The organism is Bacillus cereus group sp. N21 (assembly GCF_016483395.1).
Taxonomy (GTDB): domain Bacteria; phylum Bacillota; class Bacilli; order Bacillales; family Bacillaceae_G; genus Bacillus_A; species Bacillus_A pseudomycoides.
In genome coordinates, this window is sequence record NZ_JAEHBX010000001.1 from 115,344 (window position 1) to 223,421 (window position 108,078).

Here is a 108,078-nt window from a genome sequence, read left to right on the forward strand (position 1 = left end):
AGCCAATTGATCAGTTAAGACAAATGGCAAAGCGGCTCGCAAATGGGGATTATAAAAGTAAGATTGAGCTAAATGAGTATGTGGAAATTGCCCAGTTATCAGCATCTTTCAATGCAATGGCTGATGCGATTGAGCTGCATATGAGGCAGTTAAAGGAGGAGAAAGAGAAGCAAAAGGATTTCTTGGACCGAATTACACATGAACTGAAAACGCCGCTCACTGCAATTATTGGATATGTAGATTTAATTCCGAAACTGCAATCTGCGCGAGATATAGAGGAAAGTCTTCATTATGTTTCGATTGAAAGTCAGCGTCTATTATCACTCGTTGAGGAGTTATTACAATCTTCGAAGTATGGAACGAGTACGTTTGAAGTTTCTCCGACGATTGTGGATATAAAGCAAATTGCAGAAGAGGCAATTTCGATCGTGAAGCCTCGTCTTCAGCAATACGAGATAGAAGTTATAAATGAATTAACAGAGGCACATGTTGTTGCAGACTTTGATAAGACGAAGCAGATTTTCTTGAATGTGTTTGATAATGCGATTAAATATAGTGATGCCACGCAACTGAGGATGAATGTCGCTAAAAATGAAGAGGAAGCGAAAGTCTTCATTCATGATGATGGGATTGGTATGGATGAAGCGATACTTGCAGAGTGGAATCGTTCTCGGGAAGGAAAAGTACTCTCTTCTAGTTATGGAAATGGATACGGTTTGTTCATTTGTCAGGAGATTATGACGAAGCAAGGCGGAAGCATGCGAATTGAAAGTAGTGAGGAAATGGGAACGATGGTGATGATCACGTTCTTATTACCAAGACGCATGGAAGATATAAAAAATTTGAAAGCGATTAAATGATACATTTATGAAACAATTATGCGGTATTTTCGAAACAACGTTTTTTTATCTTGGAGGTAGGCAGAAATGAAAAGGCTATCATTTCAAATTCTTTTGTTTGTCTTTTGCACGATTGCTGCTTTTGTATTGTTTTTTGCCATAGAGAAGCAATTGTATAACCACGTTACAACCTTAGATGACAAGCAGGCTGTTTTAGAAAGAGCAAGTGAATCTCTTCCTACTAAAGTGAAAGTAAGACATGAGAAGTGGGGAGAAGTAGTTGTAACAGATGAAGTTCGTCTGCATGCAATTGTTTCATTCTTTGACCAGATTCGAATGAAGCAAACAGAAGCGAAAATCCACGAACAAGTATTTACTGGAGAAGTAACGTACTTGAATGGACATAGGCGTACTTTTGCAGTAGGTGACTTGTTCCAGTACGAGGCAAATGTATATGGGAAGAATGATACAGATCCGATGATTTCCGCATTTCAAACATATTTGCTGGGCCTATATTATACGCCAGAGCGTATTAGCGATTTCTTTGCATCAGCAAAGGAAGTTGTTTTGCGAGAAGGTGATGTAGTGCGTACTACGAATCTTACGCTAATACTTGATTCGATTCGGCAAGCAAAGCAAATGACAGATTACGGAGAAATTCAGAAGTTGCTGCAATCGCAGAAGGATCCAATCGCTTATATTACTGCTTATCAAAATGGTAAACATGTAAAGAATGAACGTGAGGATATTTTAACGATTTCTATATATCCTTCTTACTTTGTCGTGCAATATCTTGGCGATAATAATGGGAATGTGATGTATATGAAAGGCTCCCTAGCAAATCTATTTGTAAAGGAGAATGTTTCATGAGAAAGATAGCCTTTTTCTTCTTTTTGCTAGTAATTGGAGGAGCGATGTCTAGTTGCTCTCGAGATACTACCTCTATCAAATATAGTAAAAATGGTCTTCCAATTTTGAAAGATCGCCATCTTGTCGCGTATGTCGCGGCCCGTGAAGAAGTTGGTGAAGCGCTTTTATCATCGTTTTGTAAACCGCGTGGATGTACGTATGAGTTTATTCGTCTTTCTACAGAAGAGCTGCTTAGAAGAGTGGAAGAAGAGGCGGGAAATCCAAAAGCCGATATCATCATTGGAGGTACATTGGATGCGCATCAAATGATGAAGCAAAAAAATCTATCTATTCCTGTTACAAGCCAGCATGCAAGTAGCATTTCAAAAGCCGTTAAAGATAAGGATGGCTTTTGGTATGGTTATGAAGTAGAGAAGCTTGCCATCGCGATTAATAAAGAGCGGTGGAATAAGGAAATAGCACCGCTAGGACTTTCATATCCAACGGAGTGGAAAGACTTATTACATCCAGCGTATGCTGGAAAGATTGTCATGCCTGATCCGAATGTTTCAGGAACAGCTTATACGTTGTTCCAATCACTTATTGATACATTTGGTGAAGAAGAGACGAAGGGGTATGTAAGGAGCCTTGCCAAGCAAGTTGCAGAGGTAACGGTGAATGGTTATATGCCTGCTGAGTATGTGGCAAGCGGTGAATATATGATTGGTATTAACTTCATGGGAGACCAACGGATGCTTCAAAAACAAGGCTTTCCGATTTTGAGTAAAGTACCTGAGCAAACGGGGTTATCTGTCAATGCAATTTCGAAACTGAAACATGCACCGAGTGGTATTATAGCGGATTTATTTATTGATTATTGTTTATCAGAAGAAGCAGGGCATATTTTAGAAAAAGTTTCGTTTGGCGTACCAACAATGCTTGCGAAGAATCAGAAAGAAATAGAAGGTCAGCCTGTTAGAAGAACGAACAAAAATGTATCAGATAGTGGAGTAATCGAGATATGGAATAGACAACGTCTCTCTCAAAAGTGAAAAAAGGAGAAGAGATAATATGTTTAATTGGCTTAAGCCTGCACCAGTAATTGAGCGTTTGCCAGCGAATATGATTGACAAAGTATACAGACTACTACGTCTTCGTGTGCTGCTCGGAATTTCAGTTGGATATGCAGCGTATTATTTAGTTCGTAGTAACTTTACGTTATCTAGTACGTATTTAATAAAAGAATATGGTTTTAGTACAACGGAATATGGTTTATTAGGTTCCGTTACGGCGATTGTGTATGGACTAAGTAAGTTCTTTATGGGAAATTTATCAGATAAAGCGTATGCGCAGCGTTTTATTGCGGTTGGTTTATTCTTATCAGCAATTATAAATATTTGTTTTGGTTTTGCATCTTCATTTGGCATGATTTTAACGTTATTAGTTTTCAATAATATTTTCCAAGGAATGGGAGCGCCTCCTTGTAGTACCGTAATGACGAAGTGGTTCTCGAAGAAAGAGCGCGGTACAAAAACAGGACTTTGGAATATTTCACATAATATTGGTGCGATGCTTGTACCACCGCTTGTTGGAATTGGTGTTGGTATTTTCGGTGAAAGTCATTGGCAAGCCGGCGTGTTTATCTTCCCAGCGATAATTGCAATGGTCATTTCAGTTCTTATGTGGGTGAATGCGAAGGATACACCAGAATCTGCAGGTCTTCCACCAATTGATGAATATCGCAATGATTATGAAGATCTTGAGAAGGCAGACAATGCCAACAAAATGTCACCAAAAGAAATTTTGATGAAATATGTAGTGAAAAACAAATTTATTTGGTATTTATGTATTGCGAATGCATTTGTATATTTAATTCGTTTCGGTGTTATTAACTGGGTACCGATTTATTTAACAACGGTTAAAGGATTTACAAAAACAGAAGCGCATGCAGCATATTCAATTTTTGAAGCAATGGCAATTCCAAGTTCATTAATCGTAGGTTTGTTAAGTGATAAGTTATTCAAAGGGAAACGTATGCCACTATGTGTGTTTAGCATGGTTGGTGTTGTTATTGGAACGGTAGTATACTGGCAAGCATCGAATATACTTGTTGTGAGTGCTGCAGTTTCGATTATTGGTTGCTTAATTTATGTACCACAATTTTTAATTGGTTTAAGTGCAATGGAATTAGTACCAAAATTTGCAGTAGGTACAACAGTTGGTATGTGCGGCCTGTTCGGTTATTTAGGAGGAAGCTTAGTTGCAAACGCAGCGATTGGTGTTATCGTTGATCGCTCTGGGTGGGACGGCTGTTTCATTCTATTATTAGCAGGCGGTATTTTATCTACGGTATTCTTATTTATCGTTCAATTTGGTCATGAGAGAAAAGGTCCTGAGAGCAAAATAGCATAATCGTTTATTTAAGGGAGCTGTCCAAAAGTACTACTTTTGGGCAGCTCCTTTTATGTACATCTTATCAGTATAGATTTATATAAAATGAAAGAGATAAGGTGTAGTTTTTGAAACTTAGTAACAGTTTATCAAAAAGGCACTCGTTTTCGGATGCACTTTTTATTTGTGAGCAGTAAGACCTTTAACTTAAGATTTAGAGAAAAGCAAGGAGGATAGGTAGAGGCTTTCCATCATTGAGGGATGAAGAAAACCCTCAATGATGGAAGTTTCGTTTTATTTTCCCCATCTTGATGAGGGGATTTTTCGATGACAAAAGAGGGGGATAGTTAGCTAAAATAAGAAAGATTTTAAACTATTCTCTGAAGGTTCCCTGCAAAATATAAATTAAGAATTTCACAACTCCATGCTGAATCTGAAACGCCTAGCGTTGGGGACTGGAAGTTAGTAATAATAACGCAATGCTTGTTATCGAACCAATCTATGCTATCTACAAAATATGTTAAAGGTGCTGCTCCTGAAAAAGGTATGATAACATCAAAGTTTATCTGCTGAAACCCTGCTGCTGCTGCTTGCACATAGAATGCACGTATTTGATTATATGCAGGGCAACAAGTACGTGGTTTTGGTGGCATATTCTATCACCTCACTTTTAAATAGATTTAATATATTAGTATTCAGACAAGCGTGAATTAGCTTGGGCAAATGTATGAATATTTGATTGCAATGAAAAATATAATATATCTTTCTTTACAGCCTTGGTTTATCCCGCATTAACGGGTAGTAAGTAATACTCCTACCTCAAAATTCGGTGAAAGAAAAGAAGTTAGGTGGGAGATAAACTGCCCGTAAAAGCCTGATTGGTCGGGCTAATAATCAGTGGGGGATGAAGAAAACCCCCACTGATTAAAGTTTCACTTTATCAAACTGTTATATATTTCAATGTATCTTTATAATTGGTTTCGCGGATATTATATGTGAATGTGACTACTGGAATAGTAATAGTATCAAAATTTTTTTCTTGTAATCTTTTTTGATGCACTTATTACATAATGTTATTTCTAGTACATACAGTATTATGGTTATAAATTAATAGATTATATGTGATATCTATTAAGAATGAGTGAACGGATAGAGTGAAAGTACATTATATATAGAAAATTAACATTCATTTTACAATATCTTCAAAAACAAATGTTAAAATTCAGTAGGAGTTAGCAAGACAGATTATATGTATGAAGGAGATGCTGGAAAGTGGGAATTTTTGTATCAGAAGTAGAAAAGTTTTTGTTCTGTTCCGCAACAGTCACACAGCGAGATTGTACATTTGATTTTGTCGTTCGTAGTACGCCGATAGGGATTGCAATTTGTTTAGTAGAGGATTATGAAGTAGAGTGGCTTCCGATGAGAATTGAAACCTATTTGAAAGTGAATGGAAGCATGTTTCCAGATGAAGATGCAAAAGAGGAATTTCGTAAACAGTTAAATAGTGAAAATGGCTGGATGTTAGACAAGCAAGGTGATAACTTAGAAGGCATTGTTCAAAGAGCAATGCGAGCTGATGAATGTGAAGCGTTTCAAACGATAGAAAAGAATATTCCGCGCGAGATGAGAAAAGACGTGACAACTCTTCCATTTGAGCATGATTTGGATCAAGCGAAATGGAGTACTTGGAGGAAACGTCCAAACCGCCTTATGTAAGGTGGTTTTTTTTTTAGTCTTTTCATGTGGCTTTTAAGTTTCTTAAAACTTGCTTAAAAGATAAAGTATCATATTTCTAAACATTGGTATTTTTGTTACAATATAAGTGATAGTGTAAAACTTTGTAAAGAAAGCGTAATAATTTAAGAGATGCGGGTATCGTTTTCTGAAAGTCTTACATAATTAAAGAACCACTATATAAAGATATAAAAGGAGCGAGAATATGTTACCAAATACGGTTCGTACTCCAAACAAAAAGAAGAAATGGATTATCATTGGGGTTATTGCATTAATTGTCGTCGTTGCAGCCGTCAATATTTTTATCATGCAAGGAAAGAAAAAAGGCGCGGCACAGGGAGACGCTGTTAGCTTTGAGAAAGTAACAGAACGTACATTGAATAATACGAAATTGATTTCCGGACAAGTAAAGCCTGGAAATATTGAGAGCTTCTACGCAGATCCGACAAAAGGAAAAGTGAAGGACATTGCGGTGAAAGAAGGACAGGAAGTAGAAAAGGGCGCGAAATTATTCTCTTATGATAATGAAGAAATCAATTTACAAATGAAACAAGCTGAGCTTGATCAAAAAATGGCAAGTATGCGCTATGATCAAGGGAAAAAGAAAATAGATTCAGTAAAGAACCAGATTAAGAAAGCGAAAGATAGCGGTGCTGGGAAAGAGGTAACAGATCCGTTAGAAGAGCAAGTAAGCGAATTAGAAATAGGGCAAAAAACAATTGACCTTGAGAAAGAAAAAGGTCAATTACAATCACAACAATTAAAGAAAAAACAAGATGAACTCACAATTTATAGTAATTTCGCTGGTGTTGTGCAAAAGTTAGATAAAGATGCAGCACAAAGTTCAGCGCAAGCAATGGGTGGACAAGGAAAATCATTTTTACAAATCGCTTCTAAAGATTCATTCCAAATTCAAGGGACATTAACAGAACTTCAAAAATCACAAATTCAAAAGGATCAACCATTTACTGCAACTGCAAAAGCAAATAGTAAGAAGAAATGGACAGGTAAAATTACAGAGGTAAGCGAGTTCCCGACAAGTGCAGAAATGGCGCAAGCAGCCGGTGCTGGTGAGGGAGCACAAAACATGTCTCAGTATACATATAAAGCTAGTTTAGATGGACAAGAAGGTTTATCTCCGGGCTATCATGTATCTCTACAAGTAAACCTAGAAAACAAGAAAATGATTGCTGTTCCTAGTAAGAGCATTGTAGAAAAAGATGGTGAACCATTTGTTTATGTAGAAGAAAAAGGAAAACTTCGTAAACAAAATGTGAAAAAAGGTTCTACTGATGGAGACTGGACAGAAGTTCTTGAAGGCGTAACAGTGGGGCAAAAGGTGGTTAAAAATCCTTCCGACAATGTATATGACGGAATGGAAGTGAAAGAAAAATGATTACGTTAAACAATATTCATAAAACATATTATCAAGGGAAACTGGCGGTACCGATTTTACACGGTATTAGTTTAACGATTCAAAGTGGTGAGTTTGTTTCCATTATGGGACCGTCTGGTTCAGGGAAATCAACGCTCATGAATATTATCGGTTGTTTAGATCGTCCAACAGAAGGCGAATATATGTTGAACGATGTGAATATCTTAACAGCAGACGAGTCAAAGCTTGCTCTCATTCGCAATGAATATATAGGCTTTGTATTCCAGCATTTTAACTTATTGCCACGTCTTTCAGCGGTAGAAAATGTAGAACTTCCGCTTATATATGGCGGCGTGAAGAAAGCGGAGCGCCGTCAGAGAGCTCTTGAAGCACTTGGGAAAGTCGGATTGTCTGACCGCGTGCATCACTTGCCAAGCGAACTTTCAGGTGGGCAAAAGCAGCGTGTAGCCATCGCACGTTCCATTGCAAATGACCCAACGTTCATTATGGCCGATGAACCAACAGGTGCTCTTGATACGAAATCTGGAGAGCAGGTTATGGATATTTTCACAAAGTTAAACGCAGAAGGTACAACGATTGTTATGGTTACGCATGAAGAAGAAGTTGCGGCATATTCTTCGCGCCGAATTGTGTTAAGAGACGGAAAAATTACAGAAGATAGAAGGTGTGCGGTATGAGTTTACTAGATAGTATAAAAATTGCCCTATCTTCTATTCTAGCTCATAAACTGCGCTCAGCGCTTACGATGCTTGGGATTATTATAGGCGTTGGTTCCATTATTACTGTTGTTGCGATTGGGCAGGGCGGAGAAGCAGCGTTAAAGTCGCAATTCGTTGGAGCTGGTAATAACGTAATCCCAATTCACTATAGTGCGGATATAAATGATCCGTATGGTATGGAAATGATGGAACAACCAAAGTTAACTGAGGAAGATATTTTTGAAATAAAAAAACTTCCAGAGATTGCGCATGTCCTTACAACCAATTCAAGTATGGAGCCACTCGATATTGAAGATAAAAAAGAGATGGTGAGTATTACAGGATTAGATAGTGAGTACTTCTCAGTAAATAAAGTGAAAGTGTTAAAAGGCCGATCCTTACAAGAATCGGATATTGCGCAAGGTAATAACGTCGTGATGATCAGTAAGAGTATGGAAGAAAAGGTCTTCAAAAAGGAAAGTCCAGTCGGAAAAATTATTGAGATGAAAGGACAACCGATGCAAATTATCGGTGTCTATAAATCAAATAATGAGTTTATGGGAATGGGGCCATCGGAAGCTTTAATTCCAATTACATTGTGGCCAACAATATATGGAAAAGATGAGATTCAAAGTATTTCTGTTCAAGCGAAAAATGTGGATGATTTAGAAAAAGCGGGTAAAAAAGCTGCTGATGTATTAAATAGTCGTAAGCCAAGTGATGCATCTGGTAAATACGAAGTGATGAATTTAAAAGAAATTCAAGAAGGTATTTCAAAAATGACGGGCATTATGACAATGATTATTGGTGGTATTGCTGGTATTTCATTAGTCGTTGGTGGTATTGGTGTTATGAACATTATGCTCGTATCCGTAACAGAACGTACACGTGAAATTGGGGTACGTAAAGCACTTGGAGCAACGCGCAGTAAAATCTTGCTACAATTCTTAATTGAAGCCGTTATGTTAACGCTTCTTGGTGGATTGATCGGAATCGGTCTTGGTTATGGTGGTGCATATATTGTTTCTACATTTGCGAAATGGCCACCGCTTGTTTCATGGGAAGTTGTCGTTGGTGGCGTGTTATTCTCGATGACGCTCGGTATTATTTTCGGATTAATTCCAGCGAATAAAGCAGCGAAACTAGATCCTATTGAAGCACTTCGTTATGAATAGATTGGTAGTGTAGTAGAGGGGCGTTCCTCTACTACACATACAAATAGAAAAAAGATATAAAACCATTTCTTTTAGGTGGGAGAGGGAATCCGCTCGAGGATAGAAGCGGTCAGAGCCTTTTTGTCCCCATGCTAAGTGAAACCAAAGAGAGAACAAGAGTGCAAGTCGATTTTTATATTATTCTAGTGGGCGGTTCACAGTCTCTGAAGAAGAGGAAGTGAACCGCCCGTTAGAACGGGTGAGAAAAATACAAGGAGGTTTTTTAGAATGGAACCGAATGTTAATTCGCAAAAGGTTAGTGGAGAAAAACCATCTTTACTAGGAATGATCACATCTCCTGGCTTACAGTTTGAGAGAATGAAAGCGACTGATAAGGTTTGGGGTATGTTCTTTTTGGTTGCGTTGTTACAAGCACTTGTAAATGGATTATCTACATATGTGGCGCAATCATCGCCTGAGATGATGGAAATTCAGAAGAAATTTGGCACAGGCCAAGAAGACTCTATCGGATATTTAGTTGGTAAGTCAATCGGTTCAGGTTTTATTGGGATAATAATTGGAACTCTTATTGTAGCAGCTGTCTATAAAATCTTTATGATGTTTTTTGGAAATGATACTTCGTACAAAAAGTTGTTAGCCATTATTGTATATGCGAATATTGTGCTTGTAATTGGTGGACTTATTAATTCTCTTTTAGATTTAATTTTTGGAAGTGGTGCAACTGGGTATACAAGCTTGGCACCATTATTTGAACAAGGTACTACAGGGTATGCAATCGGTAGTATAGTTGAGGTATTCTATTTATGGAATATCGTTTTAATCTGGATGGGATTACAAATAACAGCTGGGTTAGGAAAAGTAAAAGCTGCGGTTCCAATTATCGTTCTCTTTATTATTAAAGTAGCGTTTGTAAGTGTAATGATTATCGCAGTAGCAAAGTTTATGCAAAGTTTCAATGGATAAAAATATGTGCAGAAAACGGCTCGATCAGGAGCCGTTTTTTATTTTTGTATGTATTTGAAATACTAGGCCTCGTATTTCAAATTTCCTCTACAGATATTTGAAATTTCCCTATGCAGAATTTTAAATAACTCACCATGAAATCCTCTTTATCTTCTTATATTGTAAAGGTACCGCGGAATAACAAAGAGGTATACCTTTTAGAAATAGGTATAATATGAAACCGGCTACTTTTACAGAAACAGTTACGTTGTATGAAAAGATGATTAAAAATCAAATGAAAAAGCTTTATCTGTACCGGGATTATGAAGAGTACTATCAATGTGGTTTAATTGGACTTTGGATGGCATACGAAAAGTATGAGGAGGAGAAAGGAACTTTTGCAGCTTATGCACTTGTAACAGTACGTGGATATTTGCTAGAGAAACTAAAGAAAGAAAATCGATTTCAAAAGCGGCATACATTCGCCGGACAGGAAATGTTACAAAATGTATGCGGAGCAGAAGTGTTGTCAGAAACTCAGGATTATATGAGTTTGTTAGATGAGAAAGAGAAACATATTATTTACGAACGTTTTTATGCAGGAAAGAAGATACATGAAATTGCGGAAGAGATGGAGATGACATATCATCAAGTGAGATGGGTATATCGGCAGGCACTGGGGAAGATGCGCAGCAGTATAAGAGAGTGAAAAAAAGAAAAATGGAAGGCAGGAATATTCTGTGTCTTCCATTTTTTTATAACAAATTTGTACTAGCAAGGAAGTAATGGTTTGTCTAGGAGGCGCATGACTTTATAAATATCTCGAAATTGTTGAGAATCTTGCATGTTCATGCGGCACAAGAGAAATCCAGCTTTCAAAAATTGTTGTTGCATTTGATAAAAACTAGTAGCAACAATTATGGTTGTACCATTATAAAAATGAAGTTTGGATTGCTTGCGATTATTATAAATTTCTATTTTGTTTATATGACTATAGAAAACCCAAATACAGTCTGGAGATGCAGGAGATTTCGTTGGAATGGCGCAAATATAATGACGATGATCAATTGGGATTGGGATATTTTGTTTAAAGTAATAATTTTCTTGAATCGCATCTCGCCTTCCTTTATAGGTAGAATGGTTATGTAATAGGCAAGATAGCTGTACCAATTGTAATGATGTTTTAGATGAAAACTTAATATTTCCGTCATTTTCTGTTATTTTAGTACGGTGAAAAGGATGGGCGTAAGGCTCAAGTATCATTGTAGAACTAGAGATAGTATCATGACTAACTAGGTCGTCCAAAGGAAAAGCCTCCTTAAAAGTATTTGTTTACATATTTTAGTATATAGATGGAATATAAAAATAATTTTAAATATTTGTAAATGTTTGTAAAGTTTACTTTATTTTGTAAATAGTAAGCTTTCTATATAAATTCATTTTAATTTTTCGACATATAAGCTGTTTTGCATACAAAAATGAATCTACACTCTTTCCCTCCTTAAGAAGAAAGGGTTTCTATCGCTTTTTCAATTTAGGTTTATATAATTTGCATCGCTTGTACATATATATGAAAATAGAAACAGTTAGGCGGTGATAGAATATGAAACGGAAGTATATAATTATGGTACTTATTGTCCTTCTTTTCGTATATTTAGCAAATAGCAACCCGAGTAAAGGGGAGTATACAGAATGGGCAGCAAAGCAATTTATGAATCGCAACGATATTAGTAAGAAGTTAACAGAGGTTGAAAAAGAAGACCCAGATGGGCTTGTTGGTGAACTTGCGACAATTGGTAAGAAGTTAGCAAAGAAATATGTAGAGCCACAAGTTGACGTGTTGATTAACCATTATACAAAGCGAAGCGATTATATTTTCTTCTCGACGTATAAGACGGAATTTACAATTGGGAAAGAAAATTATAAATATGTTTCAATCGGATTCTCTCATATTTTTATTCCGATTGAGATGCCGAAGAAAAAAGACGAAGCTGCAAATTGATGCAGCTTCGTCTTTTGCGTTTAAGGAGCAACTGTTACTTCTGATACTGTCTTTTCAACAAGGCGTGCCCCTTTTTTACGAGTGTTCCCACTAAGTGATAAGAAAATTGCAGAGGAGAGAATTGTGTCCATCACTTGGCTTATGGTTTGTTCATTCACAGGTGTAATAGGATTGTCGATAGAGAAGACGACTGTTTTTCCATCCTCTTTTAAGAAAATCAGTTCGAGTACTGTCATTGTCATTTACCTCCTTGTCACTAAATTTTTACGGATTTGAGATGTCAGATGTACTTAAAAGTTGAACTGCATGAAGCTTTAATCCTTGTAATGAAGCAAGGGCACGTCCCACTTCATGGACCTGTGCTACATCAGCATTTGGCTTTACTCGTTTAAATTGTTTGTTTTTCAAAATAGTTTTCCCGTTTTTGTCTGTGCCACCGTTTAGGACAAGGCGCAAGCTTAAGTCAGTTACAATCGTTTCAATCGCCATTTTTTCACCCCCTTTTCGTCATATATATAGGAGGCAACGGTCATATTTTGGCGTGAAATTTTTTATTTTTTTTGGTACGCTTAGAAGAATAAGAGAGGAGTTTCAAAAGATGAATCGTAAATGGTTAGTTTGGATTCCCGTTTTACTATGGATGGGGATTATTTTTTATTCTTCAGCACAGCCGTATAAGAAGCAGGATATGCGTTCAGATATTGAGAAGTATGTTCCGTCTCAATTTGTAGAAGAAAAATTCTCCGGTGTATCGATTGACTATGGCGGGGGAACACCGGTTAGCATTGAAAATAAAGGCGTTGGTGGTTTTGTTGAGTTTTTCCTTCGTAAAGGAGCTCATTTCACAGTATTCTTGATTCTTGGTGCGCTTTCGTATTATGCATTGCACCGTTCTGGTTGTTCAAGAATGCGTTCCTTCGTATTCGCACTTCTGATTGTCGCTGGATATGCAACATTCGATGAAATTCATCAATCGTTTACAGGTGACCGTACACCGATGTGGCAAGATTCAGTTTTAGATACGTCGGGCGGACTGACAGGAATTATAATAAGCAATTGGTTTTGGCATAGAAAAAGGAGCTAACCCTTCGGGATAGCTCCTTTTTTGTGAATATATCGACGCCTCGATAATATGCGACACAGCATCTCATTATTAAAATGGATTTTATACACCGAGTAATTCCTTCAACTCGTCTGTTGAGAGTTCTGTCATCCAGCTATCACTTGTGATAATAGCGCTACTCAGCGATTGTTTACGTTCTAGCATTTCATCAATTTTTTCTTCAAGTGTACCTGTTGTAATGAGTTTATGGACGTGTACAAATCGCTTTTGACCGATGCGGTATGCTCGGTCTGTCGCTTGATTTTCTACAGCTGGATTCCACCAGCGATCATAGTGAATGACGTGGTTTGCGGCAGTTAAATTTAGACCTGTGCCTCCAGCTTTTAATGAGAGGATGAAGATGTCGTATGTTCCATTTTGGAACTGTTCGATCATCTTATCACGTTCTATTTTCGGTACACTACCGTTTAGGAAGAGAACACGCTGACCGAATTTCTCTTCTAATATTTTTTGTAACATATTCCCCATTCCAATATATTGCGTGAAAATTAAGCAGCTTTCATTTTGATCTTTTATATTTTCAATAAGATCCATTAATGTTTGCGTCTTCATGGAGCGCTGCACAATATCTTTCGGCGCTTCTTCTTTTAAGTAAAGAGCGGGATGATTACAAATTTGTTTTAGCTTACTGAGCATCATTAAAATAAAACCGCGTCTTTCAATGCCTGTTAAGCCTTCAATGTTTTGTAGTGTATCTTGTACGAGTTGTTCATATAGTGATGCTTGCTCACCTGTTAGCGGACAGTATTCTTTTTGTTCTTGTTTGTCCGGTAAGTTTAATGCGACTGTTTGATCTTGTTTTGTCCGGCGCAGTAAGAACGGTGAGATGAATCTTTGTATTTGCTGAATTTTCGCTTCATCACGATCTTTCTCAATGGGTGTTACGAAGCGGCGCTGAAATTGTCCTAGGCTACCAAGATATCCGTGGTTCAAGAAGTCGAAAATAGACCATAGCTCTGCTAACCGGTTTTCCATAGGCGTACCTGTTAAAGCGATTTTGTGATTTGCTTGCAAATTACGAACCGCTTTCGATTGTTTCGTTTGCGGGTTCTTAATATTTTGCGCCTCATCCAGGATGATCGCATCCCAGCACTGCGCGTTTAACTCTTCTTCATCAAGTTGTGCTAATGCATAAGAAGTTAATACGACATCCGTACTCTGAAGAAAGTCCTTAAATGAATCGCCTTTCGAACGGTTGCTTCCATAATGTAGTTGAACCTGTAAATGCGGCGTGAAGCGTTCAAACTCCTTCTGCCAATTTCCAAGAACAGACGTCGGTGCTATGATTAGTGCCGGACCTGTTTGGATGCTTTTTTCTTTCACATATAATAAGTAAGTAATGGTTTGGATGCTTTTTCCAAGACCCATATCATCCGCTAACAACGCTCCAAATCCGAGCTCTCGTAAATATAAGAGCCACTCTACACCGTGTTCTTGGTATGGGCGAAGTGTGGCTTGCAAGGAAGATGGTATTGGAACTTTTGGAATGTCTCCGATATGCAATAATTTTTGGAAGAGCTCTTCGTAATAGCCATCTAGCTCAATTTCAATGTCTGTAAATGGATTATCTTCTTCTACAATTTCTGCTTCGGCAGAGTTTGATAAGTGCTGCTGCAAAACATCCTTCATTTCAAGGCCATATTTATCTGCACGTTTCATTAGTTTTTTCACTTCTTCAATAAAGGCAGGGTCGAGTCTCATCCATTGTCCATTTAAATTGAAGAGTCGTTTGTTTTGTTCGACAAGATCGAAAAACTCACTCTCTGATAGGTCGATGCCATCTGTGGAAACGCGCCAGTCGAAATCGACGAGAGTGTTCATGCCGAAGAAGGATTGTGTTTGATTCGTACTTTGCTTCAATTGGACGCGTAACCTTGGTTTCGTTGCTTTTAAGTTTTGCCACCAAGACGGTAGTAAAATATCAACGCCGGCTGCTAATAATTCGTTACTCGCCTCTGTTAAGAAGTTCCATGCTTCTGTTTCATAGAGCTCAGTTCGAAAGTGATCATCTTCCTTAAGCCATGGAACTAGCTTACCGAACCCTTCCTGCGTTTCTTGAATACGCTCTTCGTAGTTATGCCATCTTTTTGGTAGTGAATCGATGTCATTATAGACGTATATCCGGTGTGCTCCGCGTTTTGTGGTGATAATCGTTTCAAGTTTCCACAGTTCAAAATCATTGTGTGGTTCTTGGAGACGAAGTCCAATTGTGAAGGGAAGATCATCCTCGATGTAGCCAATTTTCCGGAGCCAATCTTCTTCATGCATTGCTGTTACAAGCTGTCTTTTCGTAAAATCATAGTGCTCATATAGTCGCTTCGCATCTTCCCAGCCATCATTAGAGCGAGCATCTTGAAGAATACTCTCATTAACTGCCTGAGAGAAAAGGGATGCTAGCGTATCATCTTGAGTTGAAACATTGCTAACTTTCCATGACGGATAATCGGACCAGCGCTTCATATCAGGTATAAAGCTTCCAGTTACAAAGGCATCCCATAGTTCTTTTGCATTTGGCGTAAGTGCGGTAATGGGATCATTCATTTGCAGCCTGGCAAATGAATTCATTGGTTTCTTGGCGAGATATTCAAATGCTTGAACGCTCGTTAGCATAATCCCGCTTCGTCCTTCGTATGTAGCTTCTTTCAAGAAGGTGCCATAGAAGGAAGTTGAATGCCATGTGAAGGCATGTTGTTTCCAATCTCTTGCAGGTAAGAGATTGCCGGTTTCATCTTCTCCCCAAAGGAACCAACCTTGACTTACGTGCTGGAGCCGAATTGTTACTTCAGTTTGTATGATCATCGATTAACTTTCCTTTCCGCAGTTCTTCCTGTAGTGCTCTTAGACGTGAATATAAGTTAGCGATTTGGACAATGAAAATGTGCCATTCATCTGTTCGTTTGAGCCGTTTATAGAGCATACGCAATTTCTTTAAGTAACGGACTGCACGGCGGTATGACTTGCGATTCCGTTCCTCAATTGCTTGCATCGTTGCAAGATGATAGAGCGGAAGAGCTGCTTCTGGTGCTTCTTTTTCAATTTCTTTCAGTGGTTCTTTTAGCAATTCAATTGCTTCAAATCCATACAAGAGATGAAGTTCTGTCCATGCATGATATTGTTTTTTTGCTAGTACATATTGTTCGTAGTTTGTGAAGCTGTATGGCAATAGTTCTTGCAAAATCATTTCAAGACCTGCTTGTTCATTTGTGTGTGTTGCATATGTTTCATACATCATGACAAACAAACGAACGATATCTTTTACAAAAAGGGGATCGGCCTGATCATTCATTGTCTTTTTCACTTGTTTATATGTGAAAGACAGCCAATTTTTGGCGCGCTCCCATTGCATTGTACTCAGTAAATCTTCGAGCCAGTCGAAATAAAGACCGACAACTTGAGCCGGTTGTGTTTCGAGTAAGACCATAGCTAAATGATCCTCTTCTTTTAAAAAGAAGAGGTGAGAAGAGGCGAGTGCTTTCGAAAGTGGATTCATCTTCGCATCAATTCGTTTTTCTTCTTCTTGTATCCAAGATTTTTCTGCTAGCAACTCTCCCCATATATGCCGGTAAATAAAGAACCTCTCCTGTGTATAGGAATCGGTAGAGAAGAAAATATCATGCACTTGTCGAGCTGTTTCTTGCAAAATTGGTTCACATTCAGCAGGAATCGATTCTGATTTCAAGTCACGTACAAGTGATTCAACTTTATCAACAAATAGCCGGACAACGTTAATAGGTTGGTGATAGGAATACGTTTTGTTTGTCTCAAAGTCAAGGATTTCTTCTAATAGCTTTTGAAAGCAAAAAAGTGCACCATGTAATTTGAACAATTCATGTATAGCAACGACACGCGGCGCTTTTCGTTCTAATTTCATGTAAAAGTCTGTAAAGATGCTCATAAGAAAATACATTTGTCTATACGAGAGTCGTGTTTGTTCTTTTTTAAATGCGTCATATTCAGATTTAAAATATGCGTGCCAACTTGTAAAGTCCGTTTCTTCAAATGCAGACGATTGTAATACTTGTCGTGCTGTTCGAATCGGAGGGAGTGATGGTTTCGTTTTATTTTTAAATAATGTTAATACTTCTCCCACTTGTCCGAAGCTAGAAGCAGCAGACAGTAGAACAGCAAGCATGTGCTCGCACTGCGTCGGCGCGAAGCAATCACAATAGCTTTCCGCGATATTACGAATCGGAATATGGACGCTATACACATTTCCTTCAGCATCTACGGTACCTGATAACGTATAGCCATCAAAATCAACGTTGTAGACAAGACCGCTGCGATATAAATGACGAGCAGTGGCAACATGCTCTTGATCGGCTACTTGCTGCGGATCGAGTCCTTGAACAAATTCATTCGCGATCATCATAATTTCATCTTTCGTAATTGAATGTTGCAGCATAGTTTTCCTCCGTACAAAAGATTTATTTCCTCTACCATTATAAACAAAAAGAGGCGAAAACAGAAAAAATGAATTTGCTCGTATTTAATCTAGAAAAATATGGTAATATATAGTTAAATACGTGACTTTTTTGTTTAGGAGGGGATTTGATTTGTCAGATTTTCAGACGAAATTAGGAAGCGGTATGAATAAGCTACAAGAAGGAATTGAACAGGGAAAGATAAAGTTGCAAGTGGCACAAGAGATTGCGCAATTAAAAAAGGAAATACAAGTGCAGCTTCATAAGAAGACAGAAGTTTTATTAGAGCTTGGCCAACAGGTATATGTTCAGATTCGAGATACTGGGGTCAAGGAAGAGGTATTAAAGCAATTAGTTGCTCCGATTCAAGAATTTGACGTTTTAATTTATCAAGCACGAAAACGAATTGTTGAACTGCAAAAACAACAAGGAGAGAAAGTAACGTGTGAGTGTGGAGGCTCTTTATCAATTGGTGATAAGTTTTGTGGGACATGCGGAAAACCAAATCCAATGCTATTTGTAGAGAGCAACGTAGAAAAGGTTACGTGTGTATCATGTAATGAGCACATTGCAAAAGGCTCCATTTTTTGTCCAGTTTGTGGAATTAAGCAAGGTGGGGGGAGTGAACGAAATGTACTGTCGCATGTGTGGGAATCAACATGGAGAAGAAGTGAACTACTGTCCAAATGAAGGAAGTATGACAATGGTGTCTGAAGACAGTGTCGTTCTTGAGCAAGACAACTCTAAATATTGCCGTGATTGTGGGAATGAAAATGCAGAGCAGAACCTGTATTGCCAAAAGTGCGGACATTCTTTATTTACAGTGAAGAAAAAAGAACATATCGTAAAGTTACCTAGTATGGAAAAAGGTCATAAAGTTGAATTAGGCTTACATAAAGGTGGTCTGAAGACAGGGATAATTGGCGGAGCAATTGCAAGCGTTCTTATGTTACTTGCGGGATGGCTTGGAAGTTTAGCGGTTTCAGAGATGATGAAAAGATATTCCATGAATTTGCTAGGGAATTAACAATGTTACCTGATTTTTATGCGAGTACACCCTCTACACTATTAAGCTATCATTTACTTGGTTTTTCAGCAGGAGATGAAGGCGGAATTGTTATATCGTTATCTTGGTATACTCCATTCTTTTTACTATTAATTATTCCATTTATTATTTTATGTGGAGTAGGGATTTGGATAGGGAAACAACGTGTTGCAAAGACGATTGGAGAACAAATCGTACTAGCGGCAACAGTCGGTATTATTTATGGATTATTCTTATTTGTAATCAGTTTTATTGCCTCACAATCAGTTGCACTCCCAGAAGTAGGAACGATAACAGTTGGATACTATTCGTTGAAAAGTTTAGTAAGTGGTTTTATGTACGGAACTTTCTTTAGTTTATTTGGATTGATTGCGCATACAAGCCGAAACAATATAGCAGATGCGTTTCAGGAGCTACTTCCATACGGGGCATCGCTATATCATGGAATGGCAGCGATGGTGAAAGGTCTTTTGCTGACAGCTGCTATTTTTTGTGTGACGACACTCATTGCACTATCTGGTAGTAATGCAAAGCCTTTCGAAGATGTAGCGCCGACAATTTCAGCGCGTGCAATGATGGCATTGCAACTCACACCAAATGTATGGAGTATGACTCATTTTGCACCAGTAGAAATAAAGGTTCCAGCGTTACAAAAGGAAATGTCTAAAGTAATGACAACAGGTGACAAAAGTATGATAGAACTTTCATTCATATCAGGTGTATCTGCTGGTGGCGTTAAAATAAAAGATATTTTAATTGCTGAAGGTGCTCCGCTATCAGCAATGGAAAGTTTTGATGAGATAAATGGTAAATTCCACCTTGGTTTGTTGCTCCTTATGATCCCAGTATTCTTTATGTTTAGAGCGGGACAAAAATTAGCGAGGGTGCCATTCTCTAATATGTATGTAACGTTAGTTGTATGTAGCGGTGCTTATACAATTATGATGATTGTAATGAATCTTCTTTCTAAAATTGAAATTAATATTGCAGGAAAGCTAACAAAGGAATTTGGAGTAGGTGGAACAGTATTTTCTATGCAGGGCGGCTGGATCTATTTAATACTCGGTAGTTTTATTCTGACATATGCAGCTGTCTTCGCTGGAATGAAATTGGCAAGGAAGTAAGGGGGAAGTATCGTGAAGTTTTGTGGAACATGTAAAAAACAAGTCGCAGATTACTTAAATTTTTGTTCTGAATGCGGAAGTAAAGTAGAAGTGATTGAAGAAAATGTAGCGGCTTCGAGAGCGGATGTACAGAGGGAAATGCAACCAAAGAAGAGCAAGAAAAATATTGTACTCCTCATTGTATTCGTCGTACTCGCTGCTTTACTATTTGGAGCATATAAATTCGGGGCATATAAATTCTCGAAAGAAAAGCAAATCAATGCATTAATTGATGCTTTCAATAAAAAAGATATAAATACAATTGATTCTCTTATAAAATCGGATGACTCAGGTTTGAAAATTAAAACAGAAGATATTAAATCTTATTTACGTTATTTAAAGGATAGTCCTTCGTACAATAAAGAATTGTTATCTTACTTACAAAAGCAAACGGTAGATACAAAGCTCGTTAACAAAGAAAGCTTTGTGGATGGACAAATTGTAGAAGATGGAAAAGAGTGGTTCTTATATCCAAAATATAAGTTCAGCATTAAGTCGTATTTTATGACGGTCAGCACAACTGCAAAAAATGCAGAAGTATATGTAAATGATAAAAAAACGGCTGATATTTCTAGCGGAAAATCTTCTAAAGAAATCGGACCTTATTTCCCTGGGACGTATGTTGTAAAAGCAAAGGCGAAGGCAGAGCTTACTGAACTAGAAACAGAAAAGGAAGTTGAGTTAGCTGGAGAAAAAGAAGGGAAAGTGGATGTGAAATTACCACTTGAAGGAAAATATGTTACAATCTCTTCTGACGAAAATAGCGCTAATGTCTTTGTAATTGGTAAAAAACGTGGGAAACTAGAGTATGGAAGCTATAAGCTCGGACCAGTACCAACAGATGGGACGGTCGAAGTTCATTTAGAGAAACAAACTGATTTTGGTGTTGTGAAAACCGAAAGCGTAAAAATTGGTGATGAGGAGAGCTCCTATTATTTAAAATTCCCAAAACAAACATCGGATACGGCAGTTGGTGACTTTGTTCGCACTCATATTTATAACAACGTGCGCGCTATTTCTTTAAATGACTTTAGTCTAATTGAAAATGACTATGATAAGAGCGGGAAATCATATAAAGAAGACCGTGATTATCTGCAATATTTAAAGAAAAAAGGGATTACTGAGGATGTATTAAAATTTGAAGTCCGTAATGTTGAACGTCAAAGTTCTACGAAATATAAAGTAACGACATATGAAGAATACAATATTCGCTATGGTGAGGGATCTGTAAAGTTTAAGAGCTTTAGCAATGAACATATCGTTACAGTAAATGCGGATGGGAAACTATTGTATCATTCAATCAGTGCGAATAATACATTGAAAACAGAAGACGTATCTGGCCCAACGCATTAAAATGTGAAAAGACTATCTCTTTACAAAGAGGTAGTCTTTTTTTGATATATCGACTTCTCTACAAAATACGACAAGCTTGTACATATGGATCTTGTAGAATTCTTTCTACTAACGGAAGCATTTCTTCTTGAAAGGGTATATCAATTGGAAATGGTTTTTGTGATCCCGGTTTTGTGCCGTATTGCACAAATTTATATTGAACGGATTGATCGTGCTTGAGCACAATCAGCTTATAGCGATTGTCATCATGTTCAAGTGAAAAATCAATTGTAGCCCCGACGTATGTTACATCATCTTTGTAGATGTATGGCTTCGGTGTGCCGATCCAGTCTATTTTTGCATGTGGGTTCATGGTATAGCCTCCTTATCGTCATTATATATATATCCATTTTGGTTTTCCAACATATAAGTCGCTGCTAGGAGACTTGCGCCCGTTTTTACTTTGCATGGGGTTAAAAAAGGCCCTGACCGCTTCTTTCCATGGCCGGTAGCTCTCTCCCACCTAAAAAAGGATGTTTTTTCATTTGTGTTTATATAAAAAAGTAAAAGCCAGCTCTCAATATATGAGAACTGGCTGAATTTTTAGCAGTCATTGGTTATTTTAAAATTTTCACTTTAACGGATTTACGTCCCCATTTATTAGCAGCTGAATCAGAGCCAACTAGAACGTCGATACGGTTACCTTTAATTGCGCCGCCAGTGTCACCAGCGATTGCTTCTCCGTAACCTTCTACCCATACTTTTGATCCAAGTGGAATCACTTTCGGGTCAACAGCAATCATCTTCATGTTTGGATTCGCTGTTAGGTCATGACCCATTGCAGTTAATACACGGCCGCCGTATGTGCCGCCATTTTCGCTCGGATGAGCTGTATATGCTGTAGCTTCAACTGTTAGTTCACGACCACCAGAAGGAGTGTTTGTTTCTGCTGCTTTGACAGCAGGTTTAGCAGCTGGTTTTTCTTGTGCTGCTGGTGCTTTTGCCTCCGCTTTAGCAGGTGCTGCAGCTTGAGCAGGAGCAGGCGTTTCTTGTTTTTCAATAACAGGTGCTGTACCTGTTAAGAAAGGAACATGAACGTAAGCCGTTTTCCCATTATATTCGAATTGTAACCACTCATTTTGTACTTGGTTCGTTGTTTCGATCATATCGTCTTTCTTAAGCGTACCAAGAACTTCTGAGTTTGTGTTTGCTTCAGCACGTACGTTTAATACGTTTGCTGTTACGTAATAGATGCTTTTTGTAAATTCTGCGTTTACGAATGCGTCTTTACCATCTAATTTGATTTTTGACCATCCGTTTTCTGTATTTGTAACATCTAATTTATGACCATTTAATAATTTGCCTACAACTTGTGATTCAGTAGTTGGGTTCTCGCGTACATTTAATACGTCTGTTGTTACAACAGTTTCTGCTTTTGCAGAAGTAGTGAAAATCCCAAGACCAAAAACCGCTGCCGTTGCTATACCAATTAATTTTTTCATGATAGCCTCCATTGCGTTTGTTTTCGTGTCCTCATTATAGCAACAGTTTTTTTCGGAATTTGGGAAATCACACAATTACAAACCATTCGTAACAAATCATTAATACTCTGTAATATAGAAAGAAATAATAGAAAGCGGTTTTCATTCCGTGTTTTTAGGAGGTTTGATAGATATCTCTATTACTTATGGCATAGAGGATATTTTTCAACTGAGATAATAATGTTACGCAGTTATTACGATAGAGTTACTAAATGGTTACAATCCTTGAGTAATTCGTCGGTTTGTGACTAAAATAGTTATATAAACATAAATAATTTGTTTGTGTATTCACAAAGAAGTGCTATATCCTTACAAAAACAACCGCATAATTGTTACAAAAAGAAAGAGCTGCTATCCGTAAATTTGGCTTTTTTCCAACTGTAACACACCTTTTTTGGGAAACACACTCCCATCCGCATCTATCTCGCACGATTTGGCGGTAGCATCTCCATTTTATAATCCGAACGGTTATATGGAGGCTCAACTGTCCATAAGAATTCTAATTGGTGAAGGCTGATTTTAGAGAGCTGAAAGAAAATCACCGCAAGAAATATTTCACTTTATCCGATTTAACATATCAGAATTAGAGTCATTTTACGAAAAAAAGAAACCTACAAAAGGGGGATTTTATGAGGAAACTGACAAAAACATTTATTGTCTCATTAACATTATGTATTGCATTTACAATTTGGGGGATTATTCCCGAATCTATAATCGGAAAAGGTAATTTAGGAAATGTGACTACTGCAATTCAAACTGCATTAGTTAGTAAATTTGGTTGGTTCTATATCATTTCTGTTTCTGTTTTCTTAGGTTTAGCTATCTTTTTAATCTTTTCAAAATATGGTTCGATCCGTTTAGGGAAAGATGATGATAAGCCTGATTATAGTTATATGACCTGGTTCGCTATGCTCTTTAGTGCCGGCATGGGAATCGGTTTGATTTTCTGGGGAGTTGCGGAACCATTAAATCATTTATACGCACCGCCATTTGGAGAGAGTGCAACAGAAGAGAGTGCACGTCTTGCACTTCGTTTTTCATTCTTCCATTGGGGATTACATCCATGGGGTTTATATGCACTTGTAGCACTTTGTATTGCTTATTTTACGTTCCGAAAAGGGAAACCAAGTACAATTAGTGCAACAGTTGGTTCTTTATTTAAGAGTGGTGAGCACGGACGGATCGCACATATGTTTGACGTATTAGCTGTATTTGCGACAGTATTCGGTGTTGCAACTTCATTAGGACTTGGAGCAAAACAAATTGCAGGTGGCGTTAGTTACTTAACATCTATTCCAAACTCATTAACAACGCAGTTAGTTATTATTGGGGTAGTAACGGTCCTATATATGTTATCTGCACAAACAGGATTAGATAAAGGGATTAAATATTTAAGTAATATAAATATTATTTTAGCCTTTGCACTTATGGCAATCTTATTATTTGCAGGTCCAACGAACTTTATTATGAATTACTTTACTTCTACAATCGGTTCGTACATTCAAGAGTTGCCAAGTATGAGCTTCCGTTTAAGCCCATTAAATGAGGGTGGTAACCAATGGATTCAATCATGGACGATATTTTACTGGGCATGGTGGATTGCATGGTCCCCATTCGTTGGTACATTCATTGCCCGTATTTCACGTGGACGTACGATTCGTGAGTTTGTTATTGGTGTGTTGCTCGTTCCAACAATTATTGGTGCGCTTTGGTTCTCTGTATTTGGAGGAACAGGTATTCACATGGAGATGTTTGATGGAGCAAATATTTATGGACAAATTAAAGAGATGGGCACAGAAATTGGATTATTCGCTATGTTAGATCATATGGGCAGCATAGGACCAGTTTTATCTGTTCTTGCGATTTTACTGATTTCAACATTCTTTATTACTTCAGCAGACTCTGCGACATTTGTTCTTGGTATGTTAACGACAAATGGTAGTTTAAATCCACCAAATCGTATTAAACTGGTTTGGGGTCTTGTTCAAGCAGCATTGGCAGCGATTTTATTATATGTAGGTGGATTAGAGGCATTGCAAACTGCTTCGATTATCGCAGCATTCCCGTTTGTATTTGTTATCTTCTTTATGGCTGCTTCCCTATTTAAAGAATTACAGAAGGAAGTTCGTCATCACCATAAATAATAGAAGGAAAGAGCTGATTTTGAATCAGCTCTTTTTTGATAGGTTGTGCGAATTCCTGTTGATTAGCAGTTGTCGCAGGTTGTCGAATGGTCGATAAGTTGTGTCGAACCGCCGATATATTGTCAAAAGTAATCCATATTTTTGACAAAAATTTGTCGGAAATGTGTTGTCACTTTTGCGTATATGTGCTATATTATTTCCTGTAAGCGATTTCAAATGGTTTTTAAGCGTATTCAAGGGGGACAACTAGAATAATGAAGCGTTACGAAAGAAAGTGGAAGCATATTTGTTTGAAACGTGTGGCACATCGTAGTGTCCAAGAAAACACGGAACCAAAGACTGAAGTGTCTAAAGAACAGCAAGAGAAGCAATTGGTTTTACAAAAATAGCAGTCACTTTTTCGTATATAAATGAAAGTAGATCGTTCGTTGGGGGATGGACGTGAAAATTACTTTCGACTAAGGGGTATTGTCCGATATATAGATTTAAAGTAAAAATAAGCACAGAGCATACGGCGCTCTGTGCTTATTTTTTTAATCAAACGTTTGTTTAATTTTGAACGAGCCGCTGCCACTTTTACTTTTTAAACCTGACTGTCTTGTCCCATCCGATAATTTGTTTTTTATTTTTAGCGCGTAAGTATAGGAAGAGGCTTCTGATAAATAGGTACGTAAAGAGCTGGGCGTATGTGAAATACATTCATAAAAAAAGCTGACCCGAAAATTCGGATCAGCTCGATTTTTATTATAAGAACATCATACCTGCAACTGCTGCATTTAAGAAGTTCGCTAGTGTACCAGCGATTACTGCTTTAATCCCAAGCTGTGCAATTTGTTTACGGCGAGAAGGAGCAAGTGTCCCTGTTACACCTAATTGAATTGCGATAGAAGAGAAGTTTGCAAAGCCACAGATTGCAAATGTTAAGATCATATTTGTTTTATCAGACAGCTCTGACATGTGTGGACCTAAGTTTGCATATGCAACGAATTCGTTGATTGCAAGTTTTTGTCCGATAAAGCTAGCTGCTTGTACAGCTTCGTTTGGTGAAACACCGATTAGGATAGCAAATGGAGATAGAATATATCCAAAGATTAAATCAAGGCTAAGTTTAATATGGAACCAAGATCCAACCCATCCTAATAGGCCGTTTAATACAGCGATTAATGCGATGAACGCCATTAACATTGCTGCAACGTTAATAACAAGCTGCATACCTTCAGATGCACCGCGTGCTGCTGCATCGATAACGTTAGCATCTTCACGCTCTGTAGAAAGTTGTACATTGTTATCCGGTTTTTCTGTTTCTGGCATAATTAGTTTTGCAATTAATAAGCTTGATGGTGCTGCCATAATTGCTGCTGCTAATAAGTGCTCTAGCGGAATTCCCATTGCTGCATAACCAACAAGAACTGACCCAGCAACGGCTGTCATACCGCTTACCATAATCGTGAAGAATTCACTGTTGGTTAGACGTGTTAAGTACGGTTTAATTAGAATTGGTGCTTCTGTTTGTCCTAAGAAAACAGTTGTTACTGCGTTTAAGCTTTCTGCTTTAGAAGTGCCAAGAAGTTTGCTTAATGCACCACCAACGATACTAACGAATTTTTGCATAATGCCAAAATAATATAAAATTGCTACTAATGAACTAATAAATACAATTGGAAGTAGTGCTTGAATTACGAAGACGAAGCCCCAAGGACCTTTTGAGTTTACTAAATCCCCAACGACGAATTTAATTCCCTCATAAGAAAAATTGATTAAGCCTTGAACGCCGTCAGAAGCAACTTTTAAGCCAGCTTTTCCGGCATCCCATCGTAACACGATGAAAGAAAACGTAATTTGTAATGCTAGCGCAATTAAAATTGTGCGCCAATTTATAGCTTTGCGGTTGGAAGATAGTAAAAAAGCAATTGCTAAAACTCCAATCACGCCGCCAATTCCCCATAAAACATTCATGCAGTATAAATCTCCTCTCTCATAGTAAAAAAGTATACATAACAGATGTCTATACGCTACGAAAATAGCATCTTAAGTAACTTATCACACCGGACATCAGAGGTCAAACGTCTATTGAAAAGTTTTAATAGAAAGAAAATTCTTTAAGAAAACACATATCAATCTTATGGAGGCGAAATAGGTTATGTTTTTTAGGGAGATATATTCATTATTATAACGCTATGAGCTGTTTTTATAGAATATAGTGTATGAAATAAGAGGAGAGAAACATATTTGTAGAAATACGAATTGAAAAAATGATAAAGACTTTTCTTTTATAGGTAAGGAGAGAGCATCCGGCCATGGATAGAAGCGGTCAGTGCCTTTTCTCGCCCCATGCCGAATTGAAAACAAAAGGAGAAAAAGAGAGTAGGTCACCTTTTGTTTTCATAGCAGGAACTTATCCTTCAAAAAACAAGGTGGGTGATGGAAGTTTCATTTTATATAAATACAAATTGAAAAAATGATAAAGACTTTTCTTTTATAGGTAAGGAGAGAGCATCCGACCATGGATAGAAGCGGTCAGTGCCTTTTTTCGCCCCATGCCGAATTGAAAACAAAAGGAGAAAAAGAGAGCAGGTCATCTTTTGTTCTTCGTAGCAGCGACTTATATGTGAAAAATCAAAAAGGATTTATATAAAAAGAGTCTTCTAGTAATCTAGAAGACTCTGAAACTATGACTTAAGGTGCTTTTGTATATCCTAAGAAGTGGCTGCTCCAGTAAGAGTTATTCATTGAAACAATTTTAACTCCGTTGTCACCAGCTTGAATAAATGATCCGCCGCCAAGGTAGATACCCATGTGAGAAGGACCTGGCTTATAAGTGTTTTGGAAATAGATTAAATCGCCTGGTTGTGGATTTGAAGTTTTTGGTAGACTGCTCCAATATCCTGCTACAGTTTGACGGCTAATGTTGTGACCGAATTTGTTAAATACGTGGAAAATGTAACCACTGCAGTCAACACCATTAGCAGAAGTGCCACCCCATACATATGGTACGCCTTGCATTGATTTTGCATATGCAAGAATAGATGATGTATCACCACTTGTGTTGCCTGCGTTATTATTATTATTTTGGTTGTTGTTATTGTTACTGTTGTTAGGTTTATTGTCTACAGCGCCACCGACTGGTGTTTTAGATAGGAAACGAGTTCCTACATAGCCAGTGCGACCGTTGTAGTTAATTTTACTCCATCCATAATGTTCAGAAATAACTTGTACTTTTTGACCTTGTGGAAGAGCACCGATTACGCTGTAATTTGTACCTTCGCCGCTACGTACATTTAATGCTGCCGCATTAATGTAGTATTCACCAACAGATGTTTGTGGTTGCTCAGGCTGGTTTGGTTGTTCCGGTGTCGTTGTGCCACCTTTAACAAATTTCACAAATTCGCTACTTACATAGCCAGTTTTACCGTGATGATTAATTTTGTACCAACCATTTTCTACACCAGTTACATTTAATGTTTGACCGTTTAATACGCCACCAAGTACACCGTGGTATGTAGCTGGGCCTGTACGAACACGTAATGATGTTGTATTAACAACATAAGTACCGCCAGTTTGAACAGTTACATTATTATTGATTTCTTGTTGTTGATTATTACCTTGGACAACATCGTTACTAGAACCACCTTTTGTTACGTAGTCCTTGCTAAGGTAAGCAGTTTGTCCAGCATAGTTAATTTTGAACCAATCTTGAACTTCGCCAACAACTTGTACAACTTGTCCTTTATGAACAGATCCTAAAACTGTATGAGAAGTGCTAGGGCCTGTACGGACGCGAAGAGAAGATACATTTACTGTATAGTTTCCGCTTGCTGCTTGAACATTGTTGTTATTTGAAGAACCAGCGTTTGAAGAAATGCCAGATATGAATTGTCCACTAACGTAACCAGTTTTGCCGTTATGGTTAATTTTAACCCATCCGTTTTCTATGCTAATAACTTGCAATGTTTGTCCTTCATATACACGTCCCATAATGGAACTAGAAGTATTTGGGCTTGTGCGAACACGCAATACATCAGCAGTAACTTTGTTTTTGCCACCTGTGCTTACGTTTGGTGTTGTACCATTTTTTGATACGAATTGTCCACTAACGTAACCAGTTTTACCATTATGGTTAATTTTAACCCAACCGTTTTCTTCACCGATTACGTTTAATGTTTGACCCTCATATACGCGAGAGATGATGTCGTGAGAAGTGCTAGCTCCTGAACGAACGTGTAATACGTCAGCAGTAACTGTGTAGTTTGAATTGTTTTGTGGTGCAGCTTGAACAGTTTGTGTAGCAGGCTTTTGTGTATTTTCAGGGGCAGCTTGAACGCTATCTAATGTCGGGGCTGCTCCTCCTGCTACAGACACTGCCGCAAGACCGGCAAGATATTTTTTCATGTTTTGTCGATTCCTTTCTGTCTGTAATGTAGTGATGAAATATTTACCAACTGTTAAAAATTCTAAAAGGCATGTCGATTACTGTCAAGGCTTATGCGGGAATCTGAATATGTCAAAAATATTACGAAAAAAAATCAAGGTGCATGCTCCACCTTGATTTTGAACGAAAATACATACATTGTTTTATTGTTAAATTTAAAACGTTCGTGTTTAAGGTAATGAGATATTAGAAGTTGAAAAACTTTGGACAAATGTTTTTTGTAGTAGTTTGGTGATTGGCCCAACTTGACCATTTTGGATGGCAGTTCCATCAAGATGTGTCATAGGCAGCACTTCTACAGTTGTTCCTGTAAAAAAGCACTCGTCAGCGTTATAGACATCACGAATACTGAATAATTCTTCTTGAACAGGAATCTGTAGTTTATGGGCTAAGGAAAGAATATATTGACGAATAATCCCGTTTAGGATTAGGTGATTAGCAGGGTGGGTATAAAGGATCCCGTTTTTTACAAGAAAAAAGTTCGAGTGACTACCCTCTGTAACTATTCCGTTACGAACGAGAAGGGCTTCTTTACATCCTTTGCGTTCTGCTTTTGTGGCAGCCAATACATTTGGCAATAAATTTAAGGATTTAATATCACAGCGGAGCCAACGTGTATCAGGTTCTGATATGGCACGTATTCCGTATTCAATCCATAAAGCGGGTCGTTCTTTTTTTGAGATATAAGCATAAATCGTTGGGGTTACATCAAAAGAGAATGCGTGCGCACGATGCTGTACTCCTCGAGAAACTTGCAGGTAGATGGTACCATCTTCTTGGAAGTTATTATTTTCGAGTAATTTGTAAAGTAGTGTAATGAGTTCTGCTTTAGAGAAAGGTAGTGTTAGTTCTATTTCATCCATTGAACGGTATAACCGAGTTAAATGTGGATCTAATAAGTGGATGTTTCCTTTATAAATACGAATTACTTCATAGACACCATCTCCAAATTGTAAACCACGTTCTTCTAATTGTATGTACGGTTGTTTGTTATTTGTATCAATAATTGTGTCATTCCATAATACAAATCTTTCGTATGCCATTTTACTTCCCATCCTTTCTTAATTGTTTTAATGATGAGTGGTGAGAGCTCGTATGGAAACGCCAATTTATTGTATTTCGCATATACAAATTCGCAAATGAGAAATGAGAATCCTGCTTTTTAGAAATAAAAAAAGCAACATTCATATAGAACGTTGCTTGCAACAATGTTGCATAAGGAGGGTAGCTTGTTTCATAGGGATATTGTCTTGGTATAGCTTAGAAAGGTGACCAGTAAACCAAACGGCTTTACTAAGACAATGGATGTTACTTCCCGGTAACGTCAGGGAAATTGTTACACAAATGATACTATTATTCCCCATGAGGAATGAACAGAACACTGTTTACAAATTCTATTATAGAGATGTTTCATGAATTTTATGTAAATATTTGGTGAAGATTGTGTAATTTTATCATACTAATGTAGAGAAAAAGACGCTGAGATTACTCAGCGCCTTTTTTGTCTTCTTTAATAATTGTTTTTACTTCGCCCGTTTTAATTTTGTTGCTTTCGGAGAAGCGAAGTAAGTCTCCCTCAATGAGTTTATCAGACATGTGCAGTTCATTTTGTGCACGATCAATCATCGCTTGAGCTTCTTCTTTCGGTACTTCTACAATTTCGCCTGTTTCGCGGTTATAGAATGTATTGTTTGTATATATATATTGTTCTGTTATAAAACTTCCATCACGAAGAACAACGAATGATTTATAATCTGGTGAGAATACATCATGACCGAAGCTAATGTCATTGCTTGAATCAACACCAAGTAAGTTTAGAATTGTTGGTTTAATATCAATTTCACCTGTTGGTTTTGAAATTGTTTTACCTTCTTTTTGACCTGGAACGTGAATGAACATTGGTGTACGTTGTAAGTTCATATGATCAAATGTTGTAATTTCTTCTTTTCCTAAGAATTGTGCCATCGCACGGTTATGGTTTTCAGAAATACCATAGTGGTCACCGTAGAATACGATAACCGAGTTATCATAAATACCTTCTGCTTTTAGACGTTCAATAAAGTTTTTCAGTGCTTCGTCTAAGTAACGAGCTGTTACCATGTAACGGTCAAATACACCATCACCAGAGTTGTAAGGTTCGATTAATTTTGTACCGTCATCATAAGTAAATGGATAGTGGTTGGTTAAACTAAGGAAGCGAGTATAGAATGGCTTCTTCACTTGTTTTAACATATCCACGGATTGATTAAAGTACTCAATATCTTTTAATCCCCAGTTTAACTTTGTTTCTGGTGTGATTTTGTAGTCAAGTTCGTTATAGTAACGGTCGTAACCAAGTGCAGGATACATGATGTTACGGTTCCAGAATGTTGCATTGTTCGCGTGGAATACAGCTGTGTAATACCCTTGCTGACGCAGGATTTCTGGTGTTGCAGTATATTCGTTATTACCATGTGTAAAGAATACAGCACCTCGGTCTAACGGATATAGTGATGTATCTACTAAGAATTCAGCATCCGATGTTTTTCCTTGTCCAGTTTGGTGGAAGAAGTTATCGAAGTAATAGCTTTCTTTTGCAAATTGGTTTAAGAATGGTGTAACTTCTTGACCATTTACTGTCGCACCAATTAAGAATGTTTGCAAGGATTCAAGAGAAACGACGATTACGTTTTTCCCTTTCGCAACGCCAAACATATTTGGATCTGGTTTCTCTTTGAGTGTCTTCACATAGTTTTCTGTTTCTTGTAATTTGCTACCATCAGCAAATGCTTTTTGTGAACTTGATTTCGCTTGTAAGCCAAGATCATATAATTGGTGAGTATATAAACCTAAGTTTTTCACGAGCATAACACGGTCAAATGAACGCGTTAATAGTTCCGGACGCTCAGTCTCTGCAAGACCTAAGTTTGCGAAGAAAATAGCAACCGTTGATACGAAGTATAAAGAACGCATTGGACGTGACACACGCTCCGTTTTTGCAAAGTCTTTCTTCTTTTTTAATAAAACGAAGAAAAGAATAATATCAGCAAATGCAACAATGATTTTGTAGTTGAGTAGTTCTTTTACACTAGAACCTAACTGTCCAAAGTTGGACGTTTGCCCAAGTACCGGTAAAGTAACGAAATCATTGTAGAATCCGTAGAACATTACGTTACCAACAAGAACGATTGTTAAAACAAAATCAATTCCAAGTGCTATATAATTACGTTTTTTTCCTTTTGCGAATAATGCAAGACCCACAAGCAGTAATGATGTTGCCAATGGACTAATGAATAAGATAAATTCTTGCATGAAAGATTCAAGTTTCAAATCAAAGCTCGTACGCGTTATGATGTAAGTTTTTAGCCATAAGGCCAAAGCGACGAACAAAGTAAAACGCACATTATGAAATTGTGATTTTAAAGATTCCTTCATCCATTTCCACCCTTTCTCTATCAGGCTTGGTCGATTTTTGAGAGAAAAATGCTAAAATAAAAAATACATAGTTTTCTTGGCCATGAGCAGGGTTTTCTATATCACCCATATACGACTTTAACTATGCATACCCTTTTGGTTTCCTGCCATTTCTTTTGTTGATCCATAAGCATAACGTCATTTCTGTATTATACAACAAAATTCAATTCTTAGAAACACTATAACATTTTACAGTTTTTGTATTTTCGTTGTTGCTGCCAGAGAAAACTTTAACATTGGTTTATATGCTCGTCAACTAGAAAATATAACAAAGATAAAAGAGAATGTTAAGAGAAATAGAACATTTTATATTGAGAAATATTGATAGAAAATATATAAACCCTTTCTTTTTAGATGGGAGAGAGCGTCCGCCTGAGCATAGAGGCGGTCAGGTCCTTTTTTCGCCCCATGCCGAATTTAAAACAAAGGGAGAAGGAGAGAGCAGGTCCATTTTGTATGCAAAGCAACTTATAAGTGAAAGAACAAAAAGAGTGATTTAGCAAAATTTTGATTGGTGATGGAAATTTTAATGTATAACCCCCCTCTTTTTAGGTGGGAGAGAGCGTCCGCCTGAGCTTAGAAACGGTCAGATCCTTTTTTCGCCCCATGATGAGTTTAAAACAAAGGGAGGAGAAGAGAGCAGGTCTTCTTTTGTTCCCGAAGCCGTGATTTATATGTGAAAAATCTTATTATAATTAGAGTAAATAGCGGGAAATGATTGCGAACACTTGTTCTTTTTGGTGTTGTCTGTTACAATAAGTTTTCATCGATCGGTTATGTGTATATTGGATGAGCTTTTTATTGACTAATGAGGCTAGTTTTTTCTTTTTGAAGGCACATCTACTTTTGCGTATAGTGAAAAAACAAAATATGGGGGCTCTTTATATGGAACGAAAATTTTCAGTTGAAGCGTTTTGGAATAAAGTGAAACATGTAGCGAAACAAGCGGGACAATCGGTTATTTATGCAAGTTTATTGCTGTTTTACGTTATGCAAAGACCGGATGTTCCAAAACGAGTAAAGGCACCCATTATCGGAGCACTTGCTTACTTTATTGCGCCAATTGATGCGATTCCGGATTTTATAGCGGGAATTGGTTATACGGATGATTTAGGGGCATTAACAGCTGCACTTTTGCAAGCATCCATGTATGTAAATGAAGATGTAAAAGAAAAAGCGCAGATGAAATTAGCGGATTGGTTTGGTTCAGATATAGACACATCGTTTATCGATCAAAAATTAGATCAATAGGTGAGAACTGTCATGTGCTGGCAGGGCAAACATAAGCGAGGAAGTGTACTATGCCATCAGGAAAAACACATACGAAAATAAACTTACTTTCTCTTCCGATTGTTTTATTTATGCTTGTTTCGTATGGATTAACAAATTTTGATTTTTTACTCACTTTTGCGATAGGATTTTTAATCGGCACATTTTTCTTAACACCAGATTTGGATATTCATAGTAACGCCTATAATAAATGGGGATTACTTCGTATTTTTTGGTATCCGTATCAATGTGTGATGCCGCATCGTTCTTTTTTAACGCATACGCTTGTAATCGGTGATCTCATTCGTATATTGTATATGCTTCTTGTCTTTTCTCCATTCCTATACATAGTAAATAAAATGGTACTAGACGGAAGGTTGCTTGAGATTGCAAAGGAACATGATGTTGCTTTAACGACATTTGTAATTGGAGTTATCGCTGCGAGTGCACTCCATATTATAGCGGATCGATTGAATACGCGCCGGAAAAAGCTTATGAGAAAAAAGAAGAAAAGAAGAAGAAGGTAGGGCACTTGCGAATTGCGAGTGCTTTTTCTTTTTTAGTTGTGCTGAACGAGGCATAAGGCTTTTAATCAAACGTTTGTTTAAAGTGAAATACGCCAGAGTGACAGTCTCTTCTTTTGTTAATCAAACGTTTGTTTAAAATAATGAGGGAAGAATGAAACTTACTTTTTTCCTATTTATAGAAAGTACAATTAAACGAAAAAACGGGAAAAATAATCAGAAAAATCTTTTTAAAATAAAAATGGTATGGTAAAGTATAAATACAAATAATTGAAAACGTTTTCTTAAAACGTTTTTTATTTTAGGCTTAAAGGTATGATGACCTGGTAGTCTATTGATAGGGTTTTAAGGACCTTAACACAGGGGATTACAGAAAGGGAGAGGACAATGGGGACATGGACACAAGTTTACAATCCGTTCGGTAACATTTGGATTTCCGCAGCGGTAGCACTTATTCCAATTATCTTTTTTTTCTTGGCTTTAGCAGTGTTTCGTATGAAGGGGTATGTGGCAGGATTTATTACAGTTGTGTTAACGATTTTAGTTGCGCTATTTGCGTATAAAATGCCGTTTACAATGGCGATGGCTGCAACTGGATATGGTTTCTTATATGGGTTATGGCCAATTGCATGGATTATTGTGATGTCGGTATTTTTATATAAGATTTCTGTTAAAACAGGGCAATTTGATGTGATTCGTGCATCGGTACTATCGATTACAAATGATCATCGTTTACTCGTTATTTTAATTGGTTTTTCATTTGGCGCATTTTTGGAAGGGGCAGCAGGATTTGGTGCACCGGTAGCAATTACGGCAGCACTTCTTGCAGGTCTTGGTTTAAATCCGTTATATGCGGCTGGACTTTGCTTAATTGCCAATACAGCACCAGTAGCGTTTGGAGCGATGGGGATTCCGATTACAGTTGCGGGGCAAGTAACGGGTATTGATCCTCACAAAATCGGCCAAATGGCTGGGCATCAATTGCCATTCTTATCACTATTTGTTCCATTCTTTATCGTATTTTTAATGGATGGCTTCAAAGGTATAAAACAAACATGGCCTGCATTATTTGTAGCAGGTGGTTCATTTGCAATTACACAGTTTATTACAGCGACGTTTTTAGGACCGGAACTTCCGGATATTACATCAGCACTTGTCAGCTTAGTATGTTTAGCATTATTCCTAAAAGTATGGCAACCGAAAGAAATTTATCAATCTAATCAAGCGAACGCTGAAGTGGCTGCAACGACGGCTTCATCAATGCCGAAATTAACAGTTGGAAAAGTTGTGAAAGCTTGGTCACCGTTTATTATTTTGACGGTGATGGTTGTCATTTGGAGTCAAGGGTTCTTTAAAGCTTTATTTGCTCCAGGCGGGGCGTTAGAAAGTCTTGTCTTTAAGTTTGAAGTTCCAGGATTGCATAATTTAGTAATGAAGGCAGAGCCAATTGTAAATAAACCAACGCCTTATGAGGCGGTATTAAAGTTTGACGTTCTATCCGCAACAGGAACAGCGATTTTAATCGCGTGTATCATTTCAATCTTTATACTGAAAATGAGCGCAAAACAAGCAGTTGAAACGTTTAAAGAGACATTACAAGAATTAAAAATGCCAATTCTATCTATAGGTTTCGTATTAGGATTCGCATTCATCGCAAACTATTCTGGTTTATCGTCAACACTCGCGTTAGCATTAGCAGGAACAGGTGGATTATTCCCGTTCTTCTCACCATTCCTTGGTTGGATCGGCGTATTCTTAACAGGATCAGATACGTCGGCAAACGCATTATTCTCCAACTTACAAGCTATTACAGCGCAGCAAGTTGGCGTATCAGAAGTATTGCTTGTTGCTGCAAATACAACAGGTGGTGTAACGGGTAAAATGATTTCTCCGCAATCGATTGCGATCGCGTGTGCAGCAGTAGGTCTCGCTGGAAAAGAATCTGACTTATTCCGCTTCACAGTAAAACATAGTATATTCTTTGTAGTTATTGTTGGGATTATGACATATGTACAAGCTTATTATTTAACGTGGATGATACCGTAAGTAGAGAAAAGATTCATAGCCACCAACTTAACACAAACAAGCCAGGTGCTTTTAGTACCTGGCTTGTTTGTTTCTAAAATTATACATAACCTTAACCCGATGGTTACGCACGGCATGAAAGACTATTCATCCTCGAATAAATACCCTCCCAAGTTTATTGATCCCTCTATAAATAAGTATGCTGATGAAAAGAATGAAAATTGCAAAGAATTCTTCGCCTGCGTCCTCATCTTTCCAGTGAACTTCAAACAGCCAACCGATTCCGTAATTTGCAGTAATCCAGATAGAAAATAGTGTCCAGAAATGCATCCAACTTCCCCCAAACAGAGCGGAAAAGAAGGCAATAATTGACGAGCCTCCAAACCAGAGGACAAAAATGATACATATTGCGAAAAACGTAAATCGGAAGATAGATCCCAAACAACCCATTATAATTTCACTCCTGATCTAAACTTTACTTTACATATGTGAATAAATAATATGACTAACTTTTTAGGTGTTCTGATTTTAGCTGAATATGGATAAGTTTTGACCCCCACCTCAAAATTCAGTGGAAACAAAGAAGTTAGGTGGGAGATGAACTGCCTGTAAAAGCCCGATTGGTCGGGCTAATAATCAGTGGTTCAATAGGGAGTATCGACTAGCAGATAAAAAACGACATGTAAAAATTGTACTTCATGCCTTTGCATTTTTCTGATTATCGTGTATGATGGGAAAGTATTGAAAATTAAATCAGTGATAAACTAGGGGTGCCCAAGAGAAGCGTGGGCTGAGAGAGAAGTGCGAGAACTTCTTAACCCTCTGGACCTGATCTGGCTCGTACCAGCGTAGGGAAGTTAACGGCTTTACATAACTATGTCTTTATGAGCCAGGTCCTTGTTTTACTATGGACCTGGCTCTTTTTATTTTGGCATGCGCTGGTCACTAGTTCTTGTCCTTTTCACAAGTAAAGCGAAAGCGGCTCGGTCAGAATGGGAGGCGAAGCCACCGACCATTCTAGCTGCTGAAGCGGGAATCGAATTGCCCAGAAGGTGGCCCGAGATTCTGAGCAAGTTCGATTTGCCTGAAATGATAAAGGGGAGGAAACACAAATTATGAAGCAATCTGTTTCAGCTGAGCAAATTGAATTGAAGTCGAGTTTACCAGGAAGTCAGAAAGTCTATGTGGATGGCCCGCGTGAAGGTATGAAAGTACCAATGCGTGAGATTGAGCAAAGTGATACAAACGGTGTACCAAATCCGCCGATTCGCGTGTATGATACAAGTGGTCCGTACACAGACCCTGAGTACAAAGTAGAGCTGGAAAAAGGAATTCCAACACCTCGCCGTGCTTGGATTGTTGACCGTGGAGATGTAGAAGAGTATGAAGGACGTGAAATTAGACCGGAAGATGATGGCGTGAAGGCTGCTTCTCAGCATACACCTGTGTTCCCGCAGATGGATCGTAAACCACTTCGTGCAAAAAAGGGCGCAAATGTAACGCAAATGCACTATGCACGTAACGGTATCATTACATCTGAGATGGAATATGTTGCGATTCGTGAAGGTGTAGAGCCTGAGTTTGTTCGTAAAGAAATCGCAGAAGGACGTGCGATTTTACCAGCAAACATTAACCACCCAGAAGCAGAACCGATGATTATCGGACGTAATTTCCACGTGAAAGTAAATGCGAATATCGGTAACTCTGCAGTTTCTTCTTCTATCGCGGAAGAAGTAGAGAAGATGACATGGGCAACGCGCTGGGGTGCAGATACAATTATGGACCTATCAACAGGGAAAAATATTCATACAACTCGTGAATGGATTATTCGTAATGCTCCTGTACCAGTTGGAACAGTGCCGATTTATCAAGCGCTAGAAAAAGTAAATGGTATTGCTGAAGATTTAACTTGGGAAGTATACCGTGACACGTTAATTGAACAAGCGGAGCAAGGTGTGGATTACTTTACAATTCATGCAGGTGTACTACTTCGTTACATTCCAATTACAGCAAAACGTACGACAGGAATTGTTTCGCGCGGTGGTTCTATTATGGCGCAGTGGTGTTTATTCCATCATAAAGAAAACTTCTTATACACTCACTTTGAAGAAATTTGTGAAATTATGAAACAATATGATGTTTCCTTCTCTCTTGGAGATGGATTACGTCCAGGTTCGATTGCGGATGCGAATGATGAAGCGCAATTCTCTGAGCTTGAAACGCTTGGTGAGTTAACAAAAATTGCTTGGAAGCATGATGTTCAAGTTATGATTGAAGGACCAGGGCATGTACCAATGCATTTAATTAAAGAAAATATGGATAAAGAACTTGATATTTGCCAAGGCGCACCATTTTATACACTTGGACCTTTAACAACGGATATTGCACCGGGTTATGATCATATTACATCGGCGATTGGTGCAGCGATGATTGGCTGGTTTGGTACAGCAATGCTTTGTTATGTAACACCGAAAGAGCATTTAGGATTACCGAACAAAGATGACGTTCGTGAAGGGGTTATTACGTATAAAATTGCGGCGCATGCGGCTGATCTTGCGAAAGGACACAAAACAGCGCAGCAGCGTGATGATGCTCTTTCAAAAGCGCGTTTTGAATTCCGCTGGCGCGATCAATTTAACTTATCGTTAGATCCTGAACGGGCAATGGATTTCCACGATGAAACATTACCAGCAGAAGGAGCAAAAACAGCTCATTTCTGTTCCATGTGTGGTCCGAAGTTCTGTAGTATGAGAATTTCACATGACATTCGTGAATATGCAAAAGAAAATGATTTAGAAACAACAGAAGCAATTGAAAAAGGCATGAAAGAGAAATCAGAAGAATTTAAAGAAGCTGGCAGTCACTTATATGAATAATTGGATTTGAGATGGGGGTACGAATGCCCACAAATAGTGGGAGATATGTACGGCTTCCGAACACCTTTTAACTTAATTGATCACGTGTATCTAATTTAAATATAGAAGAAGCCTCCTTTGCTAAGACGGTAGCAAAGGAGGCTATTGTTTTTTAGAGGGAGAAGAAAAGTTGTACCCAGTAGAATAAGAGGAATAATGTTACGATTGTTGAGAGCGGAATGACGATAAGGGATACGCTTAAATAATCTTTCCACTTCACTTTAATTTTATTTTGTTTTAGGATGTACATCCAAATGAGGGAAGCAAGTGTACCGATTGGTAATAATAACGATCCCATGTCACTACCGATAATATTTGCAAGATAAATTGTTTTTAGAGTGACTGGATCGAGTCCCATTTCGGTTAATGTAATGGTACCAATCATTAATGCGGGGTGATTATTAAAGACGTTGGAGAGAAGTGAAACCAATCCACCCATTGTAAAGCTTGCGTATAGTAGATGCTGGTTAACAATCGGTTCGAGCCACTTTACAAGAAACGTTGTTAATCCTGCATTGTGAAGCCCGTAAATAATAACATACATGGAGAATGCGAAGATCAAAATGTGCCACGGTGTCTTTTTTAAGATATCGACAGGGTTTGTACGTAAATAGTACCATCTCCATACAAGGAGAACGAGTGAACCGAGTACAGCTACAATTTCAATTGGTATGGATAGGAAGGAAGCGACGAAGAGAAGACAGCGCATAAGGAATACGAAAAGTAATACCTTTAACATAAATTTTGTCCGTTTTTGTTTTGTATCAACGGAATTTTTTCCTTTTAGAGGATGGAAATTTTTTGTGAAGAAGATTTCTTCAATATCATAAGAGGAAACTGGTAATTTTTTAGGTAGTTTTCTCTTTAAAACAGTGTACATGAGCCATGACATAAATAGTAGTCCTAGTGTTGCAGGTACGAACATCATTGCAGTGTGCATATAAAGTGTCATGTGTACGATATTTAATGCGATTAAGTTTACGATATTACTTACACCAATTGGTGCACTTGAAGCAGTAGCAATTAAAGCACCACTTAGTAAATACGGAATTTGTTGGTGTGGTTTTAATTGAAGGTTTTTGAGAAGTAAAATTAAAATTGGAGTTGTAATTAAGATGCTGCCATCGTTGTTAAATAAAAGAGTCATGAGGAAGCATAGTAATTGAATATACCAGTATAAACGGTGACCAGAACCTTTTGCTAGATTTGCCAGTTTTGCAGCCGCCCAATGGAAGAAGCCGAAGCTTTCTAATATAACGGCCATAACGATGGTTGCTAAGATAGTTATGGAGGCGCCTCCTATTTTACTAATAATATCCATAACATCCGGTTTTGATACAAGTCCTGTAAGGAGAATGATGCCGGCACCAATTGCAGCGGGCCATGCTTCATTCAATCCCCGTGGTCGCCAAAAAATGATGATCATGGTTAAGAAGAAGACGACGATTGTAATCAATATTTCAGTACTCATTGTTAGCCTACCTTTCTTTTGTACTTGAGCAAATAGATTTGAGCTTGTCTCAAGTGTATACAGCATTATATTCAAAAAAAAATAAGAAGAACTAGGCATGTACCTGAATCTAGTGAATATGTGTATTTGATGTTAAAAGGCAAATATAGATATGAGAGAGATAACTAGTGCTTTTTGATAGAGAGAAGAACCTATATAAATACAAATTGAAAAAACGATTTAAAACCTATTTTTCAGATGGGAGAGAGCGTCCGCCCGAGTGTAGAAGCGGTCAGGTCCTTTTTTGGCCCCATGCCGAGTTTAAAACAAAGGGAGAAAAAGAGAGTAGGCCACTTTTTGTTTTCATAGCAGTAACTTATATGTGAAAATCCAAAAAGGAGTTATCCCCAAAAAATACAATCAGTGATGGAAGTTTCGTTTTATATAAATAAAAATTAAAAAACCGATATAAACTCTTTCTTTTTAGGTGGAGAGAGCGTCCGCTCGAGTGGGAATCTTTTTTTGTTTTCATAGCCGCGACTTAGTATGAAGGAAAAACAAAATGGATATATATATGGTGTTTTTGTTTGTAAAGATGTAGAAATTATTTAGGGAGTCATTATTATAAAGAGAAGCTACTCTAGACATTTTAGTAAATGTTTGGAGTAGCTTCTCTTTAAATCGTTATTTTTCTTTGAGGAACGTTCGATCCTTTAAGAATAAATTCCAGAAGAAGATAAAGCCTGGAAGCAAGATCGCGATGCCGATTGCATAGAGGATGAGCAGCGCATAGAATGTTTCTTTCGTTGTAAAGCTTGTAAATACAGTAACGTCCGGATAAATGATATACGGTAAATGCGCGACGCCGTAAGCGTAGCTAGCAAAGGCATATTGTGCAACAACTGCTAAAACAGCGATGCGAGGCCAGCCGAGTGAAGCATATTTTTTATTTGTCCACCAAAGGGAAGAATACCCGATTACAAATAAAAGAATGGAGACTGTGAACCATGGAAACTGCTTAATTAATCCTTGCATGAGCCAATGTGTTTCTGGTTCCATAACAACCAGGGCGATAATGGCTGTAACGAGCGTCGCCGGACCAAGTACGATGGCGTTTCGTCTGTAGAGTCGATACGTATCCTCTGAGCGCTGCTCTCTTGCAAAGTCAGCTAGAAAAAGAGAGGATAGGAACAACTCTGAAGTTAACCCAAATAACATATACCAATAGATTACAGGGCTTGATAGAAGTTTCCCGTATAATAGCACTTCTTTTCCACTAGAGGTCGTAATATAAGCACCTTCTGTTACTGGCAAAACTGTAATTAATAAGGCTGGAATTAAGAGCCCTGTAATACCAGAAATAAAGCGCAAGATATGCTCATACTTCGGTACGGAATATGCAAAAACCATGAATGTACTACGAATGGCAACGAGAACTAAAATTAATGTCACCGGTACAAACATCACTGTTGCGAGTGTAAAAGCTGCTTTCGGAAAGAAGCCAAGAAATGCGACAACGACAAAGACGAGAAATGTATTCGTTACTTCCCATGTTGGTGATAAATAACGATTGGCAAGCTTTCCGGCTAGTGTCGGGTGCTTTGCGTATACCATGCCCCAAAATCCGGCTCCAAAATCAATGGAACCTAAAATGCTGTATACGAAGATGATGGCCCATAAGATGATAATCGCAATACTTGCCTCATGCACGAGGATCTCCTCCTTGCTGCCCTAGATCATTTTTTAATGGATGTCTTCTAAAGAACGTTCGTAGTACGAAAATCGTTAAAGCGCCAAGACCGATATACAAAATGATGAATAAAATAAATAAAGGCCCGACGAAATCAGCGCGCGTAGCAGCATCCATTGTGCGCTGCATCCCATAAATCGTCCAAGGTTGACGACCGCTACAACTGAAAACCCATCCAAATTCAATGCCGAGCATCATAATCGGTCCGCACGCAGCAGTAGCCCATAGAAGCCATTTTGGTAATTCTGCTCCTTTTTTTCGATAGATAAAGTACCAATATACAAGAGCGATTGCTGCTACAGCAAAAGTGAATGCAGCTGTACCAACCATTAAATTAAAGAACGTATGGGTATAAAATGGCGGCCACGTTTCTTGTGGAAATTCATTTAACCCCTTTACAACGGTATTAGGATTAAATCCAACTAACATACTTAGCATATTTGGGATTTCGAGGGCGTAGTTCAGTTCAAGAGTTTCAGGATTGACAACTCCGCCAATGGACAAAGGAGCATGTGATGTCGTTTCAAATAAAGCTTCTGCAGATGCTAATTTTTCCGGAGAATGTTCATGCAAAGCAATTGCCGATTCATGTCCAGAAAGCCACATCGTAGCACCTGTAATAAATGTAACGACAAGGCCTAAAAATAATCCTTTTTTATGATAAGCGATTTCTCTTGCACCCAGATTTCGTTTTAATAATTTAAACCCAGCGATAGAAGCAATGACTGCCGCTCCTGTTGCATAAGCCGTAATGACAACGTGAAGGGAGCTTGTGAAAAAGCTTGGATTAAAGAATGCTTTCCACGGGTCAACGTTAAAAACAGAGCCATCAGGATTCATAGAAAAGCCTGCCGGTGTATTCATCCATGTGTTTGCTGAGGTAATTAATACGGCAGATGCAGTGGCACCAAGCATGACAAAAAAGAGTGAGATTAATCTCATAAATGGTGGTAATTTATCTGCTGCATATACATAAATGGACATAAATAAAGCTTCTAAGAAGAAGGCGAAAATCTCAATCTGAAATGGAACAGAAATCACTTGACCGACAATTTTGGCGAATCCGGGCCAAAGAAGTGAAATTTGTACACCGACGATTGTTCCAGTAGGAATTGCGACACCAAGAAGGATGGCGAAAGCCTTTGTCCACCTTTTTGCCATAACGGCGTAATCAGAATCCTTTCTCCAGTGATATAATACTTCGCTTATAAAAATCATTAAAGATAGTCCGATTCCAAGTGTTGCAAAAATGATGTGGAATGCTAGTGATGACCCAAAGAAAGCCCGTGACAATGTAACAGTATCCATAATTCTACTCCTCTTCATTTTTGCCATTATTTTCTGATTGGATTGGAAAATTTATTCAAAAAAATGCCAAAAATATATATGTATTTTAAAAAGTGGATATGATATTATGATTTTGAAATCTTCAGAAAATAAAGATAAGAATATTTTATTTGTGTTTTAGAACAAAATCTTTTATAATGCTTATACGAACGTTAGTTCTATCTAAGGGGTTTTATTTGTAGAAGGACAAGCTAGAGTTTAACAGAATGTGGAAGTTTATGTAAAACGGAGGGGATGTTTGTATGTATCCTGAAGTCATTAGAAAAATGGCGTTTTCGAAAGAGCATAAAGATTTGTTATTAAAGTTATATAATAAAGAAATTACACGGCGTGAATATGATCACCTTGTGCAATTATTGTATCGCCCTACAAAAGAGGCTAATTAACGTGTGTAAAGGATAGAAAAGTAAGAGACAATCTAAAGGATTGTCTTTTTAATGTTTTCGTATGCTCTACTAAGATTACGGTTAGTCTTATTATAGAGGTGAGAAAAAGTGCGGAAACGTTTGTATATATGGATTGCGTTAACTTTATTTATGGTTTTAGGTGGAATTGTTTTTTGGACTGCACTACAAGGAAATCGAACAGAATATTTTATTATGAGACATATGATGAACGAGAATGGGACGCTCGCAACATATCGCATAGCTGATTCAAAGGTAGGAACGAACGAGGCTACCGGCCGTGAAGCATTATCAGAATCATCAGGGCTATGGTTACAATATACGCTTGATATGGACGATCAATCATTGTTTGATGAACAAGTAAAGGTGATCCAAAATTATTTTATACATCCAGTCCATATTGTTTTATGGAAGATTTCTGAAACAGGAGAAAGACAGGCTGGTACGAATGCTCTCATTGATGATCTCCGCATCATCGAACAGCTATATCGTGCTTATGACATGTATAAAGAAGAGCGGTATAAGCATCTTGCGGATCAAGTGAGTGATGCTGTACTACGTTATAATAAGAAAAAGAAAATCTATGTTGACTATTATGACGCAGATAAGGGTATGCAAAATAACATATTAACGACATCTTACATAAATCCAAGTGCATTCTCTTATATGAAAAAGTACGGAAAAATTTCAGAAACGCAGTATCAGGAAGCTATTCAATTTTTAACGGATTATCCAAGACGTGGCTGGGCATTCCCGAAAGAATACAAAGAGGATGGTACATTTACATATGAAAACCGGGTGAATCTCATTGATCAATCGTATGTTGCTTACCATCGTAGTTTAGGCGGAATTTCCTCCGAAGCATATTTAGAGTTTATTAAAAAGGTATTCCGCAAAGATGGGAAGTTATACGGTCGCTATGATTTAGAAACAGGAAAACCAGTAGTAGATTTTGAATCACCAGCAGCATATGGGCTAACGATTTTATATGTATTACAAGTAGGAGATAAAAAATTTGCCCAAGAATTGTATGAGCGCATGAGTGAATTTCGGAATGACAATGTATTCAGCAGGTTTTATGGTGGATATGTGACTGGAAAAGAGAACAACACGCATATTTTTGATAATGTGTTGCCGCTATTAGCTGAGACGGAATTGAAAATGGATAAGAAGTAAAATGAAACTTTAATCAGTGGGGAGCTTTATTCCCCACTGATTATGACCCTTCACCAATCGGGATATTACTGCCGGTTACTGCGGGATAAAAATGCCACTGAAAAGTGGCATTTTTATTTTGGAGATTTTTTAAGTACGTGGTGATGAAATGCTCGAGAAATAGTGAATAACGAATTGACGGAACTTCTGAGCTGTTGATGATAAGTAACGCCTTTTTGACCAACTTAATCCAATAGTTCGTTGGCACCTTGGTTCAATAATGCGGAGCTTGTTTGATGAAAGATTAGAATTTCGTAACAAAGTTAGGTTAGGGACAAATGCAAATTTTAATTTTATTATGTTATTTAGTTGTTGCTGGTGGAATTGCTTGGATTACAAGTCACATACAGCTTAAAGAAATTTCTGCAAAGCAGGTTTCTTCCTAAAAAGAAGCTGTCCAAAAAATCTTTTTGGACAGCTTCTTTTACTTTTTACTTCTTAATAATGGCAGTAAAGGCAGGAGCGTTGGCCATTTTAATACAGGCGTGGGAGAAGGTCCTGTAATCCATGTATGGAATGGAATCGTGCTACATATAACCATTGTGATGATAGAGAATGTTGCCGTTAGAAGAAATAGTAATAGACTATATAGAATTGTATTTGCCTGTATTGTAAATAGAGATAGTAATTTCGTAATTAGCTGTAAAAAGAAAAAGTGTGCTAAATAGGCTCCGTACGTGTAGTTTCCGATAAAGCGTAATGTTTTATATAAAGCACCTCGCCGCTGTACAATCATGATAGATAGTACGTATAGTATTAAAATTTCACATACAATGTACAGAAACATGGATGGCTTTAAATAGGTAGATACAGTAAGGTGAATGGAATCTACACCATAAAAGCTAAATAGTTCATAGTTGATGAATAAGAATAGAATAAAAAACAAGATTGTTATAAGTGGTATGTGTTTCATTACAAATAAGCGCCAAGCTTGAAGTGCTACAGCAGCGATTCCTCCCATGACAAAGTAAAATGAATAGAAGAAGAAGGAACGATCTGTATAATGCAAAACAGTCGATTGAGTTAGCACTTCACCGTTAAAAATATAGTGAGAAGAATACCACATTAAGAGAAAATAAATGCTAGCGAAAGCGGCCATGTATCGGTATATATCTTGCTGATTTTGTGTTCTTTTTTTAAACCAATAAAATAAGGTGCATAATAAGGGAAACAGCAAATGGATTTGGAACATCATAATGACATACCAAAGATGAGGCGCAGCTGTTCCGAGCAATAGGCTTTTTATCCCGCTTTGCACTGTAACGACTTGGTTTGTTGTCAATAAGTACACGACGGACCAGAAGAAGTAAGGAGCAAGTAAGTGTGCTGTTTTTTCATAGATGTATTCTGTATAGACCATTTGTTTTGTGTATTGCTGAATTAAATGGAACCCAACAATGAAGATGAATGCAGGTGCTGAAAATTTTGCGAGATTAAATAGCATTCCCATAATGAGAGATTGTTCTAGTAGAATATGTCCTTGATTCATTGTATATAGTAAGGAACTTTGCAAAACAACAGCAAGAAACGCAATGCTTTGCAAAACTTTAAATTCTGGGGCACTTTGTGTCATAGTTTCCATCTCCTTTTCCATACATGATTATAGTACGAAGGAGAGGAAAGGGCTATGGAAATTTTGTGAAAGTTATAACAAATTTGTGGGTATAATCTGATTAATTTGTAGTTATAAAACAAACTTGTAACATCAAAGAAGAAGCTAGAGTGAATATCTAGCTTCTTCTCAATTTAAGATAATTCATACATCAATGGAATAGGATCCATGATGCATGAATATATTAACCAATTGTATTAGAGATTCTATCAGGTGGCGGCGGATTAAAAGCCGTTAAGTTGTTAGAAACTCTGTCAGGTGGTGGTGGATTAAAAGCCGTTAAGTTGTTAGAAACTCTATCAGGTGGCGGCGGATTAAAAGCCGTTAAGTTGTTAGAAACTCTATCAGGTGGTGGTGGATTAAAAGCTGTTAAGTTGTTAGAAACTCTGTCAGGTGGTGGCGGATTAAAAGCCGTTAAGTCACTAGAAACTCTATCAGGTGGTGGTGGATTAAAAGCTGTTAGATTAGTAGAAGCATTGCTAAAGCTGAAGGCAGGAAGTGCTAGCAGTGCTACGGCAGGCAATATCAAAAACTTTTTTTTCATAAAAGAACCCCCTCATTAAGTATTCTTGCTAATTATCTTACTTTTTTTTACTTTTTTCAATATTTTTACCAGGCGTTCCGTTTGATAAATAGTTAACTGAATATTACGTTAATTAAACAAAAACCCTTTCTTTATTTTAAAAGAATGATAAGAACCTATTACATTACTTTATTCTTAATCCAGTTTTTACCTTCAACAAGACGAGCTGTCATTACGGTACAAGCGTTATCTCCTGTTACGTTTAACATCGTTGCTGGTGGGTCAATGATTGTACTAATAGCTGCGATAATTGGCAAAGCTTCTGGTGGGAAGCCATATAGAGAAACAATTAACATTTCACCAATCATACCGCCACCAGGAATTGCACCCATTACTGTTCCAACTAATAGGGAAACAACAAGTGCGATTGCCAATGTTTTTGGACTTGAGAATTCCATATTGAAAATCCCGAATAAGAAAGCAATTTTAATTACGCCACCTAAAACAGATCCGTCTTTATGAAGTGTAGAACCAAGAAGGACAACTGTTTCACGAACGTCAGAAGAGATACCCATTTTTTTCGTTGCTTCTAAGTTTGCTGGAATACTCGCGGCACTACTACAAGTTGCAAGTGATGTAACTGTAGGAGAGACCATGTTTTTCCAAAAGATTTGTACACCTTGTTTGCGTCCTGCAAGGTATGCGTAGAAGGTAAAGAAGACAAAGAAGTATACAAGAGAAGCTGGATAGTATACCATTGCTGCTCGGAAATATGTTCCAAGAAGCTGTGGCCCAAATTCCCCAACTAAGGCTGCAAAGTAAGCAGCTAGTCCAATTGGAGCATAGTACATAATGAAAGAAACAACTTTCATTGAAATTTCTGCACCAGATTGTAAGAAGGTAGCGAATGGTTTTCCTTTTTCGCCAACTGCTGAAGTTGCGATTCCCATTAAAATAGAGAAGAAAATAAGAGCTAGCATATTTTCACGAGAAAGTAACTTTGAGAAATCTGATACTGTAAGGATGCCAACAATTTGATCAGCAACGCTAATGCTTCTTTCAGCCTTATCAGGTTGTGTTAACTCTAGTACAACACCTTGTGCGGGCGGGAATACTTTCACAACAATAATCATAAAAATTGCAGCGATAATACTTGTAAATAAGAAAGTTCCTACCATGCTAGACATGATTTTTCCGAAACGTTTTAATCCATCCATATTGGCAATAGAGGAAGCAATGCTAAAGAACACAAGAGGTACAACAATCGTAAACATTAAGTTTAAGAAAATGTCACCAAGCGGTTTTAAAGCAACTGCATCGGTACCCATGAAATAACCAATGAAACCACCAATTAGGATGGAAGATAATAAAATAATTGGAAAGCGATAAGCCTTCATCATATATCTCCTCCTATTTAATGTGAAAAATCATACTGAATCATTATAGAGATTTATGAGGCAGTTTACTAGGAAAATACAGATAGATGGAATAGAGTGAAAACGGGGAAATTTTTGTTTTTATGCTCGTCATATGGAAACCAATATAGACATATACATTGGTAACCTAGTAGTGGATATGAAGAGAAATGTGGATAGGATTCCAGCTGATTAAAAGTAAGGAGGGAGTTTAATGAACATTTTACTTTGCTGTGCAGCAGGAATGTCTACTAGTTTGCTTGTAACGAAAATGGAGAAAGCGGCACGGGCAAAAGGGTTAGAAGTAAAAATTTGGGCTGTATCGGGTTCGGAAATACGGAATCATATTGATGAAGCGGATGTGCTCTTGCTTGGACCTCAAGTGCGTTATTTATTACCGAAGATGAAGGAAATGTGTGAAGAAAAAGGGATACCTGTTGATATTATTCACTCTGTACATTATGGGCTTTGTAACGGAGAAGCCGTATTAGAGGCAGCATTGTCAATGAGAGCATAAGGAGAGTGGAGTAGATGGTCCGGTTTTTAGAGAAATATGTTATGCCAGTAGCAGGGAGAATTGCGCAGCAGCGGCATTTACAAGCAATTCGTGATGGGATTATTTTAACGATGCCTTTCTTAATTATCGGTTCATTTTTTCTTATTATCAGCGCTTTACCAATACCTGGATATAACGATTTTATGGAAAGTTTATTTGGAGGGAATTGGCAGAAGGCGTTAGGGTATCCAGTTAGCGCAACATTTAATATAATGTCTTTAATAGCTACTTTTGGAATCGCTTACAGACTGGGAGAACAATATAAAGTAGATGCATTAGCAGCAGGAGCATTGTCACTTGTATCCTTTTTACTAGCAACTCCATTTCAAGTGACACATATTATACCTAGTACGAAGGAAAGTGTAGTAGTAGATGGGGTTATACCTGCTGCATTGATGGGGAGTCAAGGGCTATTCGTGGCGATGATTATAGCACTTATATCTACCGAAATTTACAGGTTTATTATCCAGAAGAAGATGATTATTAAAATGCCGGAAACGGTTCCACCAGCTGTGACACGTTCATTTACTGCACTCATTCCAGGTTTTATCGTTGTGACGGTTGTTTGGATTCTGCGCTTAATTTTGGAGCAAACCACTTTTGGTAGTATTCATAATATTGTAGGGCAGCTTCTGCAAGCTCCGCTTAGTGTACTTGGAGCAAGTCTTTTTGGCGCGGTGGCAGCGGTTATTGTTGTTCATGTGCTTTGGGCATGTGGGATTCACGGGGCCGCAATTGTAGGCGGTGTTATGAGCCCGGTTTGGTTATCATTAATGGATCAAAATCGTATTGCTTTTCAGGCGGGGCAAGATGTCCCAAACACGATAACAGCACAATTCTTTGATTTGTGGATCTACACAGGTGGATCTGGTGCAACGCTTGCACTTGTTGTAGCGATGTTATTATTTGCACGGAGTCAGCAATTAAAAAGTTTGGGTCGGCTATCAATCGCACCAGGCATTTTTAATATTAATGAAATGGTCACGTTTGGAATGCCAATTGTACTGAATCCACTTTTGCTCATTCCATTTATACTTGTTCCTGTCGTTATGACATTTGTTTCTTATTTTGCAATGGAATGGGGGCTTGTTGCTCGGCCAAGCGGTGCGGCAGTACCGTGGACTACACCAATTCTTTTTAGTGGATATTTAGGATCGGGTGGGAAAATTTCAGGAGTTGTCTTGCAAATTGTTAACTTTATACTTGCATTTTTGATTTATTTACCGTTCTTGAAAATGTGGGATAAACAAAAAGTAGCCGAAGAAAAAGGGGAGTAGGCAATTAAGATGGATATATTAGAGACGCAAGCCTTTCATTTAATTTTACATGGGGGAAATGCGAGAAGTTGTGCGATGGAAGCCATTGATTATGCAAAGCGCGGAGAATTTCAAGAAGCGGAGGCGAAATTGCAGGAGGCCTTACAAGAACTACAAGAGGCACATCGTTTACAAACGGATTTAATACAGAGGGAAGCTGGGGGGGAAAAGACAGAGATTACACTGCTCATGGTTCATGCGCAAGATCATTTAATGAATGCGATTATGGTGAAGGAATTAGCGAGTGAATTTGTAGAGTTATATAAGAAAATGTTAGCGAAAGAATGAGGCCTTGCGTATGCAAGGTTTTTTTATGTTTGAAAAAGAGTCAGTTATGACGTAAAGAATACCACTTATGTACCAATCTATTTCTTTTTTTGAAATATATGTAACAATAAGGGCGTAAGGGAGGTGGAAGGCAGTGAAAATTCACCTTGAATTAAATCCATCACAAGATGAGATAGAGATTATTGTTAAAGCAAAAGAAGTGACAGATGAAGTTCAGCAACTTTTAAAAAGGATAGAAGGGGGGAATGTGAAGCAAATTGTTGGAGTATTGAAGCAACAATATTATTTGTTAGAGCCAAAAGATATTTATTGGTTTTATACAGAGGGTCGAAAGGTAATGGCTCAAACGATGAAAGGAAGTCTTGAAGTGAAATCTCGTTTGTATGAGTTAGAAACAAAATTACAGGGTGATCGCTTTGTACGATTTTCAAAGTCTACACTCGCTAACTTGCAACATGTAATAAACTTTGAAATGTCATTTAGCGGCAGTATGTGTGCACACTTTTCAAATGGAATGAAAGAATACGTTTCAAGAAAATATGTACCGCTTATTAAAGAAGCTTTGAATATGGGAGGAGGTTAGGAATATGGTTACTTTGTTTGATAGGATAGGTGCCAAGGTTATCGCAGGAATGGCGATGGCGATGCTTTATAGCTTATTGTTTTTAGGAATTGGTTATGTAAATGGAATGGATGTATTAGAGACAAAAACACTGCTTACTCACCTTGTAGCATCAAATATTGTAGGGCTGATTTTCTCGTTTGCTTCCTTTGTATTTGAGAAAGAAGAATGGGGCATTTTAAAGCAAACAATCATTCACTTCATCATTTTATTAGGCACATTTTTACCGACTGCAATTTGGGTTGGTTGGGTTCCAAATCATCTCGTTCCGCTTCTCATTTGCACAGGTAGCTTCATCGTTATTTACTTCATTATATGGTTTGCGATGACAATGTATTGGAAAAAGAAAATTGAGGGATTGAATAATAGCCTGAAATAAAGGAATCGAAATGAAGTAGGCCATTTAGTGAAAATCATATTGTTTTGGTGGAGTTCAATGATAAATCGAGAGTCGGTTTAATCACATTTAGTCTTGTATGAATCATAACAGTACCATCAGTGAATCCACTGATGGTACTGTTATGACTGAAAGTCCTCGTTTTTCATAGTTGACATATATGAGTTCTTTCCTCTTAATTTATCCTTTTGTATATTGAAAAATATAATTCCTATAAATTTTTTCTTATTACAAAGAAAATGAATGTTTTTTATAAAAATATTTTATTTTATGTTTTAAGCACAACTAGACAACTAAACACTAATCTATTTTCATACAGATATGTGTTACAAGCGTGTTGTTTTATAACACACTATCAATATTTTGGGTAACACACTTTTTGAAAGCGATAACACACAATGAAAACACAGAGAAAAACGTTAATTTTAGGCGGTTTAAAAAATTGGCACGGAAGTTGCATTAATAAAAGGCGTAAAGAAAAACAAATAAACAAAAATAGTTTACATGCATAGGGGGACTAATTAATGAATATTTTACTTTGTTGTTCAGCAGGAATGTCTACAAGTTTACTAGTTACAAAAATGGAAGCAGCTGCAAAGGCTCGCGGGTTAGAAGGAAAGATTTGGGCTGTATCTGGGGATGCAGTGAAAAATAACATTGATGAAGCAGATGTATTATTACTAGGACCACAAGTTCGTTATATGCTGTCTTCGATGAAAGCGCTTGCTGATGAGAAGAACGTTGGTATCGATGTTATTAATCCAATGCACTACGGCATGATGAATGGAGAAGCAGTTTTAGATCACGCTTTAACACTTAAAAAATAATTAGGGAGGGAAAGAAAATGCAAAAGTTTATCGCATTTATGGAAAAATATATTGTTCCAGTCGCTGGTAAAATCGGGTCACAACGTCATTTAGCTGCGATCCGTGATGGGTTTATCGCGGTTATGCCACTTATCTTAGTTGGTGCATTTGCATCACTTATTAATGGTTTTCCATCCGAGGCTTTCCAAAACTTTATGAAAGGTACATTCGGAGAAGTTTGGAAAGACGTCGGCGGTGGAATGTGGACAGGGTCTTTCGCAATTTTAGCACTAATTATAGCGTTTACAACAAGTTATAACTTAGCAAAATCTTACGGTGTTGATGGATTGTCAGCGGGTATTATTTCATTTGGTGCGTTAATTATTCTTACACCAACAACACCGAAAGAGGGCGGATTGAACTTAGCTTGGACAGGGTCACAAGGCTTATTCGTAGCAATCATTGTAGCGCTTCTTGTTACTGAAGCATTCCGCTTCTTTGTACAAAGAGAAATTACTTTCAAAATGCCAGACGGAGTACCACCAGCAGTTTTAAGATCATTTGCAGCATTAGTTCCAGCGTTTGTTATTTTAACAGTAGTTGCGGGTATTCAATTAGCAGTGAAATTAGCAGGTACAAGTGTTCATGAATTTATCTTTAATACAATTCAATTACCATTACAAGGTTTAGCAGGTACATTACCAAGTGCGATTGTAATTGTAATTCTTGTTCACGTTCTTTGGTTCTTTGGTTTACATGGTCCAAACATTGTTGGTGGGATTATCGAGCCATTATACTTACCGGCATTAGAAAAAAACATCAAGATGTTCCAAGATGGCGTGTCTTCATTTGATGTGCCAAACATTATTACAAAACCATTCTTTGATACTTTCGTATATCTTGGTGGTTCTGGTGCAACATTAGCATTCTTAGTGGTTGTATTAATTGTGGCAAGAAGTGCGCAATTGCGCGGGGTATCCCGATTATCAATTGGACCTGGTGCATTTAACATTAACGAACCAGTAATCTTTGGTACACCAATTATTTTAAACCCAATTTTATTCGTTCCGTTTATTGTGACACCAGTTGTATTAGTAATTACTTCTTACATGGCTATATCTCTTGGATTTGTTCCAAAAACAGTTGCGATGATTCCATGGGCAACACCACCAATCATTAGTGGTTACCTTGTAACAGGCGGACACATTTCCGGTGCAATTCTACAGTTATTCAACTTTGTAATTGCGATGGTTATTTATTATCCATTCGTTGTATTATGTGACCGTTCTATTGTTAAAACTGAAAAAGCAGCGGCACAAGGAAATAATCAATCTGTACCTATGTAATACGTGATTGTTCTCACGGGTGAAACGAGCTCGTGAGAACAATAACTTTATATCTTGTTCAGAAAGATGGCACACATCTAGAAGAACACCAAAACCAATTTAAGAAAATAATATTTTCATAGACACGTTCAAACTGAAGGGGTATTTTAATCGGTTGAACTATATAGAGAGGGCGGTATTTATGATGACTACAGCAGAACAAATCCCATTCCAATTAATTTTACACAGCGGTAACGCAAGAAGCTATGCGATGGAAGCACTGCAATATGCAAAACAGGGGAAATTAGGGGAAGCAGATGAAGCGATGGCAAAAGCGAAAGAAGCGATTAATGAAGCACATCATTTCCAAACAGAACTCATACAATCAGAAGCAAGAGGAGAAAAAACAGAGATTAGTGTTCTTTTAATTCATGCACAAGATCATTTAATGAATTCAATGACTGTGAAAGAATTAGCAGCGGAATTTATCGACCTTTATAAAAAGCTTGATGCGAAAGGGGAGTAAGATATGAGCGGAATTAAAATTGTTACAATCGGTGGTGGCTCTAGTTATACACCGGAGTTAATTGAAGGGTTTATTAAGCGTTATGATGAGCTTCCTGTTCGTGAAATTTGGTTAGTAGATATTGAAGCGGGAAAAGAGAAGTTAGAAATCGTTGGTAACTTAGCGAAACGTATGGTGAAAAAAGCAGGTTTACCAATTGATATTCACTTAACACTGGATCGCCGCGCGGCATTAAAAGATGCTGATTTTGTAACAACACAGCTTCGCGTTGGTTTATTAGAAGCGCGCGCGAAAGATGAAGCCATTCCATTAAAATATGACGTAATCGGTCAGGAAACGAATGGTCCGGGTGGTTTATTCAAAGCATTGAGAACGATTCCTGTTATTTTGGATATTTGTAAGGATATGGAGGAGCTTTGTCCAAATGCTTGGCTCATTAACTTTGCAAATCCAGCTGGTATGGTAACAGAGGCTGTACTGCGTTATACAAGTATTCAAAAGGTAGTTGGCTTATGTAATGTTCCAATTGGTATTCGTATGGGACTTGCAAGATTACTTGAAGTAGATGCAAGCCGTGTGCATGTTGACTTTGCTGGTTTAAATCACATGGTTTATGGATTAAATGTGTATTTAGATGGAGTAAGTGTGATGGATCGCGTGTTAGAACTTGTAACAGATCCGGAAAAGCAAATTACGATGGAAAACATCGCTGCACTTGATTGGGAGCCAGATTTCATTCGCGGACTTCGTGCAATTCCATGTCCATACCATCGCTACTACTATAAAACACGTGAAATGCTAGAAGAAGAAAAACAAGCTTCTATTGAAAAAGGGACACGTGCAGAAGTGGTGAAAAAATTAGAAGATGACTTATTCGAGTTATATAAAGACCTGAATTTAGATAGTAAGCCACCACAATTAGAAAAGCGCGGAGGAGCGTACTACAGTGATGCAGCATGTAGTTTAATTACGTCTATTTATAATAATAAAGGTGATATCCAACCTGTTAATACAAGAAACAATGGTGCAATTGCAAGCTTGCCACATGATTCTGCTGTTGAAGTAAACTGTATCATTACGAAGGATGGTCCAAAGCCGATTGCAGTAGGTGATTTACCGGTTCCTGTTCGCGGTTTAGTTCAGCAAATTAAATCATTTGAGCGCACGTCAATTGAAGCTGCTGTTACAGGGGATTATCATAAAGCGCTGCTTGCTATGACAATTAATCCACTTGTACCATCAGATAAAGTAGCAAAACAAATTTTAGATGAAATGTTGGAAGCACATAAAGAATATCTTCCGCAGTTCTTCAAAAAAGTAGAAAAGTAAAAAGCGGCGCTGATTCAGCCTGCTTTTTTTCATTTTGCAGGAGGGAAAAAATCTATGATTCGATTAATTGTAAATGCAGATGATTTTGGTCTTACAGAAGGTACAAATTACGGCATTATTGAAGGACATGTAAACGGGATTGTGAATTCTACGACGATGATGATGAACATGCCAGGGACGGAGCATGCAGTACGCTTAGGAAAAGAATATAAGACATTAGCAGTAGGGGTGCATCTCGTCTTAACTGCGGGAAAACCTCTTCTTACAGATGTTCCGTCTCTTGTAGGTGAAGATGGATTGTTTCATAAGCAAAGTGTAGTAAGAGAAGGAAACATAAACCCTGAAGAAGTTGAAAGAGAGTGGACGGCTCAAATTGAAAAGTTTCTATCTTACGGATTAAAGCCAACACATTTAGATAGTCATCATCATGCACATGGTTTACCGATTTTGCACGATGTTCTTGAACGATTAGCAGATAAATATAATGTGCCAATCCGCCGCTGCGCAGAAGAGAGGGCGGTGCGTCCATTTTCTGATGTGTTTTATAGTGACTTCTATAGCGATGGCGTGCAGGAAGATTACTTTGTCAAATTAGCAGAGCGTGTACAGGATGGAAAAACAGTAGAGGTTATGGTGCACCCTGCTTACATTGACCCAGAGCTTGTGAAGCGTTCTTCTTATGTAATGGATCGTGTGAAGGAGCTACGAATTTTAATGGAAAGTGTTTTACCAGAAGGGATAGAACTAGTGAGATTTTAATATATATGACGACATAAAACCTTTCTTTTTGGATGGGAGAGAGGATCCGGCCATGCATAGAAGCGGTCAGATCCTTTTTTAGTCCCATGCCAAGTGAAAACAAAGAGAGAAAATGAGTACAGGTCACTTTTTGATTTCCATGGCCGCGATTTAGACGTTTGAAAATCTATAGTAGAAAAGACGGTTTAGTAAGACCGTCTTTTTGTATGGCTAGATAATAGAAAGAATATAACCGCTTAAAGCACCAAGAACAACAACGATCCATGGAGGTGCTTTCCAAAATGCTAATAGACAAAATAAGAGAGAAGCGATAACAAAATCAGTTTTACTCATGATTGTGCTTGTCCAAATAGGGTCATAAAAAGCAGCTAGTAAAATACCGACGACGGCGGCATTAATGCCAAGGAGTGCCCCTTGTACATAAGACAAGCGTCTCACTTGATCCCAAAATGGTAATACACCAATGACAAGTAAGAATGCCGGGAGAAAGATAGCGATTGTCGCAATAGTAGCTCCTAGTGCCCCGTCTAGTACCGTTCCTATGTAAGATGCAAATGTAAAAAGAGGACCTGGAACTGCTTGTGTTAAGCCGTATCCTGCTAGAAACTGTTCTTTTGTCATCATGCCATTTAATACAAATTCATTTTCAAGAAGGGGAAGAACGACATGTCCTCCGCCAAACACGAGTGAGCCAGAGCGATAGAAACTATCAAACATGGTAATCCAGTGCGAAAATGGTCGTAATAGTGGTAACAAGAATAATAAACTAAAGAATAGTAAGAGACAAAGGACAGCTGTTATACGTGAAACAGGAATATGTGTTTTGCTAGCAGATGGGATTTCATGCTTACGATATAAGACCCAACCGAGAAGACCAGCAAGTAGAATAAGCGTAACTTGTGTCCAAGCGCTTGGAAATAATAACGCAATTGCAGCAGTAATAATTGCAATTGTTGCTCGGTTACGGTCCGGTGTTAATTTCTGTGCCATTCCCCATATTGCATGTGCGACAATCGCTACTGCTACAAGTTTTAATCCATGAATCCAGCCAGCTCCCACCACATGAAATTGCTGGAGTAGTGAAGCGAAAAAAACAAGAACGAGAACTGACGGGAGTGTAAAGCCAATCCAAGCGACTACAGCTCCAAGGAGCCCGCCTCGTGATAAACCGATGCCAATTCCAACTTGGCTGCTTGCAGGACCGGGTAGGAATTGACAGAGTGCCACTAAATCCCCATAGCCCCGCTCATCCATCCATTTTCGTTTTTGTACATATTCGTGATGAAAGTACCCAAGATGAGCCACGGGTCCTCCAAAAGAAGTAAGGCCTAACTTGAGTGATACGAGAAAGATTTCTATTATTGTTTTCAAGAAGAACCTCCTAAAGAAATTTTAAATCTACGTGCATTATATAGTAATCAGTGTGCTGTCAGGAATGATTGTTATGTAATATTTTTGTAAATATTTCTTGAGTAGAATAACCATCATGAAAAAGCATTTCTGAAAGAGTCATAATTAATCGTGTCCCGGCAATAAATTAGTTAAAGAGATACCAGCTATTCAAATTGAAATTTATATAAGGAGAATGTTGCTAGTATGACAAAACATTTTGTTGCTAAGCTGAAAGGCGGTAATGAATTACCTCCTGTAAAATCGAAAGCCTATGGGGTCGCGGAGCTTATTTTTAATAGCGACTTTACGAAACTACATTATAGGGTGATATTGAAAAATATTGAGAAGGTAACATCTTGTCAAATTCATTTAGGGAAAGGGAATCAGACCGGGCCAGTAGTTGTGTTTTTATATGGACCTGTGAAGCATGGAATTAGCGTAAATGAAGGAACGATAACGGGTGTGGTGTCCACTGAAGATTTAGAGGGACCTTTGCAAGGGAAGGCGTTTGAAAATCTTGTGCAGGCAATTGATGAAGCGAATGCATATGTAAATGTTCATACAAAAGCACATGCAAGCGGAGAAATTCGTGGGAAGGTAAAAGAATATATCAGGTCCATGAGCCGGTAAATAAACATGCCCATGAATTTTGAAGTTCACGGGCATGTTTACGTTACTCTTTTTTTTCTGGTTGATTCTTTATGAAGAAGTCCATTACATAAAAAACTTCATCATCTGGAATTTGTATTTCAAATGTATTTTCAATTGGTTGCAATGCTTTTTTTACTTTCATATACATCCAATATTCATCTTGTCTACGTGCTTCTTTGTCAGGATAAGGGAGGAGCTTTTCTCCCTTTTGTAGCCGGTCAATCATACAGCTCATATGCAAAATAACTCCCATTAAACTATCGGGGTTTAACTGTAAGGAGATGAGCTCTTGAATTGTATTGAGCGCGTACCGTATTGTTTTAATCATCAGTGCCCCATCATCGCGCTGCATTTGTTGCCCGAGAATATCAGCCATTTTTGCATATGTTTCTTCATAGGTAATTAATTCTTGAATCGGTTGAATGGCTTTGTAGTTTACAATATCTTGGAAATGATAAGTTAAACATGGTACTTGTACATCAAAGTTTGTCACAATACAAATCATATTGCGTTCTTTCTTTATATTTTCGATCATTTTTGTTAAATCTTTTTCATGAACGATACTAATCGGAATAATTTCTATTAAATCTTTATCGAATCGTAAATAGTTTTCAAGCATTTTTTGAATGGCCAGTGCGCTTCCTTCTCCTGTTAAACAAGCTGTTAAAATGACTGATTTCATTGGAGCGAGTGGCTTTTTCTTTTCTTCTTGTACATTAAGGTAAAACGGTGTTAAGTTTTTCACGGTTTCGTATAATGCATCTAATGAGTACCCGAGCTGAGCTTTTCTTGCTGCTTCTAATGCGTGCGGCGTACTTGTCATCGAAAGAACGCGTACAGGGATATGAAATTCTGTCTCTAGTATATCCCCGATATAGGCGAGTGAACCCATATCGACAAGTAAGAGAAGACCATTTATATGTCCCAGTGCTTTCATGTACACTTTTATTCGTTCTAAGAAATCTTTCGGTGATTCATGAAGCGGCATATCAATTCCTGTTACTTCATCAATACCGAGGAGTTCATTCGCGACATTTGCCATTTCTGTTGCGATACCATTGCCGTGGGCTAAAATTAATACTTTTACTTCTGTTTGGGAAGCAGGAATGGGATCAACAACGAAAAACATCGTTAAGAATCCAGCTTCATCAATTGGCATCGTTACTTGTAATTCTTCTTCTAATAGTTGAATACATTGCATGGCAACTGAGAAAGCTTCTTTATATTTCGTACGAATTTGATTCAGCTGCGGATGATGAATTTGTTTCCCGCCCTGCAGTCGTTGTAAAGTTGTCTGTACATGTAAATTTAAAGCAAGAAAGACTTTTTCATCAAATGTCTTAGCTAAATGTTTTTCGGCTAGTTCAGCGATTTTTTCGCATACAGAAACAATATTGCGGTCGACAATTTTAAAGACATTCTCATGACTTGTCTTTTGTGACATTTGATTAAAATACTGAACGAAAAAGCTTTGGAGATCATTGTCTATTAGTAATTCTAATTCTTCTTCTTCAATACCGCGTGCTTGTAATTCTTCATATTTATGATCAATGTAATCATAAATGGAAGAACGTGAATCTTCTGTTTTATGTTTGCTCCATCCTTCGTCACTCGTAAATACAAATGTTTCGTTTGGCACTTGATACAGATGACGGCTTTTTCTTTCAATAAACAAGCCTTCCTTCATGTACCATGGCAAGTCAGCACTTGAAACGCGGACATGATCTCTTTTCTTTGTTACGAAATCAGAATAGGCTTTCGCACAGGCAATTTGTACATCGGTTTTTAATTGTCCGATATTGTTTGGACATTGATAAAAGACGAAAGCACGCATTGCGTTCGGACTGACATGAATTTTTTTTCGCAGACGAATTGCTTCATTTGTAAAAAAGAGCTGCAAGAGGGCGAAGCGTTCCTGATGCGTTCGCTCACGAAGTGGTGGAAGCGTTACGGTCATCGGAATCCGTCTTGTAAAGGTTTTGAGTAAAAAAGAGTTTGGTTCTTCTGTTGTTGCAGTAATAATTAATACGCGTGCTCGGCGCTCGTTCTCTGTTTCTCCAAGGCGACGATACACACCGCGGTCAATAAATGTGAATAACATTTCTTGACCTTCTGGCGGGAGGCGGTGCACCTCATCGAGGAAGAGAATTCCTTCGTGGGCTTTTTCGATTAACCCTTTTTGGTCACTTGCACCAGTGTAAGCCCCCTTTTTTATCCCGAAAAGTTGTCCAAGCAGGAGCTGTGGATTATTTGCGTAATCCGCACAGTTAAAAACGATAAACGATGCATCTTTTGGGAGCTGATTTACTTCAATTGCATACTCGTGCATTAAAGAGGCAAACATAGATTTCCCGACACCCGTTTCTCCAAGTAGTAATGTATGCATACCATTTGGAGGATAGAGTACAGCAGCCTTTGCTTTTTCAATCGCAATTTTGAGGCTTGTGTTTTTTCTTGCAAAGGCATCGAGTGAAGTATTATTTTGTGAATGCGTTTCCACGTGGGAGTTGGCTCCTAAATAGAAACGGACAGGGCGTGTTCCCGTTTTGGATAAACGACCATCTTTCACAAGTTTATTTAAATCGCTGCTTACATTTGCACGGTCTAGCTGTAGAAGTGTAGCGAGTTCAGATGCTGTTACACCTTCTGAGTAATTCCCTTTTTGCATTGCATTATAAATGAGGTCCATTCGTTTCATTTTTCTTCACCTCGAAACTTCGTCACTATTTAAAATTTTACACAAAAATGGGAAGTGTGGGAAGAGAAAAAGAATAAACAGCTCTAGTATATACTAAAGCTGTTACAATCTTGCGTCCTTCCAGAAATTTACTTCTGAATGAGAGGAAGGATTATAGGGAAGAAGGGTGTATCCTTTCGCCTTAAGGTAGTCAATTACCTTTGGAAGAATTTTCACTGTAACGCTAGAATCATGCATTAAAATAACTTCAACTTGTTCGTCGCTTTGGTTCATAACACGCTCTAATATAGCAGAAGGATTATGATAACTTTTCCAGTCATATGTATCGATTGTCCAATCCCACATTTTGTACTGAGCGGAAACAAGTGCATCACGATAATTCTTTTTTAAATAAGGCATACTACCATATGGAACGCGAACAAGGTGTGTATCTAAATTTGCTATATGGCGGACAATAGAGCGGGCCTGCTCCATTTCGGTAATTAAAACGGATGGATCACCAGTATATAAACGCTTTACGTCATGAGACATGCTATGAAGACCGATATAATGACCTTCTTGTATGAAACGTTTCATTGTTTGTGGATAATGTGAAGCCTTGCCACCAATTACAAAGAAGGTTGCCTTTCCCTGCTTTTGCTTTAAGATGTTTAAAATTTGTGATGTGTATTTGTTTGGCCCATCATCAAATGTTAAGTATGCAATTTTAGGCGGAAGGGCCGCGTTCTGAATCGTAGATTGATGTGTAAGTGGGGAGTTAGCGGCTGCTTCAGTATAAGATACCGAACATGTAGTAATACTTAAAAATATAATAATACATTGAAACATTTGCTTCATCAAAATACTCACCCTCAGTCTAACAGTCATGGAGAAGGAGCTAAGATTGTAGTCTCATTATCCTCTTTACATGTATATCTTTCTCCAATGGAAGAACTCTCAAACAAACTATATTTTGGAAATAAAAAATAGCACTCTTTCTTAAGAAGAAAGAGTGCTATTTGAATATTTTACACTAATAAAGGCTATACTACAGTTATTATTCGCGTTTTTTTACTTTTTTATAGAAGGAAATAATTGGTTTGTAACGTTCGTGCACAAGACCAATTACTTCTGCTACGATTTCAGTAAAGAAGATTAAAGCGAACAGAAGGATAATGGATAACCACAATGTTGCGCTAGTGAAAATAATTGCATTTACGCTAAAGAAAATACCAAATGCGTAAATGATAAGTACCGTCGTACGATGAGAAAAGCCCATTGCCAATAGACGATGATGTAAATGCGATTTATCTGGTGCAGAAATTGGTTTTTTATTCACAATTCGTCTGATGATTGCAAATGTTGTATCGAAGATAGGTACACCTAAAATGATAATAGGAACAAGGAAACTGAATAACGTTACACTTTTGTATAATCCCAGTAACGATATAACAGAAATACAATATCCTAAAAATAATGCACCTGTGTCTCCCATGAAAATTTTTGCTGGATGGAAGTTATAGAATAAAAATCCAAGTGTACTTGCAAGCGCAATGAGTGCTAGTGGCAGAATAATAACAGCACCAGTACCCATAGGGCTAGTAAAGGCCATATATGCTAATGTTGCAAGGACGATAGATGAAATCCCAGCGGATAATCCATCTAATCCATCAATTAAGTTAATGGCATTTGTAATACCTACAATCCAAAATACTGTAATTGGATATGCAAGGATACCAAGTTCAGTATCTCCTAAGATTGGAATATACAACACCTGTACTAATAATCCACTTTTTACAATAAGTACGGCAACTAACAGTTGTCCACCGAACTTTACCTTTGCTGATAATTCGTACATATCATCTAAAATACCGATGATGATAATGATAACAGCACCTATAGTAATCGACATCATTCTTTGTTCATATAATCCACTAACAAAGAACCCAACGGCTACACCAATGAAAATTGCCAGTCCACCTAGACGAGGCATAATTTTTTGGTGTACTTTACGTGCGTTTGGCTTATCAGTTGCTCCAATCTTAAATGCTAATTTGATAACGAAAGGAGTAACAACTAATACGGTAATGAAAGATGCCAAAACAGCATAAATCACTTGTGAGTCCATTAATACCCCACCTTTTATATTTTAACGTAATTTTTGAACAAGTTATCTGAAAATTATGATGATTGTTTGCAGGCTCATAACATATGGTATCACAAAAAGATTAGAATTCAATCTTTTTTTCTATTCACTATAATTGGAAATAGATAAAATATATGACAAGTTTATAATAAATACGATGTCGCACAAGAAGGTTATAATATATCTTATCATTAACTTGTATTGCATAGTTTTTAAATTGTGGTACAGATTTATGACATTTACATATAAGTCTGTTCCTAGTAGGGATGGTAGGATGTGACCGATTCTCTTTACTATAAGTGTTGCACGTTAAAATACGTACGTTTCGCGTTAAAATATGGAAATATGAAATGAGCCAGTAATAAAGCGGTTTGTAAAGAAAAATGTCCAATTGGAGGGCGTTATTTTACAAAATCTTAAAAAAGGAAAGGGCAGGTGTCTCATATAATAGGGAGTGAGGGCTTGCATGCTATCTCATTTTTATATATTTAAAAGCAACAACTTCATGTCTTAGTATGGGAAAAAGAGTGCCTTAAAGACATCGACATATATTCAGTTTTAGTATGAAAGGGGGAAGCCCAGAATATCTAAACTATAATCTTAGGTATTCTGGGCGGAACATCTAATGAAAATTACGGTGATAGGTACTGGATATGTAGGATTAATTACTGGAGTAGGATTAGCCACATTAGGTCATTCGGTTACTTGTTTTGATATAAATCAAGGGAAAATAGCGAGAATGAAGCAAGGGGAAATGCCAATTTATGAACCTGGTCTGGGGCAATTAGTAGATGCAGCAGTCCAAGAAAAACGATTAGCATTTACATCAAGTCAAACAGAGGCATTTAAACATTCAGATTTCATATTTGTAGCAGTAGGAACACCATCTTTACCGGATGGAACGGCAGATTTAACATATATTCGTAATAGTTGTTATGAAATTGGTATGTGTGCCAATTCAGATATAATTGTGGTTACAAAAAGTACGGTTCCTGTAGGTACGAACGATCAAATGAAAGAATGGATTCAGGAGAAGCTACAAGGGCGGCATATGATACATATGGTATCGAATCCGGAATTTTTACGTGAAGGTTCTGGTATACATGACTTTTTTCATGGTGATCGCATCGTCATAGGAGCGGAGACAGAAGAAATCGCGCAGAAGGTAGAGAGGCTATACAGTAAGCTGTTAATTGAAACGTTTGTTACAGATATCCGCAGTGCGGAGATGATTAAATATGCTTCAAATGCTTTTTTGGCTACGAAAATTAGCTTCATAAATGAAATTTCTAATATATGTGAGAAAGTGGGCGCAGATGTGTTAGAAGTAGCAGGTGGCATGGGAATAGATCGGCGAATCGGTCCCCATTTTTTACAGGCAGGTATCGGTTATGGGGGTTCATGTTTCCCAAAAGATACAAATGCTCTCGTTCAAATTGCAGGTAATGTTGCGCATGATTTTAGATTGTTAAAAGCAGTAATTGAAGTGAATAACAAACACCAGATGTTGCTTGTTCGGAAAGCTAGAAGCGTAATGGATATGAGGGGAAAGCAGGTTGCGGTGTTAGGAGCAGCCTTTAAGCCGAATACAGATGATATTAGGGAAGCACCGTCTCTTCTTATTATAAAAGAGTTATTAGAGATGGGAGCAAATGTAATTGTATACGACCCGCAAGCTATTTTGCATGTGCAGCAGTTGTTTGGAGAAGAAATAAAATATACAACTGATTTAGATGAGGCAATCACAGAAGTGGACGCGGCGTTTATTGTAACCGATTGGGAATGCATACGAACGTATCCATTAGAAAGGTATGTGCAACTTATGGGTGAACCTATTTTATTTGATGGGAGAAATTGTTATACTGGGAAAGATGTTGAGAAACATAGAATGGATTACTATTCCGTTGGCAGAAAGAGCATTCGTAATAGGAAAGTTTCTACCGTCTGTTAAGAACGCTTTTTTTGTCCTTTTATCTTCTCAATATATAATGGTGAGTGTAACAATACTATATAAATCCATGTTGATTAGCTGGCATATAAGTTGCGGTTATGAAAACAAAAGGCGATCTCCACTCGTTTTCTCCGTTTGTTTTCACATGGTATGGGGGCTAAAGGGTCTGACCGCTTCTCTTTTAGCCGGACGCTCTCTTCCACCTAAAAGAGAAGATTTTATGTTAGTTTTTCAATTTGTATTTATATAAATCCATGTTGATTAGCTGGCATATAAGTTGCGGCTATGAAAATAAAAGGAGATTTTCACTCGTTTTCTCCGTTTGTTTTCACATGGCATGGGAGCTAAAGGGTCTGACCGCTTCTATGCATAGCCGGACGCTCTTTCCCACTCAAAAGGGGAGGTTTTATGTTAGTTTTTCATATATCGTAACTAGTGAAAGAAAAGAGGCATTGAAATGACTGAACGTTTAAAAGTAATGACGATTTTTGGAACACGTCCAGAAGCGATTAAAATGGCACCTCTTGTGTTAGAGTTGCAAAAACATCCTGAGAAAATTGAATCAATTGTAGCAGTGACAGCACAGCATCGCCAAATGTTAGATCAAGTATTGAATATCTTTGGTATTACGCCGGATTTTGATTTGAATATCATGAAAGACCGTCAAACATTAATTGATATTACAACACGTGGTTTAGAGGGCTTAGATAAAGTAATGAAGGAAGCAAAGCCACATATCGTTCTTGTACATGGTGATACAACAACTACTTTTATTGCGAGCCTTGCTGCTTTCTATAATCAAATTCCGATTGGCCATGTTGAAGCTGGACTTCGTACATGGGATAAATATTCTCCATACCCGGAAGAAATGAACCGTCAATTAACAGGTGTAATGGCAGATCTTCATTTCTCGCCTACTGCAAAATCAGCAACGAACTTGCAACAAGAAAATAAAAATGAAGCACGTATTTTCGTAACAGGAAATACAGCGATTGATGCACTAAAAACAACAGTAAAAGAAGAATATAGTCATCCAGTACTAGAGAAGCTTGGAAATGACCGACTTGTACTTATGACAGCACATCGTCGTGAAAATTTAGGTGAACCAATGCGCAACATGTTCCGTGCAATTAAACGCCTTGTTGAAAAGTACGAAGATGTACAAGTTGTGTATCCAGTTCATATGAATCCTGTTGTTCGTGAAACAGCTAACGATATTTTAGGAGATCATAATCGTATTCACTTAATTGAACCACTAGATGTAATTGATTTCCATAACGTTGCAGCACGTTCATACTTAATGTTAACAGACTCTGGTGGTGTGCAGGAGGAAGCACCTTCTCTTGGCGTACCGGTTCTTGTTCTACGTGATACGACAGAACGTCCGGAAGGTATTGAAGCAGGTACATTAAAATTAGCAGGTACAGACGAAGAAACAATCTTTACACTTGCAGACGAATTATTATCTAATAAAGAAGCACATGATAAAATGGCGCAAGCATCTAATCCTTATGGTGATGGCCTTGCTTCAGAGCGTATTGTAGAAGCAATTTTACAATATTTTAATAAAAAATAAGTAGAAAAAAGAGCCGCTCCTCATATCTGTTGATATAAGAAGCGGCTCTTTTCTTCTAAGTAGTAATCTCTACTGATGATTTCGCATTAACCATTCCGCGTTAGCGTTCGTAGACGGAGGTTCCTGTTCTTTTTTCTTAGTAGATGAATTTGTTGAATTCGTATCAGAATTAGAACTTGTATTGGTCGTAGAATTCGTGTCTGTTTTATCTTGTCCTAAGTTTTTCAAAATTTCATTACGAACATTTTGAACGCTCATTTCATCTGGAATAAAGTAATAGATATCATTTAGTTTTTTATCTTCACCTTCTAATTTAATCGTTTTTATGTTAGAAGGATCGAATCCAGATAGTTTATTGTATAAGGCAAGTCCATCAGATACAGGTATATCAGTTTTTACATATTTTCCAACAACCTCCGCTAAATCTTTAATCTTAAAGACTGTGGAAGCGGAATTTAGTTTATGGACAACTGCGGCAAGTACTTGTCGTTGTCTGGCAGAGCGGCCATAATCTCCATTTGGATCTTGCTTTCGCATACGGACATAAGCGAGTGCTTCTTCGCCATTTAATTCTTGCTGTCCTTGTTTAAATTGAATCAGCTTGTAGTAATCTATATCAGATCGTTCCTCGAAATTAAATGGAACATCGACTGTAATGCCACCAACGGCATCGACAATTCCTTTAAAGCCTTTGAAATCAATTTTTACGTAGTGGTCAACAGGCACACGTAAAAAATTCTCAACTGTTTCTAATGCCATTTTTTCTCCGCCGTAAGCATGCGCCGCGTTAATTTTATCTTTTTTATTTTTTCCAGCAATCGTAACACGTGAGTCACGCGGGATACTCATGAGTGAAACATTTTTTGTTTTTGGATTAATTGTTGCGAACATAAGAGAATCTGTTCGTCCATTTTGTCCATCCGTTGCATAATCTTCAATTCCCATAATAAGGACGCTGAAAGGTTCTTTTGTAATTTCTACATCTTCCGCACGTAATTTTGATTTATCACGAGTAAAGCCACTATACATCTCCATGAGTGAAGAGTAAGAATTAAACATGTAAAGCCCTACACTACCAATTAAGGACATAAAAATGAGGTAGATAAAAAATCTACGTCTGCGCTTTTTTTTCACTTTTCTTTTCTGGAGATGATGATAACGCTCTTCCATACATAAACTCCTTTTAATATATATATGTTATTGTTGCACAATGTCTTGTTCTAAATACAGCATGTCATCTTCTTGTATTGTACATTTCCCATTTGTTAGTTCAATCATCCACTCTGTGAAAGTTTGTTTTTGATCTTCTTCCACATAAGTGTCAAATGTCACATTTTCTAGGTAATGAATCTCTTTAATAGCATATTTTGAGTGGCGTAATTCATTTTCAATTTTTCCAAGTAGTGTATAATCAATTTCTGTCTTCATAACTCGCATTAATTTTCGTTCGACAACACCTACATAGTTAATTCCTTCACTTGTACATTTTCCATATGCACGAATTAAACCACCGGCACCAAGTTTAATGCCGCCAAAATATCGTGTGACAACAACAACGGTATCTTTCAATCCACGTTTTTTTAATACTTCTAGCATAGGTACACCAGCTGTACCGCTTGGTTCACCGTCATCATTTGCCTTTTGAATTTGATCTTGCTCCCCAATTAAATAGGCTGAGCAGTTGTGTGTTGCGTTCCAATGCTGCTTTTTTATCTTTTGAATAAATTCTTGTGCTCCTTCTTCTGTTTTCGCTCGACTTATATAGCAAATAAACCGTGACTTTTGAATGACAATTTCGTGCTCACCGTAGCCTTTGATTGTTAAATATTGTAATAACAATGATATACGCCCCTACCTTTCAAGATTACTAGTACTTTTTATTGTAAAAGGGGGAGTTTTCAGATTCAAACATTTTTTGTAGGAAAATAGCAAATTCTATTATAAATTTAATATTTTTGTTGTAAATTGTCCAAGTGTTTATTATAATCTTACCCCGGCATTTTTCATACATTAATGCACCTTTTCCTATTTTCGTGTAAAATTAGGAAATAAAAACTTTTTTATAAGGCAGGTACGAAAATGAGAACAGCTATTGTTACTGATAGTACAGCATATATACCGAAGCATATTCGTGAAGAACTCAATATACATATGATTCCATTAAATGTGATTTTTGGAACGAATTCTTATCAAGAAGAAGCAGAAATTACAGCGGATGATTTTTATGTAAAAGTACGTGAACATGAAGAACTTCCAAAAACTTCTCAACCAGCAATTGGAAAATTTTTGGAACTATTTGAAGAACTGGCAAAAGAATACGATGCGGTGATTTGTATCCATCTTTCAAGCGGAATTAGCGGTACATATCAAACAGCAACGACAGCCGGGCAAATGGTCGAAGGGATACACGTATATACGTATGATTCTGAAATTAGTTGTGAAGTACAAGGGTTTTATGTGCGTGAAGGTGCAAGAATGGTAAGCGAAGGAAAGGCGCCAGAAGAGATTTTAGCTAGGTTTGATGAAATGAAGCAAACGATAGATGCTTATTTTGTTGTTGATGATCTCCATCATTTGCAACGCGGTGGCCGTTTAAATAGCGCGCAAGCATTTATCGGTAGCTTATTGCAAGTAAAGCCAGTTTTATATTTTAGAGATAAAGTTATTATCCCGTTTGAAAAAATTCGCACACGCAAAAAGGCACTAAAACGTATCGTTGAAATTTTCGATGAACATGCGAGTAAAGGTATGCCGATGGAAGCTGTTATCATTCATGCAAATCGTGAAGAAGAAGCGAAAGAGTGGCAGCAAGAATTAGAGGAAAAGTACCCTCATGTTACAATCCGCATCAGTTATTTTGGTGCTGTAATTGGAACGCACTTAGGAGAGGGATCACTAGGTCTAGGGTGGTATACAAAATAATAAAAATGTAAAAGCTCTCTTTTTGTAGAGAGTTTTTTACGGATATACGTATGCCTATTTGACAAGTTAATATTTTGAAGTGATAAAATTTAATTTATATAAATACGGATTGAAAGACCGACATAAAGTGAAACTTTAATCAGTGGGGGCTCCATCTCCCACTGATTATTAGCCCTCGCCAATCGGGCTTTTAGGGACAGTGCCTTTTTTAGCCCTATTCCATGTGAAAACAGAAGGAGAAAATGAGTGGGAGTCTCCTTGTGTTCTTCATAGTCGCAATTTATATGTTGGAAAATCAAAATATTTATAAAAAATAAGGAAAGTTTTATTACTTACTTTTTATAAGAAACTATTTTATAATAAAGGAGAGGTGAAACATATGGAGCATAATTCTTGTTTATGTCCAAAGTTTGAGTCGGCTTTTACACTTCTTAGTAAAAAGTGGACGGGTTTAATTATTAAATCTTTGTTAGAAGAGCCGAAGCGATTTAGAGAAATTGCGGATATTATCCCAAATATGAGTGATCGTATGTTGTCAGAGCGTTTAAAAGAATTAGAGAGCGAAGGTGTAGTCGTTCGTAATGTGTACCCAGAAGTACCTGTTAGAATCGAATACGGATTAACAGACAAAGGAAAAGCATTAGAAAGTGTTATGAACGAAGTCCAAAATTGGGCTGAAAAATGGGTGAAATAATAGATTGTTCGATGAATAGAGAGAAAAAAGCACAAGGAGTGTTCCTTGTGTTTTTTTTATAACAAATGTATGACAATTGTACAAAAAAATAGCGCGATTCCCTTAAGATTCTACAAGAAAATACAGGATTAGAAGGAAAATGTCAGGAAATTACAAACGTAATGTTACATTTATTTTACAAAATCGTAACATTGATAAAATATCTCCCGAAATATGGTATAAATTTAAATAGATTATATACGGAAAAGAAAAAAAGAAAGCGGTGTAAAAACAAAATGAAAAAGCTAAAAATGGCATCTTGCGCGTTGGCTGCAGGATTTATGATGTTTTCAGTGGTAACACCAAATGTATTTGCGGAAAAGATTGAGGATGTAAAAACACAAATTAACTCACAAAATGACACTTTACATAAACAACAACAAGAACGTGACGAGCTTCAAAAACAAATGAACGACTTAAATAAAACGGTTCAAGATTTAGATACGTCTGTTCAAGAAAATGCAGCAAAACTTGATGAAACAACGAAAAAAGTTGAAGAAACGCAAGCATTAATCGAGAAGAAAAATCAAAACATTGCAGATTTACAAACGAAAATTGCAAAACGTGAAGAGTTATTAAGAAAGCGTTTAGTAGCGCTTCAAGAGCAACCAAATACAAACGTTGTAACAGAAGTTGTTGTAAACTCTAAAAACATTGCAGATTTAGTAGATCGTTTAACTTCTGTTTCGAAAATTCTTGAATCTGATGAAGATATCATGACAACACAACAACAAGATCAAGCAACTGTGAAAAAAGATGTTGAAACGGTAAAAGAAAAACAAAAAGAATTAAAAGAAGCGCAAGTGAAAATCGAAACTGCAAAGAAAGAACTTGATGCTGAAAAAGCGAAAAAACAAGAAGCAGTGAACGATTTAAGCGGTAAAATGGATACAGTTGTAAACAGCATGACAAGCACAGAGGGTCAATTAAAAGAGCTTGAAAAGCAAGCATTATACTTACAACAACTAGCTGAAAAAGAAGCGCAAGAAAAAGCAGCACAAGAAGCTGCTGCGAAGAAACAAGCAGAGCAAGCTCAGCAACAAGCTCAGCAACAAGCTCAGCAACCGGCACCTGCAAATAATGGTGGACAAGCTAAGAAAGAAGATGTTAAGCCAGCACCTGCTCCAAAACCAGTTTCAAAACCAGTTTCAAAACCAGTTCCAGATACGGGTGTAATTGGAAAAGCAAAAAGCTTAGTTGGTATGAAATATGTTTGGGGTAGTTCTTCACCGTCAAATGGCGGTTTTGACTGTAGTGGATTAGTTTCTTATGTATATGGTTTAGGACAACAAGATACAAGAAGTTTATGGGGATCTGTACAAAAAATTAGCGCATCTGAAGCGCAACCAGGTGACCTTATCTTCTTACAAGGTACTTACAGAGCAGGCGTATCACACGTTGGTATTTACATTGGTGATGGTCAAATGATTCACGCTGCTGATGAATCAACTGGTGTTACGTACGGTAGTGTAAATAGCAGTTATAACACAGCTCATTTCTTAGGTTACGGTAGATTATAAGATTTTTAACTAAATAAAACATGTGTATAAAGTCGATAGCTTACTATTTTAAAAGTAGGTTATCGGCTTTTTTGAGTTTTTACGAGAGAAAGAGAAAGGCTTATAGTAAAGCTATATAAATATGAATACGCATAGAAAGACCGACATAAAACCATTCCTTTTAGGTGGGAGAGAGTATCCGCTTATGGATAGGAGCGGTCAGTGCCTTTTTTAGTCCCATGCCATGTTTAAAACCAAAAGAGAAAACAAGTAGCGGTCACCTTTTACCCCGCATTAACGGACAGTAAGACTCCCACCTCAAGATTGAGAAAGAATCGAAGAAGAGAGGTGGGAGATAACTGCCCGTAAAAGCCCGATTGGTTTAACTAATAATCAGTGGGGGATGAAGAAAACCCCCACTGATTAAAGTTTCACTTTATTCTTCGTAACCGCGACTTATATGCTGAAAAATCAAAATGGATTTATATAGGGGGCGTTACTATGCTAGTAGGAAGACAAATGCTACGAGAAGAACTTTCGTTTTCGAAAGATGAACTAGAGCGTTTGGAAAGACAAGGAGATATTTCTTTGGAAAGAGGTGTAATAAAGAAATCGTCACATTATGTATGTCAGCGCTGCGGAAATAGCGAGCAACGGTTATTTGCTTCGTTTTTATGTAAAAGGTGTAATCAAATGTGCACGTATTGCCGAAAGTGCATCACGATGGGGCGAGTGGGAGAATGTACAGTAATTGTTCGCGGTACTCGTGATATAGAAAGCGAGTCCTTGTCACAACCTTTGCAGTGGGAGGGACAGCTATCACCTGGACAAGAAATAGCAGCGCGCGGCGTAACGGAAGCTGTCCGCCGAAAAGAATCTTTTTTTATATGGGCAGTATGCGGAGCTGGTAAGACAGAGATGCTTTTTTATGGTATAGATGAAGCTTTACGAAAAGGCGAGCGGGTTTGTATTGCAACACCGCGGACTGATGTGGTGTTAGAGCTCGCACCCCGTTTGCAAACTGTTTTTCCAGATGTACCGATTGCTGCGTTATATGGTGGTAGTTTGGACCGTGAAAAGGAAGCGAGACTCATCGTTTCTACAACGCACCAGTTGCTTCGTTATTATAGAGCATTTGATGTTATGATTGTGGATGAAATTGATGCTTTTCCATATGCGATGGACAAGATGCTTCATCATGCAGTAGAGCAAGCGAGTAAAGAGCGAGCTGCGCAAATTTATTTAACTGCAACCCCGGAAGAAACATGGAAACGTAAGCTATGGAGTGGTAAACAAAAAGGTGTAATCATTCCGGGGCGTTATCATCGTCAGCCTTTGCCAGTCCCAAGGTTCCGGTGGTGCGGTAATTGGAAAAAGGCGCTAAAACGAAAAGAAATCCCACATGTTGTTTTTGAATGGCTAAAGTATCATCTCCTTAAACAATCTCCTGTTTTTCTATTTGTTCCTCACGTACGTTATATTGATGAAGTAAGTGTATTATTAAAAAAATTAGATGATCGCATTGAAGGTGTTCATGCTGAGGATCCAAAGCGAAAAGAAAAGGTAGCTTCGTTCCGAAAAGGAAATATCCCATTATTAGTAACGACGACGATTTTGGAACGCGGCGTGACGGTAGAGAATTTACAAGTAGCTGTGTTAGGGGCGGAAGAAGTCATTTTTTCGGAAAGTGCACTTGTACAAATTGCTGGCAGGGCCGGCAGAAGTCATCGCAGGCCAGATGGTGATATTCTTTATTTTCATTATGGAAAAACAGAAGCAATGATACGCGCAAAAAAACATATTCAATTTATGAATAAAAAGGCAAAGCAAGAAGGGTTGATACATTAATGCATTGTCTACTTTGTCATGATTTTATTTCAGAAAGCGTTAGCTGGTATTCTTTTTTTATTCAGTCTGACAGGCGGTGTATATGTGAGCGATGTGAACGGAAACTTTCCTATATTATAGGAGAAATTTGTGATGACTGCGGCAGACCATTTGAGTCTCTGTCAGAGGAGTATAGAGAAGGTAACCTTTGCAAGGATTGCGTAAGATGGCAGGAAGAGAGAAAGTTTCTACCTATAAAAAATCGATCTGTGTACGTCTATAATGATTGGATGAAGGAAGTATTAGCTCAGTTTAAATTTCGTGGGGATGCTGAGCTTGTTCGTATTTTTCATGCGCACTTTGTAGCTACATTTCGTAAGTATTTTTCAGACTGTCATGCGATGATTCCGATTCCGCTTAGTAAGGAGCGAGAATACGAGCGTGGTTTTAATCAAGCGGAATTGTTAGCATCTTGTTTACCACTTAGTTTTCTACAAACATCTTTAAGTAGAAAAGAGACGGAAAAGCAAAGTAAAAAGAAACGTATAGAGAGGCTTTCAGTAGCGAATCCCTTTTATTTTCACAAAGAAGAAATGTTTATTGGGCAGCATCTTTTACTCATTGATGATGTGTATACGACAGGAATTACGGTTAGGCAAGTTGCAAAGTGCCTGTATGATGCAGGTGCTCAAAAAATTTCTAGCCTTACTCTTTGCCGCGGGTGATATATGTATGTCGAAAGATACAATAAAAAGACGACAAGACTTCTTTGACTTGATATGTTGTCATTCGTTATAGTCAAATTATGGGGTAAATACCCTTATTTTTAGAGTGAAGGGAATGGAACGAACATGCAAGGAAGAGTAAAATGGTTTAATGCAGAAAAAGGATTTGGGTTTATCGAGCGTGAAGACGGTGATGATGTTTTTGTTCATTTTTCTGCAATTCAACAGGATGGGTATAAGTCGTTAGAAGAGGGACAAAAAGTAGAATTTGACATTGTAGATGGTGCGCGTGGACCACAAGCAGCGAATGTTGTGAAATTATAATTTCGAACGAAGGGTTTTGTGAGAAACATAGAGCTGGGGTTGTGGCAACGGTTTATATATATTCAATTTGATCTTCCAAAATATAAATTGCGGCTATGAAGAACAGAAGGAGACTTGTCCCCTTCTGTTTTTTTTGCGTGGCATGGGGGGAAGTCCTGTCCGCTCTTATGCAAAGACGCTCGTTCTCACCAAAAAGAAATGGTTGTATATGGTTCTTTCAATTTATAACTTTAATTTGATTTCACGGCACATAAATTACGGTTATAAAAGACAAACAGAGACTTCCGCCCATTGTCTCCTTGTGTTCTTACATGGCACGGGGCTAAAAAAAGTCCCTGCCCGCTACTAGCCATGGGCGGATGCTCCCTCCCACCAAAAAGAGATGGTTGTGTTTTCGGTCGGTCTTTCCATTCAAATGATAAAAATGTTGTCAAAAAGTTGTTTCTTTTCTGTAACGAATTGTCCATACTTATATTCGTTATTTACGATGTTAATAGGGTAAAATGTAAATAGAAACGATGCATCTTTTCTTTTCAACAAAAAACGATAAAAAATTTCAATTTCCCTAACTTTTTCAAAAAAGTTAGCAGGATTTTTTAAGCCATTGTCGAAATTGTATACATAGGCTTGAAAGGAGGAATTCATCTATGAAATTCAACATTCGTGGTGAAAATATTGAAGTAACTCCAGCATTAAAGGAATATGTAGAGAAAAAACTTAGCAAATTAGAGCGTTATTTTGATACATTCCCAGAGGTTAAAGTTAATTTAAAAGTATACTCTGACAAGCAACGTGTCGAGGTAACAATCCCATTTACAGATTTATTACTTCGTGCAGAAGAAACTCATAGCGATATGTACGCTGCAATTGATTTAGTGGTTGATAAAGTTGAGCGACAAATTCGTAAACATAAAACAAAAGTAAATCGTAAATTACGTGAAAAAGGCTCTCCGAAAACTGCATTTATCCTTACAGAGCCAGCGGCAACGTTGGAGGAAGTGAAAGAGGATGAATTAGAGCTTGTACGTACAAAACGATTTGATTTAAAACCAATGGATGTTGAAGAAGCCATTTTACAAATGGATATGTTAGGTCATAACTTCTTCGTCTTCACAAATGCGGATACAAATGAAACTAATGTTGTCTATGGCCGCAAAGATGGAAAATATGGATTAATTGAAACAAAATAATAAGTAAAGAACGCAGCTGTAAAAGGCTGCGTTTTTTTATTGTTTATAAAATGTTTTACGTGTAGACCGATGAAACATATGAAAGTCTTTGAGTTTTCACTCTGTTATTTTTGGGAAGACATACCGCTGTCTCAGAATGGGACAGGAAACAAAGAAGTTTAGTAAAGGATGAAATCGCTATAAAACGCCTATTAATCAAAATTTCAGCTAATTTAGGCTATGCGTTTGGCCAGTTGTTGTCATAGCTATAAAACAAGTGTTACAATTATCATTAGGTTTATACTTTTTTTGTTTTTTTAATTAGGAGAGAAAATGCTAGAAAATAAATTTGCGTTTTATAACGACTGATTAGTGAGCAGAAATATAGAGCACGATCGGAAGTTTTATTTTAATAAAAGAGGAGCGTATTTCCTATGATCGGTATTTTAAAAAAGGTGTTTGATGTAAACCAGCGCCAAATTAAACGTATGCAGAAATCTGTGGATCAAATAGAAGGGTTTGAATCATCGATTCAATCGTTAACTGACGAACAATTAAAAGGGAAAACAATTGAATTTAAAGAGCGTCTTACGAAAGGCGAGACAGTAGACGATTTATTACCAGAAGCTTTTGCGGTTGTTCGTGAAGCAGCGACACGCGTTCTTGGTATGCGCCCCTATCCTGTGCAATTAATGGGTGGTATTGCCTTACATGAAGGGAATATCTCTGAGATGAAAACAGGGGAAGGTAAAACATTAACTTCTACTTTACCGGTTTATTTGAATGCTTTAACAGGTAAAGGTGTTCATGTTGTTACAGTCAATGAATATTTAGCGCAGCGTGACGCAGGGGAAATGGGACAACTACATGAGTTCCTTGGCTTAACAGTAGGAATTAACTTGAATAGCATGTCACGTGAAGAAAAGCAAGCTGCTTACGCTGCTGATATCACATATAGTACAAACAACGAGCTTGGTTTTGACTATTTGCGTGATAACATGGTGCTATATAAAGAGCAACGTGTTCAGCGTCCGCTTCATTTCGCAATCATTGATGAAGTCGATTCCATTTTAGTTGATGAAGCGCGTACGCCGCTTATCATTTCTGGACAAGCACAAAAATCAACAGAACTATATATCTTTGCAAATGCATTTATTCGTACGTTAGAAAATGAAAAAGATTACTCATTTGACGTGAAAACGAAAAATGTCATGTTAACAGAAGACGGGATTACGAGAGCAGAGAAAGCTTTCCATATTGAAAACTTATTTGATTTAAAACACGTTGCACTTCTTCACCATATTAATCAGGCGCTTCGTGCACACGTTGTAATGCACCGCGATACAGATTATGTTGTACAAGAAGGCGAAATTGTAATTGTAGACCAATTCACTGGTCGTCTTATGAAAGGCCGCCGCTATAGTGAAGGTTTACACCAAGCGATTGAAGCAAAAGAAGGCGTAGAAATTCAAAATGAAAGTATGACATTAGCAACCATTACATTCCAAAACTACTTCCGTATGTACGAAAAGTTATCAGGTATGACTGGTACAGCGAAAACGGAAGAAGAGGAATTCCGTAACATTTATAATATGAATGTTATCGTGATACCAACAAACAGACCAGTTGTTCGTGATGACCGTGCCGATTTAATTTTCAAAACGATGGAAGGAAAATTTAATGCGGTTGTTGAGGATATTGTAAAACGCCATAAGCAAGGGCAACCAGTTCTTGTTGGTACAGTTGCAATTGAAACATCTGAACTTATTTCAAACATGTTAACACGTAAAGGTGTACGTCATAACGTCTTGAATGCGAAAAACCATGCGCGTGAAGCGGATATTATTACAGAAGCAGGATTTAAAGGCTCTGTAACGATTGCGACAAACATGGCTGGTCGTGGTACGGATATTAAACTAGGCGAAGGTGTAAAAGAAGCTGGTGGCCTAGCGGTTATCGGTACAGAACGTCATGAAAGTCGTCGTATTGATAATCAGTTACGTGGTCGTTCTGGTCGTCAAGGAGACCCTGGTGTGACGCAGTTCTACTTATCAATGGAAGATGAATTAATGCGCCGCTTCGGTGCAGATAATATGAAAGCGATGATGGATCGCCTTGGTATGGATGATTCACAACCAATCGAAAGTAAAATGGTATCTCGTGCTGTAGAATCTGCGCAAAAACGTGTAGAAGGAAACAACTACGATGCACGTAAACAGCTCTTGCAGTATGACGATGTACTTCGCCAACAACGTGAAGTAATTTATAAACAACGTCAAGAAGTAATGGAATCTGAAAACTTACGGGGCATTATCGAAGGTATGATGAAATCTACTGTAGAACGTGCTGTTGCCCTTCATACGCAAGAGGAAATTGAAGAGGATTGGAACATTAAAGGTCTGATTGACTACTTAAATACAAACCTTCTTGAGGAAGGTGATGTTAAGGAAGAAGAATTACGTCGCCTTGCACCAGAAGAAATGAGCGAGCTAATCATTGCAAAATTAATAGAGCGTTATGATGAAAAAGAAAAACTTCTACCAGAAGAACAAATGCGTGAATTTGAAAAGGTTGTTGTATTCCGCGTTGTAGATACAAAATGGATGGATCATATCGATGCGATGGATCATCTTCGTGAAGGTATTCATTTACGTGCTTACGGTCAAATTGACCCGCTTCGTGAATACCAAATGGAAGGATTCGCAATGTTTGAATCCATGATCGCTTCCATTGAAGAAGAGGTTTCTCGTTACATTATGAAAGCAGAAATCGAACAAAACTTAGAGCGCCAAGAAGTAGCTCAAGGTGAAGCAGTTCATCCGAAAGATGACGGTGAAGAAGTGAAAAAGAAACCAGTCGTAAAAGGTGAACAAGTAGGACGTAACAACCTATGCAAATGTGGCAGTGGTAAGAAATATAAAAACTGCTGTGGTATTGGGAAATAAGGAAAAGTGGCGCCGACTGTTCAGCCCCGTTGGCTAAGGTTCTTTCTTGTGCGGAAGGTTCTTAGACATGAGGGGCTAGGAGGCAGAACTGGATCAAAAGAAAAGCGGAAGCGGCTCGTTCAGAATATCAGGCGCTCCAAATCGATCTTACACGAAATTTTATTTTCAAAATGGAAAAGTTTTAAAAATATCCATATAATAAAAAGGGACAAACTCTCTCTGTAATAAGCGGAGAGAGTTTCCCTTGTTTTATATAAAAGCGATAGCAATTACATAGAGGTGAAGAGCATGGAATTAGTAGAAATTAGGCAAGAATTAGAGAAAATGGCTAAGAGATTAGCGGCTTTTAGGGGGTCTCTTTGACCTTCCTACAAAGGAAAAACGCATTGCAGAATTAGAAGAAACAATGATGGGTGCAGGCTTTTGGGATGATCAACAAGGCGCACAAACTGTAATTAATGAAGCGAATGCGTTAAAAGAAATGGTTGGGAAGTTTCGTCAGTTAGATGAAACATTCGAAAATTTAGAAGTGACACATGAACTTTTAAAAGAAGAATATGATGAAGATTTACATGAGGAATTAGAATCTGAAGTGAAATCTTTAGTTCGAGAAATGAATGAGTACGAGCTTCAGCTATTATTAAGCGATCCTTATGATAAAAATAATGCGATTTTAGAACTACATCCAGGTGCTGGTGGAACAGAATCACAAGATTGGGGTTCTATGCTATTACGTATGTATACACGCTGGGCTGAAAAACGCGGGTTTAAAGTAGATACAGTCGATTATTTACCAGGCGATGAAGCAGGAATCAAAAGCGTAACATTGTTAATTAAAGGTCATAACGCTTACGGTTACTTGAAAGCAGAGAAAGGTGTACATCGTCTTGTACGTATTTCACCGTTTGACTCTTCAGGCCGTCGTCATACATCGTTCGTATCTTGTGAAGTTGTACCTGAATTTAATGATGATATCGAGATTGAAGTGCGTACGGAAGATTTAAAAATAGATACGTACCGTGCAAGTGGTGCGGGTGGACAGCACGTTAATACGACGGATTCAGCGGTTCGTATTACACATACGCCAACGAATACGGTTGTAACATGTCAATCTGAGCGTTCGCAAATTAAAAACCGTGAACATGCGATGAAAATGTTAAAGGCGAAATTATATCAAAAGAAATTAGAAGAACAGCAAGCGCAGTTAAATGAAATTCGTGGTGAACAAAAAGAAATTGGCTGGGGTAGCCAAATTCGTTCTTACGTATTCCACCCATACTCTCTAGTGAAAGACCACCGTACAAATACGGAAGTTGGTAATGTACAAGCGGTTATGGATGGAGAAATTGATCCGTTTATTGATGCATATTTACGCTCTCGTATTTCTTAAGAAAAAAAGCCAACGGACTGTTGGCCTATCGTTGAGGAGATAGAGGGGAATAATGAGGTACATCTTGTCTGTATTGATGAGAGAAGGAGGAAGAGGAGTTGGGTGACAACTTCTCTTTTTGATGAGCTTGGTTTTATGATACAAGGTCGTATATTGTTTTGTAAAAAGTAAAAAATATTAAGAAGCAAGCTATAAATGATAAGGAAGCCGTATAGAATTTTTCCTTTTCTGTTTTGTAAAAACAGTATCTTTATAGTAATTTACATTTGTTCACAGAATTGAAACAATTGGTGAAAGCTTTATATGAGTAGGGTTCTCATCCCTTTTGTAAAAAATATCCTATGGAGGTTGGTTTTTCTATAAGGGGATAATTATTATAATGGCAAGTGAGAGCTATGTGAAAGTATGGCTATATCAATAATAAGAAGGATATCAACAATGGGGAGCGATATAAGTGAAAAAGAAATTGTTGGCTATTGCATTAGGAACATCATTAGCTTTTACTATAGGAGCATGTGGAAAGAAAGAAGAAAATAAATCTTCTAATCAATCTGCAAGTACAGATAGTGCAGAGCAAATTTTCAAAAAAAGTTGTGCAGGTTGTCATGCTAGCGACTTATCTGGTGCAACTGGACCTGATTTACGAAAAGTAGGCGGTAAATACGACGCGGCGGAGATTGAAAATATTATCAAAAAAGGACGCGGTTCAATGCCAGCGGAACTTATTCAAGGTGAGGATGCAAAAAAAGTATCAGAGTGGTTAGCAGAACATAAGTAAGAAAAGCGGAAGTGGCTTGTTCAGAATAGAAGGAAGAAGCAAAGCCACTGAGCATTCTAGCCGCTAAAGCTAGAACGTAAAAAAAGTGGAGCTGACTGTTTAGCAGTGTTGGCTAAGGGGCTTTTTTGTGTGGAAGGTTCTTAGACATGATGGGCTAAACAGTCAGTTTTTTGGGTTGTTTTATAAAAAGCTAGACTTATAAAATGATATAGACTTGTTTATGATGTATATGTATCTATTTTGATTTTAAAATAGATAAACTGCTGCTATGAAGAACAAAAGGTGACCTGTACTCGTTTTCTCTCTTTGTTTTAACTTGGCATGGGGTAGGAAAAGGATCTGACCGCTTCTATGCATGGCCGGATGATCTCTCCCATCTAAAAAAGAAAGGGTTTATGTTTGTTTTTTCAATTTGTACTTATATAGTTAGGAATTAACCTTTTATCGAGGAAAGGAAGCTTTGAATAACTGCTTTTTCTTGTTTCTTTTTGCGCTGTAACATAACTGTAACAAAACTGTATCCGAATTGGAAACCGAATGATGTTACAATGTAGTTTGTAGAATTTTGCTGAAACATGTACATAAGCAACAGTGATAGACTGAAACTGCTGTTACTGTTATTTGAAACAACAGAAATACTTTAATAGGTTTGTAGTACAGCAGAGTGTAAGTAAGAGTGGGAGCTTTTGCTTGCATGTTCAGATAGACAGAAAAAGTATGTCGAAAAAAAATCATTAAGTATTGGGTGATAAATAATGATAAAAATGACGAATGTTTATAAGGAGTATCCAAATGGTATGAAAGCCATCGATGGACTCACAGTTAGCATTAAGCAGGGTGAATTTGTATACGTAGTTGGACCGAGTGGAGCCGGAAAATCTACATTTATTAAGATGATGTATCGTGAAGAAAAACCAACAACAGGATCTATCAATGTGAATGGACTTGTAATTGAAACGTTAGCAGAGCGAGATGTACCATATTTTCGCCGTCAGCTAGGCGTAATTTTCCAAGACTTTAAATTGCTACCTAAATTAACGGTATATGAGAATGTAGCGTTTGCTTTAGAAGTAATTGAAGAAGAGCCTGATGCAATTCGTGAGCGTGTTACTGAAGTACTGGGTCTTGTAAGCCTTGAAGATCGTGCGGACGCACTTCCAACTGAGCTTTCAGGTGGAGAACAACAGCGTGTGGCGATTGCAAGGGCGATTGTAAATAAGCCAAAAGTTGTGATTGCCGATGAGCCGACAGGAAACTTAGATATTGATACAGCACTTGATATTATGAGTATCTTTAAACGTATTAATGAGCGCGGTACAACAATTGTTATGGCAACACATAACGCAGATATCGTAAATACAATTCGTCATCGCGTAATTGCGATTGAAGGCGGAAAAATTGTTCGAGATGAGATTGAGGGAGGATACGGATATGAAGACTAAAACCCTTAGTCGGCATTTACGAGAAGGTGTAAAAAATCTATCCCGTAACGGATGGATGACGTTTGCTTCTGTAAGTGCAGTAACAGTTACATTATTACTTGTAGGTGTCTTTTTAACAGCGATTATGAATATGAACCACTTTGCAACGAAAGTGGAGCAAGATGTAGAAATTCGTGTACACATTGATCCAGCGGCGAAAGAAGCGGATCAAAAGAAATTGGAAAAAGATCTTAGCAAAATTGCAAAAGTAGATTCTGTTAAATATTCTTCTAAAGAAGAAGAGTTAAAACGTTTGATTAAAAGCTTAGGTGACAGCGGAAAAACGTTTGAGTTATTTGAGCAAGATAATCCACTTAAAAACGTATTTATTGTAAAGGCGAAAGAACCAACAGATACAGCTACAATTGCGAAAAAAGTTGAAAAAATGCAGTTTGTAAGTACAGTTCAATATGGTAAAGGCCAAGTTGAAAAATTATTTGATACAGTGAACACAGGCCGTAATATTGGGATTTTGTTAATTGCTGGTCTATTATTCACAGCAATGTTCTTAATCTCTAATACAATCAAAATTACAATTTATGCACGAAGCACGGAGATTGAAATTATGAAACTTGTAGGTGCGACAAACTGGTTTATCCGTTGGCCGTTCTTATTAGAAGGTTTATTCTTAGGTGTACTTGGTTCGATTCTCCCAATTGTTGTAATTTTATCTACTTATAATTCGCTTCAAGGTATGTTTAACCAGAAGCTTGGAGGAACGATTTTCGAACTTCTTCCATATAGTCCGTTTGTATTCCAACTTTCCGGTTTATTAATGTTAATTGGTGCATTAATCGGTATGTGGGGAAGCGTAATGTCAATTCGTCGCTTCTTAAAAGTATAAAAAGTTGCAAACATAATTCGTACAAGCTTATCATATAGTAGAAATAGGTAAAGGCATCACACAATGTGTGATGCCTTTTGCTACACCACCTGTGTGTTCTGGAAAGGGGAATTCCGCATTGAAACGTAGAGTTGCGATTATTGGAATGATTGTTGCATTTTTAATTGGTGCTGGCGGAATGTTTGCAGGTATGTATATGTTTGGAATCAATCCATCATATATGGCGCAAACAATTACAGGCGATAGTGCCGGCACGAAACAAGGGGATTTAGCTAAAATTAATGAGGCGTTTGCACTGATTGATTCGCGTTATGTGGAAGACGTGAAGGATGAAAAGCTTGTTGAGGGTGCGATACAGGGTATGTTGTCGACGCTGAAGGACCCTTATTCCACGTATATGGATAAGGAAACAGCGAAGCAATTTACAGAGTCGCTTGATCCGGAGCTTGAAGGTATTGGTGCTGAGGTGAACAAAACCGATGGAAAACTGATCATTGTCTCTCCGATTAAAGGGTCACCAGCAGAAAAAGCAGGCATTAAGCCAAATGATCAAATTTTATCAGTAAATGGAAACAGTGTAAAAGATTTATCACGTGAAGAAGCGGTCTTAAAGATTCGTGGTAAACAAGGAACGGACGTTACGCTTGAGATAAAGCGTTCAGGAGTAGCAGATCCACTAGAATTTAAAATTAAACGTGAAAAAATTCCGATTTTTACTGTGTTTAGTTCTGTAAAGAAAGAGAAGGAGAAAAATATTGGTTATATCCAAATTACATCTTTCTCTGAAAATACAGCGAAAGAATTTAAAGATCAATTAAAAGAACTTGAAAAGAAAGATATAAAAGGCCTTGTCATTGATGTACGTGGTAATCCAGGAGGTTACTTAAATAGCGTACAAGATATTTTAGGATTAATTATGACGGACAAAAAGCCAATGATGCAAGTTGAACAACGAAATGGTGAGAAAAAGAAATTCTCAACTGCATTAAAAGAGAGAAAATCATATCCGATTTCAGTATTAATTGATAAAGGAAGTGCATCGGCTTCAGAAATTTTAGCAGGTGCATTAAAAGAAGGCGAAGGATATGATTTAGTTGGTGAAAAAACATTTGGAAAAGGTACTGTTCAGCAAGCTGTTCCGTTTAAAGATGGCAGCAATATTAAACTGACAATGTTTAAATGGCTTACACCAGATGGCAATTGGATTCATAAGAAAGGAATTGCCCCAACGGTGGAAGTGAAACAGCCAGATTATTATCATGCAACGCCAATTCAAATTGAGAAAACACTTTCTTATAATTCAAATGATGTACAAGTGAAGCATGCGCAAGAAATGCTGAAAAGTTTAGGATATGTGCCTGGACGTGAGGATGGATACTTTAGTAAGGAAACAGAGTCGGCTTTAAAAGCATTCCAAAATGCAAATGAAATGGAAATGACAGGTCAGCTTGATAAGAAGACAGCTGAAGCGATTCAAAATAAAATCATTGAAAAGATTCGTTCTGGTGAAAATGATCTGCAATTGCAGGCAGCATTAAAATTAATGGCGAAATAAGGAAAATACAGGCATATTATTGCCTGTATTTTTTTGTGTGTTTATCCCGCTACTTATGAACGGTAACACTTCTATCTCAAAATTTAGAAAAAGAAAAGAAGGTAGATGGGGGATGGAGAAAACTCCACTGATTAAAGTTTCACTTTATGATAAGATAAAAAGAAAGAATAAATGGTGGTGAAGCGATTCGTGGAGGCGTGGTCTTTTGAGATAATGCGAGCAGTTGGGCGTTTTTTCTTACACCCTGCTGTCTATGTATTTTTGATAAGTAGCATTTTTGTTGGATACTTACGTATATTACGAGAACGAAAAGATTTTTCTTTTAAAGTATATGATATTTGGTTTGAACTACGAACATCCTTATTTTCAGGAGTTGGATATGGATTCGTTGTATCCATCATAACAGTTGGAGCCGGACTAGTTATGTCGCAAGCAAGTATATGGATGATTTTAATTTGGACACTAGTATTTGGACTAGCTGCTCAATATAGATATTTATCTTCTGCTTACACATTTGGCGTGGCGATTGTAGCAGCTTTATTATCTTCTAAACTTCCAATCTCTTTCTTACAGCTTGGAGAAGGAGAAGAGAGTACCATTGCATCACTTGCCATTTTACTAGGCTTGATGTTAGTAGTAGAAGGATTATTAATTTCGAAAAATGCGGTGCGGCATTCAACGCCTAAAATGCGTAAAGGAAAGCGCGGTTTAAATATTGGACTACATGAATCAAAGCGTTTATGGCTCGTTCCGATTTTTATTCTTGTGCCGGGGGATGCTGTTACACAATTTGTTTCGTGGTGGCCGGTCATTTCTGTTGGTTCACAAACGTATTCCTTATTCCTTGTACCGTTTTTAATTGGCTTTATGCGAACAATTAGAAGTGAGGAACCGACAGAAGCATTATTATTTACAGGAAGACGTATATTTGGTTTAGCGACCCTTGTTCTTGTTTTAGGAGTGGTCAGTTATTGGTGGCCTATTGTAGCTATTCTTGCGATGGGAGTCGCGATGCTTGGTCGCTTTACTATTGCGATGCGGGAACGTATAGCTGATGAAACGTGCCCAGCATATTTTGCAGCGCGCGACGATGGATTAGTTGTATTAGGTATAATTCCGAATACAGTCGGTGTAGAAATGGATCTGAAGCCCGGAGAGGTTATTACGAAAGTAAACGGTGTAATTCCTAAAAGTGCAGAAGAGTTTTATGATGCGCTTCAGTCCAAGACGACAGGGGCATTTTGTAAGTTAGAAGTACTTGATACAAAAGGTGAGCTCCGCCTTGCTCAAACGGCACTATATGCAGATGGACATCATGAATTGGGAATTGTGTTTGTAGAACAGAATCATAAGTGGGATACGGAAGCAGTGTAATTTAAAAGACCTTGTATATGTAATTTTAACAGAATTAGCGTACCATATAGGTAGGTAAGAAAAAGATACATATATAGGAGGCTGTAAAAAATGATCGTAACAACAACTTCTGTTATTCAAGGGAAAGAAATTATCGAGTACATTGATATCGTAAACGGTGAAGCAATTATGGGTGCAAATATCGTCCGCGACTTATTTGCTTCTGTTCGTGACATTGTCGGTGGCCGTTCTGGTGCATATGAAAGTAAATTAAAAGAAGCACGTGATATTGCGATGGAAGAGATGAAATCTCTTGCGAAGCAAAAAGGTGCAAACGCGATTGTTGGCATTGACGTAGACTATGAGGTAGTTCGCGAAGGGATGTTAATGGTTGCGGTAAGTGGAACAGCTGTCCGTGTGTAGAATATAAAGAAAGAAGCCGTGCTTAATGCACGGCTTTTTGTATGCTTGCTTATGTCGTATATTGTCGAAGTGCCGATATATTTGCAGCATCCTAGCATGTCGAATCATCGATATTTCTTGGGAAATGGCAGCGGCCTCGTCGAGATATAGGGAAGACATTAGAGTGCTTCCTTACAATTCCTGATTTTCTCCAATAACTGCTCATATTCTTGTTCAAGAATTGTAACATCATCCTGTCGATCAGGCATCGAAATCCGGCTAATGATTTCTGTTAATTTTGTTTGCAATCGTAACAGTTCTTGCTCGGTAGTGTTTACAGAAGTTTGTTCTGTTCGATTCATATATTGATCATAATTTCCGTGGAAGAGTCGTGGTTCAGTCTCATCTATGTGTAAGATATAATCTGCAACCGAACGAATAAATGCACGGTCATGGCTAATGAAAAGGACGGTGCCAGGATATTCTTGCAACATGTTTTCTAGTTCTTCCTGAGTTGTTAAATCTAAATAGTTCGTCGGTTCATCGAGCAGAAGCATGTTATAGTTTCCTAAAAACACTCTCGCTAGTGCCACCTTTGTTTGCTCGCCACCGCTCAATACATGCACAGGTTTATGCACATCTTCGCGCCGGAAGAGAAGGCGAGCTAGTATTGTTCTGACGAAAGCTTCCGTATAATTTGTTTCTTCTAAAACATTCTCTAAAATTGTTTTATCTGTTTTTAAAATAGATAATGTCTGTTCAAAGTATCCAATTTTACAGCTTTTTGAAAGCTGAATGCCGCGCTCATTTGAGAGAATCATTTTGAATAACGTTGTTTTCCCGCTTCCGTTTGCACCTAAAATAGCAATTTTTGCACCGGGAGAAACACTGCCGTTCATATTTTGAAACAGTGTACGGTCGCCTAGCCTTTTCGTTGTTTTATTAAATTGTACAGCTGTTTTACTATGAATCGGTGCATGGTGTTGTACATTAAACTGAGTTTGAGCTAACTCTTTCGGTTTTTCTTTCTTTTCTAGTTTTTCAAGTCTCGTTTCTAATGCTTTTGCTGCTTTACTAACGTTTTCTTGGCCATGGGCAGCACCTAACTTATAAAGCCTAGACTCAGAAGAACTATACCGGGTTGGAATCTTTGTCATACTAGAAGCGCGCTGTTTTCGGTGTAAAATAGATTGTTCTAATCGTTTCTTTTCTTGTACATATTGTTCATATTCAGCTCTTTGTTCAGTGCGTTCACGTTCTTTTTGTTCCCGATAATTTGAATAGTTCCCTTTATATTCACGAACTGTACCGTCTTCAATTTCAATGATCTTTGTACAAATCGTATCTAGAAATGCACGATCATGAGAAATTAGAACGAGTGCACCTTTATAAGATAGGAGTGCTTGTTCTAATTGCTCTGTGCCATACATATCTAAATGACTTGTCGGTTCATCTGCAAATAAGATGGAAGCTTCCTGCTCAAGAGCATGAGCGATCTTTAAGCGCATTCGTTCACCGCCACTCATTGCATCTGAAACGTTTGAAATGTTCCACTTTCCTTTTGCAAAAGTGGAAGTATCCTCCAATGTTTCCTCGCTAAATTGAGGGATAATGGCGATCGAACCATAATGTGAGACAGAACCTTCGTCCGGCTCTATTTCTTTGCTTAATATTTGTAGTAGCGTAGATTTTCCGGCTCCATTGACTCCGACAATGCCGATGCGGTCATTTCCTTGAATTTCAAGCGATTGTACTGTAAATATAGTGCGGTCACCAAAGCTTTTTTCAATATTGCGTGCGAATAAAATGGTCATAAAAAAACCTCCCTAGTTTCACTAGAGAGGATAGACGTCACCCATAGATGTAAAAAAGTGTGCAGAAATAAGCGATGCACATATTTTTACACGATCGCGATAAAAGAAAGTATCGACAAATGGACAGACTAATCCTCTTCTAGTTTTCATCATTTTGTTTCACTATGCGTGATGGATGAATAAATAAGAGAATTAGAACTTCATTGGCCGGATTACCTTCCTTTCATAATGTTATTTTCATTGTATGCGTATACAATGAGATTTGTCAAACTAGTTTCTGGTTATTATTTCCGGAATTGTTCATTGTATAGTTTCGCTTTTGCTAAGGCTTCTTTATCGTTTGAAATTTCATCAGGTGCATTAGCATCACCGATAATGTAGCCTTCAAAAGAAGAACCGGTAAAATCAAAGATGTATTGAAATTGTGCGATAAGTGGTAATGCTTTTAACTTTGGATTATCTCCACCAACAATGACAACGTACATCTTTTTTTCTTTCATCTTTTCTTTAAAATGAAGGGATCTATCACGTAAACTTTGTGACCAGCGATCAACAAAGTTTTTCATATGTCCGCTCATCCCATACCAATATAGAGGTGTAGCGAAAATAATTGTGTCGTGTTCTAGCATTTGCTCAATTAGGTTTTGGTAATCATCATCTACTGGTTGAAATCCTTCTGCTTCATGACGTTGGTCTGTAATAGGATGAACGGTATGATTTCGTAAATAAACTTGTTCTGCATCGATACCATCAATCATCATGTGTGTAAGGGCTTCTGTATTTCCATTTGAACGGGAGCTTCCGTGTATAACGAACATATGCAATCATTCCTTTTTCTTCGTTTTTTTTAGGAGTGAAACATGCTTCTGTATATTCGCTTGAATATTGGAGAGCAGTGAAATTTGCTTTGTTACCTCAGCCAGCTTTTCTTCGTAAAGTGTAAGAATACTACTGCATGGATTTTCGTATAATTGTGGTTCAATTTCTAAGCAGCGCAGCATTCTTGCAGTTTCTTCTAAATTTAAGCCAAGCTGTAAGTACATCTGAATGAGTTCAACTTTTCTGGTGGCACTTGCCTCAAAATCACGATAGCCATTTGTAAGGCGTTTCGAAGGAAGCAACCCTTTTTCTTCATAATGCCTTAATGAACGTTCACTGACGCCAGTTCGCTTTGATAATTCTCCAATTCGCACTGCATTTCACTCCTTTCGTATATATTGTAAACCTTCACACTAATGTGAAGGTCAACTCTGTTTTTGTGCAAATGAATGAACGTGGTCTAAAAAGACTTGAATGGCTTTGGAAGGAATAAAGTATTTGCCACGAACGATAGAGAAAGGACGGATGAGTTTTTCGTTTGGAACTTCGACATGGAAAAGTTCTTTTGCTTGTAGCTCTTTCCTTACGGTCCAGTCAGAAAGGATTGCAATGCCGAGTCCAGCAGCAACGGCTTCTTTTACGCTTTGAATGCTGCTAAATGTAAAGAAACGCTTCATTTTTAAATGGTGCTGATGGATAAAACGATCGCTATAGGCGCGTGTTCCAGATCCCATCTCCCTGAGAATCCATACTTGATCTTGAAGTGAAGCTTCGTTAATTGCATGTGCACCCAGAAGAGGATGTTTTGGTGGAACGACTAGTTTCATTTCATCTTTCATAAAAGTCTCTACATCTATATCAGTGTATACGACTTGACCCTCTACTAAGCCAATATCGATTTGGTTGGAACGAATGCTTTGGAGAACTTCTTCTGTGTTGGAGATAAACGTGTGTACTTCCACACGCGGATTTTCATTGGCGTAGCGTGCTAATATTTTTGGGAGTAAATATTCACCAATTGTAAAACTTGCCCCGATGCGCAGTGTACCTGTAACAACGTTATGTAGTTCGTTAATTTCTTGTTTTGCTTCTTCATAAAGAGATAGCATTTGCTTCGCATGTATGTATAGAATATTGCCGGCTTCCGTAACTTGGACGTGTTTTGGAGAACGCTGAATGAGCGTAGTGCCAAATTCGTTTTCTAAATTGCGAATATGCATGCTGACGCCAGGCTGAGAGAGATTGAGCAATTCTGCCGCACGAGAGAAATGCTTTTGTTCTACGACGGTCACAAATATTTTTAAAATATCGACGTTCATGATGTTTGCTCCTTTGCTCTTTTGTTATTGATCTAGAGATTAGCTTCGGCTTTTCTATTGTCTAGCTCCGGCAGCTAAAATCTCCGGTCGTTTCGTCCCCTCGGACGAGGCAAAAAGTGCCTCTCTGTCGGGGGCTCCAACGCCCTGAGATTTTGAACGAGCCGCCTCCATTTTTTTAGTTTATCATAAGTTTTTCTGATGATTGAGATTGAATATTGGTATTAAACTTATTATTGGAATGCTTTTATAATGGAAGTATAAGAAACATGCATGTTTTAATACGATTATTGGAGTGATCCAAAGTGGAACAAACACTTGTTATACAAAAGAAGAAGCGTCTCGGTTTTTCGCAGGGGATTGGGATTACATTGTTGATTGCGATTAGCGCGAAATATTTAGCGGAGCTTCCATTTTTAAATATTATGGGCCAATTAGTTATCGCTATTCTAATTGGAATGATTTGGAGAGCTACAATTGGTGTTCCAAGCGAAGCGATAGCGGGAACGAATTTTGCGAGTAAGAAGTTACTTCGCTTCGGAATTATTTTGCTAGGTATGCGATTAAATCTTGTTGATATTGCAAAGGCTGGGCCAAAGGTGCTAGTTATTGCAGCGATTGTCATTGCTTTTACACTTGTTGTTGTATACGCATTAACACGTGTTTTTAAAGTAGATAAAACACTTGGGATTTTAACAGCATGCGGGACGGCAATTTGCGGCGCGGCCGCGGTCGTGGCAATTGCACCGCAAGTGAAAGCGAAGGACGATGAAACAGCGGTCGGTGCAGCGATTATTGCTATTTTAGGTACAATTTTTACGTTGATTTATACTTTATTATACCCAGTTCTTGGATTATCCCCGTATGGTTACGGTGTATTTTCTGGAGCGACGCTGCATGAGATTGCACATGTCATCGCTGCTGCGGCGCCAGGTGGAAGCGCGTCTGTTGATATTGCGGTTATTGTAAAATTAACGCGTGTTGCCATGCTTGTACCAGTAGCGATTTTAATTGGCTTATGGTTTAAGCGTAGTGAGGGAAATGGGCAAAAAGGCTCTTGGCGTGATATTCCGATTCCGTGGTTTATCTTAGGGTTCTTGGCAATGAGTGCATTTCATTCATTAGGTGTTATACCGGAAGTGGTAGCAGGCTATATCGTAATCCTTGCTTATATGCTCATTGCGATGGCAATGGCGGGACTTGGTTTAAATGTAGAATTTACGACATTCCGTAAATTAGGAAGTAGAGCATTTGTAGCTGGATTGGTAGGATCTGTTTGCCTTTCTGTTCTTGGGTATATTCTCGTATATGCGTTAGGCTTTATGTAAGGTAACAAAAAGAGACATAGTGAATATGTCTCTTTTTTGAATTTTTTTACAAAAACACTTGAAAGTTACGTTACGTCATCTTTTACAATGAAAGAGGAAAGGGTGATGGAAATGATCTCGATTCAAGAACTTACAAAGGAAACAGGAGTTACGGTAAGAACACTTCGTTATTATGATCAAATTGATTTGTTGAAACCAAGCGGGAAAACAGAAGGTGGACACCGTTTATATAGTGAAGGGGACGTCATTCGTTTGCAACAAATTTTATTTTTAAAAGAAATGGGTTTCTCGTTAAAAGAGATTATGAATATACTAATGACAGATGAATTTAGCTTAAGAGAATCATTGGAAAAACAGCTTAAGTTTGTACAAGAAGAGCAGAAAAAGTTTGTACAAGAAGAGCAGAAAAAGTTTAATCGGATGGAACGGATTTTACAAGCTGTTGTGTATTCGGCTGAGTTAGAGGGAGAGTTAGATTGGAAAATTATGTTCGAACTTATTCAACTTTCGAGGCAGTCTCCTCGTATACGTGAAATATTTCAAAAGCAAGTGTTTTCAGAGGGTGAGCAAAAACTTCTTCGCAATTTGCCAAATATGAGCGAGGAGGATGAGAATGTTCGAGAATGGGTAGATGTGTTAAAACAGTTACGCAGCTTTATGAAAGAAGGGAAGGATGCATCTCATGATGCCGTGCAAGAAACTATAAAAAAGCTAATGGCTAAGTGTTTGGAGATGGCAAATGGGGATGAAGCATTTCTAGATAAATTATGGGAAGTACGAAAGTCAAAAGAAGACTCGCAGAAGATGAATATGTATCCAATTGAAGAGGAGCTTCTAGTGTATATGGATGAGGCTTTTCGTATATATGATGAGAAGGAGCGCGGAAAATGAGTATACTTGCAGAGTATCGTTGGTATTTCTTAATTGGTGCAGAAATTGTGTTTTGGATATCAGCAATTGGTTTCTTTTTACTTCGTTACGGATTTCGATTACGGAAAGCTAGTTTCATTGCTGGCATTGTGTTACTTCTCAATGAAGTCTTTATTTTAGCTTTAGGTGTCATGGATTATTATGAAACTGGTAAGTTTTCTAACTTTCAAATCATTACATTAGTGATATTGCTATATGCACTCTTTTATGGGAAAAAAGATTTAAAGAAATTAGATATACGTGTACAGAAACTCGTTACGAAATGGCGGAATGAACCACTTACACATATAGAAGAACCACTAGAGCTAACAGGCTGGGCTTACACAAAGCAGGAGATTGGAGAATGGAGTTTACATCTCGTTTTGTTTATCGTTGTTCATATTGTCTTTTTCTTTATGTATGGATTCGTGCCGATTGAACAGTGGGGAAATTGGCTTGAAAAAGGAATTGTGTTAAATGAGGCAGCCAGCCGTGTGAGTCAAGTTTGGGGAATTGTATTTTTAGTTGATACGGTAATTACATTTTCATATGTGTTTTTTCCAAAAAAAGAAAAAAAGCTGCTGTCCTAATGGGACAACAGCTTTTTCATTATGCAACGTCTTCTTTTTGTTTATTTTGTAGCGTACTATTTTTGTAACCGTAACTGAAGTAGACAACAAGTCCAATTACAAGCCATACTGCAAAGCCAATCCATGTTGTTGCTGGGAGCTGCAATGCTAGGTATCCACAGAATAGAACAGCTAAAGCAGGAATCCATGGTACTAATGGCACTTTAAAAGCACGCGGTAGTTCTGGTTGTTTTTTGCGTAAGATGATTACCCCAATGGATACAACGATGAATGCGAATAGTGTACCGATATTTGTTAATTCTGCTAGTTTGTTTAAAGGAATGAAACCAGCAAAGAAAGCAACCATAGTTGCAGTAATCCAACTATTGATAACAGGTGTTTTTGTTTTCTTGTTCACGCGAGAAAGTGCTTTTGGTAGTAAGCCATCGCGGCTAATTGCGTAAAATAAACGTGTTTGTCCATATAACATAACGAGTAACACAGTTGTAATTCCAGTAATTGCTCCTAAAGAAATGAAACCTGCGATCCAATCTTGTTGGATGTATTGTAGTGCAAATGCAACAGGGTTTTTAACACCTAACTGATCGTAAGGTACAATTCCAGTTAAAATTAATGAAACAACGATATATAAAATTGTACAGATTGTTAAAGAAGCAATAATGCCGATCGGCATGTTACGCTGTGGGTTTTTTACTTCTTCAGCAGCTGTTGATACAGCGTCAAATCCGATGTAAGCAAAGAATACAGTTGCAGCTCCAGTTGTTACGCCAGAGAAGCCGAACGGCATAAATGGTGTCCAGTTTTCAGGTTTGACATAGAAAGCGCCAACACCGATAAATAGTAAGACAACAAAGAGTTTGATAGCTACCATGATCGCATTAAAGCGAGCTGATTTTTTTGCTCCTCTTGTTAACAACAATGTCATTAGAAAGATAATACAGATTGCCGGTAAGTCTACGTATGTTCCAGCTTCAGGATTATATGCGCTTGTTAAAGCGGTAGGTAATGTAATCCCGAATCCACTTAATAATCCTTGGAAATATCCTGACCAACCAGAGGCAACAGCTGAGGAAGCTAAGCCGTATTCTAAAATTAAATCCCACCCTAAAATCCAGGCGATTAATTCTCCAAATGTTGCATAGCTATAAGTGTATGCACTACCAGATACCGGTACAGTTGATGCGAATTCAGAATAACATAGTGCTGCAAATACACAGGCTAAACCGGATAAAATAAACGATAGAATAAGTGCTGGTCCTGCGTGTTCTGCTGCGGCAACACCAGTAAGAACGAAAATGCCTGTTCCAATAATGGCGCCGACCCCGAGCATTGTGAGATCAAATGCACTGAGTTCTTTCTTTAAAGATGCCCCTTTTTGTTCTGCCTGTGCTAATAATGCTGAAATGGATTTTTTCCGAAATAGATTCATATAGATCCCTCACCCCTTAGTTGTTATAATATTCTGAAAAAATATTCCCGTTTTGTCGTATCGTGTCGAATCTTTGTAGTTCGTATTCTAAAGTAAAATAATATTTTTGTAAATATTTATTTTTTAGAAAATTCTACCTATTAATATTGTTCTTCTAGTTAATCTCGTGTTGAATGAGAGTATAAAGCCAAAACAAGCTGGAGAGGATTTAATATGAGAAAAGGAATTGCCTCATTGTGTCTTCTATTTTGTATTGGAAGCTTAGTAGCATGTTCACAATCGGGCGGTAAAATTGACGAGAATAATGATGTGATTGCAAAAGGACATAAAATTTCTAATTTACATAAATTCGAGAAGTTCTTCATGAATGTTGAAAAAGGTAGAGCGGATAAAATATGCATTGTGAATTATACACATGAAGGAGATCCAATCTTTCAAACGCTAGAATATGTTGGGAGAGAAATCAGCTATAAGGTAGATAATTCTTATGATAAATTTGCTGGTAAAGATAAAGGAATTTACTCCGATACTTGTAAAAAGATAATGAAAGATACTCGTGGAGATATAAGGTATATGCTACATGATTGTGTGAAAGAAACAGGTCATAATGGATATGACCTGTTACGTATACCGGCAAAATAAATGGGATTAAAAAAGGAAGGGCCTTATAAAAAGAAGAAACCTTCCTTTTGCTATGTTTATCCCGCTATTTGCGGGCAGTAAGACTCCCATCTCAAGATTCAGAGAGAAACGAGGAAGATAGGCGGGGGACAACTGCCCGTAAAAGACAGATTCATTAATCATCAGTGGAGATGAAGAAAACCCCTACTGATGGAAGTTTCACTTTATATTGTCGAAAACTTTACCGAATATCTGTTCGTTTTCTTGGTTTTTTCATGGGCATTCGTGGTAAAATGAGAATACAGATTTTTTACAAGGAGGTCGGTTTTGTTTGGAACATCAATTTGAGATTGTCTCAGAATATTCCCCGCAAGGTGATCAGCCAAGAGCGATAAAGCAGCTGGTAGCGGGGATTAATAATGGTAAGAAACATCAAGTGTTGCTTGGAGCGACAGGAACGGGAAAGACATTTACGATTTCGAATGTTATTAAAGAAGTGAAGAAGCCAACGCTTGTAATGGCTCATAATAAAACATTAGCAGGACAACTGTATAGTGAACTCAAAGATTTTTTTCCGAACAATGCTGTTGAGTATTTTGTGAGTTATTACGATTATTATCAACCGGAAGCGTATGTACCACAAACCGATACGTTTATTGAAAAAGATGCACAAATCAATGATGAGATTGATAAATTACGTCACTCAGCGACATCAGCTTTATTTGAACGAGATGATGTCATTATTGTAGCAAGTGTTTCTTGTATTTACGGCTTAGGTTCGCCAGAAGAATACCGTGAACTTGTGGTTTCTTTGCGCGTTGGTATGGAAAAGGACCGTAATCAATTGCTTCGTGAACTTGTTGATGTGCAGTACGGTCGTAATGATATTGATTTTAAACGCGGAACATTTCGAGTGCGCGGAGATGTAGTTGAGATTTTTCCAGCATCGCTTGATGAACATTGTATTCGGATTGAGTTTTTTGGCGATGAGATTGATCGTATCCGTGAAGTGAATGCCTTAACAGGTGAAGTATTAGCAGAACGTGAACATGTAGCAATCTTTCCGGCATCTCACTTCGTTACACGTGAAGAAAAAATGAAAGTTGCCATTGAAAATATTGAAAAAGAATTAGAAGAACGTTTAAAAGAATTAAATGATAACGGTAAATTGTTAGAAGCCCAGCGTATTGAACAGCGAACTCGTTACGATTTAGAAATGATGCGAGAGATGGGATTTTGTTCGGGGATTGAAAACTACTCCCGTCATTTGACGCTCCGTCCAGCTGGTTCAACACCATATACATTAATAGATTATTTCCCTAAAGATTTCCTAATTGTTATGGATGAGTCGCATGTAACAGTGCCACAAGTAAGAGCGATGTATAATGGGGACCAAGCGCGTAAACAAGTGCTTGTTGACCATGGATTTCGCTTGCCGTCAGCGATGGATAATAGACCGCTTATGTTTGAAGAGTTTGAAGAGAAAACGAATCAAGTTGTGTATGTATCAGCAACACCGGGTCCATATGAACTAGAGCTTACACCGGAAGTTGTGGAGCAAATTATCCGTCCAACGGGGCTTTTAGATCCGCAAATTGATGTAAGACCAATTGAAGGGCAAATAGATGATTTATTAGGAGAAATCCATGACCGCATTGCGAAAAATGAGCGTGTATTGATTACGACATTAACAAAGAAAATGTCAGAGGATTTAACAGATTATTTAAAAGATGTTGGTATTAAAGTAAACTACTTACATTCTGAAATTAAAACGCTAGAGCGGATTGAAATTATTCGAGATCTTCGTCTTGGTAAATTTGATGTGCTTATTGGTATTAACTTGTTGCGAGAAGGGCTTGATATTCCAGAAGTATCACTCGTAGCGATTTTAGATGCGGACAAAGAAGGGTTCTTACGTTCAGAGCGATCATTGATTCAGACAATTGGTCGTGCCGCGCGTAATGAACACGGTCATGTAATCATGTACGCAGATCGCATAACGAGATCGATGGGAATTGCAATTGAAGAGACGAAACGCCGTCGTCAAAAGCAAGAAGCTTACAACGAGGAACATGGCATTACACCGAAAACAATTCAAAAAGAAGTACGTGACGTGATTCGTGCAACAACAGCTGCAGAAGAAACAGAAGTGTATGAAGCTGGGCCGGCTAAGAAAATGACGAAGAAAGAACGAGAAAAAACAATCGCGAAGATGGAAGCAGAAATGAAGGAAGCGGCAAAGGCACTAGACTTCGAGCGTGCAGCTGAGCTGAGAGATTTACTGCTAGAATTAAAAGCGGAAGGGTGAAAATAGTGAGCAAAGATTTTATCGTTGTAAAAGGTGCGAGGGCGCATAACTTAAAAAATATTGATGTAACCATTCCGAGAAATCAGCTCGTTGTTGTGACAGGTCTGTCTGGTTCAGGGAAATCATCATTAGCATTTGATACGATTTATGCCGAAGGGCAGCGCAGATACGTGGAGTCTTTATCCGCGTATGCGCGCCAATTTTTAGGGCAAATGGATAAACCGGATGTGGATACAATTGAAGGGTTATCGCCAGCAATTTCAATTGATCAAAAAACGACGAGTCGTAACCCGCGTTCAACAGTCGGAACGGTGACAGAGATTTATGATTATTTACGCCTATTATTTGCGCGTATTGGGACACCAATCTGTCCGAACCACGGGATTGAAATTACATCACAAACGGTAGAACAAATGGTAGACCGTGTTTTGGAATATCCAGAGCGCACGAAATTACAAGTGTTAGCACCGATTGTATCAGGTCGTAAAGGTGCACACGTGAAAGTATTAGAGGATATAAAGAAACAAGGTTATGTTCGCGTTCGTGTTGATGGAGAAATGCTTGATGTGTCTGAAGAAATTACGTTAGATAAAAACAAGAAGCATTCCATTGAAGTCGTAATTGACCGTATCGTTGTGAAAGAAGGGGTTGCAAGCCGCCTTGCAGATTCTCTTGAAAGTGCATTGAAACTAGGTGGAGGTCGTGTATTAATTGATGTGATTGGAGAAGAGGAGCTTTTATTTAGTGAGCATCATGCTTGCCCGCATTGTGGTTTTTCGATCGGTGAATTAGAACCTCGTATGTTCTCTTTCAATAGCCCATTTGGTGCGTGTCCGTCTTGTGATGGGCTTGGCTCAAAATTAGAGGTAGATTTAGAACTTGTAATTCCAAATTGGGATTTATCGTTAAATGGGCATGCGATTGCCCCTTGGGAACCGACTAGTTCGCAATATTATCCGCAATTACTGCAATCTGTGTGTAATCATTACGGCATTGATATGGATATGCCTGTGAAGGATATACCGAAAGAGTTATTTGATAAAGTGTTGTACGGAAGTGGAGAAGAGAAGGTTTATTTCCGTTATGTGAATGACTTTGGACAAGTGAAAGAAAGTGATATTTTATTTGAAGGAGTTATTCCAAATATTGAACGTCGCTACCGTGAAACAAGTTCTGATTACATTCGTGAACAAATGGAGAAGTATATGGCGGAGCAGGCGTGTCCGAAATGTAAGGGCGGCCGCTTGAAGCCAGAAAGCTTAGCTGTTTTTGTTGGCGGAAAAACGATTGCGGATGTAACGAAGTACTCTGTTCAAGAAGTTTATGATTTCTTCGAGGGCATTGAACTGACAGAAAAACAAGAAAAGATTGCTCGTTTAATTTTACGTGAAATTAAAGAGCGCGTAAGTTTCTTAATTAACGTTGGACTTGATTATTTAACATTAAGCCGTGCAGCAGGAACATTATCAGGTGGGGAAGCACAGCGTATTCGTCTTGCAACGCAAATTGGTTCTCGTTTAACTGGTGTATTGTATATTCTTGATGAACCTTCTATCGGTTTACATCAGCGTGACAATGATCGCCTGATTCGTACACTACAGGAAATGCGTGATTTAGGAAATACGCTAATCGTTGTTGAACATGATGAAGATACAATGATGGCGGCCGATTATTTACTTGATATTGGCCCTGGCGCAGGAATTCATGGTGGGCAAGTTGTGTCATCTGGCTCGCCAGATGAAGTGATGAATGATGATAATTCATTAACAGGGCAATATTTAAGCGGTAAGAAATTTATTCCGGTCCCATTTGAGAGACGTAAAGGGGATGGGCGTAAGGTCGAGATTATTGGTGCAAAAGAAAATAACTTAAAAAATGCGAAGATGTCATTCCCGCTTGGGACATTTGTAGCAGTAACCGGCGTATCTGGATCAGGAAAAAGTACGATGATCAATGAAGTTCTATATAAATCGTTAGCACAGAAATTATATAAGGCGAAAAGTAAGCCAGGAGCTCATAAGGAAATTAAAGGCCTTGAGCATTTAGATAAAGTTATTGATATTGATCAATCACCAATCGGACGTACACCGCGCTCGAATCCAGCAACATACACAGGCGTTTTCGATGATATCCGTGATGTGTTTGCGCAAACGAATGAAGCAAAAGTACGTGGGTATCAAAAGGGACGTTTTAGTTTTAACGTGAAAGGTGGCCGTTGTGAGGCTTGCCGCGGTGATGGGATTATTAAAATTGAAATGCATTTCTTACCGGATGTATATGTTCCATGTGAAGTATGTCATGGAAAACGTTATAATCGTGAAACGTTAGAAGTGAAATATAAAGATAAGAACATTTCTGAAGTACTAGGAATGACGATTGAAGATGGGGTAGAATTCTTTGCCAACATCCCGAAAATTAAACGGAAGTTGCAGACGCTTGTAGATGTAGGGCTAGGCTATATGAAATTAGGGCAGCCGGCTACTACATTATCGGGTGGTGAAGCGCAGCGTGTGAAACTTGCATCTGAATTACATCGCCGTTCTACAGGTCGTACGTTATATATTTTAGATGAGCCGACAACCGGCTTACATGCACATGATATTGCACGACTTCTAGAAGTATTACAGCGCCTTGTTGAAAGTGGGGAAACTGTGCTTGTTATCGAGCATAACCTAGATGTAATTAAGACAGCAGATTACATTGTTGACCTTGGTCCAGAAGGCGGAGACAAAGGTGGTCAAATCATTGCGTCAGGTACGCCGGAGCAAGTTGTAAAAGAAGAGCGTTCCTATACAGGGAAGTATTTAAAAGAGATTTTAGAGCGTGATACGGCTCGTATGAAAGAGAAGATGAATGAGGTTGAGGTAGGGAGCTAAGCCAATTGGCTAGCTCCTTGTTTTTGTTTGGGAGAGGATTTAGCGTGACAGGTATACAAGTATAAGGGCTGGAATAAGTTGTTATATAAACTCATTTCGATTTTCAGCATACAAATCACGGCTACGAAGCCAAAAGGAGACTCCTACTCATTTCCTCCCTCTGTTTTCACATGGCATGGGGCGAACCTCCTATGCATGGGTGGATGCTCTCTTCCCCAAAAAAAAGAAAGGTTTTCCCTCGCTTTTTTTTATGGTTACTTGGCGTTTGCTATCCATTAGCGTATGATTAAGTATATATATCAAAAGGATGTGTAAGAAAATGAGATGGATTCTATCACTTCTTGTGAATAGCGTCGTATTAATTGTTGTATCAGGTCTTCTAAAGGGAATTGCACCAGACGCATTTTACATAGAAAACATACAAACCGCGATTATCGCGAGCGTTATTTTGTCGATTTTAAATGTATTTGTAAAACCGTTATTAATTTTAATTACGTTACCGATTACTGTTTTAACATTTGGTTTCTTCCTAATTGTAATTAATGCAATTACATTAGAGATGACAGATTCTTTGTTAGGTGATGCTTTTAACATATCAGGATTTGGTGTAGCAATTCTTGCGGCAATTTGTATTTCTATTTTAAATATGCTGATTGATAAAGTAATTGTCGAGCCATTATCTGAGAAAAAATAGAAAAATGACAAAAAGAAAAACATTTCATGAATCTCATGAAATGTTTTTTTCTATTTAGTAGAAACCATATTTCTTGTTTTCAGAAAAAAATGGTACAATATCGGTTAGAATGGAATTTTACATCAAATGAGAATGAACCCGCAGCGGAGTGGAGGTTTACATATGCCGAAAGTAAGGACAAAAGATTTAATTGAGCAATTTCAATTGGAATTAGTAAGTGGTGAGGAAGGAATTCATCGTCCAATTGATACAAGTGATTTATCGCGACCTGGAATTGAAATGGCAGGATTCTTTACATATTATCCAGCAGATCGCGTACAGCTTCTTGGAAAAACGGAGCTTACTTTTTTTGATACATTAACAACTGAGCAAAAGCAAGAAAGAATGACAGCTCTTTGTACAGAAGAAACGCCGTGTATTATCGTAACGCGTAGTCAAGATGTACCTGGAGAATTATTGCAAGCATCACGTGAGTTTGGTGTGCCTCTTTTACGCTCTTCCCAAACGACGACAAGACTATCAAGTCGTTTAACAAATTATTTAGAAGGTAAGTTAGCACCAACAACTGCCGTTCACGGTGTATTAGTAGATATTTACGGCGTTGGTGTTTTAATTACAGGTCAAAGCGGCGTCGGGAAAAGTGAAACAGCACTTGAACTTGTTAAACGCGGTCACCGCTTAGTTGCGGATGATAGCGTAGAAATTCGTCAAGAAGATGAAGATACGTTAGTAGGAAGCTCACCAGATTTAATTGAGCATTTACTAGAAATTCGTGGTCTAGGTATCATTAACGTCATGACGTTATTTGGTGCAGGGGCTGTGCGAAACTACAAGCGTATTACACTTGTGATTAATCTTGAGATTTGGGATCAAAAGAAAAACTATGATCGTCTAGGTCTTGATGAAGAGAAAATGAAAATTATAGATACAGAACTTACGAAGATTACACTCCCAGTTCGTCCTGGCCGAAACTTGGCTGTTATTATTGAAGTAGCAGCAATGAACTTCAGATTAAAACGAATGGGAGTCAATGCAGCACAACAATTTTCTGAGCGCTTAATGAGTGCGATTGAGCTAGGAAATCAAGAATAAATTAGGAGAGAGAGGTCATACATATGCTGTTAGGTTCTGTACCACAGCTAGATCGTGTAGCGATTCAACTTGGACCGTTCCCAGTCTATTGGTATGGGATTATTATTGGGACAGGTGTTTTGCTTGGACTTTGGCTAGCTACGCGCGAGGGTGAACGATTAGGTATTCCAAAAGATACTTTTGTCGATCTTGTTTTAATTGCGGTACCAATTGCGATTATTTGCGCACGCGCATACTATGTTATTTTTGAGTGGGAATATTATGTGCAAGACCCAAGGCAAATTATTAATATTCGTCAAGGTGGATTGGCGATTCATGGTGGTTTAATCGGAGCGGTGATTACGGGGATTTTCTTTGCGAAAAAACGCGGTATTTCCTTCTGGAAGCTGGCTGATATTGCAGCACCAAGTATTCTTCTTGGACAAGCAATTGGCCGATGGGGGAACTTTATGAACCAAGAGGCTCACGGCGGTGAAGTAACAAGACAGTTTTTAGAAGGCTTACATTTACCAGAGTTTATTGTGAATCAAATGTATATTGACGGTGTATATTATCATCCAACGTTCTTATATGAATCATTATGGAATTTTGCAGGTGTAATTCTATTATTGTTATTACGCAAAGCGAATTTACGCCGTGGTGAATTATTCTTTACGTATTTAATTTGGTATTCAGTTGGACGTTTCTTTGTGGAAGGCTTACGTACGGATAGCTTAATGTTAGGACCGCTTCGCATTGCGCAAGTGATGTCCATCGGGCTTGTTGTTATTTCTATCATTTTCATTATTGTGAGACGTATAATGGGGCAAGCTGATAAAAGATATTCAGAAAACTAGAGAAAAGTAGCATCTTATATGAGATGCTGCTTCTTTCATATTCAGGCAGTGAAAGGATCGAGCATATGAAAATAAATACAGTGTTATTTGATTTAGATGGAACATTAATAAATACAAATGAACTTATTATTTCTTCTTTTTTACACACGTTAAATAAGTACTATCCAGATCAGTATAAGCGCGAAGATATATTGCCATTTATCGGTCCATCTTTGCATGAGACGTTTCGTTCAATGGATGAGGGCAAGGTAGATGAGATGATTCAGTGCTATCGTCAGTTTAATCATGACCATCATGATGAACTAGTGGAAGAATATGAAACTGTCTATGAAACCGTTCAGGAATTAAAGAAACAAGGTTATAAAATTGGAATTGTGACCACGAAGGCGAGACAAACAGTAGAAATGAGTTTAAAGCTTTCAAAATTAAAGGAGTTCTTTGATGTTGTTGTAACAATTGATGATGTAGAACACGTGAAACCACATCCAGAACCCATTCAAAAAGCATTGAAACTATTGGATGCAAAACCGGAAGAAACATTAATGGTTGGTGATAACCATCATGATATAGTAGGCGGACAAAACGCAGGTACGAAAACAGCGGCAGTGGCATGGACGATTAAAGGTAGAGAGTACTTAGAATCGTATAAGCCGGATTATGTACTAGATAGAATGAGTGATTTATTATCCATTTTGTCTGAATAGTAGATAAGGGGAGAGAGCAAAGTGCGACGGACAACGCGCTACCCTGTTTCAGGAGCAAATTCATTATGGAATGTGTATAAAACAGTATCCTTCTTTAAGGTAATGAAAAATTTTATTGTTATTCAAATTGCACGCTATACGCCATTTTTATCCGTGAAGAACTGGTTGTATCGCACGTTTTTACGGATGAAAGTCGGAGAGCAAACATCATTTGCACTTATGGCTATGCCTGATACTATGTTTCCAGAAAAGATTACAGTTGGAGCAAATTCAATAATTGGCTACAATACAACGATTTTAGCTCACGAATATTTAATTACGGAATATCGTCTTGGAGAAGTAATCATAGGGAATGAAGTGATGATTGGAGCAAATTCCACTGTATTGCCAGGTGTGAAGATTGGGGACGGTGCTATTGTTTCAGCAGGTACGCTTGTTCACCGTGATGTACCAAGCGGTGCTTTTGTAGGTGGAAATCCAATGCGTATCATTTATACGAAGGAAGAGATGGCAGAGAGGAGAAAGTCAATGTTAAAAATGTAACATTTCCCTTCTCTTTTTATGAATAAAAAGGAAATAATTGATTATAATATACTGTTTTGTTTTTTACGGAATCGTTTATACTTATAAATAGAAGAAGGTATGAACGAAGAAAACAAAAAACTGGAGGATATATGGGGAAAAATCAAAGAATATTTAAGGAGAACGGACAAGTTATCTCTTTTAATCAATTAGCTGATTTCTTTTATAAAAAAGGGATGAAGTCTTATCGCAATCATAAATTACAAGATGCGATTAAATATTTTCGAAGAGCGGCACAAAGTGAGAAAGAGCCGTTTATTTTATGTCAATTAGCTACGGTATTATCGGAAGTCGGTGAGTATCAAGAATCAAATCAAATTTTCTTGAAACTGATTCGTTCGAATTCTAATATTGAACAGTGCTATTATTTTGTAGCAAATAATTACGCATATCTTGGCTTGTTTCAGCAGGCGAAGAAGTATGCGGAGCAATATTTAGAGATAGCTACAGAGAAGGAATTTGTGGAAGAGACGTTAGAATTGCTTGAAATTATGGAAGAAGAATCAATGGATGCGGAAGAGTTTGAAGATGAAGATGAGTTAATTGTCATGCAGGAACAAGCGAACCGTTATATTCGCAACGGACAATTAGAAGAAGCAATTGCTACACTTGAAGTTGTTACGAAAGATTATCCGGAATTTTGGTCGGGTTATAATAATTTAGCAATTGCTCATTTTCAGTTAGGAAATGTAGATAAAGCATTAAAGTTAACAGAGATGATTTTAGAGAAAAATCCTGGTAATATGCATGCGTTATGTAATACGCTTATTTTTCTATATTCAATTGGAGAGCATAAGCAAGTAGAAGCGTTAGCGAAGCAACTAGAATCCGTATATCCGATGTCATTTGAGCATCGATTAAAGCTAGGAACAACATTCGCGACAATTGGTCACTTTGCATCGGCATATAAATGGTTAAGGTTATTAAAGCGTCAAGGTTATGAAGGAGATGTCAGCTTTTACTATTGGTTTGCATACTCTGCTTATATGATAAAAGATCAACAGACAGCGGAAAAGATGTGGCAATCTGTTGTAGAATTACACCCTGATAAAAAAGGGAAAGAGCCGTGGAATGCCCTGCATTTAGCTGATGAAGGACAGAATGTTTTGTTTGAAGAGCTGAGGAAATCTTTCCAGCAAAGTACAACGTTAGAAGAGCAAATGTTAGCACTGTATTTAATGAATGAATTAACAACACCTGAGAAGATTGGCTTTTTCTTTGATGTGACGCAGGCGAAAAATCGTGTGCCAATTGTTTCGCAACTGGCAAAATACTTCTTTTTAATGAGCAGTCATAAGAGTATTCCGAGCGAGTTACAACCGTTTGAACAATGTATTCGGATTGCGGATGCCTTATATAACTATACAAATAAAGAAGATGAATTGATTGAAGAGTGCTTACATTTTTGGTTTTGTACTTTTATACGCCTATATACATCTGGGACGGTATTTACAAACGTGTTTGGTTGGTCTGCGGCAATCGAGTATATTGTGCGCGGAGAACAGAGAAATAAAATGACACAGGCCGAACTTGGAAATATATATAATGTATCTGTGGCAACTGTGAGAAAATATGTGCAAGTAGTAAAGCGTACTCACGCGTAGGCAAATCATTGGGAAAAAACAGATGCTAACAGTATAATGAGGGTAAGTTATGGTAGGAATGAATAGGAGTGAATAGTGTGTCAGAAGAAAAAATTTATGATGTCATTATTATTGGTGCTGGGCCAGCTGGGATGACAGCTGCAGTGTATACGTCTCGTGCAAATTTAAGCACGCTTATGCTTGAACGTGGTATTCCAGGCGGACAAATGGCAAACACAGAAGATGTAGAAAACTATCCAGGTTATGAATCTATTTTAGGACCCGATTTATCAAATAAAATGTTCGAGCATGCGAAGAAATTCGGTGCTGAATATGCATATGGTGATGTGAAAGAAGTCATCGATGGCAAAGAATACAAAACAGTTGTAGCTGGTAAAAAAGAATACAAAACACGCGCAATTATCGTTGCAAGTGGTGCAGAGTATAAAAAGATCGGTGTACCAGGTGAAAAAGAACTTGGCGGCCGTGGTGTATCATATTGCGCGGTATGTGACGGCGCTTTCTTTAAAGGGAAAGAACTTGTTGTTATTGGCGGCGGAGATTCTGCTGTTGAAGAAGGTGTGTATTTAACACGTTTCGCATCAAAAGTAACAATCGTTCACCGTCGTGATGCTCTTCGCGCACAGAAAATTCTTCAAGACCGTGCTTTCCAAAATGAGAAAGTGGACTTCATTTGGAATCATACTGTAAAAGAAATTAACGAAGAGAATGGTAAAGTAGGTAGTGTAACACTTGTAGATGTTAACACTGGTGAAGAACAAGAATTTAAAGCAGACGGTGCTTTTATCTATATCGGAATGTTACCATTATCAAAACCATTTACTGAGCTGGGCATTACAAATGAAAATGGTTATATCGAAACAAACGAACGCATGGAAACAAAAGTTCCTGGTATTTTCGCAGCTGGTGATGTTCGCGAAAAGATGCTTCGTCAAATTGTAACTGCAACTGGCGATGGCAGTATTGCAGCACAAAGTGCACAGCACTACGTAGAAGAGTTGTTAGAGGAATTAAAAACTGTAACAGAAAAATAAGGATGTAAATCCTTTTCGAAGAAGAAAGCTACCTTCGTATTGAAGTGACCCCTGTCAAGTAGACTGTATTCAAAAAGCACAACTAAGTAACCTGAGTTCTATATTTATATGGACTCAGGTTATTTAATT

At 37.8% G+C, this 108,078-nt stretch carries 92 protein-coding genes, 3 pseudogenes and 1 riboswitch (1 of these 96 cut by a window edge); of the genes and pseudogenes, 65 read left to right on the forward strand and 30 right to left on the reverse strand.

Going from position 1 to position 108,078, the window contains the following annotated elements; translation table 11 throughout:
• From JDS96_RS00555 to pgtP, 4 genes are all read left to right on the forward strand, one after another.
• Positions 1-860 carry the 3' portion of a HAMP domain-containing sensor histidine kinase gene (locus tag JDS96_RS00555; RefSeq protein WP_006096588.1) on the forward strand. The gene continues 571 nt to the left of window position 1, outside the view, so the window shows 860 of its 1,431 coding nt (coding positions 572-1,431); its start codon lies off the left edge, out of view; its stop codon occupies positions 858-860.
• A gap of 66 nt (positions 861-926) precedes the next feature.
• Positions 927-1,709 (forward strand): DUF3919 family protein, encoded by a 783-nt coding sequence (locus JDS96_RS00560; protein ID WP_199665725.1) that lies wholly within the window; start codon positions 927-929, stop codon positions 1,707-1,709.
• Positions 1,706-2,740: an ABC transporter substrate-binding protein gene (locus JDS96_RS00565; protein WP_018764996.1), complete on the forward strand. Its 1,035-nt coding sequence runs from the start codon at positions 1,706-1,708 to the stop codon at positions 2,738-2,740. Before JDS96_RS00560 ends, JDS96_RS00565 begins: the two co-directional genes overlap by 4 nt.
• A 19-nt stretch (positions 2,741-2,759) precedes the next feature.
• Entirely contained in the window at positions 2,760-4,100 is a 1,341-nt protein-coding gene (gene pgtP, locus JDS96_RS00570; RefSeq protein ID WP_003202232.1) for an MFS transporter, read from the forward strand.
• Between the two features lie 347 nt (positions 4,101-4,447).
• Here pgtP and JDS96_RS00575 read toward each other — a convergent pair whose 3' ends face one another.
• On the reverse strand, positions 4,448-4,732 hold the full coding sequence (locus tag JDS96_RS00575; RefSeq protein ID WP_199665726.1) for a hypothetical protein: 285 nt from the start codon (positions 4,730-4,732) through the stop codon (positions 4,448-4,450).
• A gap of 619 nt (positions 4,733-5,351) precedes the next feature.
• Here JDS96_RS00575 and JDS96_RS00580 point away from each other — a divergent pair.
• The 6 genes from JDS96_RS00580 to JDS96_RS00605 all read left to right on the forward strand — a co-directional run bounded on the left by JDS96_RS00580 (position 5,352) and on the right by JDS96_RS00605 (position 10,736).
• Positions 5,352-5,798 (forward strand): hypothetical protein, encoded by a 447-nt coding sequence (locus tag JDS96_RS00580; protein ID WP_003202234.1) that lies wholly within the window; start codon positions 5,352-5,354, stop codon positions 5,796-5,798.
• A gap of 223 nt (positions 5,799-6,021) precedes the next feature.
• A complete protein-coding gene (locus tag JDS96_RS00585) occupies positions 6,022-7,212 on the forward strand; it encodes an efflux RND transporter periplasmic adaptor subunit (protein ID WP_003202236.1) in 1,191 nt (396 codons plus the stop codon).
• Positions 7,209-7,889: an ABC transporter ATP-binding protein gene (locus JDS96_RS00590; RefSeq protein WP_018781240.1), complete on the forward strand. Its 681-nt coding sequence runs from the start codon at positions 7,209-7,211 to the stop codon at positions 7,887-7,889. The genes JDS96_RS00585 and JDS96_RS00590 overlap by 4 nt, the downstream gene beginning before the upstream one ends.
• On the forward strand, positions 7,886-9,085 hold the full coding sequence (locus JDS96_RS00595; protein ID WP_018765168.1) for an ABC transporter permease: 1,200 nt from the start codon (positions 7,886-7,888) through the stop codon (positions 9,083-9,085). Before JDS96_RS00590 ends, JDS96_RS00595 begins: the two co-directional genes overlap by 4 nt.
• A 267-nt stretch (positions 9,086-9,352) precedes the next feature.
• Positions 9,353-10,048, forward strand: coding sequence for a YknW family membrane protein (gene yknW, locus JDS96_RS00600; protein WP_003203125.1), 696 nt, complete (start codon positions 9,353-9,355; stop codon positions 10,046-10,048).
• Positions 10,049-10,262: 214 nt separating this feature from the next.
• The gene (locus tag JDS96_RS00605; protein ID WP_003203127.1) at positions 10,263-10,736 is read left to right on the forward strand and encodes a sigma-70 family RNA polymerase sigma factor; all 474 of its coding nucleotides are present in this window, start codon (positions 10,263-10,265) and stop codon (positions 10,734-10,736) included.
• A 62-nt stretch (positions 10,737-10,798) separates the two neighbouring features.
• Here JDS96_RS00605 and JDS96_RS00610 read toward each other — a convergent pair whose 3' ends face one another.
• Positions 10,799-11,290, reverse strand: a complete 492-nt coding sequence (locus JDS96_RS00610) for a competence protein ComK (protein ID WP_003209016.1) — start codon at positions 11,288-11,290, stop codon at positions 10,799-10,801.
• Between the two features lie 340 nt (positions 11,291-11,630).
• Between JDS96_RS00610 and JDS96_RS00615 the strand changes: the two genes are divergently transcribed.
• Entirely contained in the window at positions 11,631-12,029 is a 399-nt protein-coding gene (locus JDS96_RS00615; protein ID WP_199665727.1) for a DUF4359 domain-containing protein, read from the forward strand.
• Positions 12,030-12,049: 20 nt separating this feature from the next.
• Here JDS96_RS00615 and JDS96_RS00620 read toward each other — a convergent pair whose 3' ends face one another.
• Both JDS96_RS00620 and JDS96_RS00625 read right to left on the reverse strand, forming a co-directional pair.
• On the reverse strand, positions 12,050-12,265 hold the full coding sequence (locus JDS96_RS00620) for a DUF2922 domain-containing protein (RefSeq protein ID WP_003203134.1): 216 nt from the start codon (positions 12,263-12,265) through the stop codon (positions 12,050-12,052).
• Positions 12,266-12,293: 28 nt separating this feature from the next.
• The gene (locus tag JDS96_RS00625; protein WP_003203136.1) at positions 12,294-12,518 is read right to left on the reverse strand and encodes a DUF1659 domain-containing protein; all 225 of its coding nucleotides are present in this window, start codon (positions 12,516-12,518) and stop codon (positions 12,294-12,296) included.
• 109 nt (positions 12,519-12,627) lie between these two features.
• On the opposite strand from JDS96_RS00625, the gene JDS96_RS00630 reads away from it, so the two are divergent.
• Entirely contained in the window at positions 12,628-13,113 is a 486-nt protein-coding gene (locus tag JDS96_RS00630; protein WP_003203138.1) for a VanZ family protein, read from the forward strand.
• Between the two features lie 81 nt (positions 13,114-13,194).
• Here JDS96_RS00630 and JDS96_RS00635 read toward each other — a convergent pair whose 3' ends face one another.
• Both JDS96_RS00635 and JDS96_RS00640 read right to left on the reverse strand, forming a co-directional pair.
• Complete coding sequence (locus JDS96_RS00635; RefSeq protein WP_199665728.1) at positions 13,195-15,951, reverse strand: DEAD/DEAH box helicase; 2,757 nt, start codon at positions 15,949-15,951, stop codon at positions 13,195-13,197.
• A complete protein-coding gene (locus tag JDS96_RS00640; protein WP_199665729.1) occupies positions 15,935-17,554 on the reverse strand; it encodes an SWIM zinc finger family protein in 1,620 nt (539 codons plus the stop codon). Before JDS96_RS00640 ends, JDS96_RS00635 begins: the two co-directional genes overlap by 17 nt.
• Before the next feature lie 151 nt (positions 17,555-17,705).
• Here JDS96_RS00640 and JDS96_RS00645 point away from each other — a divergent pair.
• The 3 genes and pseudogenes from JDS96_RS00645 to JDS96_RS00655 form a co-directional block, all read left to right on the forward strand.
• Positions 17,706-18,191: pseudogene (locus tag JDS96_RS00645) on the forward strand (zinc ribbon domain-containing protein); the annotation flags it as partial.
• 13 nt (positions 18,192-18,204) lie between these two features.
• A pseudogene (locus JDS96_RS00650) lies at positions 18,205-19,742 on the forward strand (zinc ribbon domain-containing protein).
• A 12-nt stretch (positions 19,743-19,754) separates the two neighbouring features.
• Positions 19,755-21,134: a zinc ribbon domain-containing protein gene (locus tag JDS96_RS00655; protein WP_199665730.1), complete on the forward strand. Its 1,380-nt coding sequence runs from the start codon at positions 19,755-19,757 to the stop codon at positions 21,132-21,134.
• A gap of 58 nt (positions 21,135-21,192) precedes the next feature.
• Here the strand turns inward: JDS96_RS00655 and JDS96_RS00660 are convergent, their stop codons facing one another.
• The gene (locus JDS96_RS00660; protein WP_199665731.1) at positions 21,193-21,486 is read right to left on the reverse strand and encodes a DUF3910 family protein; all 294 of its coding nucleotides are present in this window, start codon (positions 21,484-21,486) and stop codon (positions 21,193-21,195) included.
• Positions 21,487-21,730: 244 nt separating this feature from the next.
• The gene (locus tag JDS96_RS00665; protein ID WP_003209025.1) at positions 21,731-22,627 is read right to left on the reverse strand and encodes a cell wall-binding protein EntA; all 897 of its coding nucleotides are present in this window, start codon (positions 22,625-22,627) and stop codon (positions 21,731-21,733) included.
• 656 nt (positions 22,628-23,283) lie between these two features.
• On the opposite strand from JDS96_RS00665, the gene opuD reads away from it, so the two are divergent.
• The gene (opuD, locus tag JDS96_RS00670; RefSeq protein WP_199665732.1) at positions 23,284-24,798 is read left to right on the forward strand and encodes a glycine betaine transporter OpuD; all 1,515 of its coding nucleotides are present in this window, start codon (positions 23,284-23,286) and stop codon (positions 24,796-24,798) included.
• A 254-nt stretch (positions 24,799-25,052) separates the two neighbouring features.
• Positions 25,053-25,187 carry a hypothetical protein gene (locus tag JDS96_RS32770; protein ID WP_003205060.1) on the forward strand — a complete coding sequence of 45 codons (135 nt, stop codon included), beginning with the start codon at positions 25,053-25,055 and terminating at the stop codon, positions 25,185-25,187.
• Between the two features lie 355 nt (positions 25,188-25,542).
• Here JDS96_RS32770 and JDS96_RS00675 read toward each other — a convergent pair whose 3' ends face one another.
• From JDS96_RS00675 to JDS96_RS00690, 4 genes are all read right to left on the reverse strand, one after another.
• Positions 25,543-26,754 (reverse strand): NupC/NupG family nucleoside CNT transporter, encoded by a 1,212-nt coding sequence (locus tag JDS96_RS00675; protein ID WP_003205061.1) that lies wholly within the window; start codon positions 26,752-26,754, stop codon positions 25,543-25,545.
• 720 nt (positions 26,755-27,474) lie between these two features.
• Positions 27,475-29,187, reverse strand: coding sequence for a C40 family peptidase (locus JDS96_RS00680; RefSeq protein WP_199665733.1), 1,713 nt, complete (start codon positions 29,185-29,187; stop codon positions 27,475-27,477).
• 210 nt (positions 29,188-29,397) lie between these two features.
• The gene (locus JDS96_RS00685; RefSeq protein WP_006097492.1) at positions 29,398-30,282 is read right to left on the reverse strand and encodes a D-amino-acid transaminase; all 885 of its coding nucleotides are present in this window, start codon (positions 30,280-30,282) and stop codon (positions 29,398-29,400) included.
• 430 nt (positions 30,283-30,712) lie between these two features.
• Entirely contained in the window at positions 30,713-32,641 is a 1,929-nt protein-coding gene (locus JDS96_RS00690) for an LTA synthase family protein (protein ID WP_018765155.1), read from the reverse strand.
• Between the two features lie 924 nt (positions 32,642-33,565).
• On the opposite strand from JDS96_RS00690, the gene JDS96_RS00695 reads away from it, so the two are divergent.
• The 3 genes from JDS96_RS00695 (at position 33,566) to lldP (ending at position 36,519) form a co-directional block, all read left to right on the forward strand.
• Positions 33,566-33,931, forward strand: a complete 366-nt coding sequence (locus JDS96_RS00695) for a YkvA family protein (protein ID WP_199665734.1) — start codon at positions 33,566-33,568, stop codon at positions 33,929-33,931.
• A gap of 50 nt (positions 33,932-33,981) precedes the next feature.
• Positions 33,982-34,476, forward strand: coding sequence for a metal-binding protein (locus JDS96_RS00700; RefSeq protein WP_003209033.1), 495 nt, complete (start codon positions 33,982-33,984; stop codon positions 34,474-34,476).
• A gap of 384 nt (positions 34,477-34,860) precedes the next feature.
• The gene (gene lldP / locus JDS96_RS00705) at positions 34,861-36,519 is read left to right on the forward strand and encodes an L-lactate permease (RefSeq protein ID WP_199665735.1); all 1,659 of its coding nucleotides are present in this window, start codon (positions 34,861-34,863) and stop codon (positions 36,517-36,519) included.
• Between the two features lie 126 nt (positions 36,520-36,645).
• Here lldP and JDS96_RS00710 read toward each other — a convergent pair whose 3' ends face one another.
• A complete protein-coding gene (locus tag JDS96_RS00710; RefSeq protein ID WP_003205080.1) occupies positions 36,646-36,828 on the reverse strand; it encodes a hypothetical protein in 183 nt (60 codons plus the stop codon).
• Between the two features lie 426 nt (positions 36,829-37,254).
• Positions 37,255-37,370: riboswitch (TPP riboswitch) on the forward strand.
• Between the two features lie 243 nt (positions 37,371-37,613).
• Here JDS96_RS00710 and thiC point away from each other — a divergent pair.
• Positions 37,614-39,374 carry a phosphomethylpyrimidine synthase ThiC gene (gene thiC / locus JDS96_RS00715; RefSeq protein WP_199665736.1) on the forward strand — a complete coding sequence of 587 codons (1,761 nt, stop codon included), beginning with the start codon at positions 37,614-37,616 and terminating at the stop codon, positions 39,372-39,374.
• A gap of 151 nt (positions 39,375-39,525) precedes the next feature.
• On the opposite strand, the gene JDS96_RS00720 is transcribed toward thiC, so the two are convergent.
• The 3 genes from JDS96_RS00720 to JDS96_RS00730 all read right to left on the reverse strand — a co-directional run bounded on the left by JDS96_RS00720 (position 39,526) and on the right by JDS96_RS00730 (position 43,921).
• Positions 39,526-40,884: an arsenic transporter gene (locus JDS96_RS00720; RefSeq protein ID WP_018781262.1), complete on the reverse strand. Its 1,359-nt coding sequence runs from the start codon at positions 40,882-40,884 to the stop codon at positions 39,526-39,528.
• Between the two features lie 663 nt (positions 40,885-41,547).
• Positions 41,548-42,573 carry a cytochrome d ubiquinol oxidase subunit II gene (locus JDS96_RS00725; protein WP_098205805.1) on the reverse strand — a complete coding sequence of 342 codons (1,026 nt, stop codon included), beginning with the start codon at positions 42,571-42,573 and terminating at the stop codon, positions 41,548-41,550.
• Entirely contained in the window at positions 42,566-43,921 is a 1,356-nt protein-coding gene (locus JDS96_RS00730) for a cytochrome ubiquinol oxidase subunit I (RefSeq protein ID WP_018781264.1), read from the reverse strand. The genes JDS96_RS00725 and JDS96_RS00730 overlap by 8 nt, the downstream gene beginning before the upstream one ends.
• Positions 43,922-44,202: 281 nt before the next feature.
• Here JDS96_RS00730 and JDS96_RS00735 point away from each other — a divergent pair, with 281 nt between their 5' ends.
• Positions 44,203-44,346, forward strand: coding sequence for a hypothetical protein (locus tag JDS96_RS00735; RefSeq protein ID WP_003205090.1), 144 nt, complete (start codon positions 44,203-44,205; stop codon positions 44,344-44,346).
• Between the two features lie 108 nt (positions 44,347-44,454).
• Positions 44,455-45,540 (forward strand): hypothetical protein, encoded by a 1,086-nt coding sequence (locus JDS96_RS00740; RefSeq protein ID WP_003205092.1) that lies wholly within the window; start codon positions 44,455-44,457, stop codon positions 45,538-45,540.
• A 129-nt stretch (positions 45,541-45,669) separates the two neighbouring features.
• Here JDS96_RS00740 and JDS96_RS00745 read toward each other — a convergent pair.
• Positions 45,670-45,876, reverse strand: a pseudogene (locus JDS96_RS00745) (LysR family transcriptional regulator); the annotation flags it as partial.
• Positions 45,877-46,003: 127 nt separating this feature from the next.
• The gene (locus tag JDS96_RS00750) at positions 46,004-47,173 is read right to left on the reverse strand and encodes an acyltransferase family protein (RefSeq protein WP_199665737.1); all 1,170 of its coding nucleotides are present in this window, start codon (positions 47,171-47,173) and stop codon (positions 46,004-46,006) included.
• Between the two features lie 257 nt (positions 47,174-47,430).
• Here JDS96_RS00750 and JDS96_RS00755 point away from each other — a divergent pair, with 257 nt between their 5' ends.
• Positions 47,431-47,754, forward strand: coding sequence for a hypothetical protein (locus JDS96_RS00755; RefSeq protein WP_199665738.1), 324 nt, complete (start codon positions 47,431-47,433; stop codon positions 47,752-47,754).
• Positions 47,755-47,893: 139 nt separating this feature from the next.
• On the opposite strand, the gene JDS96_RS00760 is transcribed toward JDS96_RS00755, so the two are convergent.
• Positions 47,894-49,111, reverse strand: a complete 1,218-nt coding sequence (locus JDS96_RS00760; RefSeq protein WP_199665762.1) for a dicarboxylate/amino acid:cation symporter — start codon at positions 49,109-49,111, stop codon at positions 47,894-47,896.
• Between the two features lie 232 nt (positions 49,112-49,343).
• Between JDS96_RS00760 and JDS96_RS00765 the strand changes: the two genes are divergently transcribed.
• The 10 genes from JDS96_RS00765 (at position 49,344) to chbG (ending at position 57,053) form a co-directional block, all read left to right on the forward strand.
• Positions 49,344-49,646, forward strand: coding sequence for a PTS sugar transporter subunit IIB (locus JDS96_RS00765; RefSeq protein ID WP_199665739.1), 303 nt, complete (start codon positions 49,344-49,346; stop codon positions 49,644-49,646).
• A 14-nt stretch (positions 49,647-49,660) separates the two neighbouring features.
• Entirely contained in the window at positions 49,661-50,962 is a 1,302-nt protein-coding gene (celB, locus tag JDS96_RS00770; RefSeq protein WP_006096580.1) for a PTS cellobiose transporter subunit IIC, read from the forward strand.
• Between the two features lie 9 nt (positions 50,963-50,971).
• The gene (locus JDS96_RS00775) at positions 50,972-51,289 is read left to right on the forward strand and encodes a PTS lactose/cellobiose transporter subunit IIA (RefSeq protein ID WP_003202017.1); all 318 of its coding nucleotides are present in this window, start codon (positions 50,972-50,974) and stop codon (positions 51,287-51,289) included.
• Positions 51,290-51,422: 133 nt separating this feature from the next.
• Positions 51,423-51,872 carry a LytTR family DNA-binding domain-containing protein gene (locus JDS96_RS00780; RefSeq protein ID WP_003202018.1) on the forward strand — a complete coding sequence of 150 codons (450 nt, stop codon included), beginning with the start codon at positions 51,423-51,425 and terminating at the stop codon, positions 51,870-51,872.
• A gap of 4 nt (positions 51,873-51,876) precedes the next feature.
• A complete protein-coding gene (locus JDS96_RS00785; protein ID WP_003202021.1) occupies positions 51,877-52,290 on the forward strand; it encodes a DUF3021 domain-containing protein in 414 nt (137 codons plus the stop codon).
• Positions 52,291-52,832: 542 nt separating this feature from the next.
• On the forward strand, positions 52,833-53,135 hold the full coding sequence (locus tag JDS96_RS00790) for a PTS sugar transporter subunit IIB (protein WP_042980912.1): 303 nt from the start codon (positions 52,833-52,835) through the stop codon (positions 53,133-53,135).
• 17 nt (positions 53,136-53,152) lie between these two features.
• On the forward strand, positions 53,153-54,460 hold the full coding sequence (celB, locus tag JDS96_RS00795; RefSeq protein WP_003202026.1) for a PTS cellobiose transporter subunit IIC: 1,308 nt from the start codon (positions 53,153-53,155) through the stop codon (positions 54,458-54,460).
• 181 nt (positions 54,461-54,641) lie between these two features.
• On the forward strand, positions 54,642-54,965 hold the full coding sequence (locus tag JDS96_RS00800) for a PTS lactose/cellobiose transporter subunit IIA (protein ID WP_003202028.1): 324 nt from the start codon (positions 54,642-54,644) through the stop codon (positions 54,963-54,965).
• Between the two features lie 3 nt (positions 54,966-54,968).
• Complete coding sequence (gene celF / locus JDS96_RS00805) at positions 54,969-56,294, forward strand: 6-phospho-beta-glucosidase (protein ID WP_199665740.1); 1,326 nt, start codon at positions 54,969-54,971, stop codon at positions 56,292-56,294.
• A 54-nt stretch (positions 56,295-56,348) separates the two neighbouring features.
• The gene (gene chbG, locus JDS96_RS00810; protein WP_199665741.1) at positions 56,349-57,053 is read left to right on the forward strand and encodes a chitin disaccharide deacetylase; all 705 of its coding nucleotides are present in this window, start codon (positions 56,349-56,351) and stop codon (positions 57,051-57,053) included.
• 210 nt (positions 57,054-57,263) lie between these two features.
• On the opposite strand, the gene JDS96_RS00815 is transcribed toward chbG, so the two are convergent.
• Positions 57,264-58,424, reverse strand: a complete 1,161-nt coding sequence (locus JDS96_RS00815; RefSeq protein ID WP_199665742.1) for a chromate transporter — start codon at positions 58,422-58,424, stop codon at positions 57,264-57,266.
• Positions 58,425-58,649: 225 nt separating this feature from the next.
• Between JDS96_RS00815 and JDS96_RS00820 the strand changes: the two genes are divergently transcribed.
• A complete protein-coding gene (locus tag JDS96_RS00820) occupies positions 58,650-59,075 on the forward strand; it encodes a CHRD domain-containing protein (protein WP_199665743.1) in 426 nt (141 codons plus the stop codon).
• A gap of 43 nt (positions 59,076-59,118) precedes the next feature.
• Here JDS96_RS00820 and JDS96_RS00825 read toward each other — a convergent pair whose 3' ends face one another.
• From JDS96_RS00825 to JDS96_RS00835, 3 genes are all read right to left on the reverse strand, one after another.
• A complete protein-coding gene (locus JDS96_RS00825) occupies positions 59,119-61,794 on the reverse strand; it encodes a sigma-54-dependent transcriptional regulator (protein ID WP_199665744.1) in 2,676 nt (891 codons plus the stop codon).
• 102 nt (positions 61,795-61,896) lie between these two features.
• Positions 61,897-62,631 (reverse strand): polysaccharide deacetylase family protein, encoded by a 735-nt coding sequence (locus JDS96_RS00830; protein ID WP_018781276.1) that lies wholly within the window; start codon positions 62,629-62,631, stop codon positions 61,897-61,899.
• Positions 62,632-62,830: 199 nt separating this feature from the next.
• A complete protein-coding gene (locus tag JDS96_RS00835) occupies positions 62,831-63,901 on the reverse strand; it encodes a glycosyltransferase family 4 protein (RefSeq protein WP_003202041.1) in 1,071 nt (356 codons plus the stop codon).
• 643 nt (positions 63,902-64,544) lie between these two features.
• On the opposite strand from JDS96_RS00835, the gene JDS96_RS00840 reads away from it, so the two are divergent.
• Together JDS96_RS00840 and wecB are read left to right on the forward strand one after the other, a co-directional pair.
• Positions 64,545-65,870, forward strand: a complete 1,326-nt coding sequence (locus JDS96_RS00840; protein WP_199665745.1) for a UDP-glucose dehydrogenase family protein — start codon at positions 64,545-64,547, stop codon at positions 65,868-65,870.
• Between the two features lie 457 nt (positions 65,871-66,327).
• Positions 66,328-67,446, forward strand: a complete 1,119-nt coding sequence (wecB, locus tag JDS96_RS00845; protein WP_199665746.1) for a non-hydrolyzing UDP-N-acetylglucosamine 2-epimerase — start codon at positions 66,328-66,330, stop codon at positions 67,444-67,446.
• A gap of 69 nt (positions 67,447-67,515) precedes the next feature.
• Here the strand turns inward: wecB and JDS96_RS00850 are convergent, their stop codons facing one another.
• Together JDS96_RS00850 and JDS96_RS00855 are read right to left on the reverse strand one after the other, a co-directional pair.
• Positions 67,516-68,616 carry an LCP family protein gene (locus tag JDS96_RS00850; protein ID WP_199665747.1) on the reverse strand — a complete coding sequence of 367 codons (1,101 nt, stop codon included), beginning with the start codon at positions 68,614-68,616 and terminating at the stop codon, positions 67,516-67,518.
• Positions 68,617-68,643: 27 nt separating this feature from the next.
• Positions 68,644-69,285 (reverse strand): YigZ family protein, encoded by a 642-nt coding sequence (locus JDS96_RS00855; protein ID WP_018765126.1) that lies wholly within the window; start codon positions 69,283-69,285, stop codon positions 68,644-68,646.
• A gap of 240 nt (positions 69,286-69,525) precedes the next feature.
• Here JDS96_RS00855 and JDS96_RS00860 point away from each other — a divergent pair, with 240 nt between their 5' ends.
• The 15 genes from JDS96_RS00860 to JDS96_RS00930 all read left to right on the forward strand — a co-directional run bounded on the left by JDS96_RS00860 (position 69,526) and on the right by JDS96_RS00930 (position 87,414).
• A complete protein-coding gene (locus JDS96_RS00860) occupies positions 69,526-70,368 on the forward strand; it encodes a DegV family protein (RefSeq protein WP_199665748.1) in 843 nt (280 codons plus the stop codon).
• Positions 70,369-70,747: 379 nt separating this feature from the next.
• Positions 70,748-71,062: a winged helix-turn-helix transcriptional regulator gene (locus JDS96_RS00865; RefSeq protein WP_016112543.1), complete on the forward strand. Its 315-nt coding sequence runs from the start codon at positions 70,748-70,750 to the stop codon at positions 71,060-71,062.
• 275 nt (positions 71,063-71,337) lie between these two features.
• The gene (locus JDS96_RS00870; RefSeq protein WP_098604308.1) at positions 71,338-72,621 is read left to right on the forward strand and encodes a C40 family peptidase; all 1,284 of its coding nucleotides are present in this window, start codon (positions 71,338-71,340) and stop codon (positions 72,619-72,621) included.
• Positions 72,622-73,101: 480 nt separating this feature from the next.
• Positions 73,102-74,448 carry an ATP-dependent helicase ComFA gene (locus JDS96_RS00875; protein ID WP_003209056.1) on the forward strand — a complete coding sequence of 449 codons (1,347 nt, stop codon included), beginning with the start codon at positions 73,102-73,104 and terminating at the stop codon, positions 74,446-74,448.
• Positions 74,448-75,152, forward strand: a complete 705-nt coding sequence (locus JDS96_RS00880; protein WP_033796544.1) for a ComF family protein — start codon at positions 74,448-74,450, stop codon at positions 75,150-75,152. Before JDS96_RS00875 ends, JDS96_RS00880 begins: the two co-directional genes overlap by 1 nt.
• Positions 75,153-75,278: 126 nt before the next feature.
• Complete coding sequence (gene cspC / locus JDS96_RS00885; protein ID WP_001162040.1) at positions 75,279-75,476, forward strand: cold shock protein CspC; 198 nt, start codon at positions 75,279-75,281, stop codon at positions 75,474-75,476.
• A 647-nt stretch (positions 75,477-76,123) separates the two neighbouring features.
• Positions 76,124-76,666, forward strand: a complete 543-nt coding sequence (gene hpf / locus JDS96_RS00890) for a ribosome hibernation-promoting factor, HPF/YfiA family (protein WP_003201824.1) — start codon at positions 76,124-76,126, stop codon at positions 76,664-76,666.
• A gap of 413 nt (positions 76,667-77,079) precedes the next feature.
• Positions 77,080-79,590: a preprotein translocase subunit SecA gene (secA, locus tag JDS96_RS00895; RefSeq protein ID WP_003201826.1), complete on the forward strand. Its 2,511-nt coding sequence runs from the start codon at positions 77,080-77,082 to the stop codon at positions 79,588-79,590.
• A 288-nt stretch (positions 79,591-79,878) separates the two neighbouring features.
• Positions 79,879-80,980, forward strand: a protein-coding gene (prfB, locus tag JDS96_RS00900) for a peptide chain release factor 2 (RefSeq protein WP_097786915.1) whose coding sequence is annotated in 2 segments (ribosomal slippage) — positions 79,879-79,950 and positions 79,952-80,980 — 1,101 coding nt in all. Because the reading frame shifts where the segments join, the coding sequence is not laid out codon by codon here.
• Between the two features lie 454 nt (positions 80,981-81,434).
• Positions 81,435-81,758, forward strand: a complete 324-nt coding sequence (gene cccB / locus JDS96_RS00905) for a cytochrome c551 (protein ID WP_003201828.1) — start codon at positions 81,435-81,437, stop codon at positions 81,756-81,758.
• Positions 81,759-82,513: 755 nt separating this feature from the next.
• Positions 82,514-83,200, forward strand: a complete 687-nt coding sequence (gene ftsE / locus JDS96_RS00910; protein WP_003209063.1) for a cell division ATP-binding protein FtsE — start codon at positions 82,514-82,516, stop codon at positions 83,198-83,200.
• Positions 83,190-84,083, forward strand: coding sequence for a permease-like cell division protein FtsX (gene ftsX, locus JDS96_RS00915; protein ID WP_033796545.1), 894 nt, complete (start codon positions 83,190-83,192; stop codon positions 84,081-84,083). Before ftsE ends, ftsX begins: the two co-directional genes overlap by 11 nt.
• Positions 84,084-84,201: 118 nt before the next feature.
• Entirely contained in the window at positions 84,202-85,638 is a 1,437-nt protein-coding gene (locus JDS96_RS00920) for a S41 family peptidase (protein ID WP_472926292.1), read from the forward strand.
• A gap of 171 nt (positions 85,639-85,809) precedes the next feature.
• Positions 85,810-87,012 carry a PDZ domain-containing protein gene (locus JDS96_RS00925; protein ID WP_199665750.1) on the forward strand — a complete coding sequence of 401 codons (1,203 nt, stop codon included), beginning with the start codon at positions 85,810-85,812 and terminating at the stop codon, positions 87,010-87,012.
• Between the two features lie 90 nt (positions 87,013-87,102).
• Positions 87,103-87,414, forward strand: coding sequence for a heavy metal-binding domain-containing protein (locus tag JDS96_RS00930; protein ID WP_003201842.1), 312 nt, complete (start codon positions 87,103-87,105; stop codon positions 87,412-87,414).
• Positions 87,415-87,572: 158 nt separating this feature from the next.
• Here the strand turns inward: JDS96_RS00930 and abc-f are convergent, their stop codons facing one another.
• The 4 genes from abc-f to JDS96_RS00950 all read right to left on the reverse strand — a co-directional run bounded on the left by abc-f (position 87,573) and on the right by JDS96_RS00950 (position 91,345).
• Positions 87,573-89,207 (reverse strand): ribosomal protection-like ABC-F family protein, encoded by a 1,635-nt coding sequence (abc-f, locus tag JDS96_RS00935; RefSeq protein WP_199665751.1) that lies wholly within the window; start codon positions 89,205-89,207, stop codon positions 87,573-87,575.
• A 284-nt stretch (positions 89,208-89,491) separates the two neighbouring features.
• Positions 89,492-90,025, reverse strand: coding sequence for a flavodoxin family protein (locus JDS96_RS00940; protein ID WP_199665752.1), 534 nt, complete (start codon positions 90,023-90,025; stop codon positions 89,492-89,494).
• Positions 90,026-90,031: 6 nt separating this feature from the next.
• Positions 90,032-90,400, reverse strand: coding sequence for a MerR family transcriptional regulator (locus JDS96_RS00945; RefSeq protein WP_199665753.1), 369 nt, complete (start codon positions 90,398-90,400; stop codon positions 90,032-90,034).
• Between the two features lie 51 nt (positions 90,401-90,451).
• Complete coding sequence (locus JDS96_RS00950; RefSeq protein ID WP_003201848.1) at positions 90,452-91,345, reverse strand: LysR family transcriptional regulator; 894 nt, start codon at positions 91,343-91,345, stop codon at positions 90,452-90,454.
• Positions 91,346-91,647: 302 nt separating this feature from the next.
• On the opposite strand from JDS96_RS00950, the gene JDS96_RS00955 reads away from it, so the two are divergent.
• The 3 genes from JDS96_RS00955 (at position 91,648) to JDS96_RS00965 (ending at position 94,169) form a co-directional block, all read left to right on the forward strand.
• The gene (locus JDS96_RS00955) at positions 91,648-92,670 is read left to right on the forward strand and encodes a YeiH family protein (RefSeq protein ID WP_003201850.1); all 1,023 of its coding nucleotides are present in this window, start codon (positions 91,648-91,650) and stop codon (positions 92,668-92,670) included.
• A 105-nt stretch (positions 92,671-92,775) separates the two neighbouring features.
• Complete coding sequence (locus JDS96_RS00960; RefSeq protein ID WP_199665754.1) at positions 92,776-93,561, forward strand: MerR family transcriptional regulator; 786 nt, start codon at positions 92,776-92,778, stop codon at positions 93,559-93,561.
• Positions 93,558-94,169, forward strand: a complete 612-nt coding sequence (locus tag JDS96_RS00965; protein WP_199665755.1) for a hypothetical protein — start codon at positions 93,558-93,560, stop codon at positions 94,167-94,169. The genes JDS96_RS00960 and JDS96_RS00965 overlap by 4 nt, the downstream gene beginning before the upstream one ends.
• 19 nt (positions 94,170-94,188) lie before the next feature.
• Here the strand turns inward: JDS96_RS00965 and JDS96_RS00970 are convergent, their stop codons facing one another.
• Positions 94,189-95,598, reverse strand: a complete 1,410-nt coding sequence (locus JDS96_RS00970; protein ID WP_199665756.1) for a branched-chain amino acid transporter BcaP — start codon at positions 95,596-95,598, stop codon at positions 94,189-94,191.
• Between the two features lie 213 nt (positions 95,599-95,811).
• Here JDS96_RS00970 and JDS96_RS00975 point away from each other — a divergent pair, with 213 nt between their 5' ends.
• From JDS96_RS00975 to trxB, 10 genes are all read left to right on the forward strand, one after another.
• The gene (locus tag JDS96_RS00975; RefSeq protein ID WP_199665757.1) at positions 95,812-96,240 is read left to right on the forward strand and encodes a DUF4362 domain-containing protein; all 429 of its coding nucleotides are present in this window, start codon (positions 95,812-95,814) and stop codon (positions 96,238-96,240) included.
• Between the two features lie 310 nt (positions 96,241-96,550).
• The gene (uvrB, locus tag JDS96_RS00980; RefSeq protein WP_003201862.1) at positions 96,551-98,527 is read left to right on the forward strand and encodes an excinuclease ABC subunit B; all 1,977 of its coding nucleotides are present in this window, start codon (positions 96,551-96,553) and stop codon (positions 98,525-98,527) included.
• 5 nt (positions 98,528-98,532) lie between these two features.
• Positions 98,533-101,403: an excinuclease ABC subunit UvrA gene (uvrA, locus tag JDS96_RS00985; protein WP_199665758.1), complete on the forward strand. Its 2,871-nt coding sequence runs from the start codon at positions 98,533-98,535 to the stop codon at positions 101,401-101,403.
• A 319-nt stretch (positions 101,404-101,722) separates the two neighbouring features.
• Positions 101,723-102,097 (forward strand): phage holin family protein, encoded by a 375-nt coding sequence (locus tag JDS96_RS00990; RefSeq protein WP_018765105.1) that lies wholly within the window; start codon positions 101,723-101,725, stop codon positions 102,095-102,097.
• Positions 102,098-102,259: 162 nt separating this feature from the next.
• Positions 102,260-103,189 (forward strand): HPr(Ser) kinase/phosphatase, encoded by a 930-nt coding sequence (hprK, locus tag JDS96_RS00995; protein ID WP_016112515.1) that lies wholly within the window; start codon positions 102,260-102,262, stop codon positions 103,187-103,189.
• Positions 103,190-103,212: 23 nt separating this feature from the next.
• The gene (gene lgt, locus JDS96_RS01000; RefSeq protein ID WP_003201869.1) at positions 103,213-104,025 is read left to right on the forward strand and encodes a prolipoprotein diacylglyceryl transferase; all 813 of its coding nucleotides are present in this window, start codon (positions 103,213-103,215) and stop codon (positions 104,023-104,025) included.
• A gap of 65 nt (positions 104,026-104,090) precedes the next feature.
• Positions 104,091-104,729, forward strand: coding sequence for a pyrophosphatase PpaX (gene ppaX / locus JDS96_RS01005; RefSeq protein ID WP_199665759.1), 639 nt, complete (start codon positions 104,091-104,093; stop codon positions 104,727-104,729).
• A 21-nt stretch (positions 104,730-104,750) separates the two neighbouring features.
• On the forward strand, positions 104,751-105,272 hold the full coding sequence (locus JDS96_RS01010) for an acyltransferase (RefSeq protein ID WP_003201873.1): 522 nt from the start codon (positions 104,751-104,753) through the stop codon (positions 105,270-105,272).
• 131 nt (positions 105,273-105,403) lie between these two features.
• Entirely contained in the window at positions 105,404-106,915 is a 1,512-nt protein-coding gene (locus tag JDS96_RS01015) for a tetratricopeptide repeat protein (protein WP_003201874.1), read from the forward strand.
• 77 nt (positions 106,916-106,992) lie between these two features.
• Positions 106,993-107,949, forward strand: coding sequence for a thioredoxin-disulfide reductase (trxB, locus tag JDS96_RS01020; protein ID WP_003201876.1), 957 nt, complete (start codon positions 106,993-106,995; stop codon positions 107,947-107,949).
• The last annotated feature ends 129 nt before the right edge of the window (positions 107,950-108,078 follow it).

Excerpts from the sequence above, each read along its gene's own strand:
- JDS96_RS00960 (WP_199665754.1), top strand. The coding sequence starts at position 92,776 with ATGGAAATGATCTCGATTCAAGAACTTACAAAGGAAACAGGAGTTACG.
- JDS96_RS00585 (WP_003202236.1), top strand. The coding sequence starts at position 6,022 with ATGTTACCAAATACGGTTCGTACTCCAAACAAAAAGAAGAAATGGATT.
- JDS96_RS00565 (WP_018764996.1), top strand. The coding sequence starts at position 1,706 with ATGAGAAAGATAGCCTTTTTCTTCTTTTTGCTAGTAATTGGAGGAGCG.
- JDS96_RS00975 (WP_199665757.1), top strand. The coding sequence starts at position 95,812 with ATGAGAAAAGGAATTGCCTCATTGTGTCTTCTATTTTGTATTGGAAGC.
- JDS96_RS00990 (WP_018765105.1), top strand. The coding sequence starts at position 101,723 with ATGAGATGGATTCTATCACTTCTTGTGAATAGCGTCGTATTAATTGTT.
- hpf (WP_003201824.1), top strand. The coding sequence starts at position 76,124 with ATGAAATTCAACATTCGTGGTGAAAATATTGAAGTAACTCCAGCATTA.
- lldP (WP_199665735.1), top strand. The coding sequence starts at position 34,861 with ATGGGGACATGGACACAAGTTTACAATCCGTTCGGTAACATTTGGATT.
- JDS96_RS00700 (WP_003209033.1), top strand. The coding sequence starts at position 33,982 with ATGCCATCAGGAAAAACACATACGAAAATAAACTTACTTTCTCTTCCG.
- opuD (WP_199665732.1), top strand. The coding sequence starts at position 23,284 with ATGAGGAAACTGACAAAAACATTTATTGTCTCATTAACATTATGTATT.
- hprK (WP_016112515.1), top strand. The coding sequence starts at position 102,260 with ATGCCGAAAGTAAGGACAAAAGATTTAATTGAGCAATTTCAATTGGAA.
- JDS96_RS00685 (WP_006097492.1), bottom strand. The coding sequence starts at position 30,282 with ATGGGAAGTAAAATGGCATACGAAAGATTTGTATTATGGAATGACACA.
- lgt (WP_003201869.1), top strand. The coding sequence starts at position 103,213 with ATGCTGTTAGGTTCTGTACCACAGCTAGATCGTGTAGCGATTCAACTT.
- JDS96_RS00850 (WP_199665747.1), bottom strand. The coding sequence starts at position 68,616 with ATGGAAGAGCGTTATCATCATCTCCAGAAAAGAAAAGTGAAAAAAAAG.
- JDS96_RS00720 (WP_018781262.1), bottom strand. The coding sequence starts at position 40,884 with ATGAGTACTGAAATATTGATTACAATCGTCGTCTTCTTCTTAACCATG.
- ftsE (WP_003209063.1), top strand. The coding sequence starts at position 82,514 with ATGATAAAAATGACGAATGTTTATAAGGAGTATCCAAATGGTATGAAA.
- JDS96_RS00785 (WP_003202021.1), top strand. The coding sequence starts at position 51,877 with ATGGTTACTTTGTTTGATAGGATAGGTGCCAAGGTTATCGCAGGAATG.
- JDS96_RS00830 (WP_018781276.1), bottom strand. The coding sequence starts at position 62,631 with ATGAAGCAAATGTTTCAATGTATTATTATATTTTTAAGTATTACTACA.
- chbG (WP_199665741.1), top strand. The coding sequence starts at position 56,349 with ATGATTCGATTAATTGTAAATGCAGATGATTTTGGTCTTACAGAAGGT.
- JDS96_RS00870 (WP_098604308.1), top strand. The coding sequence starts at position 71,338 with ATGAAAAAGCTAAAAATGGCATCTTGCGCGTTGGCTGCAGGATTTATG.
- JDS96_RS00820 (WP_199665743.1), top strand. The coding sequence starts at position 58,650 with ATGACAAAACATTTTGTTGCTAAGCTGAAAGGCGGTAATGAATTACCT.
- JDS96_RS00690 (WP_018765155.1), bottom strand. The coding sequence starts at position 32,641 with ATGAAGGAATCTTTAAAATCACAATTTCATAATGTGCGTTTTACTTTG.
- JDS96_RS00730 (WP_018781264.1), bottom strand. The coding sequence starts at position 43,921 with ATGGATACTGTTACATTGTCACGGGCTTTCTTTGGGTCATCACTAGCA.
- cspC (WP_001162040.1), top strand. The coding sequence starts at position 75,279 with ATGCAAGGAAGAGTAAAATGGTTTAATGCAGAAAAAGGATTTGGGTTT.
- celB (WP_003202026.1), top strand. The coding sequence starts at position 53,153 with ATGCAAAAGTTTATCGCATTTATGGAAAAATATATTGTTCCAGTCGCT.
- JDS96_RS00865 (WP_016112543.1), top strand. The coding sequence starts at position 70,748 with ATGGAGCATAATTCTTGTTTATGTCCAAAGTTTGAGTCGGCTTTTACA.
- JDS96_RS00925 (WP_199665750.1), top strand. The coding sequence starts at position 85,810 with ATGGTGGTGAAGCGATTCGTGGAGGCGTGGTCTTTTGAGATAATGCGA.
- yknW (WP_003203125.1), top strand. The coding sequence starts at position 9,353 with ATGGAACCGAATGTTAATTCGCAAAAGGTTAGTGGAGAAAAACCATCT.
- JDS96_RS00615 (WP_199665727.1), top strand. The coding sequence starts at position 11,631 with ATGAAACGGAAGTATATAATTATGGTACTTATTGTCCTTCTTTTCGTA.
- JDS96_RS00760 (WP_199665762.1), bottom strand. The coding sequence starts at position 49,111 with ATGAAGGCTTATCGCTTTCCAATTATTTTATTATCTTCCATCCTAATT.
- JDS96_RS00595 (WP_018765168.1), top strand. The coding sequence starts at position 7,886 with ATGAGTTTACTAGATAGTATAAAAATTGCCCTATCTTCTATTCTAGCT.
- JDS96_RS00635 (WP_199665728.1), bottom strand. The coding sequence starts at position 15,951 with ATGATCATACAAACTGAAGTAACAATTCGGCTCCAGCACGTAAGTCAA.
- JDS96_RS00750 (WP_199665737.1), bottom strand. The coding sequence starts at position 47,173 with ATGGAAAAGGAGATGGAAACTATGACACAAAGTGCCCCAGAATTTAAA.
- celB (WP_006096580.1), top strand. The coding sequence starts at position 49,661 with ATGGTCCGGTTTTTAGAGAAATATGTTATGCCAGTAGCAGGGAGAATT.
- JDS96_RS00735 (WP_003205090.1), top strand. The coding sequence starts at position 44,203 with ATGTATCCTGAAGTCATTAGAAAAATGGCGTTTTCGAAAGAGCATAAA.
- ftsX (WP_033796545.1), top strand. The coding sequence starts at position 83,190 with ATGAAGACTAAAACCCTTAGTCGGCATTTACGAGAAGGTGTAAAAAAT.
- JDS96_RS00590 (WP_018781240.1), top strand. The coding sequence starts at position 7,209 with ATGATTACGTTAAACAATATTCATAAAACATATTATCAAGGGAAACTG.
- JDS96_RS00840 (WP_199665745.1), top strand. The coding sequence starts at position 64,545 with ATGAAAATTACGGTGATAGGTACTGGATATGTAGGATTAATTACTGGA.
- JDS96_RS00660 (WP_199665731.1), bottom strand. The coding sequence starts at position 21,486 with ATGAACCCACATGCAAAAATAGACTGGATCGGCACACCGAAGCCATAC.
- JDS96_RS00680 (WP_199665733.1), bottom strand. The coding sequence starts at position 29,187 with ATGAAAAAATATCTTGCCGGTCTTGCGGCAGTGTCTGTAGCAGGAGGA.
- JDS96_RS00620 (WP_003203134.1), bottom strand. The coding sequence starts at position 12,265 with ATGACAGTACTCGAACTGATTTTCTTAAAAGAGGATGGAAAAACAGTC.
- JDS96_RS00800 (WP_003202028.1), top strand. The coding sequence starts at position 54,642 with ATGATGACTACAGCAGAACAAATCCCATTCCAATTAATTTTACACAGC.
- pgtP (WP_003202232.1), top strand. The coding sequence starts at position 2,760 with ATGTTTAATTGGCTTAAGCCTGCACCAGTAATTGAGCGTTTGCCAGCG.
- wecB (WP_199665746.1), top strand. The coding sequence starts at position 66,328 with ATGACTGAACGTTTAAAAGTAATGACGATTTTTGGAACACGTCCAGAA.
- JDS96_RS00665 (WP_003209025.1), bottom strand. The coding sequence starts at position 22,627 with ATGGAGGCTATCATGAAAAAATTAATTGGTATAGCAACGGCAGCGGTT.
- JDS96_RS00930 (WP_003201842.1), top strand. The coding sequence starts at position 87,103 with ATGATCGTAACAACAACTTCTGTTATTCAAGGGAAAGAAATTATCGAG.
- JDS96_RS00575 (WP_199665726.1), bottom strand. The coding sequence starts at position 4,732 with ATGCCACCAAAACCACGTACTTGTTGCCCTGCATATAATCAAATACGT.
- JDS96_RS00560 (WP_199665725.1), top strand. The coding sequence starts at position 927 with ATGAAAAGGCTATCATTTCAAATTCTTTTGTTTGTCTTTTGCACGATT.
- JDS96_RS32770 (WP_003205060.1), top strand. The coding sequence starts at position 25,053 with ATGAAGCGTTACGAAAGAAAGTGGAAGCATATTTGTTTGAAACGTGTG.
- JDS96_RS01015 (WP_003201874.1), top strand. The coding sequence starts at position 105,404 with ATGGGGAAAAATCAAAGAATATTTAAGGAGAACGGACAAGTTATCTCT.
- JDS96_RS00970 (WP_199665756.1), bottom strand. The coding sequence starts at position 95,598 with ATGAATCTATTTCGGAAAAAATCCATTTCAGCATTATTAGCACAGGCA.
- JDS96_RS00710 (WP_003205080.1), bottom strand. The coding sequence starts at position 36,828 with ATGCATTTCTGGACACTATTTTCTATCTGGATTACTGCAAATTACGGA.
- JDS96_RS00675 (WP_003205061.1), bottom strand. The coding sequence starts at position 26,754 with ATGAATGTTTTATGGGGAATTGGCGGCGTGATTGGAGTTTTAGCAATT.
- JDS96_RS00605 (WP_003203127.1), top strand. The coding sequence starts at position 10,263 with ATGAAACCGGCTACTTTTACAGAAACAGTTACGTTGTATGAAAAGATG.
- JDS96_RS00965 (WP_199665755.1), top strand. The coding sequence starts at position 93,558 with ATGAGTATACTTGCAGAGTATCGTTGGTATTTCTTAATTGGTGCAGAA.
- JDS96_RS00940 (WP_199665752.1), bottom strand. The coding sequence starts at position 90,025 with ATGTTCGTTATACACGGAAGCTCCCGTTCAAATGGAAATACAGAAGCC.
- JDS96_RS00775 (WP_003202017.1), top strand. The coding sequence starts at position 50,972 with ATGGATATATTAGAGACGCAAGCCTTTCATTTAATTTTACATGGGGGA.
- JDS96_RS00695 (WP_199665734.1), top strand. The coding sequence starts at position 33,566 with ATGGAACGAAAATTTTCAGTTGAAGCGTTTTGGAATAAAGTGAAACAT.
- JDS96_RS00860 (WP_199665748.1), top strand. The coding sequence starts at position 69,526 with ATGAGAACAGCTATTGTTACTGATAGTACAGCATATATACCGAAGCAT.
- secA (WP_003201826.1), top strand. The coding sequence starts at position 77,080 with ATGATCGGTATTTTAAAAAAGGTGTTTGATGTAAACCAGCGCCAAATT.
- JDS96_RS00825 (WP_199665744.1), bottom strand. The coding sequence starts at position 61,794 with ATGAAACGAATGGACCTCATTTATAATGCAATGCAAAAAGGGAATTAC.
- ppaX (WP_199665759.1), top strand. The coding sequence starts at position 104,091 with ATGAAAATAAATACAGTGTTATTTGATTTAGATGGAACATTAATAAAT.
- JDS96_RS00640 (WP_199665729.1), bottom strand. The coding sequence starts at position 17,554 with ATGCTGCAACATTCAATTACGAAAGATGAAATTATGATGATCGCGAAT.
- celF (WP_199665740.1), top strand. The coding sequence starts at position 54,969 with ATGAGCGGAATTAAAATTGTTACAATCGGTGGTGGCTCTAGTTATACA.
- JDS96_RS00875 (WP_003209056.1), top strand. The coding sequence starts at position 73,102 with ATGCTAGTAGGAAGACAAATGCTACGAGAAGAACTTTCGTTTTCGAAA.
- JDS96_RS00630 (WP_003203138.1), top strand. The coding sequence starts at position 12,628 with ATGAATCGTAAATGGTTAGTTTGGATTCCCGTTTTACTATGGATGGGG.
- JDS96_RS00950 (WP_003201848.1), bottom strand. The coding sequence starts at position 91,345 with ATGAACGTCGATATTTTAAAAATATTTGTGACCGTCGTAGAACAAAAG.
- JDS96_RS00625 (WP_003203136.1), bottom strand. The coding sequence starts at position 12,518 with ATGGCGATTGAAACGATTGTAACTGACTTAAGCTTGCGCCTTGTCCTA.
- JDS96_RS00880 (WP_033796544.1), top strand. The coding sequence starts at position 74,448 with ATGCATTGTCTACTTTGTCATGATTTTATTTCAGAAAGCGTTAGCTGG.
- JDS96_RS00610 (WP_003209016.1), bottom strand. The coding sequence starts at position 11,290 with ATGATACTTGAGCCTTACGCCCATCCTTTTCACCGTACTAAAATAACA.
- JDS96_RS00765 (WP_199665739.1), top strand. The coding sequence starts at position 49,344 with ATGAACATTTTACTTTGCTGTGCAGCAGGAATGTCTACTAGTTTGCTT.
- JDS96_RS00835 (WP_003202041.1), bottom strand. The coding sequence starts at position 63,901 with ATGGACTCACAAGTGATTTATGCTGTTTTGGCATCTTTCATTACCGTA.
- abc-f (WP_199665751.1), bottom strand. The coding sequence starts at position 89,207 with ATGACCATTTTATTCGCACGCAATATTGAAAAAAGCTTTGGTGACCGC.
- JDS96_RS00790 (WP_042980912.1), top strand. The coding sequence starts at position 52,833 with ATGAATATTTTACTTTGTTGTTCAGCAGGAATGTCTACAAGTTTACTA.
- thiC (WP_199665736.1), top strand. The coding sequence starts at position 37,614 with ATGAAGCAATCTGTTTCAGCTGAGCAAATTGAATTGAAGTCGAGTTTA.